A 112406-nucleotide genomic window follows, 5' to 3' on the forward strand; every position below is an offset into this window, starting at 1 on the left:
AATATGTGTTAAAAACTCACCGCCGCCGAATAATCCGGCGGCAAACGTTCTCAGGGCGGGGTGTAACTCCCCACCGGCGGTAATTGCGCGCAATGCGCATAGCCCGCGAGCGCTTGGCGACACCCACGGCTTTTACGGTGAGTGGCGGCAAGGTCAGCAGACCCGGTGTGATCCCGGGGCCGACGGTCATAGTCCGGATGAAGAGAGAACGGGATTGGCGCCAAAGGGCCGAACCGGAGCAGCCGTGTGAGTAATCACAGGTCTGCCTGGCACGTACCCTTAAATCCCATTCGATTCATAACGCCCTGTTTTTCACACAAACAGGAGTCAGAACATGCAACCCACCGCAATCGATAGCAAAAGCAAAAGCCACTCGAACGAGCGCGTCGCGTTTATCCAGGCCTGCTGGCACAAGGAAATCGTCGATCAGAGCCGTAAGGGTTTCGTCGCCGAAATGCTGGCCCAGGGTTACCAGGAAAGCGACATCGACTTCTTTGAAGTCGGCGGCGCCTTCGAAATCCCCCTGCACGCCAAGCTGCTGGCCAAATCCGGGCGTTATGCCGGGATCGTCGCCGCAGGCCTGGTGGTGGATGGCGGGATCTACCGTCACGAGTTCGTCGCCCAGTCGGTGATCAGCGGCCTGATGCAAGTGCAGCTGGAAACCGAAGTGCCGGTATTCTCCGTGGTGCTGACCCCGCATCACTTCCATGCCGGCGAAGAGCACCAGAAGTTCTTCTTCGACCACTTCGTGCACAAAGGCCAGGAAGCGGCGAAGACTTGCGCCGATACCCTGCACAAGACCCGCGCCCTGCGCCGTCATGAGCAACGTGCAGTAGCGGTCTGAAGCACCGCAGAGAGATAGTCCTGACACCCCACGGTGTCAGTTAAGGACAGCGCAGCCTGTGGCAGGCTGCGCTGGCCGTCGCTGAAACCGAGATGATGCAAGCAGACCCCGAACGCGCCCCGAGCCTGCAGTAGCTACAGGGTCAGGCCAGCTCGGCGTCTGTAGTGGGAACGATCAGAATCCCGGCGCGCAAGCCGTTCTTGACCTTAGGGTTGGGGAAGATGATCCGGGCACCGGGTTCTTCGACCACCCAACGGGTCTGGGCGATGTCCTCGGCCAGCAGATAACCCACTTCCAGTTCCGAAAAATTCTCGATGTCCGCCGGCAGGTGCAGGTGGAAAGCGTCGCTGTGCTTGATGATTTCCCGGGCCACGCTGAACAGCTGCAAACCGTCCAGGTTCTGCTCGGCCAACGGCGGCTCGCGGCCTTCAATGATCTGCTTGAGGCGGGTTTCCAGGCGCTCGACGTTGACGCCCTGGTTCTGGCCGAAAGGCCGGGCCTTGCCCAGCTCCAGGGTGAAGGACTCGGCACCCAGCTTGTCGTAGGTGTAGGAGCTGAACACGATCGACGGCTTGTTCTGCAGCAGCACCGCTTGCATGCCAGCGGCACGCAAGCGGGCCAGTTCGGCGCGCGAGTGCTGGCGGCCTTCCTTCCACGGATAGAGGGCGAACTGCTCGATTTTCGAGCCGCGAATCGCGGTGTGCAGGTCGTAGTGCAGGCGACTGCGCTCGGGCAGGCTGAAAAAGCTCGCCGCCAGCCGCTCCAGTTCGCAGGCACGCAGGGCTTCGTTGCCGCTGCTTTGTTCATGACGGCCGTTGAACAGCCGATTGACGTCCTGCTCGATATAACGCTCGCCGCGGCGCATGGCCTCGGGGTTGCCGAACAGGAACAGAATACGTGCGCGAGGCTTGAGGTCACCCCGGGCGATGTCATGCAGCAACCGATCGAGCAACTCGATCGGCGCGGTCTCGTTACCGTGGATGCCGGCCGACAGCAGCAGGTCCATGCCATTGTCGCGAGCTTCGGGCGGCCGCACTTCCAGCGCGCCCTCGCTCAACCAGCGCATCCGCACGCCTTCGACAGTCAGTTGAGTCTTCTCCGCCGGTTCGCGACCGGCGAGGGTCAGTTCAAGCAGTTTGCCGAGGGCGAGCATAGAACGAGTTCCTTAGTGAGCGTGGCCGCAATCCGGGCCGTGCACGTGATCGTCTTCGTCACCGGCGTCGGCCGGTTCCATTTCCAGTTGCAGACTGACCAGGTTGGTAGCCAGCGGGCGCAGCAGCAGGTTGGCGTATTCGGCATCACCTTCTTCAACGTCCACGCCGATCAGCAATTGGCCACGGCCGTCCTGCTGGATCCACAACTCTTTGCCTTGCCACATCACCGCAACACGGGTGCAGGAGGTTTCCAGTTGAGTGCCGTCGGTGTCTTCAAGGATCAGCTGCAGGGTATCGCTCATTTATTACGCTCTCATCTGGAGATAAAGCGGCGCGCCCGACTCAACAGAGACGGGCGCGGGCTTTCAATTGATCTGGAATGGATAAACCGCGCCCAGTTTAAGGATTTGCGTCAGTTCATCCAGTGCCGTCCGGCACTCAAGCAGCAATTGCGGATCCGCCAGATCGCTTTCGGCCAGGCGGTCGCGGTAGTGCTTGCCGACCCATTGGGTCAAGGTGTCGTACAACGGCGCGGTCATGATAACCCCTGGATTGACCGCCGCCAGCTCAGTTTCGTTGAGCGCGACCCGCAGTCGCAGGCACGCCGGGCCGCCGCCGTTCTGCATGCTTTGCTTGAGGTCGAAGACCTTCACTTCACGAATCATCCCGGCCGAAGACGTCAGGCCTTGCAGGTACTGCCAGACGCGTTCGTTGGCGCGGCATTCCTCGGGCACGATCAGCAGCATCGTGCCATCGGCACGGGACAGCAGCTGGCTGTTGAACAGGTAGGAGCGCACCGCGTCCTCCACCGTGACCTGGGAGCGCGGCACGCAGATCGACTGGAAGTTGCCGCCGAACTTGGCCAGCTTGCCCTGCAGCTCGGCGAGCATGGTGTCAGTGTCGAGGAAGGCATCTTCGTGGTGGAACAGCAGCTCGCCGTTACCGACCGCGATCACGTCGTTGTGGAACACACCCTGGTCGATCACCGACGGGTTCTGCTGGGCGTAGACCACGCCATCGTCGCTCAGGCCGTGCAGGCGAGCCACGGCTTGCGAGGCTTCCAGAGTCTGGCGTGCCGGGTATTTCTGCGGTGCCGGGTAGCGGGTGTCGAAGGCGCTGCGCCCGAACACAAAAAACTCGACCCCGGCCTGGCCGTACTCACGGCAGAAGCGCGTGTGGTTGGCCGCGCCTTCGTCGCCAAACTGCGCCACTGCCGGCAACGCCGCGTGATGTGCGAAGTGCTTCTGGTCGGCGAACATTGCCCCCAGCACGCGGCTGGTGGTCGGGTGCTCGATGCTGCGGTGGTATTTGCAGTTGAGGTTGGCGGCGGTGAAATGCACGCGGCCATCGGCAGTGTCGGCGCTCGGGCTGACGGTGGCGGCGTTGGCCACCCACATGCTCGACGCCGAGCAACTGGCAACCAGCAGCGGCATGGCCTGCTTGGCGGCCTGCTGAATCACTTGCGCGTCGCTGCCGGCAAAACCCAGGCTGCGCAGGGCCGCTACATCCGGCCGCTCCTGCGGGGCCAGCACGCCTTGCTGAAAGCCCATTTCCATCAGCGCTTTCATTTTCGCCAGGCCTTGCAGCGCAGCTTCCTTGGGGTTGGAAGACTGCTGGCTGTTGCTCTGGGAGGCGACGTTGCCGTAGGAAAGACCACCGTAGTTATGGGTCGGCCCCACTAGACCGTCAAAATTGACTTCATAGGATTTCATCAGCGAGGCTCCACGAACATCGATATTTTTATAGGCGTTAAAAGCGGATCAACCTGTGGCCAGAGAGCGTGCTCCCCAGCCACAACAGCTCCCACACATTCAGGACAAGCGCACACCCGGGGTCAATGCGCTCGGCAGCACCAGGCTCGGGGTTTCCAGCGAGGCCACCGGGTACGCGCAGTAATCTGCCGCGTAGTAGGCGCTGGCCCGATGGTTGCCCGATGCGCCCACGCCACCGAAAGGTGCGCTGCTGGCGGCGCCGGTCAGCTGTTTGTTCCAGTTGACGATGCCGGCCCGGCTTTCCAGCCAGAACTGCTGGTAGCGCGCCTCGGAATCCGAGAGCAGGCCCGCAGCCAGGCCGTATTGGGTGTTGTTGGCTTCAGCAATCGCGCCGGCAAAATCCGCGTAGCGAATCACTTGCAGCAACGGCCCGAACAGCTCCTCGTCCGGTCGCTCGGCCACGGCCGTCACGTCGAGAATGCCCGGGGTCAGCAGTGCGGCCTGGGCCTGGGGCTGAGTCATGGCCAGCAGCGCGACCGCGCCATTGGCCAGCAGTTGTTCCTGGGCGTCGAGCAAGGCGCGGGCAGCCCCCAGGGAAATCACCGAGCCCATGAACGGCGCAGGCTGCTGGTCGAATGCACCGACCTCGATGGTCGCGCTGACGGCCACCAGGCGTTCCAGCAACTGGTCGCCCCAGGCACCCTGCGGCACCAGCAGGCGGCGGGCGCAGGTGCAGCGCTGGCCAGCGGAGATGAATGCAGACTGGATGATGGTGTACACCGCCGCGTCCAGGTCCGCGACCTGATCCACCACCAGCGGGTTGTTGCCGCCCATCTCCAGCGCCAGGATCTTGTCCGGGCGCCCGGCGAACTGCTGGTGCAGGTGATTGCCGGTACGGCTGGAGCCGGTGAAGAACAGCCCGTCGATACCCGGGTTGGCAGCCAGGGCGATGCCGGTTTCCCGCGCGCCCTGCAGCAGGTTCAACACACCGGCCGGCAGACCGGCTTCGATCCAGCACTTGACGGTCAGCTCGGCGACTTTGGGCGTCAGCTCGCTGGGTTTGAACAGCACGCTGTTGCCCGCCAGCAAGGCCGGGACGATATGGCCATTGGGCAAGTGGCCCGGGAAGTTGTAAGGACCGAACACCGCCACCACGCCGTGTGGCTTGTGGCGCAGCACGGCGGTGGCGTCGCCCAGGGGGCCGCTCTTCTCGCCGGTACGCTCACGGTAGCTCTGCACCGAGATGGCAATCTTGTTGACCATGCTGGTGACTTCGGTGGCCGACTCCCACAGTGGCTTGCCGGTCTCCTCGCCAATGCAGCGGGCCAGTTCGTCGGCGTGGTTCTTCAGGCTGGCGGCAAAGGCTTCCAGCACTGCGATACGCTCGTCCAGGGAGCGCTTGGCCCAGGCTGGAAATGCCTGGCGCGCGGCCTGGACAGCGGATTCAACCTGTTCGGCGGTGGCGCCGTTGCCGGTCCACAGCACCTGCTGCGTTACCGGGTTCAGGGATTGAAAGGCTTCGCCCTGCCCTGCCAGCCACTCACCAGCGATGTATTGCGCATTCATTACTTGGACTCCCGGGAAGCAGACAACGGAACCGCGCGGACCTGATCGCCGGCGTTGAGTTGCAGGCGTTTGGCGGTCAGGGGATCGACCACCAGGGTGCCGGCGGCAAAGCGCGCTGGAGCGGCCGTGATGCGGCAATCCTCGCGCTTGCGGTTGTGGATCAGGAACGGCGTGGCGTCATCGCCTGGAGTGCCGATCGCCAGCACCAGCGCCTGGCTGTCGCGTACCGCGCGGATCTTGCTGGTTTCGCATTCCACCGCCGGACCGGCGTCGAAGATGTCGACGTAGCCCTGATAGCTGAAGCCTTCACTCTTGAGCATGGCCAGGGCCGGCTCAGTGTCGGTGTGCACCTTGCCGATCACGCTGCGCGCGTCTTCGGACAGGAAGCAGGTGTAGAGCGGGAACTTGGGCATCAGTTCGGCGATAAACGCCTTGTTGCCCACCCCGGTCAGGTAGTCGGCCTGGCTGAATTCCATCTTGAAGAAGTGCCGGCCCAGGCTTTCCCAGAATGGCGAGCGCCCAGCGGGGTCGGACATGCCGCGCATTTCGGCAATGATCTTGTTGCCGAACAGTTGCGGGAACTCGGCGATAAACAGCATCCGCGCCTTGGCCAGCATGCGGCCGTTGAGGCCGGTGCGGTAATCGGCGTGCAGGAACAGCGAGCACAGCTCGGAGTTGCCGGTCAGGTCGTTGGCCAGGAACAGCGTCGGAATCTCGCGGTAGATATTGAGCTCCTGGGAGGCGCTGACCGTCAGGCCGACCCGGAAGTTGTACCAGGGCTCACGCAGGCCGACCGCGCCGGCGATCGCAGAGATGCCCACCACCCGGCCGTTGTCGTCTTCGAGCACGAACAGGTAGTCGGCATCGCCGCGCTCGGCCTCGCCGCGAAAGGTTTTCTCGGCCCAGCCGACGCGGTGGGTCAGGCGCTCTTCGTTGGCCGGCAAAGTGGTCAGGCCGGTGCCGGTACTGCGCGCCAGGTCGATCAGCGCGGGTAAATCGCTGCTGCGTACGGGACGAACGATCATGCTATCTCCTCAAACGGGCCGCTAACGCCACCCGTGAAACTCGCTGCCTTCTGGGCAATTTTCTCTGGGCAAAAGCAGGCGTCAAACCGCTACCAGGCGCACGCTGGCACCTTCGCCGACACCCAGTGCTTCGGCCGCTTGCAAGTCCAGGGTCACCGGTTTGCCTGGGGCGTAGTCGAGCTCCAGCAACACCGCGCGGTAATCCTGCAACTGGGCGTTGGCCACCAGGTACTGGCGTCCGCCGCCCTTGCTCACCTCGCCGATTTTCACCGGCACCACGCGGCTCTGGGCAATCGAGCGAATGCCCGAAACCCGTGCGTGCAGGGTCGGGCCGCCGTCGAAGATGTCGATGTAATGATCGGTCTCGAAGCCTTCGCGCATCAGGATGTCGAACGTGATCTGCGCCCGCGGGTGCACCTGGCCCATCGCCTCTTGGGCGGCGTCCGGCAGCAGCGGCACGTAGATCGGGTAGTGCGGCATCAGTTCGGCGAGGAAGGTGCGGCTTTTCAGCCCGCACAGGCGCTCGGCGGCAGCGTAGTTGAGGTCGAAGAAGTTACGTCCGATGGCGTCCCAAAATGGCGAGTCGCCATGCTCGTCGCTGTAGCCGACGATCTCGGTCACCACTGAATCGGCAAAACGCTCCGGGTGGCTGGCCACAAACAGCAGGCGGCCGCGGGAGTTGAGCTCCGACCACGACGAACCCACCAATTCCGGCACCACGTAGAAGCTGGTCAACAGGCTGTTGCCGGTCAGGTCATGGCACTGGGACAGGACGTGTATCTTGTTATGAATCTTCAGCTCGCGAGAGGCGTGAACGAAGGTTTCATTGCGAAAGCTGTAGAACGGCTCGGAGTAGCCGGCCGAGGCGACGATGGCCGAGCAGCCCACCAGCTTGCCGCTGTCGGTGTCTTCAAGGACAAAGAAGTAGCTCTCTTCACCGTTGAAGCTGACTTCGGCAGCGAACGAGGCTTCGGAGGCAGCAATCTTGTCGCTCAGGCGTTCGACATCATCCGGCAAGGAAGTGACACCAATCGGGCTGTCCGCAGCCAGACGCTGTACCTCGCCCAGATCAGCCATTTGCGCGGGGCGCATCACCAGCATGGTGTCACTCCTTACTCGAAACAGGTCGGCAAACAGGCCGACTCAGGGAAAAAAATGCCGGGATAGCCCGGCACAGAAATGTGGCTCGACGCCTATCCGCGAGGATAAACGCCGAGGAGTACTGCGGGCTGAATCAGGCTTGGGTCAACGTGGCGACGGCGCGTTCGAAGCGGTCCAGGCCGGCGTCGATATCGGCGTCTTCAACCACCAGGCTCGGGGCGAAACGCACCACGTCCGGGCCGGCTTGCAGAATCATCAGGCCTTCTTTTTCAGCGGCGTTGAAGATGTCTTTGGCTTTGCCTTTCCAGGCATCGCTTAGCACGCAACCGAGCAGCAGGCCCAGGCCGCGCACCTGAGTGAACAGGCCGTATTTCTCGCCGATCTGCTCCAGGCGGGTCTTGAACTTGTCATGCTTGGCGTTGACACCGCTCAGCACCTCAGGAGTGTTGATCACGTCGATCACCGCTTCCGCGACAGCACACGCCAGCGGGTTGCCGCCGTAGGTGGTGCCGTGAGTACCGACCACCAGGTGCTTGGCCAGCGCTTCAGTGGTCAGCATGGCGGCGATCGGGAAACCACCGCCCAGGCTCTTGGCGCTGGTCAGGATGTCCGGCGTCACACCGTAGTGCTGGTAGGCGAACAGCTTGCCGCTGCGGCCCATGCCGGTTTGCACTTCATCGAACACCAGCAGCGCGTTGTGCTCGTTGCACAGTTCGCGGGCACCTTGCAGGTAAGCCAGCTCGGCCGGCAGTACACCACCCTCGCCCTGGATCGGCTCCAGCACCACGGCGCAGGTCTTGTCCGAAACGGCGGCTTTCAACGCTGCCAGGTCGTTATAAGGAACGTGGGTGATGCCGGTGATTTTAGGACCGAAACCGTCGGAGTACTTCGACTGGCCACCGACGTTGACGGTGAACAGGGTACGGCCGTGGAAGCTATTGAGCGCGGCGATGATTTCGTACTTCTCAGTGCCGAAACGATCGAAGGCTACGCGACGGGCCAGCTTGAAAGCGGCCTCGTTGGCTTCGGCGCCGGAGTTGCAGAAGAACACGCGCTCGGCGAACGTGGCGTCGATCAACTTGTGCGCCAGGCGCAGGGCCGGCTCGTTGGTGAAGACGTTGGACACGTGCCACAGCTTGTTGGCTTGTTCGGTCAGCGCGCCGACCAGCGCCGGATGGGCGTGACCCAGGACGTTGACCGCGATGCCGCCGGCGAAGTCGATCAGCTCTCGACCTGACTGATCCCAGACTCGGGACCCGGCGCCACGCACTGGAATGAAAGCCGCAGGCGCATAGTTGGGAACCATGACCTGGTCGAAATCGGCGCGTTGCACCGGAGCTTGCTCAACGGACATCGGAGTCTCCTGAAGAGGAACGCCTGCCTGAAACTGGCGAGCGATGGGGGGATTGTAAGGACAGTTTTCAGCCCGGCCTTGCCGCCAAGCGACAACTTCTTATAGCGCCAAACCCGGATTTAGACGGGTTTACGGCAATGCGACAAATAGCGTCGCAAAGGCGCAGTTTAAACTGCCGACAGCCCTTAGCGGCAGCTCTGCCCGCAATTGCGTCGGCCAATGATCTGTCGTCGCTGCCATAGGCTTGAGCCACACTTGGGCGTTGGGCAGGGCAGGCGTCGTGTAATCCGTGGAGAAATGCGCTGGGGTTCAGAGCCAGCGCAGCCTGGCGGCAGCGGCACATGTTTGAGTTGTAGCCGCTGCCGTAGGCTGCGCTGGCTGAAGCAGACGCCGTGCAATCTTTGCTGAAATGCGTTGAACGCCAGGGCAACCAAACCCGCCGGATCGGATCAACCGCGCTCGGACGGCACCGATGACAACTCGAACGGGCTGCTGCTGCGGCGCTGATTGCGATCTTCGCGAGGGGTGGCGCCGAAAAAGTTGCGGTAGGCGCTGGAGAAATGCGGCCCCGAGGAGAAGCCGCAGGACAGGCCGATCTGAATGATCGACTTGCTGGTCTGCATCAACATCTGGCGCGCCTTGTTCAGGCGCAGCTCCAGGTAATACTGGCTGGGCACACGATTGAGGTACTGCTTGAAGATCCGCTCCAACTGCCGACGCGACACGCAAACGTGCTGGGCAATTTCATCGGTGGTCAGCGGCTCTTCGATATTGGCTTCCATCAGCAGCACAGCCTGGGTCAGCTTCGGATGACTGGAGCCCAGGCGGTTTTGCAACGGAATACGCTGGCGCTCGCCGCCTTCGCGAATCCGCTCCACCACCAACTCTTCCGACACCGCACCCGCCAGCTCGGCGCCGTGATCACGGGCCAGCACCGCCAGCAGCAGATCCAGCACCGACATACCACCACAGGCGGTCAGGCGATCACGATCCCAGTCAAACAGATGACTGGTGGCAATCACCTTGGGAAAACGCTCGGCGAAATCATCCTGCCAACGCCAGTGCACCGCCGCCCGATAACCATCGAGCAAACCCAACTGCGCCAGCGGGTAGACCCCGGCCGACAAGCCACCGATCACACAACCGGCTCGCACCAGCTGCTTGAGCGCGCTGCTCAGGGCCGGCGCTATGGAGGCCGGCGGCTCATCGGCCAGCAAAAACAGCTTTTGGCAGCCTTCAAGCTTGCCCGCCCAAGGCTCACCCGGTAGTTGCCAGGCGCCTTCAGCCGGAGCCTCGGCCTGCAGGAACGAGAGTTCGTAGACAACATCCGGATGCACGCGCTGAGCAACACGCAAGGCCTCCTCAGCCAGCGCCAGCGTCAAGGCTTTAGTGCTGGGCCAAATCAGGAAACCAATTCGATGGGCAGTCATGGCGTGCGATCCGAAACGAAAACAGTGTTAAAAAACCGAGGGCGGCAGCACCAACATAGACCAGTCTGCGCGAGGCGCAGCATGCCCTAAAAAGGTGCACAACGGCAGCGCTAAATCAGCTGTTACTTCAAGCTGCCCGACAGGAACTGCTGCAACCGCTCGGACTGCGGATTGACCAGCACTTCACGCGGGTTGCCGCTCTCTTCCACCACCCCTTGGTGCAGGAACACCAACTGGTTCGACACTTCGCGAGCAAAGCCCATTTCGTGGGTGACCACGACCATGGTCCGACCTTCCTGGGCCAGGGCCTGCATGACTTTCAGCACGTCACCCACCAATTCCGGATCGAGCGCCGAGGTCGGTTCGTCAAACAGCATGACTTCCGGCTCCATGGCCAGGGCCCGGGCAATCGCCACCCGCTGCTGCTCACCACCGGACATATGGCCCGGGTAGGCGTCCTTGCGGTGCGCCACGCCGACCTTGGCCAGGTACAGCTCGGCCTTTTCCCGCGCCTCGGCCTTGGACATGCCGAGTACATGGACCGGCGCTTCCATGATGTTTTCCAACGCGGTCATGTGCGACCACAGGTTGAAATGCTGAAACACCATCGACAGCCGCGAGCGCATGCGCTGCAGTTGTTTCGGGTCGGCGGCCTTGAGCGCGCCGTCCTTGTTCGCCACCAGCTTGAGCTCTTCGTTGTTCAGCAGGATCTTGCCCGCATGGGGCTGCTCAAGCAGGTTGATACAGCGCAAAAAGGTACTTTTGCCGGAGCCACTGGAGCCGATGATGCTGATGACATCGCCGGCGGCGGCTTTCAGGGACACGCCCTTGAGCACTTCGTGACTGCCATAGCGTTTATGCAGGTCTTGGACTTCAAGTTTGTACATGCTGTCGGTTCTCACAAAAAGCTGTCAGTCAGTCGTTGAGCAAGCGCCCGTGCCGCAGCGCTTCGCGCCCCGCCACCTTGGCCAGCCAGAAACCGGATTGGGCATAACGTAGCCGTTCCACGGCAAACAACACGCCGCTGGTGCCAGCACACAGGATGCTGACCCGATCGGATAAGGGGTCAATCACTTCAAAGATAGGCTCGCCCTTCTCCACCCAGCTGCCAACCGGACGCAGAAAGCTCACCACGCCCGCATGGGGCGCAAACAATAGCTCGGTGCCTTCAAAGGGCATGGCTTCGCAGGCTTCCTGGGCGGCCTTGGGCCACTCGCCAGCGATCAAACCCTGCTCGGCCAGAAACGCCAGGATCCCTTCGGCATGAGCCTCGGCTTGCGGGCGGCCGGTGTCGGCCTGTCCACCCAGCTCGACGGTGGTCGCCAGGCACGCCAATGGAATCTGCGCCTCGGGAAACAACCGGGAAAGTTGCAGCCAGGGCAGCGAACAGGCCTCGTCAAACGAGTTGCCGCCCGACTCCTCGGCCAGCAGGCCGACCCGTACATTCAAGTGCGCAGCCAGGGAACGCCACTGCGGCCAGTGCTGCGGCAAGGCGTACATGTGCAGCGCTGCCTCGGCATCGCAATGCAGGTCGAGGACCACGTCGGCACCGCAGGCATGGCTCAGCAACACCCGTTGCAAGCCTTGCAGCTGACTGGTCGGGGCCGGCAAGGCCGCCAGGGCGTCGCTCATGGCCTGGCGAATCAGGCGGATATTGGCGTGGGGATCATCCCCCAGGCGCCCTTCCAGCAACGCCGCAACCGGCGCACTCAGCTCAACGAAATCACGGTTGAAGTTCTTGCCGCTGCCGGCCTCGAAACGCCCCTGGTGATTGCCTTGCAGCAACTGCCCGAGGCCGATCGGATTGGCCACCGGCACCAGCTCGATCACGCCATTGAGCGCGCCCTGGGCTTCCAGCTCGGTCAGGCGTTTCTTCAGCTCCCAGGCGGTGCGCATGCCGGGCAACTCATCGGCGTGCAGGCTGGCCTGGATGTAGGCCTTGCGCTCGCCACGGCCAAAGCGAAACACCGAGACCTGGCGCTCGCAGCCCAAGTGGCTCCAGGGCAATGAATGATCGATACGTTCCATATCAGTGCTTCCGCGGCGCCAGGTAGCCCAGCCAGCGGCGCTCGGCCAACTTGAACAGGCGCACCAGGATAAAGGTCAGGCACAGGTAGAACACGCCAGCGGTGATGTAGGCTTCGAACGGCAGGTAGTACTGGGCGTTGACGGTCCGGGCGGCGCCGGTGATGTCGATCAGGGTCACGATGGAGGCCAGGCTGGTGGTCTGCAGCATCATGATCACTTCGTTGCTGTACTGCGGCAGCGCCCGGCGCAGGGCCGACGGCAGCAGGATGCGGCGATACATCTTGTAGCGCGACATGCCCATGGCCTTGGCGGCTTCGATCTCGCCATTGGGCGTGGCCCGCAGGCTGCCGGCGATGATTTCAGCGGTGTAGGCGCTGGTGTTCACGGCAAAGGCCAGGCAGGCACAGAAGGTCGCACTCGACAGCCACGGCCAGAGAAAACTCTCACGCACCGCCTCGAACTGCGCCAGGCCGTAGTAGATCAGAAACAGCTGCACCAGCATCGGCGTGCCGCGGATCACGTAGGTGTAGAGCCAGGCGGTCATGTTGATGACCGGCTGCTTGGAGACCCGCATCAGCCCCAGGGGCAAGGCCGCCAGCAGGCCGAAAAACAGCGACAGGGCCAGGAGTTTCAAGGTGGTCAGCAGGCCGCCCAGGTACAGCGGCATCGCCTCCCAAATGACGTTGTAGTCGAAGATCATAGATCAGCCGCCCTTACGCCTACCGAGTAGCGCTTCTCAAGGTAACGCAGTGCCAGCAACGAGACGCTGGTGATCACCAGGTACATCGCCGCCACTGCAAGGAAGAAGGTGAAAGGCTCGCGGGTGGCGTCTGCCGCCTGCTTGGCCTTGAACATCATGTCTTGCAGGCCCACCACCGAAATCAGCGCGGTGGCCTTGGTCAGGACCAGCCAGTTATTGGTGAAGCCGGGAATCGCCAGGCGAATCATCTGCGGCACCAGTACCCGGAAGAACACCTGAAAACTGCTCATGCCGTAGGCCATGCCGGCTTCGGCCTGCCCCTTGGGGATGGCCATAAAAGCGCCGCGGAAGGTTTCCGACAGATAGGCACCGAAGATGAAACCCAGGGTGCCAATACCGGCTGCCAGCGGGTTGAGGTCGATGTAGTCGTCAAAACCCAGCAGCGGTGCGACGCGGTTGAGCAGGTCCTGGCCGCCGTAGAAAATCAGCAGGATCAGCACCAGGTCGGGAATCCCACGGATCACCGTCGAATACAGATCGCCCAGCCAGGCCAGCCAGCGCACCGGTGACAGGCGCAGCGCGACCCCGATCAGACCCAGAACAATGGCCAGGGCCATGGACGACAAGGCGAGCTGAAGCGTCAGCCAAGCGCCATCGAGGATGACAGCCCCGTAGCCTTTCAACATGATTCAGGTCCTCGAAAATTGGGATGAAAAAATGGCGCAAACTTCAGAGATTCTGCTGCTTGCGCCATCTCGGACTGACTGCTTCGACGTATTACTGGCCGTAAATATCGAAGTCGAAGTACTTGTCCTGGATTTGCTTGTACTTGCCGCTCGCACGAATGGCGGCGATGGCAGTGGTGATCTTGTCTTTGAGCGCATCACCCTTGCGCACTGCAATCCCTACGCCGTCGCCGAAGTATTTGACGTCGGTGAAGGCCGGACCCACGAAGGCGAAGCCCTTGCCGGAATCGGTTTTCAGGAAACCGTCGTTCAACAGGGTGGCGTCGGCCACGGTGCCATCGAGACGACCGGCGGCCACATCCAGGTAGATTTCGTTCTGCGAACCGTAAGGCTTGATCTCGGCACCCAGTGGCGCCAGCACTTCACGGGCAAAGCGTTCGTGGATCGAACCACGTTGCACGCCAATGTTCTTGCCTTTGAGCTCGGCCAGGCCATCGCTGATCTGAGTGCCAGCCTTCATGACCAGACGTGCCGGGGTGTTGTAGTACTTGCCGGTGAAGTCCACGGACTTCTTGCGATCATCGGTGATCGACATCGACGACAGGATGGCGTCGATCTTGCGAACCTTGAGGGCCGGGATCAGGCCGTCGAACTCTTGCTCGACCCATACACACTTGACCTTCATCTCTTCACAGAGGGCGTTGCCGATGTCGTAGTCGAAACCGACGATGCTGCCGTCCGGCGCCTTGGAGGCAAACGGAGGGTAAGCCGCTTCAATACCAATTTTCAGGGGCTTTTCATCAGCGAATGTCGGCAGGGAGAGCACGGACAGTGCCAGGGCGCCAAGAAGCACGAGTTTCTTCATCTTAGGACTCCATCGGTAAAGGGCGAAAACGGCAGAGTGAGCGACAGCCCAATATGCGAATGGGTGGAACCTGATTAGCGGCGCAGCGTCCTGGGCAGCCCGGCGAAAATCCAGCACAGGCGACGACGAGCGAGTGATCGGCATTCTAACGACAGGCCGGAAGCCGATATTTCTTCAATGCGACAACAAATTACACAAGCATCGAGAAAGCCGGTCAGGCGCATTGACAGCTCTTCAGGTTTATGCAAGAGCAAAAGAAATGGAACCGATACATGCTGCAAATTGCGGGCCTATTATTGGCAAAGCCTTCTATTCCGGCAAGCTCAGCGTAATGACTTATTTTTTACCTGGATAAAATCAGCCCGAAAATGGGGCCTGGCGTTTCCCATTGCCCCGCTATTGGGCGCGGGGTTACACCTTGGGCGATCCCGGTAACATTCAGATACGTCCGATGGACAAAACCGATATTTATCATCTCTGTAGCCGCTGCCCCAATGCCCGCAACCGCCCCGTAGCCGCTGCTGCCAGGTTGCGCTGGCCGGACCCGGCACCTCAGCCCCCAGGGCCCATCGACGTCTTTACAAGCACCGACGCCAAGCAAAAAAGCCCCGCCAGGCGCAAGGCCGGGCGGGGCTCGATGACAGGCAGCGCGTGTTACGCGACGTTCATCGTCTTGTGGGTTTCGATCAGGTGCTGCACCACTCCCGGGTCAGCCAGGGTCGAGATATCCCCCAGGCCGTCGTACTCGGCAGTTGCGATTTTGCGCAGGATACGCCGCATGATCTTCCCGGAGCGGGTCTTCGGCAGGCCTGGCGCCCACTGAATCACGTCCGGCGAGGCAATCGGACCGATCTCCTTGCGCACCCAGTTCTTCAGCTCAAGGCGCAGCGCTTCGCTCGGCTCTTCGCCACCATTGAGGGTGACGTAGACATAAATGCCCTGACCCTTGATGTCGTGCGGCACCCCGACCACCGCCGCTTCCGCGACTTTAGGGTGGGCGACCATGGCGCTCTCGATCTCGGCGGTGCCCATGCGGTGCCCGGAAACGTTGAGTACGTCGTCCACACGCCCGGTGATCCACCAGTAACCATCCTCGTCACGACGTGCACCGTCACCGGTGAAGTACATGCCACGGAAGGTCTTGAAGTAGGTATCGACGAACCGGTCGTGGTCGCCATAGAGCGTGCGCGCCTGGCCTGGCCACGAATCGAGAATCACCAGGTTGCCTTCGGCAGCGCCCTCGATGATGTTGCCCAGGTTGTCGACCAGGGCCGGCACCACGCCAAAGAACGGCCGCGCGGCAGAACCCGGCTTCAGCGCATGGGCGCCCGGCAACGGGCTCATCAGGGTCGCGCCGGTTTCGGTCTGCCACCAGGTATCGACGATCGGGCAACGGGATTGACCGACGTTCTTGTAGTACCAGTCCCAGGCTTCCGGGTTGATCGGCTCGCCCACCGAACCCAGCAGACGCAGGCTGCTGCCATCGGCGCCCTCACAGGCGGCGGTGCCGGAGGCCATCATGGCGCGGATCGCAGTCGGCGCGGTGTAGAGGATGTTGACCTTGTGCTTGTCGACGATCTTCGCCACCCGAGTGATGTCCGGGTAGTTCGGCACACCTTCGAACAACAGGGTGGTCGCGCCATTGGCCAGCGGGCCGTAGACAATATAAGTGTGGCCGGTGACCCAGCCGACGTCGGCGGTGCACCAGTAGATTTCCCCCGGGCGGTAGTCGAATACGCGCTCGTGAGTCAGGGCCGCATACAACAGGTAGCCGCCGGTGGTGTGCTGCACGCCCTTGGGCTTGCCGGTGGAGCCGGAGGTATAAAGGATGAACAGGGCTTCTTCAGCGCCCATTTCCTTGGGTGCGCAGACGGTGCCGGCAACCTTCATCAGGTCTTCGTACCAGATGTCGCGATGCTGGTTCCACTTGATGCTGCCACCGGTGCGCTTGCACACGATGACCTTCTGGATGCTGCTGGTTTCCGGGTTGGTCAGGGCGTCGTCGACATTGGCCTTGAGCGGGATCTTCTTGCCGGCGCGAATGCCTTCGTCGGCGGTGATCACCACTTTCGAGCGGCAGTCGATGATGCGACCGGCCAGGGCTTCAGGCGAGAAGCCGCCGAATACCACCGAGTGGATGGCGCCGATGCGGGTACAGGCCAACATCGCGACCACGGCTTCGGGGATCATCGGCATATAGATAGTCACCACGTCGCCGCGGTGTACGTCCTGGCCACGCAGGGCGTTGGCGAATTTGCAGACTTCTTCGTGCAGCTCGCGATAGGTGATGTTGCGGCTTTCGGCAGGGTCATCGCCCTCCCAGATGATCGCGATCTGATCGCCGCGCTCAGCCAGGTGCCGGTCCAGGCAGTTGTAGGAAACGTTGAGGGTGCCGTCTGCAAACCACTTGATGTCGACATGGTGATCGTCGAAGGAGGTCTGCTTCACCGTGGTGAAAGGCTTGATCCAGTCGAGGCGCTTGGCCTGCTCGCGCCAGAAGCCGTCGGGGTTGACGACCGACTGCTGGTACATGGCCTTGTAGGTCGCCTCGTCAGTCAGCGTATTGGCCGCAACCTCGGGACGAACGGGATACAGAGAAGCCGCACTCATCTTTCTTACCTCGGTGACATAGTTGTTGTTGTATGCCCCTGTTTTAGCCGGGGCGGGCCTATAGAACCATTCGACGATGGTAGTAACAAGCCCCTACAAAACGTCCTATTTACCTCATCAGCCGCTCTAGCACGCAGGCTGTAGCCGATTCCGAGTGATATTGAAAAGACCCGAATGTGGGCCAGCGTCCCGAAAATCCGGGGATTGTTACAAAATCCGTCAATAGTGTTTATCAAAAGCACGGCTATATGCCGGCCGCCCAGGCGCCTAAAATCGGTCTCGCCAACAAGGCAAAGTGATTAACCAAGTTGCAGCCCCCACGAAGGCAGTTAATCCAAAACACTTACTCAAGTTCCACACGCAACCCCAAAAAGGTTGCGTGACCCCACACGACCTTAGAAAGGTAAATTTGAAATGAAAGCTTTATTAGTTCTGGCCCTCAGCAGTCTTTGCGTCACTGCGATGGCTGACGAGATCCCGACTGATGTTGCCAGCCAGCAAACACCGGTAGAGGAATACTCTTACTCATCCGACCTGGACATCGCCAAAGTTATCTCCATGAGCGAAGTTCCCAGTGTGTGTGAAGTTGTACCGGCGCGAATGGAGTACGAAGACTCCAACGGCCAAAGACATATTCTGCAATATCGCGTCATGGGCAGCGGCTGCTCTAACGGCTGAGAGCCAAGTTAGTTTCAAAAGACTTTATAACTGCCGGCCGCAAGAAATCACTCTTGCGGCAAAGATGCCCGCCACACACCGGCTCACGGGACTGTTGCAGAGCATCGCCTAATCGAGACGCGAACACGGCACTCGCACTCGACCGATTCCCTGAAATTTCGTTTAACGCCTTGCAGTCCTTGCCGGCCATGCGTGGAGAAGCCATCACAAACAAATCGATATAATCGATCATTAAACGGCATTTTTTGCGCTTTTTAATCAATTTAATCCGATTAGTATGAGCTTCACACCCACCGCACAAAACGAACAACACCCGGAGCTACCGACATGAAAACCAAACTGATCCTCGCCCTGACCCTCTCTGTACTGGCCGCCAACACATTTGCCGCTGACGGCTATGACCGTACCGGCTCGGCCATTGCCGCCGATGGTTATGACCGCACAGGCTCCGCCACCTTTGTTGAGGACGGTTATGACCGCACTGGCTCGGCCACCTTTGCCGAAGATGGCTATGACCGCACCGGCTCCGCCACCTTTGCCGAGGACGGTTATGACCGCACCGGCTCGGCCACTGTTGCCGAAGATGGCTACGATCGCACCGGTTCGGCCAACCTTGGCTGATCCTGGCTGGCGACTTCACAGCCCGACTCCGGTCGGGCTTAGTAGTGTTTGAAGCCGACCAAAACCACCTCAAACCACTACATCTAGTAAAAAACCAATTTCCCGGCCTTTTTCGGCCTCTATTTTCACCGTCAAAAAAAAATCTTCAGCCCCCCTTCCACGGCCAAAGCCCTGTAAACCCTCGCTTCGCCCTCAGTGCCCTCCCTTTGTGAGCCAACCTGCGCTACTTGGTCGCCCCACAGGCCTGAAAAAATCCCTATAATGCGTCCTCAAAACGGGGCCGCAACATTCCCTTACCGGATTGCAGTCACCGGCTGGACCCGCGCACGAGCCGACAACCTCAGCTCCACCCGACGGCCGTTCCAGACCTCCGTACACATATTCCGTTATTGCCTGCGTTCAGCTGCTGCAACAAACGACTTTTTATAGATCAAATGCGGCCAAGTGAGGCCGTGTGAAAAGCCAACCCTTTTGTTTTCACACGGGCATCTGGCCCTCATGCAGGAGACGACACGTCATGCTGAGCTGGGACGAATTCGACAAAGAAGAAGGCGAAGTTGCCGCTAAAGGCGCCAACGCCGGCCACGCTTCTGAAGCCAACATGGACCGCCTCGACAGCGCCGGCGGTGCCGCTGCTCTCGAAGCTCGCGCAGTAACCGCCAACGACTCCGCCGCGATCATTCGCGCCAAGGCCGCCCTCGACAAGCTCGACGTCGCCGAAGGCCTGGCCGAGCTCGAAGGGGCTTCTGCCCGTGTGGCCGTCGACGAAAAGCGCATGATCAACTGCCGCGCCGACCTCAACCAGCTGGTGCCATTCAAATATGACTGGGCCTGGCAGAAGTACCTGGATGGCTGCGCAAACCACTGGATGCCGCAAGAAGTCAACATGACCGCCGACATCGCCCTCTGGAAAGACCCGGAAGGCCTGACCGACGACGAACGCCGCATCGTGATGCGCAACCTGGGCTTCTTCTCCACCGCCGACTCCCTGGTTGCCAACAACCTGGTCCTGGCGGTGTACCGCCTGATCACCAACCCGGAATGCCGCCAGTACATCCTGCGCCAGGCGTTCGAAGAGGCGATCCACACCCACGCCTACCAGTACTGCATCGAATCGCTGGCCATGGACGAAGGCGAAATCTTCAACATGTACCACGAGATCCCATCGGTCGCTAAAAAAGCCGCCTGGGGCCTCAAGTACACCCGTTCGATCTCCGATCCGAAGTTCGAAACCGGCACCGTCGACACCGACAAAGAGCTGCTGCGCAACCTGATCGCCTACTACTGCGTTCTGGAAGGCATCTTCTTCTACTGCGGCTTCACCCAGATCCTGTCCATGGGCCGTCGCAACAAAATGACCGGCGTCGCCGAGCAGTTCCAGTACATCCTGCGCGACGAATCCATGCACCTGAACTTCGGCATCGACGTGATCAACCAGATCAAAATCGAAAACCCGCACCTGTGGGACGCCGAGATGAAGGAAGAAGCCTCGCAAATGATCCTGCAAGGCACCCAGCTGGAAATCGAATACGCTCGCGACACCATGCCGCGCGGCGTACTGGGCATGAACGCGGCGATGATGGAGGACTACCTCAAGTTCATCGCCAACCGTCGCCTGTCGCAGATCGGCCTCAAAGAAGAATACCCAGGCACCACCAACCCGTTCCCATGGATGAGCGAAATCATGGACTTGAAGAAAGAGAAAAACTTCTTCGAGACTCGGGTTATCGAGTATCAGACCGGTGGGGCGTTGAGCTGGGATTGATTCCAGAAGCTCGCCTGAGTTTTCCGATCATCATTTGAATCGGTGAACACCAAAAAGCCCTGACCTGGTCAGGGCTTTTTTATGGGCGGTCGGGTCGGTCGCTGGGCGATTACAGCCCGAAGCCTTAAGCACCTCAGCCCTTCAACACCCCAGCATCATTCGGGCATGTCGGCTCAGGCGTGGTCTCGAACAACTTCTTGGCCCAGCGCTCGGCGGCGGTGTACCAGGCGACGCTGGAGTTGGCGATCTCCTGCTGTGCCTGTTCCGAGCCATTGGCAGCGGCTTTGTGCAGCCAGAGCTTTCGCTGTTTCTGATCCAGGGGGATATCCCCTTGCCCAAAGCCGTAGGCGTAGCTCAGCGCGTACTGCGCGGGGGCATAGTTTTGTTGGGCGGACTGGCACAGCCAATACCCGGCTTTGCGATCGTCGCTGCTGTAACGCGCGTCCCATTCATCGAGTTGCCCATCGGCCGAGGCGAAGGCGTCCTCGACGCCTCGGTCGGCGCTCCAATACAGCTTGCTCAAGGCGAACTGGGCTTCGGCATTGCCTTTTTGGGCTGCCTTTTCGTAAAAATACATGGCGGTTTTCACGTCCTGCTTGACGCCGGTTCCCTGCAAATGGCTGGCGGCGAGTTCCATGAGCGCCAGGTCCAGGCCGTGTTTGGTCGCAAGCGTCAGGTACTTGATCATTTTCTTCTGGTCGGGCTCGCCGAGCAGGCCGTCGCGGTAAATGATCGCGATCTCGAAGGCCGCGCGGTCGTTGCCCAGCTCCGCAGCCCTGCCGTACCAGCGTATGGCACCGGGATAATTCTGTTGGGTGTAATAGGTGTAACCCAGGTTAAAGGCTGCGGCGACATCGCCTTCGTCGGCCTTTTTGATCAGCGCCATCTCCTGCTCATAGCCCTCGGCAGCCTCGACGGTGAAAGGCAGTGCATCGTCGGCTTGAGCCACATGCGCGGTCAGGGAAGTGAAGCCGAGCATCACATAGAGCAACCAGCGTGGGCAGCGCGTCATAAGCAACGTCCTTGTAAAGGTGGGTACAACGGCGGATGCGTGATGATCCGGGGTGGACAGAGCCTACTCGCCCTGCTTGTTCGCCAGCAAGGCAGCCGATCCGGTTGATCGGGCACGGCATGCAAAGAATGCGTGCAGCCAACCGGTGCTACCGCTATAAAAGGCCCTCTTCGCTCAAGGATCCGGCCCCATGAAATTCGACCTCGCCTACTGCATCAGCCTCGACGACAAGTTGTCGATCTATGACGTGCGCGATCTGAATTTCGACGAGACTCTGGCCTTCGACTCGGCGAAAGAACAGTTCCAGTGCCCCAACGATGCCTGCCGCAGCGCGTTCGAGGCCGGCAACGGCTTGGGTACCTTCAACGCAAAGAACATCAATTACATCCGCACCCCGCACTTCAAGAACCTGCCGGGCACCCTGCATATAGAGGGCTGCCCTTATGGCAGCAGGACGCTGGCTGGCGAACTGGACAGCAGCGAGAACGAGGACGCGCGTGAAGAGCACTTCCCGTCCGAGCTGTTACTGGCCCGCCGCGAATACCAGCGCAAGCCTGCCGCCAGGACCGACGCAGTCCACTCCCCTCAGGACATTCCCGCGCCTGCCTCCCGCAGCGATACGCCCTACACCGCTCGAGACACTGCGCCGGATAAAACCAGCGTCTTCGCCCATCCGGTGGAATGCTTTGTGTCGAATATCGACGACAAGGAGCTGCTCAAGCGCATGCCGCTGAAGATCGGCGAGCACAGCGCGTCCTATGCCACGTTTTTCAAGAAGATCGAGTACCTGCAAGACAACAGGGGCTTGATCTACTGGGGCAGGATCAAGGAGATCAAGGACTACAACCTGAGCTTTCGCATCGATTTCGAGCAAAAGGTCTGGCTCAAGAAAGACCCCGACGCCAAGAAAAAGCCCTATTCGGTCAATGTCTACCTGAGCAAGAAACTGATCGACAACTACCGCAAGCGCAACGCTTTTCTCGAGGAGATCAAGCACGCCATCGACAGCAAGCGGGAGTTGTATTGCTTCTTTTACGGGGTGACGCCGGAGCTGAAGCAGGTGCCGAGCAAAAAGAGCCCCGATCAGACGTTCGAGGTGTTCAGCGCCAATATCGAGAGCCTTGAGCACTTCATCATTCGTGAAGCGCCGGGGCTCAAGGCGCAGTCAGCCACAGGCTCTTAGTCAGGCAGGTGCAACGGGACCCCGCCCGGGGTCTTTTTGACGATGGAGTACGGCAGGTAACTCCAGCTCGGCCAACGGCAGGCCGAGGCCGCCTGGACGAAATCAGGGTTGAAATACAGGCCCTTGGCGGTGAAGTACCAGTTGGCAAATTTCCAGCGCTGCTCATTGTCGTAGTCGCAGCCGCCCTGCTCGCCGGCGTCTTTCATCTGTCGCGGGTACAGCTCCTGGAAGTAACCCACCAGCCAGCGACCGAAGAGGGTGTTGCGATAGTCGTAGTAGGCGTCAGTGATTTCGGCCGGGTAATGGTCGCGCCCTGGCATGAATTCCTCGTAGTGAATCGGCTCGCCCTCGGCGATCCACATCACGTCCTCCAGGGTCAGGGGTCGGCCCGTGCTGGCATCCAGGTTGATCGGAAACTGATCCTGATTGGGGCTGGCGCCGCCACACATGAACTCATGGCTGACACTGACGCTGATCACCGAGGACGTCAGCAGCATCGGCTTGGCCGTCTGCTCGAAAGAACCCTCGTCACCGCCGGCCAGCAGACAGCCGTGATAGGCCACCACCGCCTGCCACAAGCTGCTCGACAGCTGCAGGTTGATGGCCTTGAGCGCCGGCTGCGGGTAACCGGCCACCACTTCAAACAGGGTCGCGCCGGATTCGGGCTCGCTCCACCATTGCAGGCTGTAGCCCATGAAGTTCTGCTTTTTACCGGGCTTGAGCTTGAGCTCCAGCAAACGCAGGTAATCATAGGGCGCCATGTCGTGCATCAAGGCCAGGTACGGAATCGGCTCGGCCGGCAGTGGCGGGATCCGCGCCGGGCTTAATTCGATCTTGAGGCTCTTGCCATCGGCGCCTTTCCATTCGCCTTGCCAGCCCTTGGCCGAAGGTTCCAGGCGCAAACCGGGGTGGGCGCCGCTGCTGCCCCAGCGACTTTCCTCCAGCACCAGGGCATCGCCCTCGCGCTTGCCTTCAAGGCGCAGGTCCTTGTGGTACTTGCGGTAGAAGTAGCGCCCCTGAACATCACCCGCCATGTCCTCGAACAGCTCGACGACAATCGGTGCCTGGCCGAGGGTGCCGGTGAATACCTGCTTGCCCTCGCTGGCCCAGACCGGGGCCGTCAGCAACATCGAGTAGAGCGCGAAGCGACAGGTCCGCAGCAGCAGTCCTTTGAACATTGAACGGTCCTTGAAAAACGAGCAGGCGCCCGGCAGATGAAATAAGCGATTCAGGGTAATGGCAACGCCAGGCGACCGGGATGCTGCCTGACAAGGCTGTAGGGCAATACGCTCCACACCGGAGCCCGGCACCCGCCCTCGCTGTGGGAAAAAGCCGGAAGCACATGCAATCCCTCTATTCCCAGGTACCAATTGACGTACACCCAGCGCTCCACATTGCTGTAGTCGCAACCCTCCTGATCGCTTGCTGGAGGGGTCAGGCCCTGGGGGTGAAGGGCCTGGAGCTGACTGATCAGCCAGGGGGCAAGACGCTGCCGGCGATACTCGGCAAAACCGCTGGAGTCGACATCGGACTCCTCCTCGCCCCAGCCATTCTCATCTCGCACGTAGCGAAATGCCCGGCCCTCACCGAGCCACAACAGGTCCTCCAGGGTCAGTTCCCGGGCGGTGTCCACCTGCAGATTGAAGCCGGCCTCGGTTTCGTCCGGGTGCGGCCCGCCGCAATCCCAGCTCCTGGAAATACTGACACTGAGCAACGCCGGGCTTAGCAGTTTGGGGCGAGCTTGCTGCTCATAAACCGCTGCCTCGCCGCCATTGAGCCGGCACTCGTGGTATTGCTCCACGTCGCGCCACAGGCGCGTCATCAGTTGCTGATTGATCCGTGTGCGCTGCTCAGTTGGGTAACCTTCGACCACTTCGAACAGGCTGACGTTGGACTGCGGTTCGCGCCACCACTGCAGGGTGTAGCCCATGAACACCTGTTTCTTGCCCGGTTGCAGGGTCAGGCCCAGCAGCCGCAGGTATTCATAAGGCGCACCGGTGTAGAGCGTGGCCAGGTACGGCAGCGCATCACTGGGCAGGGGCGGCAGTTGGGCCAGGCTCAACTCGACCTCGAGTTGCTTGCCCTCGGGGCTTTGCCACTGCCCCCGCAAGCCGCTGGCAGTCTCGCGCAAGCGCAGGTGTGGCAGCGCCTTGCCATCCCCGCCCCGGTCCTCGCCTTCGGCCAGGCTGATGAGCTGCCCGTCGCGGTGGCCATTGAGCACCAGGTCCAGGTGGTACTTCTGGTAGAAGTAACGGCCGTTCACCTCGTTGTCATTGGAGCTATCAAGCATCAGGACAATCGGCATCTTGCCCAGGGTGCCGCGGTAGACCCGGGGGCCTTCGTCCGCCCACAGCGAACTGCACAGCCCAAAACACAACACGGCGGCCAGTGACAGCTGGCGCAACAGGCCCTTGAACATTGGATGATCCTTGAATAAAGAGGCCGCAGGCCACGGTGCGATGGGATCAGGGCCGGGCATACAGGCTTGGCTCCGGCAGCTTCAGCCCGGCCTTGCCCGGATACTGCTGCAACATCGGGTACGGCAGCACCGACCAGACCACACCACCACACCATTGCAGTTTTTCCGGGTAGACCGGCGACAGGTACAGGCCCTGGGGCGTGAAGTACCAGGCCGGGTTCCGCCAGTGGCTGGGGTTATTGAAATCACAGACTCGATCGGCCTCTTCCGGGGCCAGCATGGGTTGCGGATACAGGCTCTGCAACTGTGCCACCAGCCAGGGCGCAAACACCTGGCTACGGTAATCGTCGAAGGCCTTGGCCTGCGTTTCTGGCAAGTGCCCGTCAGCTTGGCGCCGCCGGTCACCCACATTCATCGCCGGACCCTGGCCCACCCACAACACGTCTTCCAGAAACAGCGGCTGAGCGCTGTGGGCGTCGAGGTTGACCGGCTGCTCGCCCTCGTCGGGGGTTTCGTCGCCACAACGCCGGGCGATGTAAAAGCTGGCGCTGACGATCTCCGGGGTCAGCAACGTGACCGAAGTACTGGCCTGGTGATAACTGTCATCAGCGCCGACCTTGGCCAGGCAGGTGAAATGCGCCGCCACTTCGGACCACAGGCGCTGGCGCAGGTGCTGGTTGATCCGCTCGCGCTCCTCGGGCGTATAGCCTGAAAGCACTTCGAACATTTTTATTTTCGAGGTCGGCTCGGTCCACCATTGCAGGCTGTAACCCATGTATTCCACCGGCTCACCGGCCGTTAGCTGCAGCCATTGCAAACGCAGAAAATCGTAGGGCGACGCCTGGTAGGTCTCGGTGAACACCGGCTGTGCCTCGGCCTGTGGCGGGTCAACCCGAGCGGGATCGAGGGTCAGCAGGGTCTGTCGCCCTTCAGCGCTCATCCACTGGCCCTGCCAGCGACCATCGGGGATTTTTTTAAGGCGCATCCGCGCAGAGGGCGTGTAGCGATCCTCGGCGTGCTCCTCGAGCAGCAATTGGTCGGCTTCGAGCGTGCCGGCAATACGCTGATCATGCAGGGCGTTTTTTGCAAAGTAGCGACCACTGACCTTGGCCGGGTTGCTCAGGTCCAGTTGCAGCACAATCGGGGTGCTGTCCAGGGTCCCGGTATACAACCCGTCCACCGGCCGCGCCTGCCGAGATGGCCACAACCCAATCACCACCAACAATGCCAGCAGCGCCATGGCGACCCAGAGTGCGCGCCAACCGAAGCGTCCTTTGTACATTCAGCCTTCCTTGAACAGGGGGGCGACAGGAACGAGGCCTGCCTGCCTGATAACGGCGCTGAAGTATGGCGAGGTTGGCCGGCAGAATCGACTGCTGGCGCGTTAAAGATTCAAGCGTCGGGAAGGCGGATTCATTGCCAGCACATGCTCAACAGCACCAGCAGCAACAGGCCGATATACACCCGCGCATGCAGGCGATCGGCGATCCGCCCGATCCACGGCGACGCCAGGCGAATACCCAGCAACGAGCCGAGGGTCAGCACCGTGAACGCCAGCAGGTCGACATAGCCGATAAACCAGGGGCCCAGGTCGAAATCGCTGAACCCGGCCAGCACCAGGTAAGTCAGGGTACCGGCCAGGGCCACCGGCACACTCAGCGGATTGGCCATGGAGGTGGCCTGGGTCATGCTCAGCCCGCAACGGCGCAACAGGGGCACGGTCATGACGCTGCCGCCCACGCCGAGAAAGGTTGCAATGACACCGATCCCCAGGCCGCTGCCGGCCGTCCGCGCTCGCCCCAGGAGGCGCGGCGTGGCGTTGACTGAGGGTTGTAGAAAGCCGCGACGCAGCACGCAGTCGGCGATGGTCAAACCCAGGTAGGCGATAAAGGCGTAGCGAATCACCTCGCCATCCACCCAGCTCGCGGCCAGCGCACCGAACACCGCGCCAAGCCCGATATAGCCACCCAGGGGCCACACATACTCGCGGAGCAGGTTGCCGGCGCGCCGGTGTTTGAAGGTGGCGAGCAGCGCGTTGACGATCATTACGCAGGTCGATGTGGCCACCGCCACCTGCATCGCCGACTGGCTGATCGCGCTGTCGCTGCCATGACTGGCCAGCAGCAGGCGATAGAGCAAGGGCACCACCACAAAACCGCCGCCAAACCCGAACAGAACCGCGGTGACACCGCTCAGGCAGCCAAAAAGTGCGAGGAGTAAATAAAGCATCGAACACCGTCCATCAGCAGAAAGAACGCGAACGATAGAGCGCAGACCCTTGGCTTGCTTGCGTAAGCCAGCCAATACTATTCGCGTTTACGCCAACTGCCGGACGGTGCCTGGATGCGCAATATTTCGATCAACCAACTGGACCACACGCCGCGCCCGGTGGTGGCGATTGGCACCGACTACCCCGACGGCTATCTGCTGGCGCGCCACAGTCATCGCCGTGCCCAATTGCTGTATGGCGCCACCGGGGTCATGCAGGTCAGCACCCGCCACGGCAACTGGGTAGTGCCGCCGCAGCGCGCGGTGTGGATCGCGCCGCAGGTCGAACATGAGGTGCTGATGCTCGGGGTGAGCACCCGCAGCCTGTACATCGAACCGGCACGCGCACCGTTGCTGGGCAGCGAGTGCCAGGTGATCAGTGTCTCGCCCTTGATGCGCCAACTGCTGCTGGAGGCGGTCGAGATGCCGCTGGAGTACCAGCAGGACGGCCGTGATGGGGTGCTGGTCAGCCTGCTGCTGCATGAGCTGGCGCGCACTACCCGCCTGCCGCTGCATATCCCCCTGCCGGCCGACGCTCGCCTGCTGGAGTTGTGCCGCTCGTTCCTGCAGCGCCCCAATGCCCATCAGTCGCCGGAACGCTGGGCCGAGCAATTGCACATCAGCCTGCGGACCTTCAATCGCCTGTTTCGGCAACAGACCGACATGAACTTCGGCCAATGGCGACAGCGCGCCTGCGTGGTCCTGGCCCTGGCACGCCTGGCCGCCGGGGAGCCGGTGACGCGGATCGCGATGGATTTCGGCTACGACAGCCCGGCGGCATTCTCGACCATGTTCCGCCGCGTACTGGGGCAAGCCCCCTCGACCTATCTGAACCACCCGCTTTAGAGCCCCGGGAAAAGCCTTGTCACGAACCGCCGGGCCCCAGGCTGAAAATGAGTTTGATTCGGGCGCCAAACAACTGTACAAATAAACAGTACTTTAGCGAACCACCTGTCATCCTCCCGGAGAAAACCATGGCTTCCCTCGCGATGAAAATCACCCTGGAACGTATCGCGCTCTATCAATTCACCCCGGAACACTGCACCCAGGCCCGCGACTTGCTGGGCTGGGACATGGAGCAATTGGCTCAAGCATCCGGCGTCTCGGTACAGGCTATCCAGCGCTTCGAAGCCGGCTTCGAATTGCGCGACGTAACCCGCCTGGCCCTGGCGTTTTGCCTCGAGGCCGAGGGCCTGGTGTTCTTCCCCGGTTTCTCGCCCGGCCGTGGCATGAATATCCGCGGCGCCACCCCCAACCCCAAGGAACGGTCTGACTACGCCATGATTGAGTGATTCAGCCACGCATTCAGCGGACCTGGTGCAACTGCGGCAGCACTTGCCGCATGCCCCTGCGGCAAGTGCTGATTGACGGGCGTTACAGGCTGTTGAGGGGCACAGGGGCCGCGGTACTTTCCACGTCCAGCCACCAGGGCGTACCGCGCTGGGGCTGCTCCAGGTTGAAGGCCTGGCCCATTTGCGGCGTGGTGATGGCGATGCTGCGCTCCCAGGCCAACTCCAGGATGCGGTCGAAAGGCTCATACCAGGCGTGCATCGACAAATCGAACGTGCCGTTGTGAATGGGCAGCAGCCAACGGCCCTTGAGGTCGATATGGGCTTGCAACGTCTGCTCCGGTTGCATGTGCACATGGGGCCAGTCGACGTTGTAGGCGCCGGTTTCCATCAGGGTCAGGTCAAAGGGGCCGTACTGCTGGCCGATGCGCTTGAAACCATCGAAGTAACCAGTATCGCCACTGAAAAAGATCCGTGTGGCGCCGTCGAGCATGACCCACGAAGCCCACAGCGTGCTGTTGCCGTCGAACAGCCCGCGTCCGGAAAAGTGCTGCGAAGGCGTAGCGACAAAGCGGATGCCGGCCACTTCGGTGCCCTGCCACCAATCCAGCTGGCGCACCTTGTCGGCGGGCACTCCCCATTTGATCAGGGTGTCGCCCACTCCCAGTGGCGTCAGGAAGCAGCGGGTTTTATCCGCCAGCTTGAGTACGGTCTGATGATCCAGATGATCGTAATGGTCATGGGACAGAATCACCGCCTCGAGCGCCGGCAACTCTTCAAGGCTGATGGGCGGCTGATGAAAACGTTTCGGCCCGGCCCATTGCACCGGCGATGCGCGCTCGGCAAATACCGGGTCGGTGATCCAGAACTTGTCACGCAGTTTTAACAGGACGGTCGAATGGCCCAGGCGAAACACACTGTGATTGGGCGCAGCCAGCAACTGCTCGCGGCTCAACGGTTGTACCGGGATAGCTCCGGCCGGACGGGTATTACGCGGTTTATGAAAAAGAATGTTCCAGAAAATCCGCAACGTCTTGCGCAAGCCTTCACGCTGTACCGGAGCGTGATTGCGATAGGCGCCTTGTTCCTGGCGCGAGGTTTCAAGGCGAGTGGCGCCGTTGGCGCGGGAAGAAAGAGTGGCCATGACCAAGTGACTCCAAGGAACGCGGCGTGGTTCCGATGATGCTCTGCGGGATGAAATGGCCAATGCACGCACGCGTCAGCCGACAATCATTGTTCTGCGCTTTCTCCAGACAACAACTACACTGCACAGTGTAGTTTCTAGATTGCAACAACACGCAGAAGAAGTAAACTGCCCGGTGCAATTTCCCCCATCAGCCTTGAACCTCACTTATGACAGCTCCAACGCGCCTCACCGACCGAAAACGCGAAGCCATCATCCAGGCGGCGATCAGCGAATTCCGCGCCAGCGGTTTCGAAATCACCAGCATGGACAAGATCGCCGCGACGGCCGGTGTTTCCAAGCGCACGGTGTACAACCACTTCCCGAGCAAGGAAGAGTTGTTTGCCGAAATCCTGCATAAGTTGTGGACCAGCATCTGCGCCGAATCAGACACCGTCTACCGCCAGGATCGGCCTCTGCGCGAGCAACTCCAGGAGCTGCTGCAGGCCAAGATGCACATGCTCGCCGACGACAACTTCCTCGATCTGGCGCGCGTGGCGATAGCCGCCACCATCCACTCCCCCGAGCGTGCGCAAAACATGGTCGCGCGCCTTGGGGAGCGTGAGGAAGGACTGACCAAGTGGATCCGTGCGGCGCTCGACGATGGCCGACTCAAACCCCTGGCCCCGGAGTTCGCCGCCCACCAGATCCACGGGTTGCTCAAGGCCTTTGCCTTCTGGCCTCAAGTCTCCCAGGGCCAGCCTGCCCTGCCGCCCACGGAGCAGGTAGCGGTCATCGAGTCGGCATTGGATATGTTCCTGGCGTGCTACCAGCTCTGAGCCCGAGCGGTACCTTCTGCCCATATAGCCCCACGGATTCGCCGCCCCGCTGCTTGAACACCGCCCAGATAGGGCGGTTCCGCAATGAAATGGCTTCGAAGGACACTGATTATTCTGCGTGGAATAAATGACAATATTCACCGCGCTTATCCGATAAACGGTTAGATCGGATAAACACTCGAGTGATTCAGAGCAATTCGGTGCAGGGAAAAATGGAAAACCAACGCGGCAAAGGGCTGTCATTTGCCAAAAGAATCTATATGCCAAGAATTGTCGGCCTGGGGATCGGCTGCCTTAGCGTATACGCCGCGCTCTACCCACTGCCGATGCCCAACTGGGTCTGGGTGCTGCTGATCTTCAATGGCTTCGTCTGGCCGCACATCGCCTACCAGCTGTCGACCCGTTCGAGCTTTCCCTACCAGGCAGAGCGCCGCAATCTGCTGTACGACTCGGTACTGGGCGGCTTCTGGGCCGCCACCATGCAGTTCAACCCTCTACCGACGGTGACCATTCTCGCGATGATGGCGATGAACAATGTCGCAGCGGGCGGCAAGCGCCTGCTGATCCGCGGTGCGCTGGCCCAACTGGGTGGAGTACTGATTTCCTGGATGCTGTTCGGCCCGGGGGTCGTCAACCATGCCAGTACTGCGCAAATCTACGCGTGCCTGCCGATGCTGACCCTCTACCCCCTGGCCGTGGGCATGGTGTGCTACCGATTGGCAATCAAGTTGTCCGAGCACAAGCGCGCCTTGAGCGCCCTGAGCCGGATCGACAGCCTTACCGGCCTGCTCAATCACGGCTCCTGGAAAGACCTGCTGCACATCAAGTTCCACAAATGTCGACAACAGCAGGCTCAGGCGACGATTGCCCTGATTGATGTCGATCACTTCAAGAGCATCAATGACAGTTATGGCCACATCGTCGGCGACGCCGTGCTGCGCCAGTTGAGCAGTGATCTACGGCTCAATCTGAGAGAGAACGATCTGGCCGGGCGCTACGGCGGCGATGAGTTCTGCGTGATTCTGCCGAGCCGCTCACTGCATCAGGCCGCTGAAGTGATGGAACGGCTGCGTGAGGTGTTCAGCAACTACCGCCACAGCGAAGTGCCGCAATTGCGGGTCAGCCTGAGCATTGGCCTGGCAGCGTTCCATCCCCGGTTCGACGATGCCGCCACCTGGCTCAACGAGGCCGACAAGGCGTTGTACCGAGCCAAAAACACCGGCCGCAACAAAATCGCCAGCGCCGAACCCGCCCAGGATTACCCCGTGGCCAAACTGGCCTGAGCCCTGCCGCTCGTCAAAAAACTTGTACAAAAAGGCCGTTCTGTATTTATTTGTACAAGTTTATTTGGATTTCTCCTGGCGCTAGCCAGCATAATGATGTCATCGCGTAGACCCCAAACTGTCGCCGCCATGGATCGCGTACTGTCACCTGGTGCTCCTAAATTGCCTGGCAGGTGCGTCGTCTTATACAAATGGCGAAAACCCGAGGAAAAACCGCGGCCGTGCATCACATCCATCCTTGCTTTATGTCAGTCATGGAACGCTGACATCAGCAGACAATGCCGAGGCACCCGAGGCTTCGGTATGCAGGCGAACTTGAACAGGGACCGACTTCCCCGTTTTTCCCACTGAGCACCCGCGACCATGCTATTCAAACGCCATAACCAGACCATCCAGAACCTGCAGCAAACCGTCGCCCAACAAGCCAGCATGCTCGACGCCATCGAGCGCTCGATGGCAGTGGTGGAATTCGACATTGACGGCAATGTGCTGCGCGCCAATGACAACTTTCTCCAGACCATGGGCTACCGCGAGCAACAGGTGATCGGCCAGCCCCATCGCCTGTTCTGTACCGAGGCATTTACCCGCAGCAATCAGTACCGCGAGCTCTGGAGCCGCCTGAAAAATGGCCAGTTCGAGTCCGGGACCTTCGAACGTCTCGACAGCAAGGGCCGTTCGGTCTGGCTGGAGGCCAGCTACAACCCGATCCGCGACGCTTCGGGCACAGTGGTGAAGGTGGTCAAATACGCCCTCGACGTGACGACCAGGATCCAGCAGGAAACCGACGCCAAGGGCAAACTGGACGCCATCGACCGGGCGATGGCGGTGATCGAATTCGATCTCTCGGGCAACATCCTCAGCGCCAACCAGAACTTCCTCAATCGCCTCGGCTACAGCCTGGCCGAGCTCAAGGGCAAGCACCACCGGATTTTCTGCCCGGCAGAACTGGTCAACAGCAGCGCCTACCAGGACTTCTGGCGCCGGCTCAATCTGGGCGAGTTGTTCAGCGGTCAGTTCGAACGTGTCGACAAGCGCGGACAGACCCTGTGGCTGGAGGCCAACTACAACCCGGTGTATGACGCCAGCGGGCGCCTGTGCAAAGTGGTGAAATTCGCCTCCGACGTCACGGCCATGGTGCAGCAGCACGAACGGGACGCGCAAAGTGCCACACAGGCCTACCACATCTCGGTCGCCACCCGAAAAGTCGCCGAACAAGGCACCGAGGTGATCCAGCAGGCCGCCAGTGAAATGCGCCATATCGCCGAGAACATCGAGGGCTCGTCCAGCCTGATCGCCCAACTCGGCGAGCGCTCCGAGCAGATCACCGCCATCGTCAACACCATCCGCGCGATTGCCGACCAGACCAACCTGCTGGCGCTCAACGCGGCCATCGAAGCGGCACGCGCCGGGGAACAAGGCCGAGGATTTGCCGTGGTGGCTGATGAGGTCCGGCAATTGGCCGCCCGCACCAGTGGCTCGACCGCGGAAATTTCCGCGATGATCGACGTGATCCAGAACGAGACCCAGCAAGCCATCAAAAGCATGCAGGGCACCCGGGACCGAGCTTCCAAGGGCGTCGGCCTGGCCGACCAGGCAGGCACGGTGATCCTGCAGATTCGCGATGGCACCAGCGAAGCGGTGCAAGCAGTGAGCATGTTCGCCAGCGAGCGCAAGGCGCTCTAATTCGCGCCGGCCCGATGCCATCCAAGGCATCGGGCAATGCCTGACAGGGCTATAGTCGCCCAACGTCCCAGTGCATTGCAGAGAACCCCATGAGCCCGAAAAAACCTGAAGCCGCCAGCCCTGCCGCCCCCCTCGACCACCTGCGCTTTCACCGTCCTCACGCTCATCTCACCAGTACCTTCGGCAACGATACCTTTGCCCTGAAGGCCGAGGCCTTTGCGCGTTTTTTCGGTACCCCGACCTTTCTCGGGGCCCAGACTCTGATCGTACTGGTGTGGATCGGCCTCAACCTGGCCGGCGTGACCACCTTCGACGTCTACCCGTTTATCCTGCTTAACCTCGCGTTCAGCCTGCAGTCCGCCTACGCCGCGCCGCTGATCCTGCTGGCGCAAACCCGCCAGGCGGCACGCGATAAGGCCCAGGCCGACGCCGATGCCCAACACCGCGAGGCCATCGCGGTGGCCAACGCCGACCGCCAGGCCCAGGCCGCGCAAAACACCGCACAGTTGCTTGAGCTACTGGAGCAGAACACTCAGTTGACGCAGATGACCAAGCAGTTGACCGAACGCATCGAAAGCCTGACCACGGAAATGCACCAGCACTTTGTGCGCAAGGAACCGCCACAGGCCTGAGGCGTCAAGGCAGGCGCACGCCCCGCGCCAGCTCATCAAACAAGGTCACCACCGAGCGCAATGCGCGGCAATCCGGCCGGGTCAGCAGCCACAAGGCGGTATCGCAGCCGCTCAAGGCCTCGCTCAAGGGCTGCAAACCGGAGCCCTCGCCCAACAGGAAGTCCGGCAACACCGCAACCCCCAGCCCGGCACGAGCCAGTTCGCTGACCGACAACATGCTGTTGCAGCGATAGGCGGGCCGCACCCCGGGCCACTGTTGGCGGCGCCAGGCCACCGTCGGGTGATCAGGGAGAAAATCGTCCGGAGCGATCCAGGTCAGCCGCTCCAGATCCACACTTGCCAGCGTTTTCAGATAGGCGTCGCTGGCGCAGACCCGATAAGACACCGCCCCCAGTCGCCGCCCCACCAGGTGCTCGGGCGGCGTGCGGGTCAGGCGCAAGGCGATGTCGGCATCGCGACGGCTGAGGTTGGCGAAATCATTGGAGGTGCACAGCTCGACCGCGAGCGCCGGGTAGGCCGGCATGAAGCGCGCCAGGGCCGGTAGTAGCAATCCCTGCAATACCGAGTCGGTACAGGTCAGGCGTACCGTGCCGCTGATGACTTCACCGCCCTGCTCGACACCGACCCGCGCCGCTTCCAGTGCCTGCTCGGCGCGCTCGGCTTGCTGCGCCAGGGCCTGGGCCAGGCTGGTGGGCAGATAGCCGGCGCGGCTCTTGTCGAACAGCTGCTGACCCAGGGCCGCCTCCAAGCGGCGTACGGCGCGAAACACGGTCGACACATCGACCTTGAGCAGCGCCGAGGCGCGGGCCAGCGAGCCACCCCGGACCAGGGCAAGGATCAGGGCGAGATCGGGGTAGTCCAGTTGATAGTGCGTGGCTGCATTGAACACTTGGGTAAACGCCAATATTGATTGCGTGGACGCCAATCTATAGTGGCGTCCAGCAATCAACAAGCCTTGGCCCCACCGGAGTTCGAGCATGCCCGTTACCACGCCCCAGCCCCCCGTCCGCATTGCCCTGATCGGCGACTACGACCCGCAGATTACCGCCCACCAAGCCATCCCCAAGGCCCTGGAACTGTCCGCCGCCAGCCTTGACCTGAAGGTCGAGGCGCAGTGGCTGGCCACTGAACAGATAGATGCAGGCACGCCGCTGGAGCGTTTCGATGGTTTCTGGTGCGTACCGGGCAGCCCCTATCGCAGCTACGAGGGTGCGATGCGGGCGATTCGCTTTGCCCGCGAACAACAACGCCCCTTCCTCGGCACCTGTGCCGGCTTTCAACATGCCTTGCTGGAGTACGCACGTCATGCCCTGGGCTGGAGCGATGCCGAGCACGGCGAGATTGCGCCACAGGCCGAGCGCGCCGTGCTCTCGCCGTTGAGTTGTGCCCTGGTCGAGGTCAGCGGCACCGTTTATTTGCAGGAAGGCAGCCAGATCGCCCAGGTCTACTCAACCCTGAAGATCGAGGAGGGGTATCACTGCCGCTACGGACTCAACCCGCAATTGGCCCCCCTGCTGCTGAGCCAGGGCCTGCATGCGGTGGGCCATGACGCGGCGGGCGATCTGCGGGCGGTGGAGCTTGCAGGCCATCCGTTCTTTATCGGCACCCTGTTCCAGCCGGAACGCGCCGCCCTGGCCGGCAGCGTTGCGCCTCTGGTCAGTGCCCTGCTCAACGCCTGCCGGGGGCCGCGCCAATGATCGGAAAAACACCCGCCCCGCCCTACTACGCGGTGATTTTCAGCTCCCAGCGCCGCGAGTTCGACGCCGACTACGAGATCGCTGCCACACGCATGCTCGAATTGGCGCAACAGCAGCCCGGGTTTCTCGGCGTGGAATCGGCCCGCGGCGAGGATGGCTTTGGCATCACCGTGTCGTACTGGGCCAGCGAGGCGGCGATCCTGGCCTGGAAACAACATGCCGAACACAGCGCCACCCGCGAGCGCGGGCGCCGCGACTGGTACGCGTCGTTCGACACCCGGGTGTGCAAGGTCGAGCGCGCTTATGGGTTCGAACGCTGAGGCAGGTCCGGCTCAGCCGTGGGCGTGCTTGACCAGGCTGCGCACCGCTGAAATCTCCGGCATGTCGTCGCGGCGCATGTACACCCGCAGGGGTTCGGTGATGTTGATCCGGTCATCGATGTTCTGGTCCAGCAGCAGCTGGATCAGCTCGCGGCTGAGGGTCATGGCCGGGCCGCTGCCCAGGGCCCAGACGAATTCACAGGTGGGGATGATGGCGTCGTCCGCAACGTCCATGCCGAAGGAGTCTTCGCTGAAACGCACGATGTAGCGGCCGGTCTTGCGATTGAAGCCGACAAAGCCCTTGAGCTGGTCGGCAGCCTGACAGATAAGCTCGGAAGTGATGCGCATGGTAAACCTCACTGAGGGTCCCGCAGGACTCGTGGTCGATGGTTTACACGCCGGGCAAGAAAAAGAATGTTCGAGGTTTCCCTCTGACGGGGAAACTGCAGGGCCCAAGAGTACTGCAAAGCGCTGCACAAACGTGTGGGAAAAAAGTCGCAGGGGGGTAATGCCGATCAGTTAAGCGATAGAGCGAGCACAAAATAACCTGTGGCGAGTACAGCGATCGTCCTTAACTGACTGGCATTAGTCGCAGGGGGCGCTTTTATGTCGCTGCCGCGATAGCACTGGCGCGCCGCAGTTGTTAAAAGAGAGGCCTCTGCCAATGCCCTCACGAAAGGACTTCGAGCATGCCGGTCACCTTCACCCACAGCGCCCTGTTATTGAGCCTGCTGCTTGGCTTCGGCCAGGCCCAGGCTGCCAGCGAGCGGGAGCCCGCCGCACTGGCCGCCAGCAATGGCATTCCTTACCCGGCGGTGATCGCCCACCGGGGGGCTTCGTTCGATGCGCCGGAGTCCACGGCGGCGTCTTACCGGCTGGCCCGCGACCTGGGCGCCGACTACCTGGAGATGGACCTGCAGCGCAGCCAGGACGGCGTGCTGTTTGCCCTGCATGACAACAACCTGCAACGCACCACCGACGTCGCCAGCAAATTCCCCGAACGCAAGGACAGCCCGGCCAACCAGTTCACCATGGCCGAACTGAAAACCCTGGATGCCGGCAGCTGGTTCAACCAGGCCTACCCGGACCGCGCGCGCCCCGCCTACGTCGGGCTGAAGATCCTGACCCTGGATGAAATCATCGACATCGCCCAGGGCAACCCGCAACACAAACCCGGGCTGTACATCGAGACCAAGGAGCCCAGGCAGTTTCCTGGCATCGAACGCGACCTCCGGGAAAAACTCCAGGACCGCGGCTGGCTGAGCCCGGCCGGTTCGAAACTGGCCAAAAGCGAACTGGCGGTCGGCCAGGGCAAAGGCAAGGTGGTGTTGCAGACCTTCGATAAACACAGCCTGGAGTTGCTGCAAAAAGAGATGCCACGGGTGCCGAAGATCCTGTTGCTGTGGGTCGGTGCCGGCAGCATCGAAGCGCAATCCCGGCAGACCTTTGCCGAGAGCGGCGAAAAAACCAAGGCTGCCTTCTACGCCAAACAGCACCCCAAGGACGAGGCCGAATTCAAGCGCTGGGTCGACTACGCCAAGGCCCAGGGAGCCATCGGCACCGGCCCCTCGACCCAGCTCAGTGACCTGGGCGACCAGAGTTACTCCGACCTGGTACAGCCCTGGATGAACCAGTACACCCATGACCAGGGCCTGCTGGTGCACGCCTACACCGTCGATGAACCGGTGGACTTCAAGCAGGTGCTGGATGCCGGCGTCGATGGCATCTTCACCAACCGCACGAGCGAGTTGCTCAAGTACGTCAAGCGCCCGGCTGGCGCCAGCGTCGCGCAACTGCTCGAAGCCAACGGTTACTGAGCATGGGCAGCGGGCGGCGGCTGCCGGCAGCCGAGTGGACCGGACAGCTCTGGCTCGGCCGCGACTATGGCTTGATCCACGGTGAGCTGGGGCGTACCACGCCCCACGCCCATTACGCTCATCAGTTGCTTCTGGCCGTGGAACAGCCACTCACCATCAGCCTTGACGGCGCCCTGCACACCGGGCGCCAGCTGTTTGTTCCGGCGATGCGCAGCCACGCGATCATCGAGGCAACGGGCGTGGTGTTCACGGTCTATGCCGAACCCTTGCTGATCGATGCCCAGGCGTTGCAAGACGCCGTGCGCAATGCCGAACTGTCGCTGCCCGGACTGGAGCAGGCCTTGCGCCAGTGCCCGCGCCAGGCGATCCAGGATCCGCGCATCGAACGGGCGCTGGCGGCGCTTGACGCGGCCCTGGTCGGCAAGGTGCCGGCGGCGTCCCTGGCGGCCCATGCCCATCTTTCCCTGAGTCAGCTGGAGCGGCTGTTTGCCAGCCAGGTCGGGTTGCCGGTTCGGCGCCTGGTGCTGTGGCGTCGGCTGCGCCTGGCCATGGCTCTGGTACTGGCTGGCAAGTCGGTGACCGACGCCGCCCATGGCGCCGGTTTTGCCGACTCGGCGCACTTCTCGCGGACCCTAAAGGCGCTGTTCGGCGTGACCGCACGCCAGGCCCTGCAAGGCATTGAGCTGCGCCTGCTGGAATGACTCAACGGCGCAACGGCGGCGGCACCTGCGGCTCGCGACTCAGGGTCGGCGCCTGGAAGGGGTCGAGCAACTGCGGCCAGTAATCCACCGGAAAATCCGGGCGGCTGCCGATGCCCAGGTCGCCGTCGCGAATCGGGTATTCATGGCTGTAAAACGCCGTGCCCAGCAGCCAGTCCCACAGGTTGAAGAACAAACCGAAATTCACATCCCCAGCGCGGCCGTACTTCATATGGTGCAGGCGGTGCATCGGCGCCCAGGCGAACACCCAGCGCAACGGCCCCAGGCGCATGTCGACATTGGAGTGCTGCAACAACAGCTGGATGGCGATGGCAAAAGCCAGCAACTGCGCCACCTGCAACGGCAGGCCCAGCGCCAGCAACGGCAACAGCCCGGCCGTTGCTTCGACCAACTGGTGCAACGGGTGCTTCATCAAGCCATTGAAGCCATACAAGCGCTGCACGCTGTGATGCACCGCATGCAGGCGCCAGAGCAGCGGCAGGCGATGGCTGGCGTAATGGGCCAGGGTGATTCCGCAATCGGCCACCACAATGGCCAGCAGCACCTGGGCCCACAACGGCCAGGCCTGAGGCCACAGGCCGTCATGGCCGAGCAGCGCCACCAGCCCCGGCACCAGCAGCAGGCCCAGGGCGTTCAGGCTTTCATTGACCAACGCATGCAGCACATCGCGCAGGCGGTCCTGACGCGGGCGGTTCCAGCAGGGCTCATAGGGCAGCCACCACTCGGCCATGAACGACACCCCCAGCGCACCGACAAACAACAGCGCCAGCCAACCCGGTGCAACCCCGCCCTCTCCCACCAGCCACACCCCGGCCCCGATAAAGCCAAACCAGAACAACGGTGCATAGATACTGCCCATCAAGCCTTTCATAAGGTTCTCCCGTGATCGAGCCCGCAGCATGCAAGCCGGCGCCGTCACGGAATTGAACAAACGGCGCAAAGGTTGCGCCAAATTAAGGGTGAATTAAGTTCGAGCGGCTAACCTGAGGCCACTTAAACAGTTCACTTCAAGGAATACACAGATGAAAACGTTGACTGCCCTGTTCGCCGCTACCGCCCTGACCCTGACCGCTGGCCTGGCCCAGGCTGACGTTCGCCCCGACCTGATTCCGGGGCTGCTCAAGGCTGGCACCATCATGGACCTGGAAAAACTCAACCAAACCGCCCTGGCCCAACACCCCGGCACCACCGCCGCCAATATCACCGACACCGAACTGGAACACTCCGCCGCAGCCGGCTACGTGTACCAGGTGGAACTGCGCGATGCCAAAGGCTTGAAATGGGAAATCGACCTGGACGCCAAGAGCGGCAAGGTCCTGAGCAACAAGCAAGACCAGTAAGGCAACCGACATACAGGCCGCGCGTCCTCAGGGATGCGCGGCTTTTTTGTGGCGCGCCGCTGGCAAACCGGCGCCAGAAACAAATCCGCCCGGGGCCCAAGGAAATTGCCACCCACCCGCGTCAGCTCGCTAGAATCACACCCAGGTTCGGCGGCGCATAAGGTGTCGCGCCTTTTGTGCAGAGAATGAAATGGGGCAGACAGCAGCCGACATCGCCACCATCGGCCGGATCAGCGCAGTGCCGGCGATGTTGCAGGTGATTCGTGAAATGACCGGCTTGCGCTTTGCCGCGGTGGCCCGGGTCACCGATACCTCGTGGCACGCCTGCGCAGTCCTGGATGACCTGGAGTTCGGCCTCAAGGTCGGCGGCGAACTGGACCTGGTCACCACCCTGTGCCACGAAATCCGCTCGGCCCACGTCTCGGTCGTGATCGACAAGGCCAGCGAAGACCCGCACTACCATAATCACCACACCCCACGCCTGTACCGCTTCGAAAGCTATATCTCGGTCCCGGTGTTTCGCACCGACGGCAGCTTCTTCGGCACCATCTGCGCCCTCGACCCGAGCCCGGCGGCACTCAAGGCCAGCGCCATCCAGAGCACCATGGAGTCGTTCGCGCGCCTGCTGTCGCTGCAGATCGAGGCCGAAGAAAGCCAGCAACAGACCGAAGCCGCGCTGCAGCAGGAGCGCCAGACCGCCGAGTTGCGCGAGCAATTCATTGCCGTGCTGGGCCATGACCTGCGCAACCCGCTGTTCGCGATCAATGTCGGTGCCGAACGCCTGCTGCGCAAACACCCGAACCCGGCCACCGACCCGATCGTGCAGCACATCCTCAACTGTGGACGGCGCGCCGCACAGTTGGTCGAAGACGTGCTGGACTTCGCCCGGGGACGCCTGGGGCCCGGCATCACACTGAACATCGCGTCCAGCCAGGATCTGGAGCAAACCCTGCATCACGTGGTGGCGGAAGTGCAGAGCGTGCACCCGGAGCGCCCCATCCAGTGTGTGATCGGCGATTTGCAGGGCATCCACTGCGACCGCGACCGGGTCGCGCAACTGCTCTCCAACCTGGTGGCCAATGCCATCACCCACGGCGCGCCCGAAGGCCCGGTGCAGGTCAGGGCCGAAGTGCGTGAGGGCGTGTTTATGCTGGCGGTGCAGAACCCGGGGCAGATTCCCCCGGCGATCCTGCCCTACCTGTTCCAGCCGTACTCGCGCCCGGCCAGCGACACGCCGCAGGCCGGACTGGGCCTGGGGTTGTACATCGCCGACCAGATCGCCCGCTCCCACGGCGGGCGCATGGACCTGGCCTCAAGCGCCGAGCACGGCACGCTCTTCACCTTCAGCCTGCCCCTCTGAAACTCGGGCCTGAAACCAGGGCCTGATCTCAGGCCGTGGTGTCGACCAGCGAGCCGGACGAACTGCTGCTCGAATCCTGCAAGGCTTGCAGCAGTGCGGCGGTGGCGGTCTGCAGCGAGCCGCTGGTGGAGGCGATCTGCGATTGCGCGGCAGCCACCGCGGCGGCCTTGGCATCCTTGCTGTCCTGACTGGCCTGGGCGGCCTGCAGCTGCTGTTGCTGCTCCTGCAACTCTTTCTGCAATTGCGCAATCTGCTTGCGCAGCGCCTTGACCGCATCCGACTCGTCGCTGCTGCTGGAACTGCCGCCGGACGCCGCAGCCCCCGACGCACCGGCCGCCTTGCTGCTGTCGCCGGAGGCAGCGCTGGCCGAGGCAACCCCGGTCTCGGTGCTGCTGGCCTCATCGCTGGCGCTGGTCGCCAGCTTGCGGGTGGTGACCTGGGGTTGGGTAATGGAAACGGAGCTGATACTGACCATGGGCATGGGCCTCGTGAGTTGGGGTTTGCCCTACCATCGACGCCAGCCCGGCCAACTTGAGAGTGACTGTGTACCGACCTGGTAAGCAGGCCGATACACAAGGCGCGGTGGTCAGTTGCCCAGGCGCGCGGTGACCTCGTTCAACTGCCCCGACAAGCCATGCAGGTTGCGGCTTGCCGCTTCGGTGCGCTGCACGTTGTCCAGATTGGTACTGGCGATGCTGGTGATCTCGGTCAGGTTGCGCGAAATGTCCTCGGCCACCGAGGTTTGCTCTTCCGCGGCCGTGGCGATCTGGCGGTTCATGTCACGGATCGCCTCCACGGCCACGGTGATCCGCTCCAGCATCGCCCCGGCCTGGGTCACTTGCTCGACGCTCTGCTCGCTGCGTGACTGGCCGCTTTCAATGGCCTGGGCGGCGTCCACCGCGCCGGTCTGCACGGTCTGGATAATCTGGTTGATCTCGATGATCGAGGCCGCCGTGCGCTGCGCCAGGCTGCGCACTTCGTCCGCCACCACCGCAAAACCACGCCCGGCCTCACCGGCGCGGGCCGCCTCGATGGCCGCATTCAGCGCCAGCAGGTTGGTCTGTTCGGCAATCCCGCGGATCACCTCCAGCACTTTGCCGATGCGCCCGCTGTCGGTTTCCAACTGGCGAATGACCTTCGCGGTGTTGGCGATTTCGCCGCGCATCAGGGTGATGGTGTGGATGGTGCCCTGCATCACCTGTTCGCCCTGTTGCGCCGAGTGATCGGCATCGTCGGCCGCGCGCGCCGCATCGGCGGCGTGGCGCGCCACTTCCTGGGCCGTGGCGGACATCTCGTTCATGGCCGTGGCCACCTGGTCGGTGCGGTTGAACTGCTCATTGGTGCCCTGGGCCATCAACCCGGCAATGGAGCTCAACTCGCCGCTGGCGCTGTCCAGGTCGGAGGTGCTGCGTTGCAGGCGGCTGAAGGTGTCGGCGAGGAAATCACGCAGGGTGTTGGCGGCCATGGCCAAGCGGCCCAGCTCGTCCTGGCGGTCACTGGCGACACGTTCGGCAAAACGGCCCTGGCTCAGTTGCGCGACATACTCGATCAGGGTGCGGATCGGCTGCACCAGGTTGCGGTTGACCAGCCACAGGCTGAACAGGCCGATCATCAGGCCCGACGCCAGCATCACCAGAATCCCGATCCAGATGGTGCGTTCGGCCCCGGCGCTGATCAGCAGCGACTGCTGGTCGCCCTGCTTGCGCAACTGGCCGACCAACTCACTCATCTGCTCGCTGGTAGCGCGATCCAGGCCCTTGACCGCCACATCGCCGGCCGCCGGATCGGCACCCGCCGCCACATAGGCATCGCGCCCTTTCTGATAGGCCGCACCGAGCTGGCGATGCTCTTCGCGCAGGCGTTCGACCTGGCTCTTCAACTGCGCGTCGACACCTGGAGCCATCGCCAACTGGCCCAGAATGCCCTGGACATCGCTCTGGCGGTCTTCGAACAATTTCCAGTATTTGCTGCGCTCTTCAGGCTGTTTGCCGCGCAGCAGGACGTTCTTCCACTCCTGGACCTGGCTCTTGAACTGCAGGTTGGCCTCGTCGATCAGCTGCGAAGTGTGCAGCGGCCCCTCGATCAGATTGCGATAACTTTGCACACCATTGGACAGGAAGTTGAAACACGCCAGGGCGATCAACAACATCGCAAACAGGCTGCCGCTCAACAGGGCGAGCGTTTGCGCGCGCAGGGATTTTTGCAAGAACATCAAATGAGATCTCATGGCAGGGATGGAACACATCCGAAATGGACGTGGGTGGCACACAGACATCCCTGTCAGGGCAATCGACGACGGGCCGATGCTCGACTGCTGTGAGCGTGATCGGCGCGCAGCAGGCTTTCTTGAGCGCCTCCGACCACCGGTAGCAGGGCGCGCATTCTGCACCTGAAACTGTCACAAAAACATCAAAAAGCCTTGCGATGATAAAGCCCAAGTGAACCTGTAAAACGCCTACAGGTGCAGGCTGTGTGAAAACGTAGCGAGTGAAGGCAAGACAAGGCAAAAACAGGCGAGGAAGCGGAGTTTACTGGCTGTAAATGAGCATTCCGAGCCTGTTTTTAACGCAGTATTGCCAAACGCAGTCGTTTTCACACTGCCTGCATGGCTTCCCTCCAGCGAGACTCCATGAACCACAGCATCGACCAAAGCCATCGCGATTCCGATCTGTTCGGCCTGTTGTACGGCTTCAGTTTTCTCCCGGGGCAAGCCGGCCGCGAGTTGGACTCGGCCAAGGCCCTGGAATGCCTGAAACAAGCGGGGGACGGTGAAGAGTTTCTCTGGCTGCACCTGAACCTGGCCCACGCGGCCTGCGAGCGCTGGATGAAGGCTCACCTGGAATTGCCTGAAGAGTTTTTCGAAGCGCTGCATGAAGGCTCGCGCTCCACCCGCATCGAGCATGTGGACTCGGCACTGCTGGCGGTGGTCAACGACGTGGTGTTCAACTTCAGCAGCATGGTCTCATCGGATATATCGACCCTGTGGGTCTGCGCCCGCAGCCGCCTGATTGTCAGCGCCCGCCTGCAACCCCTGCACTCGGTGGACAAGCTGCGCTCCTCGGTCAAGGCCGGCGAGCGCTTTCGCTCGCCCCTGGAACTGCTGGTGCACCTGTTGCGCGACCAGGGCGAGGTACTGACCCAGATCGTGCGCAAGACCAGCCAGAGCGTGGACCAGATCGAAGACCAACTGCTGGCGGCCCGGGTCTCCACCAACCGCGCCGAACTCGGGGCCATGCGCCGGGTGCTGGTGCGCCTGCAACGCCTGCTGGCACTGGAGCCGGGCTCGCTGCTGCGGCTGCTCAACCGGCCGCCGCAATGGCTGCAGAAGGAGGACGTCAAGGAGCTGCGCAAATCCACCGAGGAGTTCGCGCTGATCATCAACGACCTCACGGCCCTGGGGGAGCGGATCAAACTGTTGCAGGAAGAAATCGCCGCCAACCTCAACGAACAGACCAACCGCACCCTGTTCACCCTGACCGTGGTCACCGTGCTCGCGCTGCCGATCAACATCATCGCCGGCTTCTTCGGCATGAACGTGGGCGGCATTCCGTTTTCCGCAGATCCCGAAGGCTTCTGGATCCTGGTGGCCCTGGTCGCCACCTTCACCCTGTTCGCCGGCCGCTGGGCCTTTCGCAAACGCCAGGACTACTGAGCCAAGGCCCGCTGGCCCCAGATGCCCCTCATCACCCTCTGACCACCACAGCACCTGCCTCGGCCGGCGCCACAAGCCCCGTAGCCGCTGCCGAGCCCGCGACGCTGCGCTGGCCTTGCATGACACCCCATACCCCCGACGGCCGCGGCGCCTGAAACGGTATGCAGAAAGGCCCATTCAGATCAGCGGCCCTCCCCAATCGCACAAACACTGACCTGACGCAGTCTCTCTGTAACATTTGGCAACGATCATGGAGCCCACTCCTCCCCTCCACAGGATTGTCCGGCAATGGCCACCCCTTCCCTGACTGCCGCCGCCCCCTCTTCCGCCCGCGAAACCAAGCCCCAGCTGGATAAAAAGGCCAGCCCCTTCACCCTGGTGATGTTTTTCGCGGTACTGGCCATGGGCTTGCTGTTCACCGCCTACAGCCTGATGCACGACATGCACGAACTGGGCACCACCGTGACCACCTGGACCCCGTTCCTGCTGCTCGGTGTTGCGCTGCTGATCGCCCTGGGCTTCGAATTCGTCAACGGTTTCCATGACACCGCCAACGCCGTGGCGACGGTGATTTACACCCACTCGCTGCCACCGCATTTCGCCGTGGTCTGGTCGGGCTTTTTCAATTTCCTCGGGGTGCTGCTGTCCAGCGGCGCCGTGGCCTTCGGCATCATTGCCCTGCTGCCGGTGGAGCTGATTCTGCAAGTCGGCTCATCGGCCGGCTTCGCCATGATCTTCGCCCTGCTGATTGCCGCCATCCTGTGGAACCTCGGCACCTGGTGGCTGGGGTTGCCGGCGTCGTCGTCCCACACCCTGATCGGCTCGATCATCGGTGTCGGCGTGGCCAATGCCCTGATGCATGGCCGCGACGGCACCAGCGGCGTGGACTGGGGCCAGGCCACCAAAGTCGGGTACGCCCTGCTGTTTTCGCCGCTGATCGGCTTCGCATTCGCCGCCCTGCTGCTGTTGGCCCTGCGCCTGTTCGTGAAGAACCGCGCGCTGTACAAGGCGCCCAAAGGCAACACCCCGCCGCCGTGGTGGATTCGCGGCATGCTGATCCTCACCTGCACCGGCGTGTCCTTCGCCCACGGCTCCAACGACGGCCAGAAAGGCATGGGCCTGATCATGCTGATTCTGGTCGGCACCCTGCCCATGGCCTACGCGCTGAACCGCACCATGCCGGCCGACCAGGCCCTGCAATTCGCCGCGGTGGCCGAAGTCACCCAGCAGGCCCTGAGCAAAGGTTCGCCCCAGGCGGCGCCCGCCGATCCGCGGCCGATCCTTTCCGATTACGTGCGCAACAAGCAGGCCACGCCTGAGCTGATCCCGGCGCTGGCGGCGCTGGCCGGCCATATCGGCAACGAAGTGAAGGGCTATGGCTCCCTGTCCAAAGTGCCGGCCGAGGCCATGGGCAACGTGCGCAACGACATGTACCTGACCAGCGAAACCATTCGCCTGATGGACAAGAACAAGGTCGGCCACTTTGACGCCGACACCCAGGACAAGCTGCAGCTGTTCAAGCAACAGATCGACAACGCCACACGCTTCATTCCGCTGTGGGTCAAGATCGCCGTGGCCATCGCCCTTGGCCTTGGGACCATGGTCGGCTGGAAACGTATCGTGGTGACGGTCGGTGAAAAGATCGGCAAGACCCACCTGACCTACGCCCAGGGCGCCTCGGCGGAAACCGTGGCCATGCTGACCATCGGCGCCGCCGACATGTTCGGCCTGCCGGTATCGACCACCCATGTCCTGTCATCGGGCGTGGCCGGGACCATGGTCGCCAACGGCGGCGGGCTGCAGATGCGCACCATCCGCAACCTGCTGATGGCCTGGGTCCTGACCCTGCCGGCGGCGATCCTGTTGTCGGGCAGTCTGTATTGGTTGTTTACCCAACTGTTTTGAGCGGGCGTGTAGTTGTCAGGCTCGGGCTGCGCTTGGCCGTGGGTTGAGGTGGGTCGGGGTATCAGGGAGGGAAATGGTGCATCCGACGGACAGCATCCGAACGCGGCCCGAGTCTGCGGCAGCGGCTACGGGTGTAGCCGCCGTGGTGTTCAGGAGGGAAACAGCTTGCTCAGGCAAGCCAGTTTTTCTTGTAGGAGCGCCGGGCCTCCAGCGCCTGTTCGAGGGTCACCGCGACGAAGCGGGCCTTCTGGTTGGGTTGCATCTGGCCGATCAGGTCGAGGTCGGCACTGATCACGGTGCCGATCATGGCGTAGCCGCCACCGGACACCGCATCCCGATGCAACACGATCGGCTCGAGCCCCGCAGGCACCTGGATCGAACCGATCGGGTAACAGCTGTCGACGATGTTCGACGGATCGGAGCCGGCACCAAACGGCTGCTCCCGCGGCTGAAAACCCAAGGCACTGCCGCCCTTGAAGCGATAGCCGATCCGGTCAGCTTCGGAGCCCACGGTCCAGGGCTCGGCAAAAAAGCTGACCTTGGCCGCCTCGCTCAAGCGCTCGTAATACAGGCCGGGCACCACCCGCAGCCTGACCTCGCCACCCAGGGACTGACGCAAGGCCATGGGCAAACTTGCACCGGCCCGGCTCTTGCCGCTGTCCACACCCACTGGCAACTCATCGCCGACGGCCAACCGCCGCCCCTGAAAACCGCCCAGGGCGCCGAGGGTGTAAGTGGAACGACTGCCCAATACCAGCGGCACATCGATGCCGCCGGCCATCGCCAGGTAAGCGCGGGCGCCGGCCTTGGGAAAGTCGAAGCGCAACACTTGCCCGGCCTTGACCGCAAAGGCCGTGTCCAGGTGCATGTCCACCCCATCGAGCTTGGGCGTCATGTGCGCGCCGCAGACCGCCACCAGGGCATCGCGGCAAAACTCCAGCTCCGGCCCGACCAGCGTGCACTCCAGCGCCGCCGCACCCGGCGGGTTGCCGACCAGTTGGTTGGCCGCGCTCAAGGCGTATTGATCCAGGGCCCCGGACGGCGGAATACCCAGGTGGTAATAGCCTTCGCGCCCCAGATCCTGCACCGATGTGGCCAGGCCCGGTTTGATGACCTTGATCATGCCAACGCCTCCTGTAACGACTTCGGATAGCCGACCGGGTCGGCGAGAAAGGCATCGAGTGAAAACTCCACCGGCCGGATACGCAGGTCGAAACGGCCGGCCTCCACCTCGGCCACCGCCAGGTCGTAGGCCTCGCGGTCCATGGCTTTGAACTGGACGATGTCGCCGGGGCGGAAGAACACCATGTGCTCCTTCAGATACGCCAGGGTTTGCTCGGGGTCGTAGATCGGTGCCGGGGTCACGCCAAACATCTGATAACCGCCCGCCCCGCGCACCGAGTAGATGCAGCCGAAACAGCCGCCGTGGCCCAGGGTCAGCTTCGGCGTATCGGTGCGCGGCCGCAGGTATTTGGGCACCTGCAACTGGCGCTCGCGCTCGACCATCTGGAACATGAACGGCAAGCCGGCGACAAAGCCGACCATCGACACAAACCAGGGCGCGCCACTGTGGGCCGCGATAAACGCCTCGACGTCGGCCAGGCCGTTGATCCGCGCGGCGTACTCAAGGTCCGTGGCGCTCGGGTCCTGATGGCGGTCACGAAAGCGCATCAGGGTTTCGTGGGTCCAGGGATCGTTGTACAGCACCGGAATCTCGATGATCCGGGTGTGCAAGCTGCGTTCGGCCACGGCTCCGGCCTCGGCGCCGCGCACCGCTTCCAGCAGCGCCTGGGGAGCAATGCGGTCGGGGTCGAAACGGATCTGGAACGAAGCATTGGCCAGGCATATGTCCAGCACCCCATCCAGGGCCAGGCGCTCCACGGCGCGGGTCACGGCCATGCCCTTGAAAAACGCCTCCAGGGACATGCTGTCGCTGACCTCGGCGAACAGGTGCTCATCGGCACCAAAGCTGTAGCGAATCGCTGTGCTCATGCCTCACCTGCCCGGCACTCAATCACCGCAGGTTGGCCCGGGACCGGTACGGCCTGGGTGGTAACACTGTATTCGGCCATGTCTGTTCCTCTTGGAATACTTGTAGAAAGGCAGGCAAAAAAATTCAACGCGTTGAGCAAAACCCGAGGTCTGCGCACTGGGTGTTTCAGGGCATCAGCGCGGCGCGCGCACCTCGATACCGGCCTGGTCCAGCGCCTGGCGAGTGGCCTGGACCAAGGCCAGGGCGCCGGGGGTGTCGCTGTGCAGGCAGATGGAATCGAAGGCGATGGGCAGGTCTTGACCTTCGACCGTGCGCACCAGGCCGCTCTGGCAGGCGCGCAAGACCTTGGCCGCGACTTCGCCAGGATCCAGCGCGCGCACTTGGCGGGTGAAGACGATGGAGCCGCTGAGGTCGTAGTCGCGATCGGCGTAAAACTCACGGATCACCGGTTGCCCCAGCTCGCGGGCTACGCGCCAGATCACCGAATCGGGCATGCAGTACAACAGCAACTGCGGCTCCAGGCGTTGCAGGTTTTCCACCAGCAGCCGCGCGGCCTGTTCATCCCGGGCCAGGTGCATGTACAGCGCGCCGTGGGGCTTGATGTGTTGCAGCGGTACGCCTTGGGCCCGGGCAATTTCCCGCAGGGCGCCGAGTTGGTAGAGCATGTCGTCGACCAGTTCCTGGGCCGGGGCATGGATGTGCCGGCGGCCAAAACCCACCAGGTCGCGGAACCCCGGGTGAGCACCAATGGCCACCCCCAGGCGCTTGGCGGTCTCGACCGTGCGGCGCATGGTGCCGGGGTCGCCGGCATGAAAGCCGGTGGCGATATTGGCTGAACTGATAAACCCCATCAGCTCGGCGTCGACGCCATCGCCGATGGTCCAGGGGCCGAAGCTTTCGCCCATGTCCGAATTGAAGTCCACTGCCTGCATCACCGTTGCTCCGCCTGTCGTGACTGGTTGCAGGCAAAATTAGGCTGCGGGCCGACCCCTTGGGAAGATCTATTATCAGATAGGGTATCTTCTGAAAAACAGATAATACTGTAGCCGCCGCAGGCTGTGCTGGCCCCGGTGGGCGATGCAGAGCTTTGGGTTTATCGGTGCCTGTTCGGGACAGCGCAGCCTCGCGGGGCTCGGCAGCGGCTACGGGCGGTTATTGGATCAATGTGGGTGGTTTGAGGAGTTGTTGATGTCTTTGACGTTGCGTCAGGTGCGCTACTTTGTGGCCACTGCTGAGATCGGGCAGATTTCCCAGGCGGCGATTCACCTGAATATTTCCCAGTCGGCGGTGACCACGGCGATCAAGGAACTGGAAGCCATGCTCGCGGTGCAGCTGTTCGTGCGCTCGGCCCAGGGCATGAACCTGACCGATGCCGGGCGGCATTTTCTCAACCGCGCCTACGTGATTCTGCGCAGCGTCGACGACGCCTTGAACAGCCCACTGCCGGACTACCGCGCCAGCGGCGTGCTGCGCCTGGCTGCAAGCTACACGGTGATCGGCTATTTCCTGCCCCATCACCTGCAACGCCTGGAACACTGGCACCCGGACGTGACCATCGAGGTCCACGAGCAGGAGCGCCAGGCCATCGAACAAGGTCTGCTGGAAGGCCGCTTCGACATGGCGGTGGTGCTGACCGCCAACCTTACCCACCCGGCTATCGTCTCGGAGATTCTGTTCAACTCCGAACGGCGCCTGTGGCTGCCCAGCCACCACCCGCTGTGCGAGCGGGCGGCGGTCAGCCTGGCCGACGTGGCCCGCGAACCCTACATCCTGCTCACGGTGGATGAGGCTGAACAAAGTGCCATGCGCTACTGGGAACACGCCCGGCAGCAACCCAAGGTCCGGGTGCGCACCAGTTCGGTGGAGGCGGTGCGCAGCATGGTGGCCAACGGCAGCGGGGTGGCGATTCTGTCCGATCTGGTGCATCGCCCCTGGTCACTGGAGGGCAAGCGCATCGAGACCCTGACCGTCACCGACCCGGTCACGCCCATGAGCGTGGGCCTGGCCTGGCACCGCGAGCGGGACTTCACCCCGGCGATGCAGGCATTGCGTGATTATTTCCACGATGCGTTTCTGGCACCGCAGCAGTTGTCGGCTCGGCGCTGATCAGCTCAGGGGCAAGGGGTGGATGGCACTTGCGCCCAGCGCCGAGCGGTACTGGCAATGCTCTGCGCCAGTTGCCCGATGGCCTGCTGGTGCGCCAATACCAGCGCCTCCAGTTCGACACCGGCCGGCTGGCGGATCTGGCTGCTGCAGGTCAGGCTCCGAGCCTGTGCGCCCTCGCCGCGCAGGCGCAGGCTCCATACCACATCGATCAAGGCATAGCGCCCCGGCAACGAATCAAAGCGTCGCACATCCGTCTGCAGCGACAGCACCGGGCGCCCGGCCTGCTTGGGCAACCCTTCGAGGTTGCGTGTCCCCAGCCTCACCTCCAGCTGGCTGGCCAGGGCGTCATGAAACTCATCCACCAGCGGCGCACTCCAGCGCTGGGTTTCCAGAATCGCCAAGGTCCCGCCATCCTGGCGCACCACCAACTGTGGCTGGTCGACCTGGGCCGGAATGCGCACCGTCGCCATCTCGAATTGAAACCCCGGCGCCGCAACGCCGGCGGCGGCCCCTTCGGCCACGGGCGACATCAGCGTGTAATAACGGGTCGGCGCCGAACTGCAGGCTGCCAGGCCCACTACCGCACTCAACAACAGGATGGGGGTTTTCATGGCTGGGCTTCCGGCTCGGGTTCACGAACAGAGGATGACGTGGATTTGTAGGCATCCGGCTGATTGTCCTTGAGGCGACCGCGAATCAACGACTCGGGATGGCGGCTGAGGAAGTCGGTCAACACCCGTACCGAACGCGCAGTGCGTTGCACTTCATCCATCGCCTGGCCCAGGCGCAGGCGCTCTGGCGAGTCCTCGGAAAAGCTGTCGTTGGCGGTGGCCAGGGTTTTCCGGGTCTGCACCAGGGTATCGCGCATCTGCGGCAGCACCTCGCCGTTGACCTGCTTCAGGGTCTTGTTCATTTCCCCGAGGCTGGAATTGAGGTTGTTGGCGATGGCATCGAGCGGCAATTTGCTGATTTTCTCGACCACTTGCTGCACTTGCTCCTGCAGCTTGTCGAGGCTGCCCGGCACGGTCGGAATCTCCAGCGGCTTGGCATTCTGATCGAACGCGACCGGCTTGGCGTTGGGCATGAAGTCCAGGGAAATCAGCAATTGCCCGGTCAGTAGGTTGCCGCTGCGCGCCTGGGCCCGCAGGCCGCGCTTGACGAAGCCGGCGATCAACTCTGCTGAGCGCGCCTCGTCCTCTCCGCCCCATTCCTTGAGCAGCTTTTCCTGAACCTTGCCCAGGCGATTGGGATAGATCACCACGCCGACCACGGTCCAGAAGTCCTTTTTCTGCTCGTCGAAATCCAGGTTCATCGACACCACTTTGCCGATGTTCACCCCCAGGAACTCCACCGGTGCATTGATCGCCAGCCCGCGCAACGGCTGGTCAAAACGCATGCGCATGTAGCGCGGCTCGCCATCGGGCGGGGCCAGCGCGGTGTCCTGGTCGTCGAACAGGGTGTAGGTGGCGTTTTCGGCGGCAGGTGCCGGGTTCGGGCTGTACTTGGGTTCGACAAAGGCAATGCCGCCCGCCAGGATCGACGACAGGGACTCGGTGTTGACCTTGAGCCCGTTGGCCCCCAGGGTCACGTCCACGCCGCTGGCGTTCCAGAAGCGCGAATCGGTGGTGACGTACTGGTCATTGGGCGAGTTGACGAACACCCGCACATCCACCCCTTTGCCATCGCTGGCCAGTTGATAGGAAATCACCTGCCCGACCTGGATCCGCCGGTAATAGACCGGCGAGCCGATGTCCAGCGAACCCAGGTCATCGGTGCGCAGGGTGAAGCGCTTGCCCTGCTGGCCGTAGGTCACCGCCGGCGGGATTTCCAGGCCGACGAACTGTTTGCTGGTCTTGCCTGATTGCCCGGCGTCGGCGCCGATGAAGGCCCCGGAAAGCAAGGTGTCGACCCCGGAGATACCGTTGGCGCCGATACGGGGTCGCACCACCCAGAACATCGAATCGTCGGCGGTGAACGGCTGGGCCGACTGATCCAGTTCGACGGTGGCGTTGACCTTGCTGCGGTCATCGCTCAGGGCAATGGCGGTGACCTTGCCGATCACCACATTCTTGTATTTGACCTGGGTCTTGTTGGCTTCCAGGCCTTCTGCGGTCAGGAAGCTGATGGAAATCTGCGGCCCGGCCGACAGGGAGTTGTTGATCATCATCGACACCCCGACCAGGGCCGCGACAATCGGCACCAGCCAGACCAGGGATACGTTGAAGCGCCGTGTCCTGACCGCCGGAGTGCCTGGGGCAGGCGATTGCTTGGAACCTGGATCATCAGACATCTTCCACCTCTACATCCCAGATGAGCCGGGGATCGAAACTCATGGCCGCCAACATCGTCAGCACCACAACCAAACCAAAAAACAGAATGCCCATGCGCGGCTCGATCGAGCTCAGGGCGCGGAACTGCACCAGCGCGGCCACCAGCGCGACCACGATCACGTCGAGCATCGACCAGTAACCGATCACTTCGATAAACCGATAGAGCCGGGCGCGCTCGCGCATCGCCCAATGGCTGCGCCGCTGGCAACTGATCAGCAGGGTCGCCAGGGCAAAGAACTTGATGCAGGGCACGACCACGCTGGCGATAAAGATCAGCAGCGCGATGTCCCAGGAGCCGTGGCTCCAGAACTCGTAGACGCCGCTGAGGATGGTGTTTTCACTGCCGCTGCCGAACATGCTGGTGTACATGACCGGCAACAGGTTGGCCGGGATATAGAAAATCAGACTCGCCAGCAGGAACGCCCAGGTGCGCGTCAGGCTGTTGGGCTTGCGCCTGTGCACGGCGCCATCGCAGCGCGGACAGTGATGGACGTCTTGCGCGCAGACCTGGCCGCAGGTATGGCAGAGCATCAATTGCAGGTCGCGGGCATAGGGTGGCGCGCTCATCAATAGCGGCCCTCCAGGTCGTGCCAGAGCCGGCGGATGTCTTTGCCGGAAATCAGGATAATCAGCACCGTCAACATCGACAGCGCCCACAGCCCAAGGCCCGGGTGCACATCGAGCATGCCCGCCAGCTTGACGATGGCCACCAGGATGCCCAGCAGGCACACCTCGAGCATGCTCCAGGGCCGCAGGTGTTCCAGGGTGCGCATGCACATCTTGAAGCCCGGCGCGGCGCGGCCGACATTGGCAAAGCCCAGCAACCAGCACAGCAGAACGATCTGCAGGCAGGGGGCAAGGATAATGGTCAATCCGGTGACAGCGGCAATCAGACTGATCCGCCCATAGGCCAGGGCCTCGACCGATTGCCAGAGGGTGGCTTCGTTGCTCAGGCCTTCGAGGCTGATCTTGATCACTGGAAAGGCGTTGGCGAACACAAACAGCACGGCAGCGGTAATCGACAGCGCAAACAGCTGTTGCACGCTCCAGCGGCTGGCCCTGGCGAGCACTGCGCCGCAGCGTGAACACTGGGCCGTCTGGCCTTTGCCAAGCGGCACTGATTGATACAGCGAATCGCAGTGCTCGCAGATGATCCAGGATGGAGAAAGGGTCATGGCCTTCAGCTAGTCGAGGGAACAGCAGATTCGGTTACATGAACCGGCACATCGTTTCTATCAATCATCACCCTGGCCGGTTCCAGGCTCCAGGCCTGCAGCCCCAAGACCGAGTGCGCTTCGCGCGTCACCCTGAAGGTCGCTATCAGGGCTCTGCATCGGGCTGTTGCAGGCTGCAATGCAGCATAGCCAACTCAAGCGCGGGTTGCTGTTTAAAGCAACGCCGCTTCTGTTGACTCTGACTGAGGCGCCGCGACGCTTGGCCATCGACTCTCGGCAGCGGACTCTATGACCCAGGCCCGTGACATTAGTTCGCCATTCGCAGGCGCATCAGGCGCTCCCGCGCCAGGTCGTACAGCCAGTGATACAGGTAGGTGTACGGCAGGAAAAACAGCAGCACGCCGATATCCAGCAGCAAGGCCTGCCACAGGCTGACCTGCAACCACCAGGCAATCAGCGGCACGCTGACCGCCACCAGCCCGCCTTCGAACAACAGGGCGTGCAAGACCCGGGTCCAGGGGCTGTGGCTCAACGCCAGGCGCTTGAGCAAGCGATCGAACACGCTGTTGAACACCACGTTCCAGGCCAGGGCAATCAGACCGATGCCCAGGGTCACCGCGCCCATGTTCACCAGGGGCTTGTCCATCAACCAGGCCAGCAACGGCGTACAGATCAGCAACGCCAGCACTTCGAAGCCAACAGCCTGGGCAACGCGTTCTTTCAGGGATTTCTGGGAGTTCATGGTCCGGCTCCAGGGGTGAAGGTGGTTGCCATGATCCAATCAAATACCGATACTTCATAACCAATAACCATCGACCAAGGCGATAGTTCATGGCTTCACATGAAGTGCTGCTGGCGTTTGTCCAGGCGGCCACCCAGGGCTCGTTTTCCGCTGCCGCGCGCAAGCTGGGCAAGAGTCAGTCGACCATCAGCGCCGCTGTCGCCAGCCTGGAGATCGACCTGGATGTGCAGTTGTTCGACCGCAGCAGTCGCAAGCCCGGGCTGACTCCCGCCGGGCATGTACTGCTGCAGCGCGCCGAAGAGATCCTGGCGGCCACCAGTCGCCTGGAAATGGCCGCCAGCCAATTGTCCCGGGGCGTCGAGGCCAAGCTGACGGTGGCGCTGTCCGACACCTATCAATCGGACCGCTTCGAGGCTTCCCTGCAGGCGTTCGAACAACGCTATCCGGACCTTGAACTGGAATGCCTGATCGCCGAATGCGAGGACCTGGTGGAACTGGTGCAACGCGGGCGGGCACAGATCGCCTTCGCCGAAATGCAGCCCAGCTACCCCACGGACCTGGATTGGGCCACCGTCGATGAACGCACCGAAATCGCCCTGTTTGTGTCGCCGCAACATCCCCTGGCGAGCCTCGCCAAAGTCGACAAGGAGACCTTGCAACAGCATCGCGAACTGCGCCTGGCGACGGTGATCAACCCTTACGAAAGTCGTGCCCGGGGCCGCGTCTGGTCGGCCCCCAGCTACCTGATGCTGCTGGAAATGGCCCAGGGCGGTTTCGGCTGGGCGCCCTTGCCACGCTGGCTGGTAGAGCGCTTCGGTGCGGGCAGCCTGCATGAACTCGACGCCCGCGGCTGGCCGCGCCAAGTGGCAGTGGATGCTCTCTGGTCACGCCTGCATCCGCCCGGCCCGGCAGGCAGTTGGCTGCTGGGGCAGATGCTTGAGTAAGGGAGCCAGCCTGTAGCCGCTGCCGCCAGGCTCGGCTACAAGGACGGCGGCAGGGCAGCGAGGCGGCGTTCGAGAAAGCGGCGTTCGGGGTCTTGGCGGGTCAGTTGCAGGGCCCGCAGGTACGCTTCGCGGGCCTGTTCGTCGCGGCCCAACTGGCGGCAGAATTCGGCCCGGGCCGAGTGCACCAGGTGGTAATCCTGCAATTCGCCACGGGCCAGCAGCGCCTCGACCTGCTCCAACCCCGCCTGCGGACCGTCGCGCTGAGCGAGGGCCACGGCGCGGTTGAGTTCGATCACCGGCGATGGCAGCGCCCGCAACAGCACGTCATACAGGCCGACAATCTGCGCCCAGTCGGTCTGCCCCGCTGTCGGCGCCTCGGCATGCACAGCTGCAATCGCCGCCTGCAGGCAGTAAGCCCCGAAGCGCCGGGTGCCCAGCGCCCGCTCGACCAGGGCGCAGCCTTCGACGATCAGTTCGGCGTTCCACAGCCGCCGATCCTGCTCATCCAGCAGCACCAGCTCGCCAGTCACGGAAACCCGCGCCGGTCGTCGCGACTCATGCAGCAGCATCAGCGCCAGCAGGCCCATGACTTCCGGTTCCGGCAGCAGCTCCAGCAACAACCGCCCCAGGCGAATGGCCTCGCGGGTCAGCTCGTCACGGGTCAGCTCAGTGCCGACGGACGCCGAATAACCCTCGTTGAACACCAGATAAATCACCCGCAGCACGCTGTCCAGGCGCTCCGGCAGCTCACCCAGGGACGGCACCTGATAAGGAATTTTCGCCTCACGGATCTTGGCCTTGGCCCGCACAATGCGCTGGGCAATAGTCGCCGGGGCCGTGAGAAAGGCCCGGGCAATCTGTTCGGTACTCAGGTCGCAGATCTCGCGCAGGGTCAACGGCACTTGCGCATCCGCCGCCAGGGCCGGGTGGCAGCAGGTGAAGATCAGCCGCAGGCGATCATCTTCCACATCGTCCTCGCTCCACTCGGTCTGCTCCAACTGTTCCAACTGCCTGGCCAGCGCCGCCTGGGACGCAGCAAACCGCGCGCGCCGGCGCAGGCCGTCAATCGCCTTGAAGCGCCCGACCGAAACCAGCCAGGCCCGGGGGTTATCCGGCACGCCATCGCGCTGCCAACGTTCGACCGCGACAAAAAACGCCTCGTGCATGGCCTCTTCAGCCAGGTCGAAATCCCCCAGCAGGCGTATCAGGGTCGCCAGGATGCGCCGCGACTGCTCGCGGTAGACCGTCTCGACCAGTGCCGGGACGGCCTGCCCCGCGTGCCTGGGCATCAGTCCGGCATGCCTTGGGTGACCAGGGTGACCAATCGATCCAGGCTCTGGCCCCAGCCTTCATGAAAACCCATTGCCTCATGGGCCTTCTGATCGGCTTCGCTCCAGTGCATGGCGCGCGCGCTGTAGAGGGTCTTGCCATCGACTTCGTCGAAGGTCACTTCGGCGGTCATGAAGGGCTTGGCCGAGGGGATCCAGCCCGGGACAAAGGCGTCGGTAAACACCAGCCGGCGCGGCGCGACGATCTCCAGGAACACCCCCATGGTCGGGTATTCCTGGCCGTCCGGCGCACGCATCAGGGTGCGAAACTGGCCACCGACCCACAGGTCCATCTCGCATTCGGGCGTGGTCATGCCATGGGGACCCCACCATTGAGCGAGCAGGGCTGGCTCGGTCCAGGCACGAAACACCTTGCGCCGAGGCGCATCGATCAGGCGGCTGATGGACAGTTGGTACTGGGCAGGCGCGTGGCCTGCTTGCGCATGAGTCATGGTCAAACTCCTGTTTATGGTTGTTATCAGGGATTCAATTGACGTACCGGGCGCACCTCGACGCTGCCGACCCGCGCCGCCGGAATATGCCCGGCGACCTGGAGGGCTTCGTTCAGGTCCCGGGCCTCGATCAGGTAGAAACCGGCCAGTTGCTCCTTGGTTTCAGCGAATGGGCCATCGGTGATCGACAGCTTGCCGGCGCGCATGCGCACCGTGGTTGCACTCTGCACCGACGCCAGCGCCTCGGCGGCGAGCATGCGGCCGCTGCCCTGCACCGCTTCGGCGTAAGCCATGCATTCGGCGTCCGCCGGGCTGTCGGGCAAGCTGTGCAGCAACTGTTCGTCGCTGTAGACCAGGCATAGGTATTTCATGGGGGCTCTCCATGATCGGGCTGATCAACTATGGCCGCTGTTGGGCGCTTTGCCGAAAAACCCGACGATCAGGGTTGCAGGTCGAACTGGGTGCTGCCGCTTTGCATGTCGAACGGTGCCGACCAGTGCTCATGCCGCACCCGCCACTGTCCGTCGATACGCTGGTAACCGGCACTGACCCGCATCCAGCAGGCCTTGGTCTGCCCCTGCTCATCAGTACCGCCGCAATGGGCCAGCCAGTGGGCGAAGGCGATGTCGTCGGCGGCCACGATCTGCAATTGCTCGAAATCGAAAATCCCCGGCCCGGGGCAGAACTCCATGCACGCCTGCCAATGATCGCGGTAGGCCTGCTTGCCCTTGAATTGCAGGGCGCCCACCGCGTCGAAGGCGGTGATGTCATCGGCGTAGTAACTGACGATGCGCTCGATATCCTTGGCCATCACCGCCTGGCGCCAGGCGTCGATCAGGCTGCGGATCTGGGTTTCACTGGGGTGCATGCTCATGGGGGTACTCCTTGCCATTGAGTGAAGACACCCTTAGTCGTCTGCGCGCCCCGCCAATCGACATGCCCAAGAAAAAAAATGCGCACGCACCGCAAATCGCTAAAATCGACGCCCCTCCAAAAACAACATGGACAGTGCCTTGACTACCCGACTGGTGCCTTACGAACAGCTCGACGCCACCCAGCGCGAGCTACTCGACGGACTTGAAGTACACCCGGAACAAAAGGCTTTTTCCGGCGACATCTACACCGCCCTGCATACCCTGCTCAAGGCGCCGGAGCCGGGCATCAAGGGCTTCGCTCTGCTCGCCGATGAACGGCCGGTGGCGTTTCTGCTGCTCAAGCACGGGCCATTCCTGCCGCACTGGGCCAGTGCTGGCACCGCCACCCTGCATGCCCTGCAAGTCGACCATCGGGTCCAGGGCCGGGGTTACGGCCAGGCCTGTCTGCAAGCGTTGCCCGAGGCGGCGCGCTTGGCCTGGCCGGAACTCAAGGGCTTGATGCTGTCGGTGGATGCCGATAACCAGGCCGCGCTCAAGCTCTACCTGAAACAGGGCTGGGTCGACAGCGGCGAGGCCTACAAGGGCCGCATCGGCTACGAACGCAGGATGACCCTGAACTTCTAAGGCCGCAGGCCTACAGCTCAAGCACCATTTCGTGCCAGGCCATGCCGCCGTGGTCCGACGCCGAGGCTTTGCAGTAGACAAAGCCGAAGCGCTGGTACAACGGCACATGCCGCTCCTTGCACATCAGGTGGATGCTGGCCTTGCCCAGTTCGCGCATGTTGCCGATAAACGCCTGCAGCAGTTGCCGCGCCACGCCCTGGCCCTGGTAGTCCGGGTGCACCACCACTGACATGATCACCACATGGGGCCCGGCCGGGTCGTGGCCGATCAGTTCCTTGAACGCCTCATCGGCCATTTCCACCTCAAAGGCCGCACCGGAGTTGATAAAGCCGGCGATCACCCCGTCCACTTCAGCAACGATAAAGCCGGTGGGCCAGGTGGCGATACGGGTTGCGATCTTTTCCCGGGTGGCGGCTTCATCGCCCTCATAGGCCAGGGTTTCGATGGCGAAACAACGGTCCAGGTCGGCGGGCAGGACCTGGCGAATTTCAAGACTGGAAGCATTCATGGCGGGCAACGGGGACCTCGGGCGGGTGAAGGGGCAGGCGCGGATTCTACCAACGCCGGGGCGTTGCCAACTGCCTGCCGGACAAAAACGTATCAGTTGCATATGGATCCTTCGCCAGGCCGTAAAACCTCCATATACACCCTGGCCAAGGCCCGGCGACGGGGCTATTTATCTGTGCCCGGCGTGCTCCCGGCCTTTAACTGGCTGGGCGCCCGCCTCCTCTATCGGAGCCCTGTCCATGAGCAACACCCAAATCGGCCTGCTTCTGTTGTTTGGCATCAGCACCTTCGGTTTCATCACGCTGTACATCGACTTCCTGCATGAACGACGGGATAAAAAACAGCGCTGAGCGCCCCTGGCCGCTGCCCGTTGCAGCACTCGTCAGGGCGCCTTCGAAAACGCCTCAGTCGGCCTTGAGCGGCAGCCAGATTTCCAGCACACCGTCACCGGTGGCCGGGTTGAAGTCGGCGCTGTAACGCTCGAACTCCGGCGCATCCGCCGCCTCGCGACCGGACTGCGGCAGCCAGGTTTTCCAGATGTAGTGAAAGGTTTGGGGCAAGGACTGCAACGGCCCCTGATGCTCGAATACCGCGTAGTGCTGCGGCTGCACTTCCACCCAGCGATATCGCTCGGGCAAGTCGTCGAGCTTGCTGATCTCGACACCTGCCACGTAGTCGAACGCACCCTGGCCATCGGCGTTGCAGCAAATGCCGTAGGTCACGTCATCCACCTGGCCCGGCACCTGGCCGATATGGGGCGCAAATTGCTCCCAGAGCTGGGGAATAGTCGCGGCGCTGGCCTGGTCGTAACGTCCGCCCAAACCGGCAAGCAGCAGAAAACGCCCTCTTTCGAAGCGCGGTTGCGAGGCAATGCCCTGTTTTTGCTCATCCATGAAAAGCCACTCCTGCCGGTAAGAAACGGGTTCGGCTGCAAGTATAGAGGCCAAACCCGAATTGCTTCGTCAGAGTGCTGGAAGTTCTGCCAGGGCGCCGCCGCCGATAAACTCCTGGTAACCGGATAGGATCACGTAGACCGCGAAATAGCAGAAGATCGCCGCAGATGCCAAATAGGAGTAGCGCAGCAGTTTGTCGCCGAGCAACTTGCCTCCCTGGGTCGCCGCCAGGCACAAGCCCATGGTCCAGACCAGCCCGGCGCAGAAGAAACCGGCCAGGAACAACCCGGAACTGGCGATGCCGCCACCCCCGGATCGGGCAATCAGGGTGCCGCCCACCGCGGCGAACCAGAGGATCGCGCTGGGGGATGACATGGCCAGGAAAATTCCGCGAAAGAACTCCTTGCGCGGCGAGCCGTTGTTCGCCTCACTCGCCTGCGCCAGCACCGAACTGTGGTGGATCGCCGAATAGATCATTTTCGCCGCGAAGTACACCAGCAGCGCCGAGCCCCCGACCCACAATACCCAGCGCACGCTCTCGTACTGCAACAGCACGGTCATCCCGGCCAGGGCCAGTACGGCATAGATCAGGTCGCCGACACAGGTCCCCAGGCCCAGGCAGAAACCTTGAAAATAGCCGCGCTGCATGGCCAGGGTAATCATCGCGATATTGGCCACGCCGATGTCCAGGCACAGCGAAAGGCTCAGCAGAAAGCCGCTGGTAAACTCCATCATTCATCCCGTTCAAGGCAGTTGCACACAGGGCCCCATCATGGGGCGCCACTTGCTAAGGCAAAAAGCGTGCACGTTATAGCGGCAAACCACCGCGCCTCACAAATGCCCCGACCGCCGCCGTAAAAATAATCTCCGCCCTCTGGACAAACAGCCAGCCACGCCCTTATCGTCAGCGCCGCAGGCCACCGCAGTGGCCAACGTCGCTCGGACGGTTCCGGGCGCTTACGTATTTCGAGGCAACAATGGCCGACCAAGGTTCGCCGCGCCGCTTTGCGCGCATAGATCGACTCCCCCCCTACGTGTTCAATATCACTGCCGAGCTGAAGATGGCTGCGCGTCGGCGCGGCGAAGACATCATCGACTTGAGCATGGGTAACCCCGATGGCCCCACGCCGCCGCATATCGTGGAAAAACTGGTCACCGTCGCCCAGCGCGAAGACACCCACGGCTACTCCACGTCCCGCGGCATTCCACGCCTGCGCCGGGCGATTTCTCGCTGGTACAAGGATCGCTACGAGGTCGATATCGACCCCGAAGAAGAAGCCATCGTCACCATCGGTTCCAAGGAAGGCCTGGCGCACCTGATGCTGGCGACCCTGGACCAGGGCGACACGGTCCTGGTGCCCAACCCGAGCTACCCGATCCATATCTACGGCGCGGTGATTGCCGGGGCCCAGGTGCGTTCGGTGCCGCTGATTCCAGGCGTGGACTTTTTCGCCGAGCTGGAGCGGGCGATTCGCGGCTCCATCCCCAAGCCGAAAATGATGATCCTGGGCTTCCCGTCCAACCCCACCGCGCAGTGCGTGGAGCTCGACTTTTTCGAGCGGGTGATCGCCCTCGCCAAGCAGTACGACGTACTGGTGGTGCATGACCTGGCCTACGCCGACATTGTCTACGACGGCTGGAAAGCACCGTCGATCATGCAGGTGCCGGGGGCCAAGGACATCGCGGTGGAGTTTTTCACCCTGTCCAAGAGCTACAACATGGCCGGCTGGCGTATCGGTTTCATGGTCGGCAACCCGGAGCTGGTCAACGCCCTGGCGCGGATCAAGAGCTACCACGACTACGGCACCTTCACCCCGTTGCAGGTGGCGGCGATTGCCGCGCTGGAAGGCGATCAACAGTGCGTCAAGGACATTGCCGAGCAGTATCGGCAGCGGCGCAATGTACTGGTCAAGGGCCTGCACGAACTGGGCTGGATGGTCGAGAACCCGAAAGCCTCGATGTATGTCTGGGCCAAGATCCCCGAGGCCTATGCCCACCTGGGCTCCCTGGAATTCGCCAAGAAACTGCTGGCCGAGGCCAAGGTCTGTGTCTCGCCGGGAGTAGGTTTCGGCGAATACGGCGATGACCATGTGCGCTTTGCCCTGATCGAAAACCAGGACCGTATCCGCCAGGCGGTACGGGGTATTCGCGGCATGTTCCGCGCCGATGGCCTGGTCGGTAAAAGCGCCTGAGGCCTGAACCCCAACCACAAAAAAACCGCAGCGATGCGGTTTTTTTGTGCCGGTGCAGCCACCACCCGGGGCAGTGGCTGCCAGCGTGGTTTAGACCACCAGCGACAGCAGCAGGATAAAGATCAGGCCAACGACCGAGAGGATGGTTTCCATCGCGGTCCAGGTCTTGAAGGTTTCGGCCACGGTCATGTTGAAGTACTGCTTGACCAACCAGAACCCGGCGTCGTTGACATGGGACAGGATCAACGACCCCGCACCGGTGGCCAGCACCAGCAGCTCACGGTTGACGCCCGGGATCATCCCCACCACCGGCACCACGATGCCCGCGCCAGTAATGGTGGCCACGGTCGCCGAACCGGTCGCAATGCGGATCACCGCGGCCACCAGCCAGGCCAGGAGGATCGGCGAAATCTGTGCGTTGACCGCCATGTGCCCGATCACATCACCCACGCCGCTGGTCACCAGCATCTGCTTGAAGCCGCCACCGGCACCGATGATCAAAATGATCGCGGCGGTGGGTGCAAGGCTCGCATCCAGCAACTTGAGAATGCGCTTGGAATCGATGCCCTGGCGCGCACCAAAGGTGTACAGCGACAGGAGCAAGGCCAGCAGCAGCGCCGAGATCGGGTGACCGATCATGTCCATCCAGGTGCGGAAGAAGTTGCCATCCGGCAGGGCGACGTCGGCGAAGGTTTTCAGCAGCATCAGGAACACCGGCAGCAGCACGGTCACCAGGGTGATGGCGAAGCTCGGCAGCTCGGCCGAATCCGGCTCGCGGGCCAGTTGGTCGACCAGTTCCTGGTTGGCGTGGCCCGGAATGTACTTGGCAATAAAGGTGCCGTAGATCGGACCGGCAATGATCGCCGTCGGCAACGCCACGATCAGGCCGTAAAGAATGGTTTTACCGATGTCGGCACCAAACACCCCGATCGCCAGCAACGGGCCAGGGTGCGGCGGCACCAGGCCGTGCACCGCGGACAGGCCGGCCAGCAGCGGGATGCCGATCTTGATGATCGATACACCGGTGCGCCGGGCAACGATAAACACCAGGGGAATCAGCAGCACAAAACCGATTTCAAAGAACAGCGGGATGCCCACCAGGAACGCGGCGAACATCATGGCCCACTGCACCTTGTCCTTGCCGAACGCCCGGATCAGGGTCTGGGCGATCTGATCCGCCCCGCCCGATTCGGCCATCATTTTGCCGAGCATGGTGCCCAGGGCGAGGATGATGCCGACAAACCCGAGCACGCCACCGAAGCCGTCCTGAAACGCTTTGATGATGGTGCCGATGGGCATGCCGGAGGTCAGGCCGAGAAAGGCCGAGGCGATGATCAGGGCAATGAACGGGTGCAGCTTGAACTGGGTAATCAGGACGATAAGCCCGATCACCGTGACCACTGCATCGAGCAGCAGGAACGTCTCGTGGGACATGCCAAACATTAGGGGTGTCTCCTGATTGTTGTTGTTATTAAAGCGGGTAATTCGCCAGCCATCAGGACAGCGCTATCTATTGAGATCGAATTCATACCGCAAGTTTCAAACCGTGTTCCAGCCACCAGTGGTGGGCTTGATCGGCCAGCTCGTCGACGCTGTGGTTCGACGCATCCAGGGCCAGGGTCAGGGCCTCGCCTACCGGCGATTCGAGGGTGGCGAACTGGCTGTCGATCAGGGTCGAGGGCATGAAGTGGCCAGGGCGATGGGATACCCGGTCAGCCGCCACTTCGGGCGTCAGCTCGAGGAATACAAACCCCAGGCCCGGCGTGGCGCTGCGCAGGCGATCGCGGTATTTGCGTTTGAGCGCCGAACAGGTCAGCACCGGTATCTGACCGGCAGCCAGGGCGCGGCGCAACTCATCGCACAGGCTGTCGAGCCAGCCGGCACGGTCGTCGTCGTCCAGGGGAATGCCGGCGCTCATCTTGGCGATGTTGGCGGCAGGGTGGAACGTATCGCCTTCAATGGCCGTGGCGCCGCTGTGCCGGCACAAGGCCTCACTGACACTGGACTTGCCGCAGCCGGCAACGCCCATGATGACCAGGGCGGTGATGGGTTGACTCATGTAACACCTCAACACGCAGACAGCGCTACCTTCGCTCTTGGAAACTCTAGTGCAAAAATAGTTTCTGCCGACGCCTTCTTGTCATTTTTGTGGGTTGCCGCGTATATAGGCCCCGAAACCAAAGAGCGCAGGTCAGGCAACCCGCGCTCACACATTTGCAGCTGTTTCGAGACAGCGCTACCTTAGTGACTTGAATTTTGTTTGGCAAGCCGTCTGATGACCACTCACAAGAACGATAAAAATACCCGTACCACGGGACGCCCGACCCTCAATGAAGTCGCGCGCCTGGCCGGCGTCAGCCCGATCACCGCGTCGCGTGCTCTGCGTGGCATCAGCAGCGTGGCCGCTGAGCTGGTGGAAAAAGTCCAGCAGGCCGCCCTGGAACTCAACTATGTGGTCAACTCCGCCGCCCGCGCCCTGGCCTCGGCCCAGGGCCATTCGGTGGTGGTGCTGGTGCCCTCGCTGTCCAACCTGCTGTTTATCGAAACCCTGGAAGCCATCCATCAGGTGCTGCGTCCCAAGGGCTTCGAAGTGCTGATCGGCAACTACCACTATTCCCGCGACGAAGAAGAAAACCTGCTGCGCAACTACCTGGCCTATCAGCCTCGGGGCCTGTTGCTGACCGGCTTCGACCGCACCGAGAGTGCTCGCCGGATGATCGAGGCGAACAATATTCCGTGCGTGTACATGATGGAACTGGACCCCGGCGCCGGCCTGAACTGCGTCGGCTTCTCGCAATTGAACGCAGGCGAAACCGCTGCCGAACACCTGCTGTCCCGTGGTCGCAAGCGCCTGGCCTATATCGGCGCCCAGCTGGATCAACGCACCCTGCTGCGCGGCGAAGGCTTTCGTCGGGCCCTGCAAAAAGCCGGCTTGTATGACCCGGACCTCGAACTGCTGACCCCGCGCCCGTCCTCCGTGGGCCTGGGTGGCGAGCTGTTTATGCAGATGATGCACAGCCACCCCCAGGTGGACGCGATCTTCTTCGGCAACGACGACCTGGCCCAGGGCGCGCTGCTCGAAGCCCTGCGTCACGGGATCAAGGTGCCGCAACAGGTGGCGATCCTGGGGTTCAACGACCTGCCCTCCTCGGAGCACATGGTGCCGCGCCTGAGCAGCATCAGCACCCCGCGCGAAGCCATCGGCCGCCGCGCCGCGGAGCAGATGCTGACCCTGATGGCCGGCAATACCGTGGCCAAGCCGGTGGTGGATATGGGATTCGAGTTGCGGGTGCGGGAAAGTACCTAAGCGCTGTCATCCCTCAGCGTGGCGAGTGGTCGAGCGCCGGATCCTCACCACTCATCAATTGCACAAACGCCAGGGCCGCCTTCTGCAGCGGCTGGTTTTTCAGCCATACCGCGTGCACCGGCAGCAGCAAGCCGTTCTCGATGTTCTTGAACCTCAGGCGCTTGAGCCGGCCGGACGCCAACAGGGGTTCGATCACCGACAGCGCAAAATTGCCCCAGCCCAGGCCGGACTCGACCATATCCAGGGCCATGGCCAGGCTGTCGGTGCGCCAGAACGACTCGCCCACCAGTGCCCGACCATCGCTGATCGGCAAGTCCCGGCTGGCCACCACCACCTGCCGTGACTGGATCAGTTCTTCCAGGTACAGCGGCTCGTCCGGGCCGGCAAAGGGTGAATGCCGGGCCGAGACGCAGGCCGTCATGTGCTCGCTGCCGACGAACTGGAAAAACTGCCGCGCACTCACTCCCAGCTCGGCGAACGCCACCCCGACGCTGACCCTCCCGCTGTGCAAAAGCTGCAGCACGTCATCCTGGGGCGCGGTCAGCACTTCGACATCCAGCAACGGGTAGCGCTCGGCGATCAGCTTGATCGCCGCCAGCACCCGGCGCTTGTCCAGGTCATCCACCACAGCGATGGACAGACGGCTTTCCAACCCCAGGGACAGCTCGATGGCATGCACCTGCAATTGCCTGAGCTGGTCGGCGATCAACCGCGCATGGGGTGCCAGCGTCAAGGCCTGGGGCGTCGGCACCGGCTCGCGGTGGCTGCGATCGAACAAGGCATAACCGAGCTCGGCCTCAAGGTTGGCGATGCCCATGCTCACGGCCGAAGGCACCTTGCCCAGGGACCGGGCAGCGGCGGAAAACGAGCCGCGCTCAAGCACGGCGAGAAACAACTGGATGCTGTCACTGGAGAAATTCATCGACGCAACCTATCAGAAAAACTGAAAGCTACTGACTTTTTCTGTCAGGCATATTGAAGCTATCTTTTGCGCCCTTCGCCAGCCACCCGTAGCCAACAGGCTGGCCTGATGCATTTGAAACAGAGGAAAAACCATGCAAGGCGTGAAGCGCAAACTGGTGTATGTGGCGTTGTTCGAAGTGTTCGGCATGACCTTTTCGGCCCTCGCCCTGGCCCTGCTGTCCGGCACTTCGCCCCACAGTACCGGGCCCCTGGCGGTGGTCATCACCAGCATCGCCGTGACCTGGAACTTCATCTACACCAGCCTGTTCGAGCGCTGGGAAAGTCGCCAGCCATCCCGTACGCGTACGGTCAAACGGCGCATTGCCCACGCCGTGGGGTTCCAATTGACGTTGATCGTGTTCCTGATTCCGTTGATCGCCTGGTGGATGAACATCAGCCTGGCGCAAGCATTCCTGCTCGACCTGGCGTTGATCCTGTTTATCCCGTGCTACGCCTTTGCCTTCAACTGGCTGTTCGATCGGGTGTTCGGCCTGCCCACCTCGGCCCTGCCGGACCCGACACCCCAGCAGGCCAGTTGAGGCGCAACCGTAAGCAACAGACAACAGCGCTCCGACGCTGGTAAATTCCGGGAGCCACGCACTGCCAAGGACGCGTTATGGGTACCCGCAAGATTCTCGGTAAAGCCTCATCGATCAATGTCAGGAAAGTCCTGTGGACCTGCTCTGAGCTGGATCTTTCATACGAACGTGAAGACTGGGGCAGCGGCTTTCAATCGACCCACAGCCCGCAGTTTCTTCAGCTCAATCCCAACGCCCAGGTGCCGGTGCTGATCGATGACGCCGGCGCGTTGTGGGAATCCAACACCATTTGCCGCTACCTGGCGCACCACAGCGACCTGCTGCCCGGGGAGCCACACGCCCGGGCCATAGTCGAGCAATGGATGGACTGGCAAGCCACCGAGCTCAATCCGGCCTGGAGCTACGCCTTCGTCGCCCTGGTGCGGCAGAACCCGGAATACCAGGATCCGCAGCGGATCACCGCCGGCATTCAAGGCTGGAACAGCAAGATGGCGATTCTTGAACAACAACTGGCGGCCACCGGGGCTTATGTCACGGGCGCGCACTTCAGCCTGGCCGATATCGTGCTCGGGCTGTCGGTCAATCGCTGGCTGATGACGCCCATGACCCGCCCCGGCTACCCCGCGGTCATGGCGTATTACGAACGTCTCGGGCAACGCCCGGGTTTCCGGCTCCATGGCTGCAACGGCATCCCGTAAAGCGGCGCAGCCCCCTCGCAAAACCACAAAAAGAGACTTTCATGAACGGACTCAACGTACTGCTGACAGGTGCCTGCGGCAGGATTGGCAAAACCTTTTTCCAGGCCTCCCGCGAGCGCTACCGCTTCACCCTCACCGATCGCATCGAGGCGGATTTCGAGGTCGCGGCACCCCACCGCTTCCTGCGCCTGGACCTGACCGATCCCCAGGCCATCGGGTCGCTGCTGGAGGGCATCGACGTGATCGTGCACCTGGCCGGCATCCCCCACGCCACGGCGTCCTTCGACGAGTTGCTGCCCAACAATATCCTGGCCACCACCTACCTCTTCGAAGCGGCGGTGGCCGCCGGCTGCAAGCGCGTGGTGTTCGCCAGCAGTGCACAAACCATCGAAGGCTACCCGGTGGACCGCCAGATCACTCCGGGCATGCCGGTGATGCCGGCCAACCTGTATGGCGTCAGCAAATGCTACGGCGAAGCGCTGTGTGCCTTTTATTCAGCCAAGCGCGGTTTGTCGTGCATTGCCCTGCGCATCGGCGCTTTCGAGTTCCCCGAACACCACGAGCTGACCACCACCCGTGACTTGAGCGCCTGGTTGAGCCCGCGGGACGCGGTGCAGCTGCTGCAACGTTCGGTAGAAACTCCGGGGGTTCAGCACTTGATCGGTCATGGCATCTCCAACAACCGCTTCAAGCGCCTGGACCTCAGCGAGACCACCCGGGTCCTCGGTTATCAGCCGCAGGATGATGCCTTTGCCGAAGACTTCGGAATCGGCATCAGCTACTGACCATCTGCACGCGGCGGCCATTGCCCCTGGCAGCTGCCGCAAAGCGGCAAGGCTTGTCCGCCCTGGCCCTGGCCAGGACCGCGAAAGTCACACAAGCCCTTGATATATAAGGACTGGGTTTATCGGTATGTAAATTGCTTGTTACCCAGCATAGCCATTACCACCAGGTGCCCAATCATGTTGGTCAACGCACAGAAAGATATCGCGGTGCAGCCCACCCAGCGATCCGATATGGACCCGACCACGGCTGCCGCCAGCGCTCTTTACAGCGGCATGATGCAAAACGTGCAGAACGCCGCGACGTTCCAGGCCTCCCAGGCCACGCAACAGGCCAGCAACACCGTGACCGACAATGTCGACGCGGCGTTCGCCAAGACCCGCGTACTGCTGCAGGCCACCCCGCCGACCACCACCACGCCTGAAGCCACCACCGCGACCCAAAGCGCCGCGATGACCGACTTCAAGGACTACATGAGCAAAAGCCCCGAGCAGCGGATGCGCGACAGCATCCTCAAGGAACTGGGCATCACCGAAGACGACATAAAGAGCATGCCACCGGAGCAGCAACTGGCCATCGGCAAGGAAATTGCCCAGCGCATCGAAGACAAGATGAAGCTGGCGCAGACCGAGAAAGCCGAGAGCGTGACCACGCCGCAAGTCGCGGACAAGTTTCTCGCTGCGCTGTAATAGTCGCTGCATTGAAAAAGGGTTCCCTCGGGAACCCTTTTTTATGTGCCGCCGCGCGCTATTGCAGCTGCAAGGTCGAGTTGAACTGGCTGATGGCATCCACCACATGCCGCGAACCCTGCTGGATTTCCAGGATCACCGAACCGGCCTCGTTCGCCAGCTCCACCCCGAGCCCGGTGCGGCTGAGGCTTGATTGCATGCTGGTCACCGCGCTGAGGGACAGATCGTGGTTCTTGCGCACCACCTCGACAATTTCCAGGGTCGCCTGGCTGGTCCGCGCCGCCAGGCTGCGCACCTCATCCGCGACTACGGCAAAGCCCCGCCCGTGCTCGCCGGCCCGGGCCGCCTCGATCGCCGCGTTGAGCGCCAGCAGGTTGGTCTGGTCGGCAATGCCGCGGATGGTCTGGACAATGGTGCCGATGATGTCGGACTGCTTGCTCACCGCGTCAATGCTGCGCGCAGCTTCGTTGAGGTCCCGGGAGATCTCCTCGATGATCTGCACCGTCTGCTGCACGACCTTGGAGCCCTTTTGCGCGCAGGCGTCGTTCTGTACCGAGGTGCTATGGGCGGAGTCGGCAGCCGTCTGCAAGGTGTTCATCTGCTGGGTAATGTCGCTGGCGAACTTGACCACCTTGTACAGGCGGCCCTTGGCATCGAACAGCGGGTTGTAGGACGCCTCCAGGAATACGGTCTGGCCGTATTTGTTTTCCCGCTCGAAGCGGTGGGAGTGGTACTCGCCGCGATTGAGTGAAGCCCAGAACAACTTGTAGGCCTGGGACTCGGCTTCGGCGCGATGGCAGAACATGCTGTGGTGCTGCCCGACGATCTCGTTCAGCGAATAGCCCATGGTCTTCAGGAAGTTCTCGTTGGCGGTGAGGATCTTGCCGTCCGGGGAAAACTCGATAACCGCCATGGACCGGCCGATGGCGTTGAGCAGGCTCTGGTTTTCATGTTCGGTGTGGATTCGTTGCGAGATGTCCGCCGCCACCTTGATCACGCTCTGCACCTGCCGGTCGGGGCCCAGCACCGGCATGTAACTGGCTTCGAGCCAGATCTCGTGGCCGCGCTTGTCGAGGCGCAGAAAGGTCCCGCTGATGGGCTCACCGCGCGCCAGATCGCGCCAGAGCTTGGCGTACTCCTCGCTGCGGTAGAACTCTTCTTCGCAAAAGATCCGATGGTGCTTGCCGCGAATTTCGTCAGCGGTATAGCCCATGGTCTGGCAAAAGTGTTCGTTGGCGTCGAGGACGATGCCATCGGGGGAGAACTCGATCATCGCCATGGAACGGCTGATCGCCGCCAACTTGGCTTTGGCCTCGGTCAGCGCACAGGTAAATCGTTCAATTTCAAGCAGGTCAGACTTGTGATGTAAATTAAACATGTTGTATCACCTTTAACGCTGTCTTTTGATTGACGGAAGTTCCAAGTCTTTCAATTGATCCACCACATTGTTTCCTTGAACATGGCAAGCGTCTCGCTCCACGGGAGAGAGTGTGTCAGGTGATAAATGATGTTTAATCGGAGTGTCCATAGAGCAACGCTCTTATCAAGCCATCCTTTTCTTGATGGCCCGTTTCCGGGCCCAACCCAACATTGCAAATAACTCCATTTAATAAAAACTCCGTCAGATCCCGGTGCCTTAGTTGCGCACTCTTGAGGCTGTTCACGTATTCAGGCGCTTTGTTTCATAACGGTTACATGCCGGCTGATGCCTAAAACAAGCGGTTGATATGGCGATCGACATAAACCATTAGCGCTGAGCATAGACAGGCATGGCAACCGCGCAAGGCCATTAGTCAGCCAGTATTGGCAACTTTCTCCAGGTTCTAAAACCCTTCGCAAACTAACTAAAGGTCAGCCATTAGTGGCGGATCAACCGTCGAGCATGTCCAGCAATGCCTGTACCGCTAACGAAGGTGGCCGCCCCGGCGCCGGCACCAGGGCAAAGCGGCGATCGATCGGCACACTCAAGGGCAACACCCGAAGACCCTGGCGGTTGTCGGGCAAGGTGCTCTGGGGCACCAGGCTGACCCCGACCTGCTCGCGAACCAGGGTGAAGGCGCTGTTCCACTCACGGACCTCGACGCGCACATCCGCCAGCGCGAGCCCGGCGTCCAGCGCCAGGCTCCGGGCGTTTACCGAGCAGCCGCCCGTGGCCAGTACAAAGGGTTGTGCCACCAGTTCCGCCAGGGCCAGGCCCTGTTCATTCGAACGCCGGGCCAAAGCATGGCCGACCGGCAGCACCGCCACCCAGCTGTCGAGCCCCAGCAATCGCGCCTGGCCTCCAGCAGGCGGATTGAGCACCACGCCCACATCCGTCAGGCCGGCAGCGAGCAGCGCCTCGACCTCATCATCACTGACCTCCAGCGCCAGCACCTGGATGCCCGGGTACAGCTGGTTGAAACGACGCAGCAACGGCGGCAGAAAGGTCGCCAGCACCATGGGGAAACTGGCCAGACGGATGCTGCCGCGCTGAATCGGCCGCGCCTGCTCCGCGGTTTCACGGATGGCCTGCAATGCCGCGAGCATCAGCCGCGCCTGCTCCAGCACCTGGAAGCCGATCGCGGTGGGCAGGGTCTGGCGGTTTTCCCGGGTGAACAGCTGCACCCCGAGTGTATCTTCCACCAGCGCCAGGGCCTGGCTGGCGCCCGATTGAGTCATGCCCACCTGCTCCGCGGCGCGGGTGATATTGCCGCTGTCGGCGATCGCCACCAACAGCCGCCAATGCATCAGGTTCATCATGCCAGTAGCTGACCTTATGGGAGTTTTCTGAAAGATTAATTTTACCCAGAGCACCCAGGACTATGACACTAATTCAAACGCCCCCTCCCCCTGAGTGCACTCGATGAAGCTCTATTACGCTCCGCAAGCCTGCTCCCTCGCCGCCCATATCGTGCTGCGTGAACTGCAGCTGCCGTTTCGCGCCATCCGTGTCGACAACCACAGCAAGCTCACTGCCGATGGCGCGGACTTTCTCGCCATCAACCCCAAGGGCTACGTGGCCGCCCTGCAACTGGACAACGGACAGGTGCTGACCGAAGGGCCGGCGATCTTGCAGTACTTGGCCGACCTCAAGCCCGACGCAGGCCTGGCCCCGGCCAATGGCAGCTGGGAGCGGGTGCGCCTGCAGGAGGACCTGAACTTCATTTCCAGCGAGGTCCACGGTGGCCTGGGCTGGCTGTTCAGCACTCAGCTTGGCGAAGAAGCCAAAACGCTGTTGCGCCACACGTTGTTCAAACGCCTTGACCTGCTGAATCAGCGACTGGAGCAGCAGGACTACTTGCTGGGAAGCCATTTCAGCGTAGCCGATGCCTATTTGTTTACCGTGCTGCGCTGGACCCTGGGCTTTGCCATCGATCTGGGGCAATGGCCAGCACTGGCGCGTTTTCAGGCACGGATCGAGGTGCGCGCCTCAGTCAAGGCCGCGCTGGCGGTGGAACTGGCGTAACAGCGTGCGCAGAAGGTTTTAGCGAAGGGGGGGGAAACTGGCAGGGCGATAACAGGCAGTGGATAAAAGAGTATGAAGCCCGCCAGGCGGGCTTCATCAAGTGCAATCAATGACCGAAAACATTCACTTCGGTTTTCTTGGTTTTCTTGTCCGCGCGCTTTTCATCCGCTGTTTTAGCCGGTTTTTTCTTCACGCTTTTCTTTGAGTTCATACCTTTGGACATGATGCACACTCCACTGATGCGGGATAGACCTTGAGGTATACCACCTATAGTGCGAGCGAAGTCCTTTATAATTGCGCGCCCTCCTGCAACCCGACCCGAAAAGCCCATGCCCAGCGTTCAAATCAGCCAGTTAAGCGACGACCTGCGGCCGTTGCTGAACAAGTTTTACCGTGACCATGACTCGCCCATGCGCGCCAGCGATGGAGAGCTCTGGGTCGCACGAGACGAAACCATAGTCGGCGGGCTGAGTGTAAAAAAGGTGTCGAAGGGTTATTGGTTGACGGGGCTGTTTGTCGACCCGGATTACCGCGGGCAAGGCATCGCCAGGCAACTGGTGGCCCAGGCCAGGGCACCACTCGACGGGCCGCTGTGGCTGTTCTGTCATCCGGACCTGCAAGGCCTGTATGAAGCCATGGGTTTTGCCTGCACTTCGGTCCTGCCCCAGGCCATGGCCGAGCGCCTGGTTCGCTACCGGCGCAACAAGGCGATGATCGCCATGGGCATAGAACCGTTGGTTAGCAGCACTGAAGATTTGGTCACATAAGGCCGCAGGGACTGCGTGTTAGCCTCGGGGCAAACCGCCCCCTCTCAGGACCCGACATGAAACCCACGCTTCTGGCCTTATCCCTCACTGCCCTGCTGCTCCCCGCCGTCAGCCATGGCGCCGAAAACGCCCCGGTCACCTCGCAACACTATGCTCAGGTCCTGGCCGGCAGTTGGCGCGCGCCGGCCAACTCGGCGCGGGATGTCTATCGGCATCCGCAACAGACCTTGCAGTTCTTCGGCCTGCGCCCGCAACAGACCCTGATCGAAATCACTCCCGGCGGCGGCTGGTACAGCGAGATCCTGGCCCCTTTGCTCAAGCAAAAGGGGCACTACATTGCGGCCCTGCAAGCGCCGGCCAGTGGTGAATACTTCAAGAAGGCAGCGGACAGCCTGCGGCAGAAATTCGCCGCCGACCCCGAGCACTATGCCCAGGCGCGCTTCGTCGAATTCGACCCCAAGGCCCCGGTACTGGGCCAACCCGGCTCGGCCGATGCAGTGCTGACCTTTCGCAACGTGCACAACTGGGTCATGGCCGATACCGCACCCAGCATGTTCCAGGCGTTCTTCAAGGTATTGAAACCGGGCGGCGTGCTGGGGGTGGTCGATCATCGGGCTAAAGACGGGGCTTCCCTGGAAGACATCAAGCACAGCGGCTACCTGACCACGGCCTATGTGGTGCAACTGGCCACTGATGCCGGTTTTGTCTTGGATGGCCAGAGCGAGATCAATGCCAACCCCAAGGACTCCAAGGATTACCCGGAGGGGGTTTGGACCCTGCCCCCGTCATTCAAGCTGGGTGAACAGGACAAGGCTCGCTACCTGGCGATCGGCGAATCGGATCGCATGACCCTGCGCTTTATCAAACCAGCCAAGTAAGCGACACCGCCGGGGCCGGGAGATCCGGCACCGGCGGCAAGAGGGAGGATTGGTCAGCCAAGGGGCATCCCCTCTTTCAGCTCACTCGTCCGAACCGGGCTCAAGATCGGGGAACATCACCTCGGTGAAGCCGAACTTGCTGAAGTCATCGATCCGCGACGGGTACAACCGCCCGATCAGATGGTCGCACTCATGCTGCACCACCCGAGCATGAAAGCCCGAGGCAATGCGCACCACAGGTTCGCCCTTGGGGTCGAAACCTTCATAACGAATGTGCTGATAACGCTGCACCGCGCCGCGCAAACCGGGTACCGACAGGCACCCTTCCCAGCCCTCTTCCAGGGTAGGACCCAGCGGGGTGATCAACGGGTTGATCAGGATGGTCTGCGGGACCGCCTCGGCGTCCGGGTAGCGCTCGCTGTGCTCGAAACCAAAGATCACCAGTTGCAGGTCGACCCCGATCTGCGGCGCCGCGAGGCCAACCCCGCCAACACTTTCCATGGTCTGGAACATGTCGTCGATCAGTTGCCAGAGCTCGGCGCTGTCGAACATCTCGGGCGGTACCGGTGGGGCGATGCGCAGCAGGCGCTCATCGCCCATTTTCAGAATTTCACGAATCATGGTCAGGCTTCATCAGTGTCCGGCTTGAGCGAGTGGTCCCGGCCCAGTCCCGAAACATGTTGTTTTTGGGAGTCGTGCTCGTCGGGAACCTTTTCTCCAGGGTCTTTACCTTCGGCCGACATGTGTTCGATCACCGCGTTCATTTCCGCGCCCAGCAACAGCACTGCCGAGGAAATATAGAAATACAAAAGAAGGACGATAATCGCGCCGATACTGCCATACATGGCGTTGTAGTTGGCGAAGGTCTTTACGTAGAAGGCAAAGCCCAGCGACGCGACGATCCACACCACCACCGCCAGCACCGAGCCCGGGGTGATGAAGCGAAATTCCTGCTTCACATCCGGCATCACGTAATAGATCAGGGCCACGGCGACCATCATCAGGATCACAATCACCGGCCAGCGCAGGATGGTCCATACGGTGACGATAAAGTCCTCCAGCCCGACTTGCCCAGCAATCCAGGCCATCACCTGCGGCCCCAGCACCATCAGCGCCGCCGCAGCCAGGAGCATGCCGGCAATCCCGATGGTGTAGAAAATCGACAGCGGGAAGCGCTTCCAGATCGGCCGCCCCTCAACCACGTCGTAGGCGGCGTTCATTGCGCTCATCATCAGCCGCACACCCGCCGAGGCGGTCCACAGGGCGATGACGATACCCACCGAGAGCAACCCGCCCTTGGATTGCTGTAGCTGGTCGATCACCGGGTTGACCTGCTCCAGGGCCTGGGGCGGCAGCACCAGTTCCGACTGCAGGCGCAGCCAGCTGAAGAAGTCCGGAAGATGCAGGAAGCCGATCAGCGCGATCAGAAACAGAATGAAAGGGAACAGTGAAAACAGCATCTGGTAGGCCAGTGCCGAGGCGTAAGTCGACATTTCGTCGTCGACGAACTCTTTCACCGTGCGCACTAGCACACGCTGCAGGGACAGGCCTTTCAAATGGGGGAAAATCATAGCGTCTCCTTTCGCCGCAAAAGGTCGGGGTCGGTGGCGACTCAGAGGCCGTTTTCTACATCAAATTAGCCCAGTTGGCGACTTTGAACCATTTCGATTCATTGGCCCACGCGGCGGCCGACAAAAAAACGGCCATCCTTGGATGGCCGTCTTACTGCATCGAGCCGCCCGAACTGTCAGGCCTTGTCGATGGTTTTCTTGACTGCATCCTTGGCTTTACCCACTGCTTGCTGGGCTTCGCCTTTCTTCTCTTGCACTTTGCCTTCCGTCTGCAGCTTGGTGTTATCGGTCGCTTTGCCGACACCTTGCTTGATGTTGCCGACGGCTTCGTTAGCCAAACCTTTTGCCTTATCCGCTGTGCTGCCCATGGTATTTCTCCGAAGAACAATAGTGGGTTTTGGTCATTACGTAAGGATTGACCCGCCAGCGTTGCGCAGAGTTTCAATTATTTTTTAGCACCATCGACAGGCGTATTTTTCGCCGCTCGGGCAGGTAGCGCTTTATGTTTGCCGGCCAACCCATGAGAATGCGCAACGTATTCAGGCTGTGCGCTGAAGATCCAATCCCGTAGGAATGTTATGAAACTCGATAAAAAGCTGGCCATTGCGCGCAGAAACCAGGAACTGGGCGGTGCAGTACTGGGCGTCAACAACTGCCACTTCGCGGAGCTGAACCGCAACAAGAACATCTGGTGGTTCGATATCCCGGTCAGCCGCCTGGCCATCGGTCAGTACGAATGGGTGCACCTGCTGCTGCACAACCCAGGCACCGACCAACTGCTGCACCTGAAGGTGCCGACGGTGTTCCTGCGGGAAAAACTCGAAGGCCTGGTGATCCGCAACGAGGGCAAGCGCAAAGCGGCCCTGAGCCTTGAGCTGAGCGCGGACAAGGATTCGTTGCTCAAGGACGTGCGCCCGGCAGGCACCGGCGTGGACTTCGCCCAGTTCCAGCTGTAAACCTGGGCAGCGCCCACAAAAAAGCCCCGCCTCTGCGGGGCTTTTTCATGCAGCCTTCGGCTTACTTTTTCAAGCCGAGCTTCTTCAATTCTTCATCACGCAACTCGCGACGCAGGATCTTGCCCACGTTGGTGGTCGGCAACGCATCGCGGAACTCCACGGCTTTGGGCACCTTGTAACCGGTGACGTTGGCGCGCATGTGGGTCATCACCTGCTCTTTGGTCAGGGTCACGCCCGGCTTGGCGACGATGAAAATCTTGATGATTTCCCCGGACTTTTCATCCGGAATACCGATCGCCGCGCACTGCAACACGCCTGGCAACGCTGCCAGCACGTCTTCCAGCTCGTTGGGGTAGACGTTGAAACCGGAGACCAGAATCATGTCTTTCTTGCGGTCGACGATACGGATATAGCCGTCTGGCTGGATCAGCGCGATGTCACCGGTTTTCAGCCAGCCTTCGCTGCTCATGACTTCGTCGGTGGCGTCCTGGCGCTGCCAGTAGCCTTTCATCACCTGCGGGCCCTTGACGCACAGCTCGCCGATTTCCCCTAGGGGCAACTCTTCGCCCGCATCGTTGATCACGCAGCACAGGGTCGAGGGCACCGGAATGCCGATGGTGCCGACCTGGATATTCTGACTCGGGTTGACCGTGGCCACCGGGCTGGTTTCGGTCATGCCGTAGCCTTCGCAGATCGGGCAGCCGGTTACCGCTTTCCAACGCTCGCCCGCCGCCAGCTGCAAGGCCATGCCGCCGGACAGGGTGACTTTCAAGGCCGAGAAGTCCAGCTTGCGGAACGCTTCGTTGTTGCACAGCGCCACGAACAGGGTGTTGAGGCCGACAAAACCACTGAACTTCCACTTCGACAGTTCCTTGACCATCGCCGGCAGGTCGCGCGGGTTGCTGATCAGGATGTTGTGGCCGCCGATCAGCATCATCGCCATGCAATGAAAGGTGAAGGCATAGATGTGGTACAGCGGCAGCGGAGTGATCAGGATCTCGCAACCTTCATTCAGGTCCGACCCCATCAGCGCCTTGCACTGCAGCATGTTGGCCACCAGGTTGCGGTGGGTCAGCATCGCGCCCTTGGCGACGCCGGTGGTACCGCCGGTGTATTGCAGCACGGCAACGTCGCTGCTGGCCGGGTTGGCTTCCTTCACCGGCTGGCCATGGCCCTTGCTCAGCACGTCATTGAACTTGACGGCCTTGGGCAGGTGATAGGCCGGGACCATCTTCTTCACGTATTTGATGACGCTGTTGATCAGCAGACGCTTGAGCGGCGGCAGCAGGTCCGCCACTTCGGTGACGATCACATGCTTGACGCCGGTCTTGGGCACGACCGCTTCGGCCAGGTGCGCCATGTTGGCCAGGCAGACCAGGGCCTTGGCCCCCGAGTCATTGAACTGGTGTTCCATTTCCCGCGTGGTGTACAGCGGGTTGGTGTTGACCACAATCAGCCCAGCGCGGATGGCGCCGAATACCGCGACCGGGTATTGCAGGACATTGGGCAACTGCACGGCAATTCGATCGCCGGGCTGCAAGTCGGTATGCTGCTGCAGGTACGCGGCAAAGGCCCCAGACAATTCGTACAGCTCACCGTAGGTGAGTGTCTTGCCGAGGTTGCTAAAGGCCGGTTTGTTAGCGAAACGTTGGCAGGACTGCTGCAACACCGCTTGAATATTCGGGTACTCGTCTGGATTGATCTCGGCAGCAATTCCAGCTGGGTACTTATCCTTCCAAAAGTCTTCGATCATGGAAGCCCACTCCTCAGCAACGCGAATTCATCACCGCATTTGATGCGATTATTATTTGTCTGGGTTTTTTACAGGTGTCTTTTGTTGGTGAGTCTGGCTTTTACCTAGGCCGAGAAGTCACAAAGCGCGCCGAGAGTAGCAGCTTTGCCAAAGGCCGACTAGAGCCAAGCAAGGCATCACCAGTCACATTGGTGACTAATAAAAACCGAACGGTCATTTTTAGAGCAAAAATTCTATAAGTCGAGAATCCGCTCTGGCCCGCGGCTTTGCGCCTGGCACAACGGACTGCGGGCAAGCCAGCCTCTACCGCAGTGCAGGTAGAAGCGGGCTTGCCCGCAGAGAATGGCGAACGGATGTATCAGGCGATATCGCGCAACTCGCGCCGCAGGATCTTGCCCACCGGGGTCATCGGCAGCGAATCGCGCAGCACGATGTGCTTGGGCACCTTGTAGCCGGTGAAGTTTTCCTTGCAGTAAGCCTTGAGCTCTTCAAGGCTGACCCCCTCCTCGCGCGCCACCACGAACAGTTTCACCGCTTCCCCCGAGCGCTCGTCGGGCACCCCGATCACCGCGCAATTGGCGACTTTCGGGTGGGCCATGACCACGTCTTCAATTTCATTGGGGTACACGTTGAAGCCGGAGACGATGATCATGTCCTTCTTGCGATCGACAATGCGCACGAAACCGTCCGGGTCGATCACCCCGATGTCGCCGGACTTGAACCAGCCCTCGGCGTCCAGCACTTCGGCGGTGGCTTCAGGCTTTTGCCAATAACCCTTCATGACCTGCGGGCCCTTGATGCATAGCTCGCCGCGCTCGCCCAGGGGCTGTTCGACGCCTTCATCGTTGATCACCTTCAAGGTGGTGCCCGGCACGGGCATCCCCACGGTGCCCAGGCGCGACTTGTCGCCGTAGGGGTTGGTGCAGGCCACCGGCGAGGTTTCAGTCAGCCCGTAGCCTTCGGTGATACGGCAGCCGGTCAGGGTCTGCCAGCGCTCGGCCGTGGCCTTGACCAGGGCAGTGCCACCGGAATTGGTGAGCTTGAGGCTGGAGAAATCCAGGGTCTTGAAGTCCGGGTGCTCCATCAGCGCGACAAACAGGGTGTTGAGCCCCAGCAGCGCGGAAAACCGCCAGTTCTTCAGCTCCTTGATAAAGCCGCCGATGTCCCGCGGGTTGGTGATCAGTACGTTGTGGTTGCCGGTCACCATCATGCACATGCAGTTCGCGGTGAAGGCATAGATGTGGTACAGCGGCAGCGGCGCGATCATCACTTCCTGGCCCTCGCGCAGCAGGGGGTGGCCATCGGGCCCGAGCTGGCCGAGGCAGGCGCGGGCCTGCTGCATGTTGGCCACCAGGTTGCCGTGGCTGAGCATCGCGCCCTTGGCCAGGCCGGTGGTGCCGCCGGTGTACTGCAGCACCGCAATATCGTCGAGGCTGACGTGCAGCGGCCGAATCGGCTGGCCACGTCCCAGGCGCAGCGCACTCTTGAAGGAAATGGCCTGGGGCAGGTGATAGGCCGGGACCATCTTTTTCACCTTGTCGACCACGGTATTGATCAACCAGCCCTTGGCGCTGGGCATCAGGTCGCCCATCCGGGCTTCGATCAAGTACTGGATCTCGGTATCGGCCAGCACTTCCTGGACCTTCTGCCCGAACATGTTCAGGTACACCAGGGCCCGGGCGCCGGAATCCTTGAACTGGTGGCGCATCTCGCGCGTGGTGTACAGCGGATTGGTGTTGACCACGATCAGCCCGGCGCGCAAGGCACCGAACACCGCGATCGGGTAATGCAGGACGTTGGGCATCTGCACCGCGATCCGATCGCCGGGAGCCAGGTCGGTATTGGCTTGCAGGTAGCCGGCGAAGGCTGCGCTATAGCGCTCCAGCTCGGCGTAAGTCAGGGTGATCCCCATGTTGCTGAAGGCCGGGCGGTCGGCGAACTTTTTGCAGGAACGTTCGAACACCTCGATCACCGACTTGTAGGCACCCAGATCGATATCCAGGGGAACGCCGGTGGGGCGTTTATCATTCCAGAAATCAGCTTGCATTATTCTTGTCCTCTTTACTCGAGCTGACCGGGCCGCATCTCTGACGCTATCAAAGGCGGAGCTCATCGGACGTTAGCAGCAATGGCGATTCAGGCAAATATGCGCAAAGGCGTCATAGATCCCGTGAATCTTGCCTCCAAGGCGGCCACTGATCAGCCGGCAGCGCGCCGATGAGCTATACAATGCAGCGTCTTCGTGCAAAGGAACCGCCATGACCCACGATACCTTCTGGCTGACCGCAAGCGACCACAGCCGCCTCTTCGTCAACCTGTGGCTGCCCGAAAGGCCGCTCAAGGCCTTGATCCTGCTGGCCCACGGCATGGCCGAACACAGCGCGCGCTACGAGCGACTGGCAACCGCCCTGTGCGCCGAGGGTTATGGCGTGTACGCCCCCGATCTGCGGGGCCATGGCAAGACCGCCGAGCAAGGCGTGCTGGGCCATTACGCGGATCAGGACGGCTGGAACAAAGTGGTCGGCGACCTGGCCAGCCTCCAGCAGCATATCGGCCAGTTGCACCCCGAGCTGCCCATCATCCTGCTTGGCCACAGCATGGGCAGCTACATCGCCCAGGCCTATCTGCTGCACCACAGCGCCAGCCTGCACGGGGCGATTCTCAGCGGCTCGAATTTCCAACCGGTGGCGCTGTACCGCGTCGCTCGCCTGATTGCCCGCTTCGAACGCTGGCGCCAGGGCGGCCAAGGTCGCAGCGCGCTGATCGACTGGCTGTCGTTCGGCTCGTTCAATAAAGCCTTCAAGCCCAATCGCACCGCGTTCGACTGGCTCAGCCGCGACCCCGCCGAGGTCGATAAATACGTCGCAGACCCGCTGTGCGGCTATCGCTGCAGCAACCAGCTCTGGATCGACCTCCTGGGCGGGTTGCAGCAAATCAGTAAAGCGTCCAATCTCGCCCAGATCGATCCGGGCCTGCCGTTGCTGGTGATGGGCGGCGAATGTGATCCGGTGAGCAATGGCACGCGTCTGACGGATCTGGCCGACGCATTGCGCGCCGCCGGCAACCAGTGCCTGCAACTGACCCTTTACCCCGAGGCTCGTCACGAACTGTTCAATGAAACCAATCGTGACGAAGTGACCGCCGATCTGCTGGCCTGGCTCGACCAGGCCCTGCAAAACCGCAGGCCGGCCAAGACCGAATGACCTTGAAGCCACACGCTAACCCACTTTTTTCCACAGGACTTGATACAGATGACCCAGGTGACCAACACCCCTTACGAAGCCCTCGAAGTCGGCCAGACCGCCAGCTACAGCAAAACCGTGGAAGAGCGTGATATCCAGCTGTTCGCCGCCATGTCCGGCGACCACAACCCGGTGCACCTGGACGCCGAATTCGCTGCCGCCACCATGTTCAAGGAGCGTATCGCCCACGGCATGTTCAGTGGCGCCCTGATCAGCGCCGCCGTGGCCTGCGAGCTGCCTGGGCCGGGCACCATCTATATCGGCCAGCAGATGAGCTTCCAGAAGCCGGTGAAGATTGGCGACACCCTGACCGTGCGCCTGGAAATCCTCGAAAAACTGCCGAAATTCCGCGTGCGCATCGCCACCCGTGTGTTCAACCAGCGCGATGAGCTGGTGGTCGATGGCGAAGCCGAAATCCTCGCCCCGCGCAAACAGCAAACCGTGACCCTGCCCACCCTGCCGGCCATCAGCATCGGCTGAGAACCCGCTCACCATCGGCTGCGCTTGGCTCATGCCGCGCCAGCCGGTTCCGAGGCCGGTTGCAGCGCGCCCCTTCGGGGCCGTGCGCAACTGCGCGATAACAGCTGAAGCAAGCTCCCTGCCCCGCCGTCCTATCGGCCTTCCTGCACCTGCACGCTGGCGGTCATGCCCGCGCTCAGATTGAGGCCTTCGGGAACCTTGTCGAGCTGGATCCGGACCGGGATCCGCTGTGCCAGGCGCACCCAGTTGAAGGTCGGCTGCACCTCGGCCAGCAATTGCCCATCGGGCGTGGTGTTACTGTCGGTGATGCCGCGGCTGATGCTCTGCACATGGCCTTCCAGGGCATCCCCGGCACTCATCAGCCAGACTTTGACCGGGTCCCCGACCTTGATCCGCGGCAGTTTGGTCTCCTCGAAATACGCTTGCACGTAGAAGGTCGAGTCGTCGATCAAGGCCATCACCGGCTGCCCGGCATTGACATAGTTGCCCTCCGCCAGCCGCAGGTTGGTGATGTGCCCGTCGCGCGGCGCATGCACCTGGCTGCGGGCCAGGTTGAGCTCGGCGACCTTGGCTTCAGCCTGGGCCTGGCGCAACTCGCCCCGGGCGATGCCGGCGTTGATCTGCGCGTTTTCCCGCAGCTCGGCGCTGATCGCCTGCGGACCGAGGCTGGCGCGACGGCTGGCTTCGTGTTCACGCAGGCTCAGTTGCTGCTGACGGGTCTGAACCACCGCCTGGGCCTTCTCCAGCGCCGCTTCAAAACGCTCGCGGTCGATGCTCAGCAACAGCTCGCCGGCCTTGACCTGCTGGTTGTCTTGGACCTTGAGCTCGCGCACCCAGCCCGAGACATCGGGGGCGATCACCACCACGTCGGCGCGAATCCGCGCATCCCGGGTCCAGGGGGTCAGCATGTAGTACTGCCACAGGTGAAAGCCGGCGAACAACGCCACAGCCACCAGGGTCAGGGTAAAGGCGACACGTACGGAAGTACGCATGGGCAACTCCTTATAAGGGTCCGAGGACGACGGTGATCAGGGTCAATACACAGACGTACAGGGCACAGTCGAACAGTGCTTCGTGCCAGATCCAGCGTCCCAGCGGCGTGATGCGCAACAGCATGCGCAATGCCCCGGTCAGCAGCAGTGCCAACACGACATAAATCAGAAACGGACTGAGCAGAATCCCGCCCAGCGACCACTCACGCAGCCCCATGGTGTTCCTCCTGCTGCCGGCACCAAGTGCGCCAGCTGTTTTGCAATTGCACCACCGCGCCCTGGGCCAGCTTCAAGGCATCGCTGGGCGGTTGTTGTTGCAGGGCCTGCAACAAGGCCGTACTGGGTTCGACCAGGGCCTCGCTGCGACTGCCGGCCGGCCCTTGCTGCAAGACCTTTTCCAGGTGTTCGAGGTAGGCGCGCTGCTGCGCACCCAGGGGCACCTGGGCCACCGCCAGGCTGAGGCGCAGGTGCAGCAACTCGTCACCGATATCCAGCGCCAGCAAACCATCGTCCCAGCGGCTGCGGGCCTGTTGCGGCAACTCCGGGTAATGCCGCGCCAGTTGCAGCAGGCGGTCGGCCATGCGGCCGCCGAACCAGCTTTCCGCGCCCCGCAGGTTGCGCCGGGTCAAGCGCACCAGATCATGCAGGGTCGCCGCCAGCAGGCGCCGGCCATGCCATACCGGGTTGCGCAAAATCAGCAGGTGGAACGCCAGCACTGCCGCGCCGACGCCGATCACCATGGCCTGGGCACTGTTGAAGAAGGTCGCGACATCGAACTGCATGCGGTTCAAGGGGGAAATCAGCACCACAAAATGCAGGCAGAAGGAGGTCGCCGTGGCGCCGATCTGTGGCTTGGCCATGCCCAGCGCCCCCAGGAACAAAGGCACGCCCATGGCCATGCACAGCATGGGGAAACCGCTCCATTGCGGCAGGAGAATTTCCCCGACCACAAAGGCCACGGGGATCGCCAGGAAGATCCCGCGCATGAAGCTCATGCCGATCTGTGCGCCGTTTTCGCGGCTGGCGAACAGGCTGCAAACTACGCACGTCAGCAACATCGCACCGGAGGCGGCCGGCCAGGCAGTGGCCAGCCAGAACGTGGCCACGGTCAGGAACGCCAGGGCACTGCGCGCACCGAACACCAGGGCCAGGGACAGGTCGCGGTGCGGCGTCAGCGAGGCTGGTTGCTCCACGGGCGCCCGCCCCTGCTCCACCGCTTGCAGGGCGACACCGGCGGCCAGGGCGGTGTCCAGCAACAGCGCGAACCGGGCCAGGCAGTAACTTTGCGCCGAACTGACCTGCGGATCGTGGGAGGCATCCAACAGTTGCGGACGCAGCGCCTGCAGCGTAGCTGCGTCCGCCGCGGTCAAGGCTGCCTGGACCTTATCCATCCAGGGTTGCAGTTGACCGGCCTCGGGCGCGTCGAGTTGCTGCCACTGGCGGCGCACCGACCGCGAAATGCGCAGCAGCATCAGCAATTTCTGGCTCAGGCCGCTGATGGCGCGGGCCCGCTGGCGCCCCAGGCGACCTTCGAACCAGGCGTGCTCACGCTGCGAATCCACGGCGACGATACGCCCGAGAATCTCCAGCAGCCCCTTGCGCGCCAGGGCATCCCCGGCCAGGGTCGCGCGGGCCGCGTGCAACCCGCTGTGCCAGGCGGCACGGGCCTGATCGGCCAGTTGCCGTTCGACGCGCATCGGCCACAGCAGCGCACTGCTGGCAGTGGCGCAGATAATCCCCAGGGATATTTCCGTGCACCGCGCCACGGCCTGGTCGAATACCCCCAACGGGTGGCTGAGGGCCGGCAAGGCGATGATCGCCACGGTGTAGCCGGCCAGCACAAAGGAGTAGGACCAGGCGCTGCGCAGCAAGGTCGAACTGGCGGTACACAACCCCAGCCACAGGGCCAGGGCCAGCAGAAAGAGCCAGGGCGTCTGGGCGAACAGCCCCATGAACAGCACCGACATGATCGTCCCCACCAGGGTTCCCAGCAGCCGGGCGAGACCTTTCTGCAGGACCATGCCGGACATCGGCTGGGCCACGATGATAGAGGTCATCAGGGCCCAGGCCGGCTGCTCCAGCCCCCAACGCAACGCCAGCCACAGCGCCATGCCGCCACCGAGCACGGTTTTGATCGCGAACTGCAACGCGGGGAGGTCGGGAGCAAGCAACGCCTGCAAAGTGGTACGCACGCAAGGAACCTCGGGATGGATCGATTAACCATAGACGGGATAAGCCAGAAGTCGGCCGGAAGCAATTATTAGCTAGCTAACTAATAAGGGTCCAGCATTAAATTACAGGCATAAAAAAACGCCAGACTGGCTGGCGTTTTTGACAGGTTTCGACGCTTACGAGCGAGCGCGAGCCTGGTTGCGCAGAGCTTTTACCTGGTCGTGGTTGCGTTGTACGCCGTGGTACTGGCGTTCAACCAGGTCACGAATACCCACCAGGTTGTGCTTGTTGATTTTTTCCAGGGCTTCTTTATAAGCCTTGAGGGCATGGTCTTCACCGCGCTCGGCTTCATTGAGCACAGCTTCTTCGTCCTTGCCGGTCACCAGAGCCTTGAGGTCGACCCAACGGCGATGCAGGTCGCCACTGACACTGGTCGAAGTTTCCGGATCGCCGCCCAGGGCGCGCACTGCACTTTGCAGTTCAGCGGCAGCGGTGGCGCAATCGGTGGAGCGTTTGGCGAACAACGCTTTGAGCTCGGGATGCTTGATGTCTTCGGCGCAGGTCTTGAACCCTTCTTGACCGTCCTTGCTGGTCTCGATCAGGTCGTTGAGCACCGAAATGGATTCTTTGTTCAAGTCAGTCATTTTCAATTCCTTCCAGGTTGGGGGAGAGTTGCAATAGGTATTGCACCCGCCGTGCCAGACTTGGATCTTGAATTTATTTGTTATTTTTCAATGAGTTAACTTTTTAGCAAAAATCTGTATCCGCGTTATTTGCATGATCTGTCATTTGGCCTGCATGCAGAATGCCTGTATTTTCCAGGGTGTTTGAATCACCCACAGATCCCATCGCCATGAATCCTGAAAAACTCGAGCTGCTGATCACCCGTGAAATGCCCTACGGCAAATACAAGGGCCGCATCTTGGCAGACCTGCCCGGCCAGTACCTGAACTGGTTCGCCCGCGAGGGTTTCCCCCACGGTGAACTCGGTGGCCTGCTGGCCCTGATGCAGGAAATCGATCACAACGGCCTCTCCGATCTGCTGGACCCGCTACGCGCCAAACACGGCAAACCCAAGCCCCGCCACTGACAGAGCGCCCTATGCCGCAGATTGCCGAACTCTTTCGCGATGAACGCCATTGGCAGGCGATCGCCGACCGCTATGAGGTCGAACCCGGACCGATCAATCTGGAAAATGGCTATTTCGGGCGCATGACCCGGCGCGTGCTCGACGATTACCAAGCCAATATCGCCTTCGTCAATCGCAGCAATTCGGTGTATGTGCGCCAGCAGTTCGAGCGCACCCAGGCCCAGCAGATCCGCCGCCAACTGACGCAATTGCTGGAGGTGGACGAACACGCCGTGGCCTTCACCCGTTGCGCCACCGACGCCCTGCAATCGTTGATCCGCAACTACAACCAGCTGCAACCCGGGGATCAACTGCTGCTGTGCGACCTGGAGTACGACACGGTCAAAAGCGCCATGCGCTGGCTGGCCCGTCAGCGGAGCGCAGAAGTGATCGAAATCGAGCACTCGCTGCCAGCCAGCTTCGACGGCCTGCTGGACAGCTACCGCCAGGCCTTCGAGCGCCACCCACGGCTGAAGTTGATGACACTGACCCACGTCACCCATCGCACGGGACTGGTGATGCCGGTCCAGGCGATTGCGGCGCTGGCCCGGGAGCATGGAATCGACGTGATCCTCGACGGTGCCCACGCCCTGGGGCAGATCGACTTCAACCTTGCTGAACTGGGCATCGCCTTTGCCGGTTTCAACCTGCACAAATGGATCGGCGCGCCGCTGAGCCTGGGCTTCCTTTATATCGACCCCTCGCGCCTGGATGCCATCGATCCGGACATGGACGAGTTTCACTATCCGCCCAGCGATGTGCGTTCGCGCACGCCGTACAGCACGCCGAACATCCCGGCGCTGATGACCCTGCCCGCGGCATTCGATGAACATCGGGCCATGGGCGGTGCAGCGCTCAAGGGTGCGCGCCTGAATTACCTGCGCGACCTGTGGGTACGCGAGGCCCGAGCGCTGCCGGGCATCGAGATCCTGACGCCGGACGATCCGCGGCTTTACTGCGCCATCACCTCCCTGCGCTTCAAGCACACCCAGGACCAGCAACCGCTGGTCGATCGCCTGCTCCGCGATTACAACCTGTTCACCACCCTGCGCCAGGGCGCCGCCTTTGGCTCCTGCATCCGCATCACCCCGGGCTTTACCACGCCGCTGGCGCATATCCAGTTGCTGAGCAAAGCCCTGGGCGAGTTGGCGCAACCCTAGCTGCTGGCGCTGGCCGGTCCGGACGCCGGAGACCCCAGGGTAGTGCGAGTGGTGTTCGGGAGGCACAGCATCCGAACTCGCCGCCCCCGTCCCAGAAACCGCACCCGACCCCTCGCACTTTTCTCCGGGCAAAAAAAAACGGTGCACCGACCAAGCGCACCGTAAAGCCGTAGAACACCAACGAATCTTTAAAACCAATCAGTCCAGCAGGGCCAGGGCCTCGGCCGTGCACTCCTGAATCCGCGCCCAGTCGCCGTTCTTGATCCACTCGGGATCAAGCATCCAGCTACCGCCGACGCACATCACGTTTTTCAACGCCATGTAGCTCTTGATATTGGCCGGGCTGACGCCACCGGTCGGGCAGAACTTCACTTCACCGAACGGGCCGCCCAAGGCCTTGATCGCCGCCACGCCGCCGCTGACTTCCGCCGGAAACAGCTTGAAGCGGCGATAGCCCAGGCCGTAGCCCTCCATGATGCCCGAGGCATTGCTGATGCCCGGCAGCAGCGGGATATCGCTGTCGACACTGGCTTCCAGCAGGTCGCGGGTAATGCCCGGGGTGACGATGAACTGCGAACCCGCGGCTTCGGCCGCCGCCAGCATGCTGCGATCGAGCACGGTGCCGGCACCGGTCACCAGCTCCGGACGCTGCTCACGCAGGATCTGGATCGCCTTGAGGCCGAACTGGGAACGCAGGGTCACTTCCAGTGCGGTCAAGCCACCAGCGGCCAGGGCGTCGGCCAAAGGCAGGACGTCCTGTTCGCGAGCGATGGTGATCACCGGCAGAATTCGCGCCTGGGCGCAAAGACTGTCGATCAGGGCAACTTTGTCCGCCATGGAAACGGTTGGACGTGGGTTTTTCATAGCGGCTGATCCTTGGCTCATGGGCACCAGTAAATCTCTAACGGAGGTTGCAGGAAGGCGCGAATCGGCATTTCGGCGAGCAGGTCGCCGGCCAGTGCCGCACTCAGGGTGGTCAATTTGGATTGACCGGAAATCGACAACACGATGGACCGCGCCGATGCCAGCAACGCGCGACTCATGGTCAGGCGTTGGTGAGGTACGGTCGGCGCCAGCATCGGCCAGCAGCGACGGCTGCCGTCGGCTTGCAGCGCTTCGGTCAGGTTCGGGCTGTTGGGAAACAGTGACGCGGTGTGCCCGTCATCGCCCATGCCGAGAATCAGCACGTCGATGGCCGGCAAGTCGGCCAGCACGCGCTCGGCTTGTTCGGCCGCCAGCTCCAGGCTCGGCGCGGGGCTGTACAGGCTGACGAACCTGGCCTCGGCCGCGGCGCCCTGCAACAGGTAGCGCTTGAGCAGCCCGGCATTGCTGTCGGCGTGCTCAACCGGTACCCAGCGCTCGTCCGCCAGGGTCACCACCACCTTCGACCAATCCAGCGCCTGCTTGGCCAGGTGCTGGAAAAACGCCACCGGGCTGCGGCCACCGGACACCACCAGGGTCGCCACACCGCGTGCGGCAATCGCTGTGCGCAACTGTTCGGCCACATTCAGCGCCAGGCCTTCGGCCAGCAGCGTCGGGCTTTGAAACTCGTGGGCGCGCACGCCCTCGGGCAGTTTGAATTCAGATATCGCCATACCACGACCTCCCATCCCGCGTGATCAGTGCAATGGAGCTCATCGGCCCCCATGAACCCGCCGCATACGGCTTGGGCGCATCGCCGGACTTCTTCCAGCCGGCAATCAGCTGGTCGCACCACTTCCACGCGGCTTCGATTTCATCTTTACGGACAAACAGGTTCTGATTGCCGCGCATCACTTCCAGCAACAACCGCTCGTAGGCATCGGGAATCCGCGCGCTGCGATAGGTGTCGGAAAAATTCAGCTGCAACGGGCCGCTGCGCAGTTGCATGCCTTTGTCCAGGCCCTGCTCCTTGGTCATCACGCGCAAGGAGATGCCTTCGTCCGGTTGCAGGCGGATAATCAGCTTGTTACTGATCTGCAGGCGCTGCTCGGGAGCGAAGATGTAATGCGACGGCTCTTTGAAATGGATCACGATCTGCGACAGCTTGTCCGGCATGCGCTTGCCGGTGCGCAGGTAGAACGGCACCCCGGCCCAACGCCAATTGCGGATATCGGCCCGCAGGGCGACGAAGGTTTCGGTGTCGCTCTGGGTGTTGGAATTCTCTTCTTCCAGATAGCCGGGCACCGGCTTGCCAGCGCTGTAGCCGGCGATGTACTGGCCGCGCACCACCTGGGTGGTCAGGCCTTCCGGGCTGATTGGCGCCAGGGCCTTGAGCACCTTGACCTTCTCGTCGCGGATGCTGTCGGCCGAGAGGTCGGCCGGCGGGTCCATGGCGATCAGGCACAGCAGCTGCAGCAGGTGATTCTGGATCATGTCCCGCAGTTGGCCGGCCTTGTCGAAGTAACCCCAGCGGCCTTCGATGCCGACCTTTTCGGCCACGGTGATTTCCACGTGGGAGATGTAGTTCTGGTTCCACTGGGTTTCGAACAGGCTGTTGGCGAAACGCAGGGCGATCAGGTTCTGCACCGTCTCTTTGCCCAGGTAGTGGTCGATCCGATAGATGCGCGTCTCCGGGAAGAACTGCGCCACCGCATCGTTGACCTTGCGCGAGGATTCCAGGTCAGAGCCGATGGGTTTTTCCAGGACCACGCGGGTGTTTTCCGCCAGGCCGGCCTGGGACAGGTTCTCGCAGATCGCGCCGTAGACCGCGGCCGGAGTGGCGAAGTAGGCGATCAGGCGCTGTTCGCGACCGGCCCGCTCGGCCAGGGCCAGGTAATCGTCGGCCTTGAGGAAGTCCACATGCAGGTAGCTCAGACGCGCCAGAAAGCGCTCCAGCACCAAGGCATCGATGTCCTTGTCGCCCAGGTAGCGGCGCAGCTCGGCTTCAATGAACGCCAGGTGCTGCTGCTCGCTGCCCGGCTCGCGGGCCAGGGCCAGGATGCGCGTGTCGTCATGCAGCAAACCGGCGCCATCGAGCTGGTAAAGGGCAGGAAACAATTTGCGAAGCGCCAGATCACCCAGCGCGCCAAACAAGGCAAAGGTGCACGGTTCAACCGTTATCGAAGGCATGATGTTTGTTCTTTTATCAAGTTAAGCTACAAATACCTTTTTTCAAGGCATCACTCAAGGGAAAATGTAGTAATAATCACAACATTTTCGCAAAATACAGAATCCGAGTGGTGGTCGGCACAGGCCATCAGTAGGATAGGCCACCGCCGAAGCCCGGTTAAGCCCGGCTTCCTTGCATTGCCGACCTAGGAAACCTTAATGGACCGCATGCGCAATCTTCTGGAACACATCCAGAACCGCCTTGAAGAATTGAACAAGGCCGAACGTAAAGTCGCTGAAGTGATCCTGCTCAACCCACAGCAGGCGACGCGCTTCAGCATTGCCGCCCTGGCCCAGGCCGCCTCGGTCAGCGAGCCCACGGTCAATCGTTTCTGCCGCTCGTTCGGCGTCAGCGGTTACCCGGAACTCAAACTGCAACTGGCCCAGAGCCTGGCCAGCGGAGCGGCCTATGTCAGCCGCGCGGTCGAAGCCGATGATAACCCCGAAGCCTATACGCAAAAGATCTTTGGCAGCGCCATTGCGTCCCTCGACAGCGCCTGCCAGGCCCTGGACCCGAACCTGATCAGCCGCGCCGTCGACCTGTTGATCCAGGCGCGGCAGATCCACTTCTTCGGCCTCGGCGCCTCGGCCCCGGTGGCGCTGGATGCGCAGCACAAGTTCTTCCGCTTCAACCTCGCGGTCACCGCCCACGCCGACGTGCTGATGCAGCGCATGATTGCCTCGGTGGCCCATACCGGCGAGCTGTTCGTGATTATTTCCTATACCGGGCGTACCCGCGAACTGGTGGAAGTGGCACGCATCGCCCGGGAAAACGGTGCCTCGGTCCTGGGCCTGACCGCCGCCGGCTCGCCTCTGGCCAAGGCCAGCACCCTGAGCCTGAATATTCCGCTGCCGGAAGACACCGACATTTACATGCCGATGACCTCGCGCATCATCCAGCTGACCGTGCTCGACGTCCTCGCCACCGGCATGACCTTGCGCCGCGGCGTCGACTTCCAGCCGCACCTGCGCAAAATCAAGGAAAGCCTCAACGCCAGCCGCTATCCGGTGGGTGACGAGTTCAATTGAGGGCTACGTTGGCCCTCATCGCAACGCCAATACATCTGATAAGCCAAGGCGCCCAGGCCGCCGAAGGTCAGGCGACGGCTCGGGCTTGCAGGCTCAGGTGGGCGCGTTCGCCGGGGGCCAGGCAGACGCTGCCGGTGCCGCCGCTGGCGGCTTCGACGCAGACGAACCCTGACACTTCATTCCAGCTCACCCCCAGCAACGGCCGCGTGCCCGGGTGCCAGACCACGGTGTCGGCGCTGTCGCCGGTGTCGATGCACAGTTCGCGCTGCCAGGCGCTGTCCTTGAGCTGCAATTCGCCCTCGTGCTGGAATACCCGCTGGCATCCACCCTGCACCCGCAACTCGCCCTTCTGTTGGCAAGCCTGGCGATTCAACTGGTCATAACCTTCCACGCCATCCAGCCCAGACAGCGCTACCTCACCAACATCACCAATACGCCAATAGGCGTGCAACGCCTGGCTCAATTGGCAGGGTTCACTGTCTTGATGCTCGGTGCTCAGGCGCAGTTCCAGGGTTTCCCCGAGGTGCGCGTGCAGGTCCACTTGCCAATCGCACAGCTGCAATTGCCAATGCAGACGCACGCCATCGTCGTCACTGCTACTGTCCAGCAGCTTCCAGTCGATCAAGCGCGCCCAGCCATGGGACGGCCAGGCGTTCTCGCTCGGATGTCGGCCGTACCAGGGCCAGCACACCGGCACCCCGCCCCGAATCGCCCCCACCTGCGGCCACTTGGCGGCGCACCACAGCCAGGGCTTTTGCCCGGTCGGCTGAAAATGCAGCAACTGAGCGCCCTGGCGACTGAACACCGCCTGGCACAGGGGGTGGTCGATTACCAGCACATCACGCAGCTGGTAGCGCTCCCAGGCAAAGGTCGGACGCTCGCGCAGGGATTTGAAAAAGCGTTGCAGCGGATGCTCATGCATGTGCCACGGTCCTGAAAATCATTGCTGTCTCGATACTCATGAGGGCTGCGCAAAACGCTGTAACTGTCGCGAGCTACAGTTCCCACAAAAAAAAGCGGACAGCCTTGGCCATCCGCGAAATGCGCACAAAGAGAAGGAGCTTATCGCAAGCGCGTCAGAACACCGACTGAATTTTCAGACCCGCCACCAACGCGTTATCCACTTCATCCACACCACCCGGGTGAGTGATGTATTGCAGGTTGGGACGCACGGTCAGCCAGTTGGTGACATGGAAGCCGTAGTTGATTTCATAGTTGTATTCAGTGTTGCGCAGCGGCGCATACAGCGCATCGTTGTAGTCACTGATACCGTTGTCGGCGTTGACCAGCTCGGCGTTTTTCTTCACGTCGTCGTTGACATGGATCCGGGCGAAACCGATGCCGACGTCATCCTTGGGACGCGCGTCGAACGGCCCCTTGTACACGAACATCAGCGACTGGTAGTTGTCGACGACGTTGGTGTCCTTGTCGTGGAAGGTGGCGTTGGCCGCGATATTCAGGCCGCGCGAAGCATCGCCATTGTGGGTGGTGAGTTGCTGCTGCCCAACGAACCAGTAGCCATGCTTGCTGTTGTGCACGCGATAGCCGTCGCCGCTGTTCGCTGCATCCTGGCCATTGCTGTCTTCGCGCACGTCATTGGCATCGGCCGTGCTCTTGTAGTATCCGACCCGGTACTCGCCCGGCAGGCTGTTGAGCTTCGGCGACCAGACCACTTCGACCGGCAGCACGGTGCCCTTGGTCCCGCTGCCGCTGAGCTTGAAGCCGTTGCCGTGTTCCAGCTGCGACGGGTTCTGGTTGTAGGCGCCGATCTGCGCGTACAACTCGGGCGTGATGTTGTACTTGATCCGCAGCGCCGCCTGGCTGACCGGCCAGTTGTACCAGATGCCGGTGGCCCAGTTGCCCACCTGGGAGCCGCAGAACGCCAGGTTCTGGAACTCGCAGGGGAAGGTGTTGAAGTCTTCGCCTTCGCCGAAGTAGCCGGCCTTGACGTCGAGCTTGCCATCCAGGAACTGATGCTGGACCCACAACTGGGTCAACCGGACCATATGGCCGCGACCGTAGACTTCCTGGGAGGAACTCAGGGTGCCGGCACGCGGATCGCCGATACGGTCATTGGAAATGTTCTGGCCGTTACGGTTGGTGAGCTGGACCTTGGCTTGGGTGTTATCCCAGCCCAACAGCTTTTGCAGGTCCAGGGCCACGCCCAGGCCGAACTGATCGCTGTAACGCGCAGTCTTGTCGTTGTTGTAGCCACCGTGCAGGTTACCGCCGACTTCACCGACGTAGTCCGCCTTGATGTCGATACCCTGCTCGATGAGCTTGGTCCGCTCGCCACCCCAGTCGCCCGTCATCCACTTGGAATCGGCGCCGAACGCCTCATCCGCCATCGCATTGCCGGACAGGACCAGTGCCGCCACCGCTGACATCTGGCAGAGCAGCCGGGTATTGGTGTGTTTCTTTTTCATCCCTACATCCTCGTCTTTATTGTTATTAACTGTTTTTATCTAACGCGGTTTACAGCGATTGCGACGAATGACAGGCCATCCGTCACGGATTCAGCGGCCCTTGAACTGCGCCACGTTGCCCGCCGGGGCCTGCGCCGCCGGCACACCGGCCACGCCCAGGCGCTCGCCGCTCTTGGCATCGAACAGCAACACCTTGCTCGGATCGAACTGCAGGGTCAGGGTCTCGCCCACCTGCGGCGCCACGTCCGGCGCCAGGCGGCAGCAGACCTTGGTCCCATTGAGGCTGACAAACACCAGGGTGTCGGGGCCGGTAGGCTCGGTGACCTGGACCTCGGCGCGGATGCTCGGCAGGCCGTTGGCCTCGGCACCGGCCAGGACGATCTGCTCCGGGCGCATGCCAAGAATCACTTCACGGTCTTCAAGCCCGGCATCCTGCATGCCCAGGGGCAGCTCGCAGCGCGCCTGGCCACTGTCGAGCAGGGCCAGCAGGCGGCCGTCCTTGCGTTGCAGGCGCAGGGGGATGAAGTTCATCGGCGGCGAACCGATAAAGCTCGCCACAAACAGGTTGGCCGGGTCGTTGTAGATCTGCTTCGGGGTGCCGAACTGCTGGATGATCCCGTCCTTCATCACCGCCACTTTGTCGCCCAGGGTCATGGCTTCGATCTGGTCGTGGGTGACGTAGACCGTGGTGGTCTTCAGGCGCTGGTGCATCAGCTTCATTTCGGTACGCATCTCGACCCGCAGCTTGGCGTCGAGGTTGGATAGCGGTTCGTCGAACAGGTAGATCTTCGGCCGCCGCGCCAGCGCCCGGCCCATGGCCACGCGCTGCTGCTGGCCGCCCGACAGCTGGCCGGGCTTGCGGCTGAGCAGGTGTTCGATCTGCAGCAGCTTGGCGACACGGGCCACTTCTTCGTCGATCTCGGCACGGGGCATCTTGCGGATCTTCAAACCGAAGGCGATGTTGTCGCGCACGCTCATGGTCGGGTACAGCGCATAGGACTGGAACACCATGGCGATGTCCCGATCCTTGGGGCTCATGCCGCTGATGTCGGCGTCATCCACCAGGATCGCACCGCCGCTGATGTTCTCCAGGCCTGCGATGCAGTTCATCAAGGTCGATTTACCGCAGCCCGAAGGCCCGACCAGGATCAGGAACTCGCCGTCATCGATCTTCAGTTCGATGTTTTTCAGGGTGTCCGGCAAGCCCGCGCCGTAGGTCTTGTTGACGTTGCGTAATTCGAGAGTTGCCATCTGTTACCCCTTGACCGCGCCGGACGTCAGCCCACGCAGGAAATACTTGCCAGCGAATATGTAAACCAACAGGGTCGGCAGCCCGGCGATCATCGCCGCCGCCATATCAACGTTGTATTCCTTGGCCCCGGTGCTGGTGTTGACCAGGTTGTTCAAGGCCACGGTGATCGGCTGCGCATCCCCACTGGCAAACACCACCCCAAACAGGAAGTCGTTCCAGATCTGGGTGAACTGCCAGATCAGGCAAACCATGACGATCGGGATCGACATCGGCAGCAGGATCTTGCCGAAGATGGTGAAGAACCCGGCGCCATCCAGGCGTGCCGCCTTGACCAGCGCATCGGGAATGCTCACGTAGTAATTGCGGAAGAACAGCGTGGTGAACGCCAGGCCGTAGACCACGTGCACCAGCACCAGTCCGGTGGTGGTGTTGGCCAGGCCGAACTTGCCGAGGGTGAACGAGGCCGGCAACAGCACGGTCTGGAACGGCAGGAAGCAGCCGAACAGCAGCAGGCCGAAGAACAGCTGCGAACCACGGAAGCGCCACATCGACAGCACATAGCCGTTCATTGCGCCGATAAAGGTCGAGATCAATACCGCCGGCACGGTGATTTTCACCGAGTTCCAGAAGTAGCCGCCGACGCTGTCCCAGGCCTTGATCCAGCCAATGCCGTCGATCACGGCGGGCCAGCTCAGGAGGTTGCCGGTGCGGATGTCTTCCGGGGTCTTGAAGCTGGTCAGCAGCATCACCACCAGCGGGATCAGGTACACCGCGGCCGCCAGCAGCAAGGTGGCGTAGATGGCGATGCGGCTGAAGTTCAGGGTCGGTTTCCCGAGCGCGTTAGTCATGGCGTTTGCCCCGCAGTTCGGAATACAGGTACGGCACCAGAATGGTCAGCACCGCGCCCAGCATCAGCATGGCGCTGGCCGAACCGATGCCCATCTGGCCACGGCTGAAGGTGAAGGAGTACATGAACATCGCCGGCAAGTCCGAGGAGTAGCCCGGTCCGCCCGCCGTCATCGCCGCCACCAGGTCGAAGCTCTTGATCGCGATATGGGCGAGGATCATGAAGGCGCTGAAAAACACCGGGCGCAGGCTCGGCAGCACGATCTTCAGGTAGATGGTCGGCAGGCTCGCGCCGTCGACCTGGGCAGCACGGATGATCGACTGGTCGACACCGCGCAGGCCGGCCAGAAACATGGCCATGACAAAACCCGAGGCCTGCCACACGGCGGCGATCACCAGGCAGTACACCACCCGGTCCTGATCCACCAGCCAGTCCAGGCGAAAACCTTCCCAGCCCCAGTCACGCAGCATCTTGTCCAGGCCCAGGCCCGGGTTCAGCAGCCACTTCCAGGCGGTACCGGTGACGATCATCGACAGCGCCATCGGGTACAGGTACACGGTGCGGATAAAACCTTCCTTGCGGATCCGCTGGTCCAGCAGCACCGCCAGGAACACCCCGAGCACCAGGCTGATGCCGATGAACATGCCGCCGAACAGCGCCAGGTTTTTGCTCGCGACCCACCAGCGGTCGTTGTCCAGCAGGCGAGTGTATTGCTGCAAGCCGACCCATTTGTAGGTCGGCATGAAGCTGGAATTGGTGAAGGACAGAATGAACGTCCAGATGATGTAACCGTAAAAACCAACCAACACGATCAGCATGCTCGGCGCCAGCACCAACTTGGGCAGCCAGCGTTGCAGCGCATCGAACGGTGAGGCTTTGCTGAAAACCGCCACAGAGCTCATCGGGATAATCCAGGTGTGAAGTAGGGATCAGAAGGTGGTGCCCTGTGGAAGCAAGCGCCCACAGGGATAGACCCTTCAAGTAACGGCCACGGGCGTACCCGTGGCATCGGGGATTACTGGGCGGCCTTGACGGCCGATGCCAGCTGCGCACTGGCCTTGGCCGGGTCCGCATCCTTGTCGTTCATGAAGTTGGTGACCACGTCGAAGATCGCGCCCTGAACGGCCAGGGAAGTGGCCATGTTGTGCGCCATGCTCGGTTGCAGGCCGCCGGTCTTGTCGTCAGCCAGGAAGTCCTTGGCCGCCGCTTGGGCGCAGGAGTCGAAGCCCAGGCCGCTCATGTCGTTGAGCATGTCGGTGCGCACCGGGATCGAGCCCTTGTTGATGCTGAAGACCTTCTGGAAGTCCTTGCCCAGTGCAACCTTGGCCAGGTCCTGCTGAGCGGCGATGTCGCCCTTGCGATCAGCCTTGAGCTTGAACACCGCCAGGGAGTCGATGTTGTAGGTGAAGGCTTTTTCAGTGCCCGGGAACGGCACGCACTGGTAGTCCTTGCCGGCGATTTTCTTCGCCGCAGTCCACTCGCTCTTGGCCCAGTCGCCCATCATCTGCATGCCGGCCTTGCCATTGATCACGTCGGCGGCAGCGATGTTCCAGTCACGCCCGGCGCGGTTGGGGTCCATGTAGCCGGTGAGTTTTTTCAGCTCGGTGAAGGCCTTGGTCATCTCCGGGCCGGACAGGGTTTTCTGGTCCAGGTCGACCAGGGCCTTCTGATAGCCCTCGGCGCCCATCACCGACAGCACCACGTCTTCGAACACGGTGCTGTCCTGCCACGGCTGGCCGCCGTGGGCCAGGGCGATAAAGCCGGCGGCCTTGAGTTTGTCACCTGCGGCATAGAATTCAGCAAGGGTGGTCGGGGCCTTTTCGATCCCGGCTTTCTTGAATACTTCCGGGTTGATCCACAGCCAGTTGACCCGATGGATGTTCACCGGTACTGCGACGTAGTCGCCTTCGAACTTGACGGTGTCGGAGACTTTTTTCGACAGCAGGCCGTCCCAGTTTTCCGACTTGGCGACGTCTTTCAAGGTGGCGGTGCTGAGCAGGCCAGTGCTGCCCCACTCCTGGATATCCGGACCCTTGATCTGTGCCACACCCGGCGGATTACCGGCGACGGCGCGGCTTTTCAATACGGTCATGGCAGTCGAACCGCCGCCACCGGCAACCGCACCGTCCTTCCAGGTAAAGCCGTCTTTCTCGACTTGGGCCTTGAGAACATCGACCGCGGCTTTTTCACCACCCGACGTCCACCAGTGCACGACTTCCACTGAACCTTTGGAATCGGCGGCAAGTGCGTTCAAGGGAAACAACGAGGCGAGAGAAATGACAGTGGCGAGGCGAGAAATCGCATTCATCTGAAGTACCTTTCTTGTTGTTATGCATGCAAGTCTGGTGCTTGCGCTGCACGGGATTTTAAACAGCGCATCGAACCTCGCAGGTAACGAAGGGACGCGCGAATGTCACTGCATGGTTACATAACCTGCGGACCAGACACCTGCGCCAGGGCAGACGCGAGGCTTGGGGCCAACGCCAGGCGCGGAATCAGCACCGCCTGCCAGGCGTGATAGAGGTCGGGTTTGCCGGCCCAGATCTCGGCGCTGGGGCTGTTGTCCAGCCCGAGCTCGTGGTGCCAACTGCCCTGCACGCGATCGATGAAATGGGTTTCGCAAAACTCCCAGAAACAGCGGTACCAGGTTTCGTAGCGAGCCTCGCCGGTGCGCTGGAGCAAGGCACTGGCGGCGGCGCTGGCCTCGGCGTGGGTCCAGTGCAGGCGCTGGCGCACCACGGGCCGATGGTTCCAGTCCAGGGTGTAGACGATGCCGGGCGCCCCGTCGACCGCCCAGCCGTGGCGGCAGTTGCTCTCGAACAGCCTTTGCGCGTCCAGCACCAGCCAGCCCGGGGTCAACATGCCGGCGCGCACCCGCGACGCCTCCAGGTGCAACAGCAAGCGCGCCCACTCGAAACCGTGCCCGGGGGTGGTGCCGTAGGGACGAAAGCCGTCTGCCGGATGTGCCGAGTTGTAGTCGGGCAAGGCCTGCCACTGGCGGTCGAAATGCTCGATCACCATAAAGCCGTTGCCCGCCGCGTGCTGGTGGATTACCCGCTCGACAATCCGCAGGGCGCGGTTCAGCCAGCACGGGTCCTGGGTGACATCGGCCAGGGCGAGGAAGGCTTCGGTGGCGTGCATATTGCTGTTGGCGCCACGGTAGCTTTCCTCTTCGCTCCAGTCGCGATTGAACGACTCGCGCAGGACGCCCTCCTCCTCGCTCCAGAAATGGCTGTCGATGACCTCGATCGCCTGCTCCAGCAGGGCCTGGGCACCGGGGCGGCCGGCGACCACTGCGGAACTCGCGGCCAGGGCGACAAAAGCATGCAGGTAGGCTGCCTTGCCGGTGTTGCCATCCCCTGCTGCCGGCACCGCGAACCAGCCACCGTGCTCGGCATCGCGCAATGGCCCGGCCAGGGCGGCGACGCCGTGGTCGACCAGCGCCGCGTAACCGGGCAAACCCTGGATATGGGCCATGGCAAAGCTGTGGGTCATGCGCGCGGTGTTCATGGTTTCGGCCCGGGCGTCGGCCGGCAGGCGGCCTTGGGCGTCCAGATTGCCGAAACCGTCGGCGAGCCGTGCCGCCTTGGCGAAATCCAGCAGGCGCAGGCCTTCGGCAGCGAGCCAGGCATGATGGGCGGGAGCGTTCAGCCAACTGCTGAACGACAGCGAAAGAGAGTCCATGGGCGACCTGTTGTTGTTTTTATCGAAGGCCTGAGTCTAATCAAGCCCCGATCCACCGCAGGTAACGAAGCACACGGCAAATGTCACCAACCGGTGACATAGTCACTGCGTTGCGCAGAAGGTGCTTAAGGGATCAGCGGAGATTGCTGGACAACGAGGCTCTTTGTGGCGAGGGAGCTTGCTCCCGATCGACGGCGCAGCCGGCGCAAAATCGCTGACTGCGGTGAATCTGGCGGAACCCGCCAACCCGGCTCAAGGTTGAAAACCTTCGGTGCACCGGCTGGCCCTGCGGGAGCAAGCTCCCTCGCCACAGAGGGCGGGTGCGCTCAAGCGCTCACCCTGTCTGGGCGATCCAGCCCCGCCTTCGACAGGCGCTCAATCAAACGAACGCGGCAGATACAGCGTCACCCGCAGCCCGCCTTCGCGCAGATTCTGCAGGCTGACTTCGCCGCCGTGGCTATGGGCGATATTGCGCGCGATCCCCAGCCCCAGGCCGTAGCCTTGCTGCTGGCCGGCCAGGCGAAAATGCGGCTCGAACACTTGCTCCAGGCGCTGTTCCGGCACCCCGGGGCCCTCGTCATCCACGTGCAGCATGAAGGCGTTTTCATCGTCGTCGATGTGCAGGTGGGCGTTCTGCCCGTACTTCAGCGCGTTGTCGATCAGGTTGCCCATGCAGCGCTTGAGCGCCAGAGGCTTGCCCGGATAACCGGCCAGCGCCCGCCCCTGCTGGGTGACCCGGCCGTTGCCATTGGGCGCGAGGTAGGGTTCCACCAGGCAATCGAGGACCTGGTTGAGGTCCACCGATTCGATGTTCTCGTGGATGTCGGTGTCTTTCACACATTGCAGTGCGCCCTTGACCAGCAACTCCAACTCGTCGAGGTCGCGGCCGAATTTGTTTTGCAGTTGTTCGTCTTCCAGCAGTTCGACCCGCAGCCGCAAGCGGGTTATAGGCGTGCGCAAATCGTGGGAAATGGCGCTGAACAGTTGGCTGCGTTCGGTCAGGTAGCGGCTGATGCGCTCGCGCATGGCATTGAAGGCGCGGCCAACTTCCACCACTTCACTGCCACCGCCTTCGGCCACCGGCTCCACGTCCGCCCCCAGGGACATGTCCCGCGCGGCCCGCGCCAGACGCTTGAGCGGACGGCTCTGCCAGTGCACCAGCAGGCCGATAAACAACAGCAAGAAGCCGCTGGTGAGCACGATAAACCACACCTGCTGAGCCGGCAGGCCCTGCTCTTCAAGGCTGGTATAGGGCTCGGGCAGCAAGGAGGCGATGTACAGCCATTCGCCGGGAGCCATCTGGATCTGGGTGACCAGCACCGGCGGGTTGACCGGCTCCAGGGTCAGCGCGTAGTGGGCCCAGGAGCGCGGCAGTTCGTCGAGCTTCAGACCGCCGTTGAAGATCCGCAGGTCTTCGGGGCTGACGAAGGTCACCGAGATATCGGCCTCGCTGCCCAGGGACTGGCGCAGCACCTCGTCCACCGCCTTGAGCACCGCCTGCTTGCGCGGTGTCGGCGGCAGCACCTCCATGCCCAGAGGCTTGTCGTTGAGGGTCACCACAAACCGCGTGCCGCCCATGCTGCGCAACTGGTCGAGCACCAGGGGGCGATAGGCCACCGGCAACGAACGCAGGTAACTGACGCTGGCGGTCATCGAATGGGCCAGGCTGCGGGCACTGGTGACCAGGCCCTCAAGCTGGGTGGCGCGCAACTGCGAGACCCAGATCACGCTGGACAGGGCCTGGGCAAACAGCACCGCCAACAGCGTCAGGAGCAGCATCCGCCCCAACAGCGAACGCGGCACCGGGACCCGGGCCGCGAGACGCCGCAGGCCGTCAGTGAGCATTGCCGGCCACCACGTTGGCGGCCAGCTGATAGCCACTGCCACGCACGGTACGGATCAACCGCGGCGGCTTTTCGGTGTCACGCAGGCGTTGGCGCAGGCGGCTGACCGCCATGTCGACGATCCGATCCAGGGGCATCAGGTCGCGGCCACGGGTGGCGTTGCCGATGGTGTCGCGATCGAGGATTTCCTGGGGGTGGTCGAGGAACAGTTTGAGCAGGGCAAAGTCGGCGCCGGACAGGATCACTTCCTCGCCGTCGGTATGGAACAGCCGGTGGCTGACCATATCCAGCCGCCAGTCGTCGAAGCACAGCACCTCGCCGCCGGCGCGCTCCTGGCCGAATTGCGCACGCCGCAACAGGGCCTTGATTCGCGCCTGCAGTTCGCGGGGGCTGAAGGGTTTGCCCAGGTAATCGTCGGCCCCCAGTTCCAGGCCGATGACCCGGTCGGCTTCGTCGGAGCTGGCAGTGAGCATGATGATCGGCACCTGGCCCACCCGTGGGTGCTGACGAATCCAGCGGCACAGGCTGAAGCCGTCTTCGTCGGGCAGCATCACATCGAGAATCACCAGGTCGCTCGGGGCCTCGTTCAGGGCCTGGCGAAAGCCGGCGCCATCGGCCGTGCTGCGCACCTGGAATCCGGCGCGGCTGAGGTAAGTCTCCAGCAGTTCGCGTATTTCCTGATCGTCGTCAACCAACAAAATCGACTTACTGACTGAGCTCACTTGGTCGTCCTTGTTGTTAGGAATGGAGCGCGATTATGGCCTAAACGGCCCGCCTCAGGAGACCCTCGACGCCCTCAGATTGCCGCCTGTTCCAACGCCACCCCGGCTCCGGTCAGGCCTGAATACGGCGCCGTCACCAGCCACACCGGGATGCCCCTGAAGTAATCGCTCATGCAACCCTTGTCGGCAAAGCAGCGGGCAAAACCGCTCTGGATGAAAAAGTCGGCAAAACGCGGAATCACTCCGCCGACGATATACACCCCACCGCGAGCGCCAGTGGTCAGCACGTTGTTACCGGCCACCCGGCCCAGCCAGCAGCAGAATTGCTCCAGAACTTCGACGGCTATCGGGTCGCCGGCCAGCCCGGCAGCGGTGATCGCCTCCGGGGTGTCGAGCACGGCCGGATGCCCGTCGACCGCGCAGATCGCCCGGTACACCCGCGGCAAACCACCGCCGCTGAGGGCGGTCTCGGCGCTGACGTGGCCGATCTCGTTGAAAATGTGCTGCCAGAGCTGGGTCTCCCGAGGGCTGCTCAACGGCAGGTCGACATGGCCGCCCTCGCCGGGCAAGGCCATCCAGCGCTGGTCACCGCGGTCGAGCAGGGTGCCGACCCCAAGCCCGGTACCTGGACCAATCACCACGGCCGGGCGCAACGGCTCGGGCGTGCCCGGGCAGACCTGACGAAACTCGTCGGGTTGCAGCCGGGTCATGCCCAGGGCCATGGCCGAAAAGTCGTTGACCAGCAGCAATTGGTCGACCTGCAAGGTCTGGCAGAACGCCTGACGGCTCAGGCGCCAATGGTTGTTGGTGAAGCGGAACTCGTCGCCGCCCACCGGCCCGGCCACCGACAGGCACACCGAGCCGATCGAACCCGGGGCCAGTCCCAGGTCCTTCAGGTAGGCGCTGATGGCTTGTTCCGGGCTGGTGTAGTCCGCCGTCGCATGCACCTGGATCGAGTCCAGTTGCTGGTCTTTCCACAACGCGAACCGCGCGTTGGTCCCACCGATATCACCGACCAGGGCCAGTTTCACTTAAGCGTCTCCAGGGCAGAGGTAAAGGCGCTGGCGCCCTGCTCTGCCGAGCTGAAGGCCATGCGCATGAAGCCGAACAATTCACGACCGCTGCCAACATTGTTGCCCAGCAGGCCCTTGGCCGGCTCGCGGGCCGCGAATTCATCGGCGTCTACCTTAAGCTCCAGAGTGCCCTTGACGCCATCCACGCGAATGATGTCGCCATCCAGCACTCGCGCCAGCGCACCGCCGACCTGGGCCTCGGGACTGACATGAATCGCCGCCGGGATCTTGCCCGAAGCGCCGGACATGCGTCCGTCTGTGACCAACGCCACCTTGAAGCCACGGTCCTGCAACACGCCAAGGAACGGGGTCATCTTGTGCAATTCCGGCATGCCGTTGGAGCGCGGGCCCTGGAAGCGCATGACGGCGACAAAATCTTTTTCCAACAGGCCGGCCTTGAACGCATCGGCCAGATCCTGCTGGTCCTGGAACACCACCGCCGGAGCTTCGACGATCTGATGCTCAAGGGCCACGGCCGAGACTTTCATCACCCCGCGGCCGAGGTTGCCCTCCATCACCCGCAGACCGCCTTCCGGCGAGAATGCGCGAGCCACCGGGCGCAGGATGTTTTCGTCGAGGCTTTCGATCGGGCCGTCCCGCCACACCAGCTTGCCGTTGTCCAGGAACGGTTCCTGGGTGTAGCGGCTCAGGCCACGGCCAGCCACGGTGTTCACGTCTTCGTGGAGCAGGCCGGCTTCCAGCAGTTCGCGAATCAGGAACGACATGCCGCCCGCCGCCTGGAAGTGGTTGATATCGGCCTTGCCGTTTGGATAGACGTGGGACAGGGTCGGCACCACCTCGGAGAGGTCGGCCATGTCCTGCCAGGTCAGCTGAATTCCGGCGGCCTGGGCGATGGCCGGCATGTGCAGGGTGTGGTTGGTCGAGCCGCCAGTGGCGTGCAGGGCGACGATGGAGTTGACCAGGGAACGTTCGTCGACGATTTCACCAATCGGGGTGAACTGGCCGCTCTGCTTGGTCAGGCGCGTCACTTGTTGCGCAGCCTCATGGGTCAGGGCATCGCGCAACGGCGTGTTGGGGTTGACGAAGGACGAGCCCGGCAAGTGCAGGCCCATGACTTCCATCAGCAACTGGTTGGTGTTGGCGGTGCCGTAGAAGGTGCAGGTGCCGGGGCTGTGGTAGGACTTCATTTCCGACTCCAGCAGCTCTTCGCGGCTGGCCTTGCCTTCGGCGTAGCGCTGGCGCACGTCGGCTTTCTGCTTGTTGGAAATACCCGAGACCATCGGCCCGCCCGGGACGAAGATCATCGGCAGGTGGCCAAAGCGCAAGGCGCCCATCATCAGCCCCGGGACAATCTTGTCGCAGATACCGAGCATCAGCGCCGCGTCGAACATGTTGTGCGACAGCGCCACGGCGGTGGACAACGCAATCACTTCGCGGCTCGGCAGGCTCAGTTCCATGCCCGGCTCGCCCTGGGTCACGCCGTCGCACATGGCCGGGGTGCCGCCGGCAAACTGGCCGACCGAACCGATTTCGCGCAGGGCTTTTTTAATCTGTTCCGGAAAGTGCTCGTACGGCTGATGCGCCGAGAGCATGTCGTTATATGACGAAACAATTGCCACGTTGGCCGCGTTCATCATCCGCAGGCTGTTTTTATCGTCGGTGCCGCAACCGGCCACGCCGTGGGCAAAGTTCGCACACTGCAACCTGCCTCGTTGCGGGCCGTCGCTGGCGGCGTCGCGAATCAGAGCGAGATAGGCCTCGCGAGTGCCGCGACTGCGGGCGATAAGCCGTTCGGTGACCTCAAGAACGCGGGGATGCATGTGTAGAACTCCAGGCTAACGGATGTGGCGACCTGTTTGTCTATGCTGATCAAAACGCCGTCAGGCCAGGAAGGCGCAGCGGTTTCTTGACCATTTGGACCAGTTGATTCAGGTCACTCGTTGTAGATAAGACAAAATATTGCCACTAAAAAGGCTTGTTTTCTATTTTTTTGCGAATAATCTTGTAATTCCAACAACAAAACCACGGCAGGCACTTTTCCAATGACTCTACGAATCGCAATCAATGGTTTTGGCCGTATCGGCCGTAATGTCCTGCGCGCACTTTATACCCAAGGCTACCGTCAGGACCTGCAGATCGTCGCCATCAACGACCTGGGCGACAGCTCGATCAATGCCCACCTGCTCAAATACGACACCGTGCACGGCACTTTTGATGCAGACGTGCAGCACGATCAGGAAAGCCTGACCGTCAACGGCGACCGGATTGCCGTCAGCGCCATCCGCAATCCGGCCGAGCTGCCCTGGGCCGCCGAGAAGATCGACGTGGTGTTTGAATGCACCGGCCTGTTCACCGACCGAGCCAAGGCGGCCGCGCATATCAGCGCCGGCGCCCGCAAAGTGATCATCTCGGCCCCGGCCAAAGGCGCCGATGCCACCGTGGTCTATGGCGTCAACCACGACCTGCTGCGCCAATCGCACCAGATCATCTCCAACGCCTCCTGCACCACCAACTGCCTGGCGCCCGTGGCCCAGGTGCTGCACCGCGAGCTGGGCATCGAAAGCGGCCTGATGACCACCATTCACGCCTACACCAACGACCAGAATCTGACCGACGTCTACCACACCGACCCGTACCGCGCGCGCTCGGCGACCCAGAACATGATTCCGAGCAAGACCGGCGCCGCTGAAGCGGTGGGCCTGGTGCTGCCGGAACTGGCAGGCAAATTGACCGGCATGGCCGTACGGGTACCGGTGATCAACGTATCGCTGGTGGACCTGACCCTGTACCTCAAGCGCGAAACCACCGCCGATGAGGTCAACGCCCTGCTCAAGGAAGCCAGCCAGCACTCGAAAATCCTCGGCTACAACACCCTGCCCCTGGTCTCCAGCGACTTCAACCACAACCCGCTGTCGTCGATCTTCGACGCCAACCACACCAAGGTCAGCGGCGGTCGACTGCTCAAGGTGCTGGCCTGGTACGACAACGAATGGGGTTTCTCCAACCGCATGCTGGATAACTGCCTGGCCCTGTGCAACGCCGAATAAGCGCATTGCGGGAATAACGGACATAGCGTGGAACAGCAACCGATGATCGGTATCAGCTTCACCGAAAAGACCATGGCGGCGCGCAAGCGCATCGCCCTGGTCGCCCATGACCACTGCAAAGTATTCCTGCTGGACTGGGCCGAACGGCACAAGGACACGCTCGCCGAGCATGACCTGGTGGCCACCGGCACCACCGGCCTGCTGCTGACCAAACACCTCGGCCTGCCGGTGCAAAGCATGATCAGCGGGCCCCTGGGCGGCGACCAGCAGCTCGGCGCACAAATCGCCGAACAGCGGGTCGACCTGCTGGTGTTCTTCTGGGACCCCTTCGAACCCCAACCCCACGACCCGGACATCAAGGCCCTGCTGCGAGTCGCGGCCGTGTGGAATATTCCGGTGGCCTGCAACGAGTGCAGCGCCGACTACCTGCTCAGCAGCCCGCTGATGAGCCAGGCGCATACCCATCGGATTCCCGACTATCAGGCGTACCTGGCTGGACGTGGGTAAGTTACTCGGGGATTAATGCGGCTTGAAGATGTGGGTATGGATAGGCAAACAGAAGGTTGCGATGTTCGAGTTACAAGATGAGGTACAAACGTCAACAACTGAAGTGATGGTGTTGATCGTATTGAAATAAAGATGGGCGATTTCGAAATCGCCCAGTCTTCCTTTTAAGGGGACAAATAGTTATCCCAATTGCATTTGACTGCCCTGTCATTTTCCTTCCGCAAATAACCTGCACCTGCCGGATACAGCACCTGACTCATTAGAAGTTTAGGCGGCATATAGCTAATCACCCGGCCATCCTCGGCCTGCAAGGCCGGATCAATATTTAACTTACGCAACAATATACCAGAGCTTGCAACACAGGCCTCAAGCAAAACCAAACTCCCTTCATAATTTCGCCACGAGGAAATATGATCCAGCCTTCTTATCAACTCACCCTCAACATTATATTCCGCCATACTAGCCACAAGCTCCTCTCCAACACCCTCCTCACTAAAATAGCTCACCCTAATAAATAGCACATAATAACTACCACCCATAAAATATACAAAAATCGGCTTAAAATCGTGATTACCACCCTTTCTTAAATGGGCTCCGTCATGCATTTCAAACTCATACATCCCAGATTGAAGACATTGATCAGACAGTGATAACGAACTCGCACCCTTATAGAAAATATCCATTTCAGTATGACTGGATTCGCTTTGGGGGCCGATCAGGGGATAGTTCTTGAACAGCCTAAACGTGTTAATTGAAAACCCATCCTTAGCTACCGTGATTGCAGAACGCCGCAGACTGGCCTTACACGACTCGGAGTTTCCAGCTTCATTCATAGAGGGCGCGATGGCTGAACAAGCTTGCATTCCGCATCCAGACGCTATTAAAAAAGAAGACACCATCAATAAAAACTTAGCGTTCATTGCATGACCTCTTTCTACTTTTCGCTCTGATGCTCATGACGGCATTTCTCTATAAAATTAACTCGAAGCTATTGTTTAAACATATCGAGCGGAATTTTAATTTGCTTTAGTTCGGGAACAATCAGCCTGCAAGTTAAACCTAATGCCTGCTGGGCATTACAGCTAGCAGTTCGAATAGTCGTGGGGATTTCTATTTTTTCCGCCAACAAACAGGTGGGGGCTTGAGCAGGAGAGCTACACGTAGAGTTGAACCCCATAAGCGCGGCTTGAGTCCATCTTGCCGCGAAAGGATAGTAACTGTCCGCGTCATGCTGATCCCTCACAAACAACATTATTTCCGGCCCCTTCATATAAGCAGCCCGCTGCTCAAGCCGCCTTCTATATTCAGACATACTCGTCACCCCATACTTTGAACTCCAAGAGTAGAGCGTGGGTATATTAGATGCCGCCCCGATCAGTTTAATCTCGTTGTCACTATCAAAAATGGCAATAGATTTGATCTCGGCCTGCCCCTCTTGTTTCCCCCAGAATATCTGGATACCACTTTCAGTTTTTAAATATCTTGGTGGATCTTGCTGAAAACCCACTATAACTCGCTCTGCAACAGATAGACTTTCTCCCGTATCGGGACCGACTATACGGTAGCGATTTTCTTTGGAAAACCGCTCAACAGATAAAATCAAGTAAGAAAAATTTACATCAGAAACCTTACGACTGACATCTGCCGCCACACTGAATGACTGAGTTTTATTTCCATTTATGTCCTTATCAGCTAGTACGGCGCCATCCGCATAAAGCTCGCAGCAGTTCAAAAGGAGTAACAGCGGGGCAATTGAAGCCAATTTATGCATACTCATTTCGTCATCTCAAATAAGTTTTCAGGAACATGGATTACCTTCCTCGGGGAGTTCGCCCGCATCGATAGCCTCCCTTAGAAGAACCCCCTCTCTTTTTCTTCGGCTCAAGTATGGATCAGGACCAGAGAGTAGCCAATCTGAAAGTATTCTCCATTTCCCGTCATACAAACTCCCCCAAAATCTCTGGCGAATAGGTCCCGCACTATCATTAATATAATATTGATATGCGAAGTCCAAAATTACGGTCTGAGCCTGAGAGGGGAGTTGTAGATACTTCATTCCGAGCTTGTTTTTAGCATCGAACAAGTTTGCAGTTTTGACTCTAAAATCAAATTTAAAAGCTTCAGCCATAATACTGGCTTGCGCTTCTGTGATGGTCAGAGGGAGTTCGTTCAGCTTATTAACGGCCTGTATTTTCTTCAATGCGAAGTATGGAAAAATCTTACTTAACAATAATGCTATGTCAACACCATCCACATTCCCGTACTGCGCGACGTAATTATTTAGGATATTTCTCGTCCCTATTAAAGACTGTTGGCCCAAGTCAATACCGGTACTTATCGTAACGCCGCTTTGGCCGATGACTACGCCCGTACTGTTTCTAGGGACATATCCATTTAGTTCAAGTGCTCCTTCACTCGCCTCTAGGAAAGCGGTATTAATCCTCCATTCTTCTGTACATAAGCAGGCAAAATAGGCACTTAAACCTATCGGATGAAAGTGATAGACCTTCGCCCCCTCCGGTAACCCAACATCCGCAGCCACCTCCCCCCACCAACGCAATTTCATCACGCAGTTCTTTTCCGCTTTCACATTGTCCATGGCCCACTTGCCGAGCTTGACCGCGATCTCGGAGATCACGCCGTACTTGCCGGCCCAGGACGGGACGTGCCATTCGCTGGTGTGATAGGCGATCAAGCCTCCCACGCGCTTTGCTAGCGCTCGATTCTGCAAGGCGGCGTCCAGGTTTTCTTCACTGAGTTCGCCCTGGTTGTTCAAGCCCATGAGTTGGCGGATGTGTGTGAAGAATGGGGTTTCTTCGGGTCGCTGGCCGCCTCTGAGGAAGTCGACGAAGGCGCTGGCGGTGCCGTCCCACCAGGTTCCGGCTTGGTTACTGGCGGCGTCGACGACGTCGAAGCCGGGCCAATGCCAGGGGGTCAGGCGGCGGTCGGTGTCTTTGGCCCAGCCGTGGACGATGGAGCCGTCTGCTGCCAGGACTTGGACGTTGACCCAGCTCTGCTGGTGGTCATCCTGCTGCACGGTGGTGTGGCGGGTGATGCCCGTGGTCCAGTCTGTCGCCAGGTCGATGACCGAGGGGGCATCGTCTCTGGGTTCGGCTTTGATCGGGTCGCCCTGGCGCAGCCGCACCAGGGTCCAGTGCTGTTTCGGCAGGTTTTCGGCGTAACGGCGGCTGTCGAGCAGAAAGCGCGGCACATCCTCGGCGCTGAAGATTTCCAGGTGCAGCATGGGGCGCGAGGCCGGCTGGTTGGCCAGCAAGGTGTCGGAGCTGGAAACTTGCTGGCCCAGGTGGCCGATGACTTCGCCCATGCTGAGCGGAATCGGTGGCACGGGGATCTCGATGTTGTCGAAGGCGGCGGGTGCGCTGAACGCGTCCAACTCCTCCAGATACACCCGACCCGGAACCTGCAGCTCAGTGATTTGAACGCCGTCCGGTTGGGTGGCAATACCGCCCTCGACAATGCGCCGGACCAGGCCCCATTTATCATTCCCTGCCATCGGCTCGATTTCGATCACTGAGCCGCGGACCAGTATTCCCAGTTCGGTGCTGCTATCCAGCGCCCTGACCGTTAGGCCCTCAATCAGTTGGTCGTTCAGGGTCCACTGGTTTTTGGTCTTCAGGCCGGCGCGGTGCCGTTTTTTGGGCCACCACTTGGGCGTTCGGTCGGGGGTTGCCTGGTAGCTCGCGCCATCGGCCAGGTGCATATAAAGGCTGTACAGGACAAGCTCCGGCGGCGATATGACGGCGGCGGGCTTGCACATCGGGGGCTGCGGCTTGGGTTGGCTGCCGAGCACGACGGTTGCGACCGGCGGCTCGCCGCCAAACCAGCGATTGGGCAAGGTTGTGGGCAGGCGGTCCAGGCTGTAGAGGGGGAGCCAGGGCTCAGCCACGGGTTCGCGTGTCCAGGTGGCAACCGAGGGCGGCTGGATGCGGACCTTGGCCCAGCCGTTTTGCAGTTCCATCAGTGCGACGCGTGCGTACAGCGGCAGCCAACCGACGGTGGGGCCGTGGGCTCGGGTTGCCAGTCGGGTGCCGTAGTCGGGTTCGACAGTGGCTGACGCTAAATCGTCGTCGCTGGCGGGGGCCGGCAGAAGGGGTGCTTGCAGACGGTGACGGACCAGAACAAAGCCGGTGGAGTAAGGTCGCAACACAGCCGTGGCCTGGGCTTCTTGACCTTGATCGGCGTTAGCAATCTCTTCTGTATTGACCTCCAGAGGTATATCGACCACCGGCGTGGCATCCGGGTAATGCTCATCGATTCGGTAGGCGACGATCTCTCCGTCGGCCACGCATTGCACCCCCTCCTCGGTGGAAAACACATTGGCCGTGCCACGGTCGAAATGGATACCGCCGTGAAAGTGGCCATTGTTGCCCAGGGGGAAATGGCCACCGTCCGCAAGCGCCAACCCCGCGTAGGCGTCCTGGACATCCGCAAAGGCTTTGCCGTCCTTGGCGTTGAAGGGGTAGCCCATTCGGGAGGTGGGTTTGGGTGCAACGGTCATCTTTGATGTGCTCCTACAGATTCAACGGGTGAACTGCCAG

110 protein-coding genes, 1 pseudogene and 1 riboswitch are annotated in these 112406 nt (G+C 61.7%); of the genes and pseudogenes, 39 read left to right on the plus strand and 72 right to left on the minus strand.

Features of this window, described 5'->3' with window-relative positions:
* The first annotated feature begins 42 nt into the window (after positions 1 to 42).
* A riboswitch (FMN riboswitch) is annotated at positions 43 to 214 on the plus strand.
* A 120-nt stretch (positions 215 to 334) separates the two neighbouring features.
* On the plus strand, positions 335 to 844 hold the full coding sequence (locus tag JFU57_RS32590) for a 6,7-dimethyl-8-ribityllumazine synthase (RefSeq protein WP_078470851.1): 510 nt from the start codon (positions 335 to 337) through the stop codon (positions 842 to 844).
* Between the two features lie 142 nt (positions 845 to 986).
* Here JFU57_RS32590 and astE read toward each other — a convergent pair whose 3' ends face one another.
* From astE to acs, 14 genes are all read right to left on the minus strand, one after another.
* On the minus strand, positions 987 to 1997 hold the full coding sequence (astE, locus tag JFU57_RS32595) for a succinylglutamate desuccinylase (RefSeq protein WP_201132012.1): 1011 nt from the start codon (positions 1995 to 1997) through the stop codon (positions 987 to 989).
* A gap of 12 nt (positions 1998 to 2009) precedes the next feature.
* Positions 2010 to 2300: a hypothetical protein gene (locus tag JFU57_RS32600; RefSeq protein ID WP_020295677.1), complete on the minus strand. Its 291-nt coding sequence runs from the start codon at positions 2298 to 2300 to the stop codon at positions 2010 to 2012.
* A gap of 63 nt (positions 2301 to 2363) precedes the next feature.
* Complete coding sequence (gene astB / locus JFU57_RS32605; RefSeq protein WP_020295678.1) at positions 2364 to 3710, minus strand: N-succinylarginine dihydrolase; 1347 nt, start codon at positions 3708 to 3710, stop codon at positions 2364 to 2366.
* A gap of 99 nt (positions 3711 to 3809) precedes the next feature.
* Entirely contained in the window at positions 3810 to 5276 is a 1467-nt protein-coding gene (gene astD, locus JFU57_RS32610; RefSeq protein ID WP_078470854.1) for a succinylglutamate-semialdehyde dehydrogenase, read from the minus strand.
* A complete protein-coding gene (gene astA / locus JFU57_RS32615) occupies positions 5276 to 6301 on the minus strand; it encodes an arginine N-succinyltransferase (protein WP_020295680.1) in 1026 nt (341 codons plus the stop codon). The genes astD and astA overlap by 1 nt, the downstream gene beginning before the upstream one ends.
* Positions 6302 to 6382: 81 nt before the next feature.
* Positions 6383 to 7402, minus strand: coding sequence for an arginine/ornithine succinyltransferase subunit alpha (aruF, locus tag JFU57_RS32620; protein ID WP_078470855.1), 1020 nt, complete (start codon positions 7400 to 7402; stop codon positions 6383 to 6385).
* A gap of 133 nt (positions 7403 to 7535) precedes the next feature.
* A complete protein-coding gene (locus JFU57_RS32625; protein WP_078470856.1) occupies positions 7536 to 8756 on the minus strand; it encodes an aspartate aminotransferase family protein in 1221 nt (406 codons plus the stop codon).
* Between the two features lie 449 nt (positions 8757 to 9205).
* Positions 9206 to 10186, minus strand: coding sequence for a transcriptional regulator ArgR (argR, locus tag JFU57_RS32630; protein ID WP_078470857.1), 981 nt, complete (start codon positions 10184 to 10186; stop codon positions 9206 to 9208).
* A 122-nt stretch (positions 10187 to 10308) separates the two neighbouring features.
* On the minus strand, positions 10309 to 11073 hold the full coding sequence (locus JFU57_RS32635) for an ABC transporter ATP-binding protein (protein WP_020295684.1): 765 nt from the start codon (positions 11071 to 11073) through the stop codon (positions 10309 to 10311).
* A 28-nt stretch (positions 11074 to 11101) separates the two neighbouring features.
* Entirely contained in the window at positions 11102 to 12214 is a 1113-nt protein-coding gene (locus JFU57_RS32640) for a succinylglutamate desuccinylase/aspartoacylase family protein (RefSeq protein WP_201132013.1), read from the minus strand.
* Between the two features lies 1 nt (position 12215).
* Complete coding sequence (locus JFU57_RS32645) at positions 12216 to 12914, minus strand: ABC transporter permease (protein ID WP_078470859.1); 699 nt, start codon at positions 12912 to 12914, stop codon at positions 12216 to 12218.
* The gene (locus JFU57_RS32650) at positions 12911 to 13600 is read right to left on the minus strand and encodes an ABC transporter permease (protein WP_020295687.1); all 690 of its coding nucleotides are present in this window, start codon (positions 13598 to 13600) and stop codon (positions 12911 to 12913) included. The genes JFU57_RS32645 and JFU57_RS32650 overlap by 4 nt, the downstream gene beginning before the upstream one ends.
* A gap of 91 nt (positions 13601 to 13691) precedes the next feature.
* The gene (locus tag JFU57_RS32655; RefSeq protein WP_201132014.1) at positions 13692 to 14465 is read right to left on the minus strand and encodes an ABC transporter substrate-binding protein; all 774 of its coding nucleotides are present in this window, start codon (positions 14463 to 14465) and stop codon (positions 13692 to 13694) included.
* Between the two features lie 654 nt (positions 14466 to 15119).
* Positions 15120 to 17075 carry an acetate--CoA ligase gene (gene acs / locus JFU57_RS32660; protein WP_020295689.1) on the minus strand — a complete coding sequence of 652 codons (1956 nt, stop codon included), beginning with the start codon at positions 17073 to 17075 and terminating at the stop codon, positions 15120 to 15122.
* 414 nt (positions 17076 to 17489) lie between these two features.
* Here acs and JFU57_RS32665 point away from each other — a divergent pair, with 414 nt between their 5' ends.
* The 3 genes from JFU57_RS32665 (at position 17490) to JFU57_RS32675 (ending at position 20139) form a co-directional block, all read left to right on the plus strand.
* A complete protein-coding gene (locus tag JFU57_RS32665) occupies positions 17490 to 17753 on the plus strand; it encodes a DUF2790 domain-containing protein (protein ID WP_020295690.1) in 264 nt (87 codons plus the stop codon).
* Positions 17754 to 18080: 327 nt separating this feature from the next.
* On the plus strand, positions 18081 to 18374 hold the full coding sequence (locus JFU57_RS32670; protein ID WP_201132015.1) for a hypothetical protein: 294 nt from the start codon (positions 18081 to 18083) through the stop codon (positions 18372 to 18374).
* A gap of 517 nt (positions 18375 to 18891) precedes the next feature.
* Positions 18892 to 20139: a ribonucleotide-diphosphate reductase subunit beta gene (locus tag JFU57_RS32675; protein WP_020295692.1), complete on the plus strand. Its 1248-nt coding sequence runs from the start codon at positions 18892 to 18894 to the stop codon at positions 20137 to 20139.
* A gap of 133 nt (positions 20140 to 20272) precedes the next feature.
* Here JFU57_RS32675 and JFU57_RS32680 read toward each other — a convergent pair whose 3' ends face one another.
* Positions 20273 to 21118, minus strand: a complete 846-nt coding sequence (locus tag JFU57_RS32680; RefSeq protein ID WP_242487596.1) for a tetratricopeptide repeat protein — start codon at positions 21116 to 21118, stop codon at positions 20273 to 20275.
* A gap of 223 nt (positions 21119 to 21341) precedes the next feature.
* Between JFU57_RS32680 and JFU57_RS32685 the strand changes: the two genes are divergently transcribed.
* Positions 21342 to 22334, plus strand: a complete 993-nt coding sequence (locus tag JFU57_RS32685; protein WP_201132017.1) for a hypothetical protein — start codon at positions 21342 to 21344, stop codon at positions 22332 to 22334.
* Here the strand turns inward: JFU57_RS32685 and JFU57_RS32690 are convergent.
* The 4 genes from JFU57_RS32690 to JFU57_RS32705 all read right to left on the minus strand — a co-directional run bounded on the left by JFU57_RS32690 (position 22331) and on the right by JFU57_RS32705 (position 26982).
* Positions 22331 to 23512 carry a hypothetical protein gene (locus JFU57_RS32690; RefSeq protein WP_201132018.1) on the minus strand — a complete coding sequence of 394 codons (1182 nt, stop codon included), beginning with the start codon at positions 23510 to 23512 and terminating at the stop codon, positions 22331 to 22333. The genes JFU57_RS32685 and JFU57_RS32690 overlap by 4 nt on opposite strands.
* A 50-nt stretch (positions 23513 to 23562) precedes the next feature.
* Positions 23563 to 24753 carry a hypothetical protein gene (locus tag JFU57_RS32695; protein ID WP_201132019.1) on the minus strand — a complete coding sequence of 397 codons (1191 nt, stop codon included), beginning with the start codon at positions 24751 to 24753 and terminating at the stop codon, positions 23563 to 23565.
* A 46-nt stretch (positions 24754 to 24799) separates the two neighbouring features.
* Positions 24800 to 26035 carry a hypothetical protein gene (locus tag JFU57_RS32700; RefSeq protein WP_201132020.1) on the minus strand — a complete coding sequence of 412 codons (1236 nt, stop codon included), beginning with the start codon at positions 26033 to 26035 and terminating at the stop codon, positions 24800 to 24802.
* Positions 26036 to 26166: 131 nt separating this feature from the next.
* Positions 26167 to 26982, minus strand: coding sequence for a sulfite exporter TauE/SafE family protein (locus tag JFU57_RS32705; RefSeq protein ID WP_201132021.1), 816 nt, complete (start codon positions 26980 to 26982; stop codon positions 26167 to 26169).
* Positions 26983 to 27096: 114 nt separating this feature from the next.
* Between JFU57_RS32705 and JFU57_RS32710 the strand changes: the two genes are divergently transcribed.
* Together JFU57_RS32710 and JFU57_RS32715 are read left to right on the plus strand one after the other, a co-directional pair.
* A complete protein-coding gene (locus tag JFU57_RS32710; protein WP_201132022.1) occupies positions 27097 to 27867 on the plus strand; it encodes an AraC family transcriptional regulator in 771 nt (256 codons plus the stop codon).
* Between the two features lie 128 nt (positions 27868 to 27995).
* Positions 27996 to 28313 carry a helix-turn-helix domain-containing protein gene (locus JFU57_RS32715; RefSeq protein ID WP_020295700.1) on the plus strand — a complete coding sequence of 106 codons (318 nt, stop codon included), beginning with the start codon at positions 27996 to 27998 and terminating at the stop codon, positions 28311 to 28313.
* 82 nt (positions 28314 to 28395) lie between these two features.
* Here the strand turns inward: JFU57_RS32715 and JFU57_RS32720 are convergent, their stop codons facing one another.
* Entirely contained in the window at positions 28396 to 29454 is a 1059-nt protein-coding gene (locus JFU57_RS32720; protein WP_201132023.1) for an MBL fold metallo-hydrolase, read from the minus strand.
* Between the two features lie 209 nt (positions 29455 to 29663).
* Between JFU57_RS32720 and JFU57_RS32725 the strand changes: the two genes are divergently transcribed.
* The 4 genes from JFU57_RS32725 to JFU57_RS32740 all read left to right on the plus strand — a co-directional run bounded on the left by JFU57_RS32725 (position 29664) and on the right by JFU57_RS32740 (position 33870).
* Positions 29664 to 30272, plus strand: a complete 609-nt coding sequence (locus tag JFU57_RS32725) for a TetR/AcrR family transcriptional regulator (RefSeq protein ID WP_078470870.1) — start codon at positions 29664 to 29666, stop codon at positions 30270 to 30272.
* Between the two features lie 212 nt (positions 30273 to 30484).
* Entirely contained in the window at positions 30485 to 31555 is a 1071-nt protein-coding gene (locus JFU57_RS32730; protein ID WP_201132024.1) for a diguanylate cyclase, read from the plus strand.
* A gap of 363 nt (positions 31556 to 31918) precedes the next feature.
* Positions 31919 to 33238: a methyl-accepting chemotaxis protein gene (locus JFU57_RS32735; RefSeq protein ID WP_201132025.1), complete on the plus strand. Its 1320-nt coding sequence runs from the start codon at positions 31919 to 31921 to the stop codon at positions 33236 to 33238.
* Positions 33239 to 33327: 89 nt separating this feature from the next.
* Positions 33328 to 33870, plus strand: a complete 543-nt coding sequence (locus JFU57_RS32740) for a DUF1003 domain-containing protein (protein WP_201132026.1) — start codon at positions 33328 to 33330, stop codon at positions 33868 to 33870.
* Between the two features lie 4 nt (positions 33871 to 33874).
* Here JFU57_RS32740 and JFU57_RS32745 read toward each other — a convergent pair whose 3' ends face one another.
* Positions 33875 to 34822, minus strand: a complete 948-nt coding sequence (locus JFU57_RS32745; RefSeq protein ID WP_078470943.1) for a LysR family transcriptional regulator — start codon at positions 34820 to 34822, stop codon at positions 33875 to 33877.
* A 25-nt stretch (positions 34823 to 34847) separates the two neighbouring features.
* On the opposite strand from JFU57_RS32745, the gene JFU57_RS32750 reads away from it, so the two are divergent.
* Entirely contained in the window at positions 34848 to 35567 is a 720-nt protein-coding gene (locus JFU57_RS32750) for a CTP synthase C-terminal region-related (seleno)protein (protein ID WP_201132027.1), read from the plus strand.
* A complete protein-coding gene (locus JFU57_RS32755) occupies positions 35564 to 35887 on the plus strand; it encodes an antibiotic biosynthesis monooxygenase family protein (RefSeq protein WP_201132028.1) in 324 nt (107 codons plus the stop codon). Before JFU57_RS32750 ends, JFU57_RS32755 begins: the two co-directional genes overlap by 4 nt.
* Positions 35888 to 35899: 12 nt before the next feature.
* Here JFU57_RS32755 and JFU57_RS32760 read toward each other — a convergent pair whose 3' ends face one another.
* Positions 35900 to 36235, minus strand: coding sequence for a DUF2025 family protein (locus JFU57_RS32760; protein WP_078470876.1), 336 nt, complete (start codon positions 36233 to 36235; stop codon positions 35900 to 35902).
* A gap of 341 nt (positions 36236 to 36576) precedes the next feature.
* On the opposite strand from JFU57_RS32760, the gene JFU57_RS32765 reads away from it, so the two are divergent.
* Complete coding sequence (locus tag JFU57_RS32765; protein WP_201132029.1) at positions 36577 to 37704, plus strand: glycerophosphodiester phosphodiesterase; 1128 nt, start codon at positions 36577 to 36579, stop codon at positions 37702 to 37704.
* Between the two features lie 2 nt (positions 37705 to 37706).
* Complete coding sequence (locus JFU57_RS32770) at positions 37707 to 38405, plus strand: helix-turn-helix domain-containing protein (RefSeq protein WP_242487595.1); 699 nt, start codon at positions 37707 to 37709, stop codon at positions 38403 to 38405.
* 1 nt (position 38406) lies between these two features.
* Here JFU57_RS32770 and JFU57_RS32775 read toward each other — a convergent pair whose 3' ends face one another.
* Positions 38407 to 39294, minus strand: a complete 888-nt coding sequence (locus JFU57_RS32775) for a sterol desaturase family protein (protein ID WP_201132030.1) — start codon at positions 39292 to 39294, stop codon at positions 38407 to 38409.
* 151 nt (positions 39295 to 39445) lie between these two features.
* Here JFU57_RS32775 and JFU57_RS32780 point away from each other — a divergent pair, with 151 nt between their 5' ends.
* Complete coding sequence (locus JFU57_RS32780; RefSeq protein ID WP_201132031.1) at positions 39446 to 39763, plus strand: PepSY domain-containing protein; 318 nt, start codon at positions 39446 to 39448, stop codon at positions 39761 to 39763.
* 190 nt (positions 39764 to 39953) lie between these two features.
* Positions 39954 to 41123 carry a GAF domain-containing sensor histidine kinase gene (locus JFU57_RS32785; RefSeq protein ID WP_201132032.1) on the plus strand — a complete coding sequence of 390 codons (1170 nt, stop codon included), beginning with the start codon at positions 39954 to 39956 and terminating at the stop codon, positions 41121 to 41123.
* Between the two features lie 28 nt (positions 41124 to 41151).
* On the opposite strand, the gene JFU57_RS32790 is transcribed toward JFU57_RS32785, so the two are convergent.
* The gene (locus JFU57_RS32790; protein WP_201132033.1) at positions 41152 to 41598 is read right to left on the minus strand and encodes a hypothetical protein; all 447 of its coding nucleotides are present in this window, start codon (positions 41596 to 41598) and stop codon (positions 41152 to 41154) included.
* Positions 41599 to 41709: 111 nt separating this feature from the next.
* A complete protein-coding gene (locus JFU57_RS32795) occupies positions 41710 to 43335 on the minus strand; it encodes a methyl-accepting chemotaxis protein (RefSeq protein ID WP_078470883.1) in 1626 nt (541 codons plus the stop codon).
* 417 nt (positions 43336 to 43752) lie between these two features.
* Here JFU57_RS32795 and JFU57_RS32800 point away from each other — a divergent pair, with 417 nt between their 5' ends.
* Together JFU57_RS32800 and JFU57_RS32805 are read left to right on the plus strand one after the other, a co-directional pair.
* Positions 43753 to 44775, plus strand: a complete 1023-nt coding sequence (locus JFU57_RS32800; RefSeq protein WP_078470884.1) for a transporter — start codon at positions 43753 to 43755, stop codon at positions 44773 to 44775.
* A 288-nt stretch (positions 44776 to 45063) separates the two neighbouring features.
* Complete coding sequence (locus JFU57_RS32805) at positions 45064 to 46680, plus strand: inorganic phosphate transporter (protein WP_078470885.1); 1617 nt, start codon at positions 45064 to 45066, stop codon at positions 46678 to 46680.
* 169 nt (positions 46681 to 46849) lie between these two features.
* On the opposite strand, the gene JFU57_RS32810 is transcribed toward JFU57_RS32805, so the two are convergent.
* The 3 genes from JFU57_RS32810 to JFU57_RS32820 form a co-directional block, all read right to left on the minus strand.
* Positions 46850 to 47803 carry a 5-oxoprolinase subunit C family protein gene (locus JFU57_RS32810; RefSeq protein ID WP_201132034.1) on the minus strand — a complete coding sequence of 318 codons (954 nt, stop codon included), beginning with the start codon at positions 47801 to 47803 and terminating at the stop codon, positions 46850 to 46852.
* Positions 47800 to 48672: a 5-oxoprolinase subunit B family protein gene (locus JFU57_RS32815; RefSeq protein WP_201132035.1), complete on the minus strand. Its 873-nt coding sequence runs from the start codon at positions 48670 to 48672 to the stop codon at positions 47800 to 47802. The genes JFU57_RS32810 and JFU57_RS32815 overlap by 4 nt, the downstream gene beginning before the upstream one ends.
* Before the next feature lie 174 nt (positions 48673 to 48846).
* A complete protein-coding gene (locus JFU57_RS32820; RefSeq protein ID WP_201132036.1) occupies positions 48847 to 49605 on the minus strand; it encodes a 5-oxoprolinase subunit PxpA in 759 nt (252 codons plus the stop codon).
* Positions 49606 to 49861: 256 nt separating this feature from the next.
* On the opposite strand from JFU57_RS32820, the gene JFU57_RS32825 reads away from it, so the two are divergent.
* A complete protein-coding gene (locus JFU57_RS32825) occupies positions 49862 to 50779 on the plus strand; it encodes a LysR family transcriptional regulator (RefSeq protein ID WP_078470889.1) in 918 nt (305 codons plus the stop codon).
* Between the two features lie 5 nt (positions 50780 to 50784).
* Here the strand turns inward: JFU57_RS32825 and JFU57_RS32830 are convergent, their stop codons facing one another.
* The 5 genes from JFU57_RS32830 to JFU57_RS32850 form a co-directional block, all read right to left on the minus strand.
* Positions 50785 to 51390, minus strand: a complete 606-nt coding sequence (locus tag JFU57_RS32830) for a PqiC family protein (protein WP_078470890.1) — start codon at positions 51388 to 51390, stop codon at positions 50785 to 50787.
* Positions 51387 to 53069, minus strand: coding sequence for a PqiB family protein (locus JFU57_RS32835; protein WP_201132037.1), 1683 nt, complete (start codon positions 53067 to 53069; stop codon positions 51387 to 51389). Before JFU57_RS32835 ends, JFU57_RS32830 begins: the two co-directional genes overlap by 4 nt.
* The gene (locus JFU57_RS32840) at positions 53062 to 53676 is read right to left on the minus strand and encodes a paraquat-inducible protein A (protein WP_078470892.1); all 615 of its coding nucleotides are present in this window, start codon (positions 53674 to 53676) and stop codon (positions 53062 to 53064) included. The genes JFU57_RS32835 and JFU57_RS32840 overlap by 8 nt, the downstream gene beginning before the upstream one ends.
* Complete coding sequence (locus JFU57_RS32845; RefSeq protein ID WP_078470893.1) at positions 53676 to 54284, minus strand: paraquat-inducible protein A; 609 nt, start codon at positions 54282 to 54284, stop codon at positions 53676 to 53678. The genes JFU57_RS32840 and JFU57_RS32845 overlap by 1 nt, the downstream gene beginning before the upstream one ends.
* 307 nt (positions 54285 to 54591) lie before the next feature.
* Complete coding sequence (locus JFU57_RS32850; RefSeq protein ID WP_201132038.1) at positions 54592 to 55026, minus strand: multidrug/biocide efflux PACE transporter; 435 nt, start codon at positions 55024 to 55026, stop codon at positions 54592 to 54594.
* Positions 55027 to 55115: 89 nt separating this feature from the next.
* Here JFU57_RS32850 and JFU57_RS32855 point away from each other — a divergent pair, with 89 nt between their 5' ends.
* Positions 55116 to 55970: a LysR family transcriptional regulator gene (locus JFU57_RS32855; protein ID WP_078470895.1), complete on the plus strand. Its 855-nt coding sequence runs from the start codon at positions 55116 to 55118 to the stop codon at positions 55968 to 55970.
* A 35-nt stretch (positions 55971 to 56005) separates the two neighbouring features.
* On the opposite strand, the gene JFU57_RS32860 is transcribed toward JFU57_RS32855, so the two are convergent.
* The 4 genes from JFU57_RS32860 to JFU57_RS32875 all read right to left on the minus strand — a co-directional run bounded on the left by JFU57_RS32860 (position 56006) and on the right by JFU57_RS32875 (position 58624).
* Entirely contained in the window at positions 56006 to 57259 is a 1254-nt protein-coding gene (locus tag JFU57_RS32860; protein WP_201132039.1) for an RNA polymerase sigma factor, read from the minus strand.
* Positions 57259 to 57750: an SRPBCC family protein gene (locus tag JFU57_RS32865; RefSeq protein WP_201132040.1), complete on the minus strand. Its 492-nt coding sequence runs from the start codon at positions 57748 to 57750 to the stop codon at positions 57259 to 57261. Before JFU57_RS32865 ends, JFU57_RS32860 begins: the two co-directional genes overlap by 1 nt.
* Before the next feature lie 26 nt (positions 57751 to 57776).
* Positions 57777 to 58121 carry a YciI family protein gene (locus JFU57_RS32870; protein ID WP_020295733.1) on the minus strand — a complete coding sequence of 115 codons (345 nt, stop codon included), beginning with the start codon at positions 58119 to 58121 and terminating at the stop codon, positions 57777 to 57779.
* 68 nt (positions 58122 to 58189) lie between these two features.
* Positions 58190 to 58624 carry a YybH family protein gene (locus JFU57_RS32875; protein ID WP_078470899.1) on the minus strand — a complete coding sequence of 145 codons (435 nt, stop codon included), beginning with the start codon at positions 58622 to 58624 and terminating at the stop codon, positions 58190 to 58192.
* 139 nt (positions 58625 to 58763) lie between these two features.
* On the opposite strand from JFU57_RS32875, the gene JFU57_RS32880 reads away from it, so the two are divergent.
* A complete protein-coding gene (locus JFU57_RS32880) occupies positions 58764 to 59249 on the plus strand; it encodes a GNAT family N-acetyltransferase (protein WP_178102945.1) in 486 nt (161 codons plus the stop codon).
* A gap of 10 nt (positions 59250 to 59259) precedes the next feature.
* Here the strand turns inward: JFU57_RS32880 and JFU57_RS32885 are convergent, their stop codons facing one another.
* The 3 genes from JFU57_RS32885 to JFU57_RS32895 all read right to left on the minus strand — a co-directional run bounded on the left by JFU57_RS32885 (position 59260) and on the right by JFU57_RS32895 (position 61381).
* Positions 59260 to 59757, minus strand: coding sequence for a GNAT family N-acetyltransferase (locus JFU57_RS32885; RefSeq protein ID WP_078470901.1), 498 nt, complete (start codon positions 59755 to 59757; stop codon positions 59260 to 59262).
* A 403-nt stretch (positions 59758 to 60160) separates the two neighbouring features.
* Positions 60161 to 60649, minus strand: coding sequence for a GyrI-like domain-containing protein (locus JFU57_RS32890; RefSeq protein ID WP_020295738.1), 489 nt, complete (start codon positions 60647 to 60649; stop codon positions 60161 to 60163).
* A 69-nt stretch (positions 60650 to 60718) separates the two neighbouring features.
* Entirely contained in the window at positions 60719 to 61381 is a 663-nt protein-coding gene (locus tag JFU57_RS32895; RefSeq protein WP_201132041.1) for a LysE family translocator, read from the minus strand.
* A 245-nt stretch (positions 61382 to 61626) separates the two neighbouring features.
* On the opposite strand from JFU57_RS32895, the gene alaC reads away from it, so the two are divergent.
* Positions 61627 to 62841 carry an alanine transaminase gene (gene alaC / locus JFU57_RS32900; protein WP_020295740.1) on the plus strand — a complete coding sequence of 405 codons (1215 nt, stop codon included), beginning with the start codon at positions 61627 to 61629 and terminating at the stop codon, positions 62839 to 62841.
* Positions 62842 to 62931: 90 nt separating this feature from the next.
* Here the strand turns inward: alaC and JFU57_RS32905 are convergent, their stop codons facing one another.
* Together JFU57_RS32905 and JFU57_RS32910 are read right to left on the minus strand one after the other, a co-directional pair.
* Entirely contained in the window at positions 62932 to 64284 is a 1353-nt protein-coding gene (locus tag JFU57_RS32905; protein ID WP_020295741.1) for a GntP family permease, read from the minus strand.
* Between the two features lie 82 nt (positions 64285 to 64366).
* Complete coding sequence (locus JFU57_RS32910; RefSeq protein ID WP_078470903.1) at positions 64367 to 64900, minus strand: gluconokinase; 534 nt, start codon at positions 64898 to 64900, stop codon at positions 64367 to 64369.
* 216 nt (positions 64901 to 65116) lie between these two features.
* Between JFU57_RS32910 and JFU57_RS32915 the strand changes: the two genes are divergently transcribed.
* Positions 65117 to 66148 carry a LacI family DNA-binding transcriptional regulator gene (locus JFU57_RS32915; RefSeq protein ID WP_078470904.1) on the plus strand — a complete coding sequence of 344 codons (1032 nt, stop codon included), beginning with the start codon at positions 65117 to 65119 and terminating at the stop codon, positions 66146 to 66148.
* Positions 66149 to 66161: 13 nt separating this feature from the next.
* Here JFU57_RS32915 and JFU57_RS32920 read toward each other — a convergent pair whose 3' ends face one another.
* Positions 66162 to 67070 carry a LysR family transcriptional regulator gene (locus tag JFU57_RS32920; protein ID WP_201132042.1) on the minus strand — a complete coding sequence of 303 codons (909 nt, stop codon included), beginning with the start codon at positions 67068 to 67070 and terminating at the stop codon, positions 66162 to 66164.
* Between the two features lie 133 nt (positions 67071 to 67203).
* On the opposite strand from JFU57_RS32920, the gene JFU57_RS32925 reads away from it, so the two are divergent.
* The 4 genes from JFU57_RS32925 to JFU57_RS32940 all read left to right on the plus strand — a co-directional run bounded on the left by JFU57_RS32925 (position 67204) and on the right by JFU57_RS32940 (position 69820).
* Entirely contained in the window at positions 67204 to 67650 is a 447-nt protein-coding gene (locus JFU57_RS32925; protein WP_201132043.1) for a PACE efflux transporter, read from the plus strand.
* 77 nt (positions 67651 to 67727) lie between these two features.
* Positions 67728 to 68348: a glutathione S-transferase gene (locus JFU57_RS32930; RefSeq protein ID WP_201132044.1), complete on the plus strand. Its 621-nt coding sequence runs from the start codon at positions 67728 to 67730 to the stop codon at positions 68346 to 68348.
* A 41-nt stretch (positions 68349 to 68389) separates the two neighbouring features.
* Entirely contained in the window at positions 68390 to 69133 is a 744-nt protein-coding gene (locus tag JFU57_RS32935; protein WP_078470907.1) for an NAD-dependent epimerase/dehydratase family protein, read from the plus strand.
* Between the two features lie 177 nt (positions 69134 to 69310).
* Positions 69311 to 69820, plus strand: a complete 510-nt coding sequence (locus JFU57_RS32940) for a hypothetical protein (RefSeq protein ID WP_078470908.1) — start codon at positions 69311 to 69313, stop codon at positions 69818 to 69820.
* Between the two features lie 58 nt (positions 69821 to 69878).
* On the opposite strand, the gene JFU57_RS33775 is transcribed toward JFU57_RS32940, so the two are convergent.
* The 3 genes and pseudogenes from JFU57_RS33775 to JFU57_RS32950 form a co-directional block, all read right to left on the minus strand.
* On the minus strand, positions 69879 to 70418 hold the full coding sequence (locus JFU57_RS33775) for a methyl-accepting chemotaxis protein (protein WP_371106516.1): 540 nt from the start codon (positions 70416 to 70418) through the stop codon (positions 69879 to 69881).
* A 54-nt stretch (positions 70419 to 70472) separates the two neighbouring features.
* Positions 70473 to 71198 (minus strand): annotated as a pseudogene (locus JFU57_RS33780) (PAS domain-containing protein); the annotation flags it as partial.
* A gap of 491 nt (positions 71199 to 71689) precedes the next feature.
* The gene (locus JFU57_RS32950; protein WP_078470909.1) at positions 71690 to 72559 is read right to left on the minus strand and encodes a LysR family transcriptional regulator; all 870 of its coding nucleotides are present in this window, start codon (positions 72557 to 72559) and stop codon (positions 71690 to 71692) included.
* Between the two features lie 103 nt (positions 72560 to 72662).
* Between JFU57_RS32950 and gstA the strand changes: the two genes are divergently transcribed.
* The 3 genes from gstA to JFU57_RS32965 all read left to right on the plus strand — a co-directional run bounded on the left by gstA (position 72663) and on the right by JFU57_RS32965 (position 74910).
* Positions 72663 to 73265: a glutathione transferase GstA gene (gstA, locus tag JFU57_RS32955; RefSeq protein WP_078470910.1), complete on the plus strand. Its 603-nt coding sequence runs from the start codon at positions 72663 to 72665 to the stop codon at positions 73263 to 73265.
* A gap of 329 nt (positions 73266 to 73594) precedes the next feature.
* Positions 73595 to 74032: a GNAT family N-acetyltransferase gene (locus JFU57_RS32960; protein ID WP_078470911.1), complete on the plus strand. Its 438-nt coding sequence runs from the start codon at positions 73595 to 73597 to the stop codon at positions 74030 to 74032.
* A gap of 56 nt (positions 74033 to 74088) precedes the next feature.
* Positions 74089 to 74910 carry a class I SAM-dependent methyltransferase gene (locus tag JFU57_RS32965; protein ID WP_201132045.1) on the plus strand — a complete coding sequence of 274 codons (822 nt, stop codon included), beginning with the start codon at positions 74089 to 74091 and terminating at the stop codon, positions 74908 to 74910.
* 81 nt (positions 74911 to 74991) lie between these two features.
* Here the strand turns inward: JFU57_RS32965 and def are convergent, their stop codons facing one another.
* The 3 genes from def to JFU57_RS32980 form a co-directional block, all read right to left on the minus strand.
* Positions 74992 to 75531: a peptide deformylase gene (gene def, locus JFU57_RS32970; protein WP_201132046.1), complete on the minus strand. Its 540-nt coding sequence runs from the start codon at positions 75529 to 75531 to the stop codon at positions 74992 to 74994.
* 2 nt (positions 75532 to 75533) lie between these two features.
* Positions 75534 to 76481, minus strand: coding sequence for a YihY/virulence factor BrkB family protein (locus JFU57_RS32975; RefSeq protein ID WP_078470914.1), 948 nt, complete (start codon positions 76479 to 76481; stop codon positions 75534 to 75536).
* Positions 76482 to 76657: 176 nt separating this feature from the next.
* Positions 76658 to 76849, minus strand: a complete 192-nt coding sequence (locus tag JFU57_RS32980; protein WP_010208215.1) for a CsbD family protein — start codon at positions 76847 to 76849, stop codon at positions 76658 to 76660.
* 210 nt (positions 76850 to 77059) lie between these two features.
* On the opposite strand from JFU57_RS32980, the gene JFU57_RS32985 reads away from it, so the two are divergent.
* On the plus strand, positions 77060 to 77437 hold the full coding sequence (locus JFU57_RS32985) for a hypothetical protein (RefSeq protein WP_078470915.1): 378 nt from the start codon (positions 77060 to 77062) through the stop codon (positions 77435 to 77437).
* A gap of 61 nt (positions 77438 to 77498) precedes the next feature.
* On the opposite strand, the gene fadD1 is transcribed toward JFU57_RS32985, so the two are convergent.
* Both fadD1 and fadD2 read right to left on the minus strand, forming a co-directional pair.
* Positions 77499 to 79190 (minus strand): long-chain-fatty-acid--CoA ligase FadD1, encoded by a 1692-nt coding sequence (gene fadD1, locus JFU57_RS32990; RefSeq protein WP_078470916.1) that lies wholly within the window; start codon positions 79188 to 79190, stop codon positions 77499 to 77501.
* Between the two features lie 358 nt (positions 79191 to 79548).
* Positions 79549 to 81237, minus strand: a complete 1689-nt coding sequence (gene fadD2, locus JFU57_RS32995; protein WP_078470917.1) for a long-chain-fatty-acid--CoA ligase FadD2 — start codon at positions 81235 to 81237, stop codon at positions 79549 to 79551.
* A 211-nt stretch (positions 81238 to 81448) separates the two neighbouring features.
* On the opposite strand from fadD2, the gene JFU57_RS33000 reads away from it, so the two are divergent.
* Together JFU57_RS33000 and JFU57_RS33005 are read left to right on the plus strand one after the other, a co-directional pair.
* On the plus strand, positions 81449 to 82393 hold the full coding sequence (locus JFU57_RS33000) for an alpha/beta hydrolase (RefSeq protein WP_201132047.1): 945 nt from the start codon (positions 81449 to 81451) through the stop codon (positions 82391 to 82393).
* A 48-nt stretch (positions 82394 to 82441) separates the two neighbouring features.
* Entirely contained in the window at positions 82442 to 82912 is a 471-nt protein-coding gene (locus JFU57_RS33005; RefSeq protein ID WP_020295762.1) for a MaoC family dehydratase, read from the plus strand.
* 131 nt (positions 82913 to 83043) lie between these two features.
* Here the strand turns inward: JFU57_RS33005 and JFU57_RS33010 are convergent, their stop codons facing one another.
* From JFU57_RS33010 to JFU57_RS33025, 4 genes are all read right to left on the minus strand, one after another.
* Complete coding sequence (locus JFU57_RS33010) at positions 83044 to 83904, minus strand: efflux RND transporter periplasmic adaptor subunit (RefSeq protein WP_078470919.1); 861 nt, start codon at positions 83902 to 83904, stop codon at positions 83044 to 83046.
* A gap of 10 nt (positions 83905 to 83914) precedes the next feature.
* Positions 83915 to 84121: a DUF1656 domain-containing protein gene (locus tag JFU57_RS33015; protein ID WP_020295764.1), complete on the minus strand. Its 207-nt coding sequence runs from the start codon at positions 84119 to 84121 to the stop codon at positions 83915 to 83917.
* The gene (locus JFU57_RS33020; RefSeq protein ID WP_201132048.1) at positions 84108 to 86096 is read right to left on the minus strand and encodes an FUSC family protein; all 1989 of its coding nucleotides are present in this window, start codon (positions 86094 to 86096) and stop codon (positions 84108 to 84110) included. Before JFU57_RS33020 ends, JFU57_RS33015 begins: the two co-directional genes overlap by 14 nt.
* 156 nt (positions 86097 to 86252) lie before the next feature.
* Positions 86253 to 86720, minus strand: coding sequence for a ferritin-like domain-containing protein (locus JFU57_RS33025; RefSeq protein WP_020295766.1), 468 nt, complete (start codon positions 86718 to 86720; stop codon positions 86253 to 86255).
* Positions 86721 to 86929: 209 nt separating this feature from the next.
* Here JFU57_RS33025 and JFU57_RS33030 point away from each other — a divergent pair, with 209 nt between their 5' ends.
* Together JFU57_RS33030 and JFU57_RS33035 are read left to right on the plus strand one after the other, a co-directional pair.
* Complete coding sequence (locus JFU57_RS33030) at positions 86930 to 87166, plus strand: DUF3820 family protein (RefSeq protein ID WP_020295767.1); 237 nt, start codon at positions 86930 to 86932, stop codon at positions 87164 to 87166.
* 11 nt (positions 87167 to 87177) lie between these two features.
* Complete coding sequence (locus JFU57_RS33035) at positions 87178 to 88365, plus strand: aminotransferase class V-fold PLP-dependent enzyme (RefSeq protein WP_201132049.1); 1188 nt, start codon at positions 87178 to 87180, stop codon at positions 88363 to 88365.
* 198 nt (positions 88366 to 88563) lie between these two features.
* Here JFU57_RS33035 and JFU57_RS33040 read toward each other — a convergent pair whose 3' ends face one another.
* Genes JFU57_RS33040 through zwf form a run of 3 tightly spaced genes read right to left on the minus strand, consistent with a single transcriptional unit; the run spans position 88564 to position 91416 of the window.
* Positions 88564 to 89229, minus strand: coding sequence for a bifunctional 4-hydroxy-2-oxoglutarate aldolase/2-dehydro-3-deoxy-phosphogluconate aldolase (locus JFU57_RS33040; protein WP_078470922.1), 666 nt, complete (start codon positions 89227 to 89229; stop codon positions 88564 to 88566).
* A 17-nt stretch (positions 89230 to 89246) separates the two neighbouring features.
* Positions 89247 to 89960 (minus strand): 6-phosphogluconolactonase, encoded by a 714-nt coding sequence (gene pgl / locus JFU57_RS33045; protein WP_201132050.1) that lies wholly within the window; start codon positions 89958 to 89960, stop codon positions 89247 to 89249.
* Positions 89947 to 91416 (minus strand): glucose-6-phosphate dehydrogenase, encoded by a 1470-nt coding sequence (gene zwf, locus JFU57_RS33050; RefSeq protein ID WP_201132051.1) that lies wholly within the window; start codon positions 91414 to 91416, stop codon positions 89947 to 89949. The genes pgl and zwf overlap by 14 nt, the downstream gene beginning before the upstream one ends.
* A gap of 207 nt (positions 91417 to 91623) precedes the next feature.
* On the opposite strand from zwf, the gene JFU57_RS33055 reads away from it, so the two are divergent.
* Complete coding sequence (locus JFU57_RS33055; protein ID WP_177326756.1) at positions 91624 to 92484, plus strand: MurR/RpiR family transcriptional regulator; 861 nt, start codon at positions 91624 to 91626, stop codon at positions 92482 to 92484.
* Between the two features lie 67 nt (positions 92485 to 92551).
* Here JFU57_RS33055 and JFU57_RS33060 read toward each other — a convergent pair whose 3' ends face one another.
* The 11 genes from JFU57_RS33060 to edd all read right to left on the minus strand — a co-directional run bounded on the left by JFU57_RS33060 (position 92552) and on the right by edd (position 106113).
* Complete coding sequence (locus JFU57_RS33060) at positions 92552 to 93406, minus strand: D-hexose-6-phosphate mutarotase (RefSeq protein WP_201132052.1); 855 nt, start codon at positions 93404 to 93406, stop codon at positions 92552 to 92554.
* Positions 93407 to 93560: 154 nt separating this feature from the next.
* Positions 93561 to 94910: a carbohydrate porin gene (locus JFU57_RS33065; RefSeq protein WP_078470926.1), complete on the minus strand. Its 1350-nt coding sequence runs from the start codon at positions 94908 to 94910 to the stop codon at positions 93561 to 93563.
* 90 nt (positions 94911 to 95000) lie between these two features.
* Positions 95001 to 96161: an ABC transporter ATP-binding protein gene (locus tag JFU57_RS33070; RefSeq protein WP_020295775.1), complete on the minus strand. Its 1161-nt coding sequence runs from the start codon at positions 96159 to 96161 to the stop codon at positions 95001 to 95003.
* A 3-nt stretch (positions 96162 to 96164) separates the two neighbouring features.
* Positions 96165 to 97010: a carbohydrate ABC transporter permease gene (locus JFU57_RS33075; protein ID WP_020295776.1), complete on the minus strand. Its 846-nt coding sequence runs from the start codon at positions 97008 to 97010 to the stop codon at positions 96165 to 96167.
* The gene (locus tag JFU57_RS33080) at positions 97003 to 97911 is read right to left on the minus strand and encodes a carbohydrate ABC transporter permease (protein WP_020295777.1); all 909 of its coding nucleotides are present in this window, start codon (positions 97909 to 97911) and stop codon (positions 97003 to 97005) included. Before JFU57_RS33080 ends, JFU57_RS33075 begins: the two co-directional genes overlap by 8 nt.
* 113 nt (positions 97912 to 98024) lie before the next feature.
* The gene (locus JFU57_RS33085; protein ID WP_201132053.1) at positions 98025 to 99317 is read right to left on the minus strand and encodes an ABC transporter substrate-binding protein; all 1293 of its coding nucleotides are present in this window, start codon (positions 99315 to 99317) and stop codon (positions 98025 to 98027) included.
* 116 nt (positions 99318 to 99433) lie between these two features.
* Positions 99434 to 100693 carry a D-mannose isomerase gene (locus JFU57_RS33090; protein ID WP_201132054.1) on the minus strand — a complete coding sequence of 420 codons (1260 nt, stop codon included), beginning with the start codon at positions 100691 to 100693 and terminating at the stop codon, positions 99434 to 99436.
* Between the two features lie 375 nt (positions 100694 to 101068).
* On the minus strand, positions 101069 to 102496 hold the full coding sequence (locus tag JFU57_RS33095) for an ATP-binding protein (RefSeq protein WP_421548591.1): 1428 nt from the start codon (positions 102494 to 102496) through the stop codon (positions 101069 to 101071).
* 31 nt (positions 102497 to 102527) lie between these two features.
* On the minus strand, positions 102528 to 103259 hold the full coding sequence (locus tag JFU57_RS33100; protein WP_078470930.1) for a response regulator: 732 nt from the start codon (positions 103257 to 103259) through the stop codon (positions 102528 to 102530).
* Between the two features lie 74 nt (positions 103260 to 103333).
* Positions 103334 to 104290, minus strand: a complete 957-nt coding sequence (locus JFU57_RS33105) for a glucokinase (protein WP_201132055.1) — start codon at positions 104288 to 104290, stop codon at positions 103334 to 103336.
* On the minus strand, positions 104287 to 106113 hold the full coding sequence (edd, locus tag JFU57_RS33110) for a phosphogluconate dehydratase (RefSeq protein ID WP_078470932.1): 1827 nt from the start codon (positions 106111 to 106113) through the stop codon (positions 104287 to 104289). Before edd ends, JFU57_RS33105 begins: the two co-directional genes overlap by 4 nt.
* Positions 106114 to 106335: 222 nt before the next feature.
* Here edd and gap point away from each other — a divergent pair, with 222 nt between their 5' ends.
* Positions 106336 to 107340, plus strand: a complete 1005-nt coding sequence (gene gap, locus JFU57_RS33115) for a type I glyceraldehyde-3-phosphate dehydrogenase (RefSeq protein ID WP_020295784.1) — start codon at positions 106336 to 106338, stop codon at positions 107338 to 107340.
* Between the two features lie 42 nt (positions 107341 to 107382).
* Complete coding sequence (locus JFU57_RS33120; RefSeq protein WP_201132252.1) at positions 107383 to 107847, plus strand: methylglyoxal synthase; 465 nt, start codon at positions 107383 to 107385, stop codon at positions 107845 to 107847.
* A gap of 164 nt (positions 107848 to 108011) precedes the next feature.
* Here the strand turns inward: JFU57_RS33120 and JFU57_RS33125 are convergent, their stop codons facing one another.
* From JFU57_RS33125 to JFU57_RS33135, 3 genes are all read right to left on the minus strand, one after another.
* On the minus strand, positions 108012 to 108767 hold the full coding sequence (locus JFU57_RS33125) for a hypothetical protein (protein WP_201132056.1): 756 nt from the start codon (positions 108765 to 108767) through the stop codon (positions 108012 to 108014).
* Between the two features lie 68 nt (positions 108768 to 108835).
* The gene (locus JFU57_RS33130) at positions 108836 to 109624 is read right to left on the minus strand and encodes a hypothetical protein (protein ID WP_201132057.1); all 789 of its coding nucleotides are present in this window, start codon (positions 109622 to 109624) and stop codon (positions 108836 to 108838) included.
* A gap of 21 nt (positions 109625 to 109645) precedes the next feature.
* A complete protein-coding gene (locus JFU57_RS33135; RefSeq protein ID WP_201132058.1) occupies positions 109646 to 112366 on the minus strand; it encodes a pesticin C-terminus-like muramidase in 2721 nt (906 codons plus the stop codon).
* Positions 112367 to 112406: the final 40 nt, after the last annotated feature.

Origin of the sequence: Pseudomonas sp. TH07 (assembly GCF_016651285.1) — a bacterium.
Lineage (GTDB): Bacteria > Pseudomonadota > Gammaproteobacteria > Pseudomonadales > Pseudomonadaceae > Aquipseudomonas.

Coding starts and splice junctions, on each gene's coding strand:
- JFU57_RS32850 (WP_201132038.1), bottom strand. CDS start 55,026: ATGAACTCCCAGAAATCCCTGAAAGAACGCGTTGCCCAGGCTGTTGGC.
- JFU57_RS33015 (WP_020295764.1), bottom strand. CDS start 84,121: ATGGGGCTGCGTGAGTGGTCGCTGGGCGGGATTCTGCTCAGTCCGTTT.
- JFU57_RS33085 (WP_201132053.1), bottom strand. CDS start 99,317: ATGAATGCGATTTCTCGCCTCGCCACTGTCATTTCTCTCGCCTCGTTG.
- JFU57_RS32635 (WP_020295684.1), bottom strand. CDS start 11,073: ATGTACAAACTTGAAGTCCAAGACCTGCATAAACGCTATGGCAGTCAC.
- JFU57_RS32910 (WP_078470903.1), bottom strand. CDS start 64,900: ATGAGTCAACCCATCACCGCCCTGGTCATCATGGGCGTTGCCGGCTGC.
- JFU57_RS32650 (WP_020295687.1), bottom strand. CDS start 13,600: ATGTTGAAAGGCTACGGGGCTGTCATCCTCGATGGCGCTTGGCTGACG.
- JFU57_RS32770 (WP_242487595.1), top strand. CDS start 37,707: ATGGGCAGCGGGCGGCGGCTGCCGGCAGCCGAGTGGACCGGACAGCTC.
- JFU57_RS32675 (WP_020295692.1), top strand. CDS start 18,892: ATGCTGAGCTGGGACGAATTCGACAAAGAAGAAGGCGAAGTTGCCGCT.
- JFU57_RS32985 (WP_078470915.1), top strand. CDS start 77,060: ATGAAACTCGATAAAAAGCTGGCCATTGCGCGCAGAAACCAGGAACTG.
- JFU57_RS33025 (WP_020295766.1), bottom strand. CDS start 86,720: ATGACTGACTTGAACAAAGAATCCATTTCGGTGCTCAACGACCTGATC.
- JFU57_RS33120 (WP_201132252.1), top strand. CDS start 107,383: ATGATCGGTATCAGCTTCACCGAAAAGACCATGGCGGCGCGCAAGCGC.
- JFU57_RS32815 (WP_201132035.1), bottom strand. CDS start 48,672: ATGAGCACAGCGATTCGCTACAGCTTTGGTGCCGATGAGCACCTGTTC.
- JFU57_RS33075 (WP_020295776.1), bottom strand. CDS start 97,010: ATGACTAACGCGCTCGGGAAACCGACCCTGAACTTCAGCCGCATCGCC.
- JFU57_RS32890 (WP_020295738.1), bottom strand. CDS start 60,649: ATGGATGAGCAAAAACAGGGCATTGCCTCGCAACCGCGCTTCGAAAGA.
- JFU57_RS32925 (WP_201132043.1), top strand. CDS start 67,204: ATGCAAGGCGTGAAGCGCAAACTGGTGTATGTGGCGTTGTTCGAAGTG.
- JFU57_RS32655 (WP_201132014.1), bottom strand. CDS start 14,465: ATGAAGAAACTCGTGCTTCTTGGCGCCCTGGCACTGTCCGTGCTCTCC.
- JFU57_RS32600 (WP_020295677.1), bottom strand. CDS start 2,300: ATGAGCGATACCCTGCAGCTGATCCTTGAAGACACCGACGGCACTCAA.
- JFU57_RS32795 (WP_078470883.1), bottom strand. CDS start 43,335: ATGTTCTTGCAAAAATCCCTGCGCGCGCAAACGCTCGCCCTGTTGAGC.
- JFU57_RS32980 (WP_010208215.1), bottom strand. CDS start 76,849: ATGGGCAGCACAGCGGATAAGGCAAAAGGTTTGGCTAACGAAGCCGTC.
- JFU57_RS32800 (WP_078470884.1), top strand. CDS start 43,753: ATGAACCACAGCATCGACCAAAGCCATCGCGATTCCGATCTGTTCGGC.
- JFU57_RS32845 (WP_078470893.1), bottom strand. CDS start 54,284: ATGACCCTTTCTCCATCCTGGATCATCTGCGAGCACTGCGATTCGCTG.
- JFU57_RS32715 (WP_020295700.1), top strand. CDS start 27,996: ATGGCTTCCCTCGCGATGAAAATCACCCTGGAACGTATCGCGCTCTAT.
- JFU57_RS32710 (WP_201132022.1), top strand. CDS start 27,097: ATGCGCAATATTTCGATCAACCAACTGGACCACACGCCGCGCCCGGTG.
- JFU57_RS32975 (WP_078470914.1), bottom strand. CDS start 76,481: ATGATTTTCCCCCATTTGAAAGGCCTGTCCCTGCAGCGTGTGCTAGTG.
- JFU57_RS33775 (WP_371106516.1), bottom strand. CDS start 70,418: ATGAACACCTTGCAGACGGCTGCCGACTCCGCCCATAGCACCTCGGTA.
- argR (WP_078470857.1), bottom strand. CDS start 10,186: ATGACTGCCCATCGAATTGGTTTCCTGATTTGGCCCAGCACTAAAGCC.
- JFU57_RS32930 (WP_201132044.1), top strand. CDS start 67,728: ATGGGTACCCGCAAGATTCTCGGTAAAGCCTCATCGATCAATGTCAGG.
- JFU57_RS33070 (WP_020295775.1), bottom strand. CDS start 96,161: ATGGCAACTCTCGAATTACGCAACGTCAACAAGACCTACGGCGCGGGC.
- JFU57_RS32960 (WP_078470911.1), top strand. CDS start 73,595: ATGCCCAGCGTTCAAATCAGCCAGTTAAGCGACGACCTGCGGCCGTTG.
- JFU57_RS32765 (WP_201132029.1), top strand. CDS start 36,577: ATGCCGGTCACCTTCACCCACAGCGCCCTGTTATTGAGCCTGCTGCTT.
- JFU57_RS32860 (WP_201132039.1), bottom strand. CDS start 57,259: ATGCCCAGGCACGCGGGGCAGGCCGTCCCGGCACTGGTCGAGACGGTC.
- alaC (WP_020295740.1), top strand. CDS start 61,627: ATGGCCGACCAAGGTTCGCCGCGCCGCTTTGCGCGCATAGATCGACTC.
- JFU57_RS33000 (WP_201132047.1), top strand. CDS start 81,449: ATGACCCACGATACCTTCTGGCTGACCGCAAGCGACCACAGCCGCCTC.
- JFU57_RS32705 (WP_201132021.1), bottom strand. CDS start 26,982: ATGCTTTATTTACTCCTCGCACTTTTTGGCTGCCTGAGCGGTGTCACC.
- JFU57_RS32865 (WP_201132040.1), bottom strand. CDS start 57,750: ATGACTCATGCGCAAGCAGGCCACGCGCCTGCCCAGTACCAACTGTCC.
- JFU57_RS32825 (WP_078470889.1), top strand. CDS start 49,862: ATGTCTTTGACGTTGCGTCAGGTGCGCTACTTTGTGGCCACTGCTGAG.
- JFU57_RS32875 (WP_078470899.1), bottom strand. CDS start 58,624: ATGAGCATGCACCCCAGTGAAACCCAGATCCGCAGCCTGATCGACGCC.
- pgl (WP_201132050.1), bottom strand. CDS start 89,960: ATGGCGATATCTGAATTCAAACTGCCCGAGGGCGTGCGCGCCCACGAG.
- JFU57_RS32790 (WP_201132033.1), bottom strand. CDS start 41,598: ATGGTCAGTATCAGCTCCGTTTCCATTACCCAACCCCAGGTCACCACC.
- JFU57_RS33055 (WP_177326756.1), top strand. CDS start 91,624: ATGCGCAATCTTCTGGAACACATCCAGAACCGCCTTGAAGAATTGAAC.
- zwf (WP_201132051.1), bottom strand. CDS start 91,416: ATGCCTTCGATAACGGTTGAACCGTGCACCTTTGCCTTGTTTGGCGCG.
- JFU57_RS32775 (WP_201132030.1), bottom strand. CDS start 39,294: ATGAAAGGCTTGATGGGCAGTATCTATGCACCGTTGTTCTGGTTTGGC.
- gstA (WP_078470910.1), top strand. CDS start 72,663: ATGAAGCTCTATTACGCTCCGCAAGCCTGCTCCCTCGCCGCCCATATC.
- acs (WP_020295689.1), bottom strand. CDS start 17,075: ATGAGTGCGGCTTCTCTGTATCCCGTTCGTCCCGAGGTTGCGGCCAAT.
- JFU57_RS32855 (WP_078470895.1), top strand. CDS start 55,116: ATGGCTTCACATGAAGTGCTGCTGGCGTTTGTCCAGGCGGCCACCCAG.
- JFU57_RS33035 (WP_201132049.1), top strand. CDS start 87,178: ATGCCGCAGATTGCCGAACTCTTTCGCGATGAACGCCATTGGCAGGCG.
- gap (WP_020295784.1), top strand. CDS start 106,336: ATGACTCTACGAATCGCAATCAATGGTTTTGGCCGTATCGGCCGTAAT.
- JFU57_RS32935 (WP_078470907.1), top strand. CDS start 68,390: ATGAACGGACTCAACGTACTGCTGACAGGTGCCTGCGGCAGGATTGGC.
- astD (WP_078470854.1), bottom strand. CDS start 5,276: ATGAATGCGCAATACATCGCTGGTGAGTGGCTGGCAGGGCAGGGCGAA.
- JFU57_RS32820 (WP_201132036.1), bottom strand. CDS start 49,605: ATGCAGGCAGTGGACTTCAATTCGGACATGGGCGAAAGCTTCGGCCCC.
- JFU57_RS32805 (WP_078470885.1), top strand. CDS start 45,064: ATGGCCACCCCTTCCCTGACTGCCGCCGCCCCCTCTTCCGCCCGCGAA.
- JFU57_RS32810 (WP_201132034.1), bottom strand. CDS start 47,803: ATGATCAAGGTCATCAAACCGGGCCTGGCCACATCGGTGCAGGATCTG.
- JFU57_RS32870 (WP_020295733.1), bottom strand. CDS start 58,121: ATGAAATACCTATGCCTGGTCTACAGCGACGAACAGTTGCTGCACAGC.
- JFU57_RS33130 (WP_201132057.1), bottom strand. CDS start 109,624: ATGAGTATGCATAAATTGGCTTCAATTGCCCCGCTGTTACTCCTTTTG.
- JFU57_RS33135 (WP_201132058.1), bottom strand. CDS start 112,366: ATGACCGTTGCACCCAAACCCACCTCCCGAATGGGCTACCCCTTCAAC.
- JFU57_RS32895 (WP_201132041.1), bottom strand. CDS start 61,381: ATGGAGTTTACCAGCGGCTTTCTGCTGAGCCTTTCGCTGTGCCTGGAC.
- JFU57_RS33090 (WP_201132054.1), bottom strand. CDS start 100,693: ATGGACTCTCTTTCGCTGTCGTTCAGCAGTTGGCTGAACGCTCCCGCC.
- astE (WP_201132012.1), bottom strand. CDS start 1,997: ATGCTCGCCCTCGGCAAACTGCTTGAACTGACCCTCGCCGGTCGCGAA.
- JFU57_RS32950 (WP_078470909.1), bottom strand. CDS start 72,559: ATGATGAACCTGATGCATTGGCGGCTGTTGGTGGCGATCGCCGACAGC.
- JFU57_RS32830 (WP_078470890.1), bottom strand. CDS start 51,390: ATGAAAACCCCCATCCTGTTGTTGAGTGCGGTAGTGGGCCTGGCAGCC.
- edd (WP_078470932.1), bottom strand. CDS start 106,113: ATGCATCCCCGCGTTCTTGAGGTCACCGAACGGCTTATCGCCCGCAGT.
- JFU57_RS32720 (WP_201132023.1), bottom strand. CDS start 29,454: ATGGCCACTCTTTCTTCCCGCGCCAACGGCGCCACTCGCCTTGAAACC.
- fadD1 (WP_078470916.1), bottom strand. CDS start 79,190: ATGATCGAAGACTTTTGGAAGGATAAGTACCCAGCTGGAATTGCTGCC.
- JFU57_RS32625 (WP_078470856.1), bottom strand. CDS start 8,756: ATGTCCGTTGAGCAAGCTCCGGTGCAACGCGCCGATTTCGACCAGGTC.
- JFU57_RS32915 (WP_078470904.1), top strand. CDS start 65,117: ATGACCACTCACAAGAACGATAAAAATACCCGTACCACGGGACGCCCG.
- JFU57_RS32590 (WP_078470851.1), top strand. CDS start 335: ATGCAACCCACCGCAATCGATAGCAAAAGCAAAAGCCACTCGAACGAG.
- astA (WP_020295680.1), bottom strand. CDS start 6,301: ATGATCGTTCGTCCCGTACGCAGCAGCGATTTACCCGCGCTGATCGAC.
- JFU57_RS33040 (WP_078470922.1), bottom strand. CDS start 89,229: ATGAAAAACCCACGTCCAACCGTTTCCATGGCGGACAAAGTTGCCCTG.
- JFU57_RS33080 (WP_020295777.1), bottom strand. CDS start 97,911: ATGAGCTCTGTGGCGGTTTTCAGCAAAGCCTCACCGTTCGATGCGCTG.
- JFU57_RS32735 (WP_201132025.1), top strand. CDS start 31,919: ATGCTATTCAAACGCCATAACCAGACCATCCAGAACCTGCAGCAAACC.
- JFU57_RS32760 (WP_078470876.1), bottom strand. CDS start 36,235: ATGCGCATCACTTCCGAGCTTATCTGTCAGGCTGCCGACCAGCTCAAG.
- JFU57_RS32885 (WP_078470901.1), bottom strand. CDS start 59,757: ATGAATGCTTCCAGTCTTGAAATTCGCCAGGTCCTGCCCGCCGACCTG.
- JFU57_RS32730 (WP_201132024.1), top strand. CDS start 30,485: ATGGAAAACCAACGCGGCAAAGGGCTGTCATTTGCCAAAAGAATCTAT.
- JFU57_RS32740 (WP_201132026.1), top strand. CDS start 33,328: ATGAGCCCGAAAAAACCTGAAGCCGCCAGCCCTGCCGCCCCCCTCGAC.
- JFU57_RS32645 (WP_078470859.1), bottom strand. CDS start 12,914: ATGATCTTCGACTACAACGTCATTTGGGAGGCGATGCCGCTGTACCTG.
- JFU57_RS33060 (WP_201132052.1), bottom strand. CDS start 93,406: ATGCATGAGCATCCGCTGCAACGCTTTTTCAAATCCCTGCGCGAGCGT.
- JFU57_RS33030 (WP_020295767.1), top strand. CDS start 86,930: ATGAATCCTGAAAAACTCGAGCTGCTGATCACCCGTGAAATGCCCTAC.
- JFU57_RS32685 (WP_201132017.1), top strand. CDS start 21,342: ATGAAATTCGACCTCGCCTACTGCATCAGCCTCGACGACAAGTTGTCG.
- JFU57_RS33065 (WP_078470926.1), bottom strand. CDS start 94,910: ATGAAAAAGAAACACACCAATACCCGGCTGCTCTGCCAGATGTCAGCG.
- JFU57_RS32785 (WP_201132032.1), top strand. CDS start 39,954: ATGGGGCAGACAGCAGCCGACATCGCCACCATCGGCCGGATCAGCGCA.
- JFU57_RS32680 (WP_242487596.1), bottom strand. CDS start 21,118: ATGCTCGGCTTCACTTCCCTGACCGCGCATGTGGCTCAAGCCGACGAT.
- fadD2 (WP_078470917.1), bottom strand. CDS start 81,237: ATGCAAGCTGATTTCTGGAATGATAAACGCCCCACCGGCGTTCCCCTG.
- JFU57_RS32940 (WP_078470908.1), top strand. CDS start 69,311: ATGTTGGTCAACGCACAGAAAGATATCGCGGTGCAGCCCACCCAGCGA.
- JFU57_RS32905 (WP_020295741.1), bottom strand. CDS start 64,284: ATGTTTGGCATGTCCCACGAGACGTTCCTGCTGCTCGATGCAGTGGTC.
- JFU57_RS32835 (WP_201132037.1), bottom strand. CDS start 53,069: ATGTCTGATGATCCAGGTTCCAAGCAATCGCCTGCCCCAGGCACTCCG.
- JFU57_RS32780 (WP_201132031.1), top strand. CDS start 39,446: ATGAAAACGTTGACTGCCCTGTTCGCCGCTACCGCCCTGACCCTGACC.
- JFU57_RS33010 (WP_078470919.1), bottom strand. CDS start 83,904: ATGCGTACTTCCGTACGTGTCGCCTTTACCCTGACCCTGGTGGCTGTG.
- JFU57_RS32750 (WP_201132027.1), top strand. CDS start 34,848: ATGCCCGTTACCACGCCCCAGCCCCCCGTCCGCATTGCCCTGATCGGC.
- JFU57_RS32640 (WP_201132013.1), bottom strand. CDS start 12,214: ATGGAACGTATCGATCATTCATTGCCCTGGAGCCACTTGGGCTGCGAG.
- JFU57_RS33125 (WP_201132056.1), bottom strand. CDS start 108,767: ATGAACGCTAAGTTTTTATTGATGGTGTCTTCTTTTTTAATAGCGTCT.
- aruF (WP_078470855.1), bottom strand. CDS start 7,402: ATGCTGGTGATGCGCCCCGCGCAAATGGCTGATCTGGGCGAGGTACAG.
- JFU57_RS32725 (WP_078470870.1), top strand. CDS start 29,664: ATGACAGCTCCAACGCGCCTCACCGACCGAAAACGCGAAGCCATCATC.
- JFU57_RS32965 (WP_201132045.1), top strand. CDS start 74,089: ATGAAACCCACGCTTCTGGCCTTATCCCTCACTGCCCTGCTGCTCCCC.
- JFU57_RS32690 (WP_201132018.1), bottom strand. CDS start 23,512: ATGTTCAAAGGACTGCTGCTGCGGACCTGTCGCTTCGCGCTCTACTCG.
- JFU57_RS32695 (WP_201132019.1), bottom strand. CDS start 24,753: ATGTTCAAGGGCCTGTTGCGCCAGCTGTCACTGGCCGCCGTGTTGTGT.
- JFU57_RS32920 (WP_201132042.1), bottom strand. CDS start 67,070: ATGAATTTCTCCAGTGACAGCATCCAGTTGTTTCTCGCCGTGCTTGAG.
- JFU57_RS32700 (WP_201132020.1), bottom strand. CDS start 26,035: ATGTACAAAGGACGCTTCGGTTGGCGCGCACTCTGGGTCGCCATGGCG.
- JFU57_RS32665 (WP_020295690.1), top strand. CDS start 17,490: ATGAAAGCTTTATTAGTTCTGGCCCTCAGCAGTCTTTGCGTCACTGCG.
- astB (WP_020295678.1), bottom strand. CDS start 3,710: ATGAAATCCTATGAAGTCAATTTTGACGGTCTAGTGGGGCCGACCCAT.
- def (WP_201132046.1), bottom strand. CDS start 75,531: ATGATTCGTGAAATTCTGAAAATGGGCGATGAGCGCCTGCTGCGCATC.
- JFU57_RS32670 (WP_201132015.1), top strand. CDS start 18,081: ATGAAAACCAAACTGATCCTCGCCCTGACCCTCTCTGTACTGGCCGCC.
- JFU57_RS32755 (WP_201132028.1), top strand. CDS start 35,564: ATGATCGGAAAAACACCCGCCCCGCCCTACTACGCGGTGATTTTCAGC.
- JFU57_RS33005 (WP_020295762.1), top strand. CDS start 82,442: ATGACCCAGGTGACCAACACCCCTTACGAAGCCCTCGAAGTCGGCCAG.
- JFU57_RS32840 (WP_078470892.1), bottom strand. CDS start 53,676: ATGAGCGCGCCACCCTATGCCCGCGACCTGCAATTGATGCTCTGCCAT.